100 protein-coding genes and 4 tRNA genes (2 of these 104 only partly in view) are annotated in these 115,343 nt (G+C 40.3%); 24 read left to right on the top strand and 80 right to left on the bottom strand.

Translation table 11 applies throughout. The features are described 5' to 3' along the window. From BM073_RS08130 to BM073_RS08110, 5 genes are all read left to right on the top strand, one after another. Positions 1-836: the 3' portion of an Ldh family oxidoreductase gene (locus BM073_RS08130; RefSeq protein WP_091653008.1), read on the top strand. It extends 238 nt beyond the left edge of the window; the window shows 836 of its 1,074 coding nt (coding positions 239-1,074); its start codon lies beyond the left edge, outside the window; it ends in the stop codon at positions 834-836. Between the two features lie 122 nt (positions 837-958). Next, positions 959-2,326: a Gfo/Idh/MocA family protein gene (locus BM073_RS08125; RefSeq protein WP_091653005.1), complete on the top strand. Its 1,368-nt coding sequence runs from the start codon at positions 959-961 to the stop codon at positions 2,324-2,326. Positions 2,327-3,115: 789 nt separating this feature from the next. After that, positions 3,116-5,122, top strand: a complete 2,007-nt coding sequence (locus BM073_RS08120) for an alpha-ketoacid dehydrogenase subunit alpha/beta (RefSeq protein ID WP_091653065.1) — start codon at positions 3,116-3,118, stop codon at positions 5,120-5,122. Between the two features lie 21 nt (positions 5,123-5,143). Further along, positions 5,144-6,457 carry a hypothetical protein gene (locus tag BM073_RS08115; protein WP_091653003.1) on the top strand — a complete coding sequence of 438 codons (1,314 nt, stop codon included), beginning with the start codon at positions 5,144-5,146 and terminating at the stop codon, positions 6,455-6,457. A 60-nt stretch (positions 6,458-6,517) separates the two neighbouring features. Then, positions 6,518-7,213, top strand: coding sequence for a hypothetical protein (locus tag BM073_RS08110; RefSeq protein ID WP_091653000.1), 696 nt, complete (start codon positions 6,518-6,520; stop codon positions 7,211-7,213). Positions 7,214-7,430: 217 nt separating this feature from the next. Here the strand turns inward: BM073_RS08110 and BM073_RS08105 are convergent, their stop codons facing one another. The 6 genes from BM073_RS08105 to BM073_RS08080 all read right to left on the bottom strand — a co-directional run bounded on the left by BM073_RS08105 (position 7,431) and on the right by BM073_RS08080 (position 17,108). Then, a complete protein-coding gene (locus BM073_RS08105; protein WP_091652997.1) occupies positions 7,431-10,601 on the bottom strand; it encodes an efflux RND transporter permease subunit in 3,171 nt (1,056 codons plus the stop codon). A 1-nt stretch (position 10,602) separates the two neighbouring features. Further along, the gene (locus BM073_RS08100; RefSeq protein ID WP_091652994.1) at positions 10,603-13,647 is read right to left on the bottom strand and encodes an efflux RND transporter permease subunit; all 3,045 of its coding nucleotides are present in this window, start codon (positions 13,645-13,647) and stop codon (positions 10,603-10,605) included. A 3-nt stretch (positions 13,648-13,650) separates the two neighbouring features. Beyond that, complete coding sequence (locus BM073_RS08095; RefSeq protein ID WP_091652990.1) at positions 13,651-14,721, bottom strand: efflux RND transporter periplasmic adaptor subunit; 1,071 nt, start codon at positions 14,719-14,721, stop codon at positions 13,651-13,653. 333 nt (positions 14,722-15,054) lie between these two features. Continuing rightward, positions 15,055-16,137: a hypothetical protein gene (locus tag BM073_RS08090; RefSeq protein ID WP_091652988.1), complete on the bottom strand. Its 1,083-nt coding sequence runs from the start codon at positions 16,135-16,137 to the stop codon at positions 15,055-15,057. A gap of 60 nt (positions 16,138-16,197) precedes the next feature. Then, positions 16,198-16,386 (bottom strand): hypothetical protein, encoded by a 189-nt coding sequence (locus BM073_RS08085; RefSeq protein ID WP_091652985.1) that lies wholly within the window; start codon positions 16,384-16,386, stop codon positions 16,198-16,200. Between the two features lie 215 nt (positions 16,387-16,601). Beyond that, the gene (locus BM073_RS08080) at positions 16,602-17,108 is read right to left on the bottom strand and encodes a septal ring lytic transglycosylase RlpA family protein (protein WP_091652983.1); all 507 of its coding nucleotides are present in this window, start codon (positions 17,106-17,108) and stop codon (positions 16,602-16,604) included. A 190-nt stretch (positions 17,109-17,298) separates the two neighbouring features. Between BM073_RS08080 and BM073_RS08075 the strand changes: the two genes are divergently transcribed. After that, positions 17,299-18,534: a metallophosphoesterase family protein gene (locus BM073_RS08075; RefSeq protein WP_091652980.1), complete on the top strand. Its 1,236-nt coding sequence runs from the start codon at positions 17,299-17,301 to the stop codon at positions 18,532-18,534. After that, positions 18,531-21,563, top strand: coding sequence for an AAA family ATPase (locus BM073_RS08070; protein WP_091652977.1), 3,033 nt, complete (start codon positions 18,531-18,533; stop codon positions 21,561-21,563). Before BM073_RS08075 ends, BM073_RS08070 begins: the two co-directional genes overlap by 4 nt. 1,278 nt (positions 21,564-22,841) lie before the next feature. Here the strand turns inward: BM073_RS08070 and BM073_RS08060 are convergent. The 5 genes from BM073_RS08060 to BM073_RS08040 all read right to left on the bottom strand — a co-directional run bounded on the left by BM073_RS08060 (position 22,842) and on the right by BM073_RS08040 (position 28,673). After that, positions 22,842-23,459: an alpha/beta hydrolase gene (locus BM073_RS08060; RefSeq protein ID WP_091652973.1), complete on the bottom strand. Its 618-nt coding sequence runs from the start codon at positions 23,457-23,459 to the stop codon at positions 22,842-22,844. After that, the gene (locus BM073_RS08055; protein ID WP_091652970.1) at positions 23,452-24,402 is read right to left on the bottom strand and encodes a ring-cleaving dioxygenase; all 951 of its coding nucleotides are present in this window, start codon (positions 24,400-24,402) and stop codon (positions 23,452-23,454) included. The genes BM073_RS08060 and BM073_RS08055 overlap by 8 nt, the downstream gene beginning before the upstream one ends. Before the next feature lie 173 nt (positions 24,403-24,575). Further along, on the bottom strand, positions 24,576-25,124 hold the full coding sequence (locus BM073_RS08050) for a YceI family protein (protein ID WP_091652968.1): 549 nt from the start codon (positions 25,122-25,124) through the stop codon (positions 24,576-24,578). A gap of 73 nt (positions 25,125-25,197) precedes the next feature. Then, complete coding sequence (locus BM073_RS08045) at positions 25,198-25,650, bottom strand: MarR family winged helix-turn-helix transcriptional regulator (protein ID WP_091652965.1); 453 nt, start codon at positions 25,648-25,650, stop codon at positions 25,198-25,200. A 104-nt stretch (positions 25,651-25,754) separates the two neighbouring features. After that, positions 25,755-28,673: a ligand-binding sensor domain-containing protein gene (locus BM073_RS08040; RefSeq protein ID WP_091652962.1), complete on the bottom strand. Its 2,919-nt coding sequence runs from the start codon at positions 28,671-28,673 to the stop codon at positions 25,755-25,757. A gap of 193 nt (positions 28,674-28,866) precedes the next feature. On the opposite strand from BM073_RS08040, the gene BM073_RS08035 reads away from it, so the two are divergent. Next, a complete protein-coding gene (locus tag BM073_RS08035) occupies positions 28,867-30,270 on the top strand; it encodes a hypothetical protein (protein WP_139217465.1) in 1,404 nt (467 codons plus the stop codon). Between the two features lie 66 nt (positions 30,271-30,336). Further along, positions 30,337-31,203, top strand: a complete 867-nt coding sequence (locus BM073_RS08030) for a glycoside hydrolase family 16 protein (RefSeq protein WP_091652957.1) — start codon at positions 30,337-30,339, stop codon at positions 31,201-31,203. Positions 31,204-31,225: 22 nt separating this feature from the next. Here the strand turns inward: BM073_RS08030 and BM073_RS08025 are convergent, their stop codons facing one another. The 10 genes from BM073_RS08025 to BM073_RS07980 all read right to left on the bottom strand — a co-directional run bounded on the left by BM073_RS08025 (position 31,226) and on the right by BM073_RS07980 (position 42,369). Beyond that, on the bottom strand, positions 31,226-32,026 hold the full coding sequence (locus BM073_RS08025) for an alpha/beta fold hydrolase (protein WP_091652954.1): 801 nt from the start codon (positions 32,024-32,026) through the stop codon (positions 31,226-31,228). Positions 32,027-32,119: 93 nt separating this feature from the next. Then, a complete protein-coding gene (locus BM073_RS08020; RefSeq protein ID WP_091653062.1) occupies positions 32,120-33,706 on the bottom strand; it encodes an amidohydrolase family protein in 1,587 nt (528 codons plus the stop codon). Positions 33,707-33,831: 125 nt separating this feature from the next. Then, on the bottom strand, positions 33,832-34,647 hold the full coding sequence (locus BM073_RS08015) for an enoyl-ACP reductase FabI (RefSeq protein ID WP_091652950.1): 816 nt from the start codon (positions 34,645-34,647) through the stop codon (positions 33,832-33,834). A gap of 62 nt (positions 34,648-34,709) precedes the next feature. After that, positions 34,710-36,362 (bottom strand): DNA repair protein RecN, encoded by a 1,653-nt coding sequence (recN, locus tag BM073_RS08010; RefSeq protein WP_091652947.1) that lies wholly within the window; start codon positions 36,360-36,362, stop codon positions 34,710-34,712. A gap of 36 nt (positions 36,363-36,398) precedes the next feature. Then, positions 36,399-37,301, bottom strand: a complete 903-nt coding sequence (gene porD, locus BM073_RS08005; RefSeq protein ID WP_091652943.1) for a type IX secretion system protein PorD — start codon at positions 37,299-37,301, stop codon at positions 36,399-36,401. 23 nt (positions 37,302-37,324) lie between these two features. Beyond that, a complete protein-coding gene (coaBC, locus tag BM073_RS08000; protein ID WP_091652940.1) occupies positions 37,325-38,539 on the bottom strand; it encodes a bifunctional phosphopantothenoylcysteine decarboxylase/phosphopantothenate--cysteine ligase CoaBC in 1,215 nt (404 codons plus the stop codon). A gap of 2 nt (positions 38,540-38,541) precedes the next feature. Then, positions 38,542-38,856, bottom strand: a complete 315-nt coding sequence (locus tag BM073_RS07995) for a DNA-directed RNA polymerase subunit omega (protein ID WP_091652937.1) — start codon at positions 38,854-38,856, stop codon at positions 38,542-38,544. A 15-nt stretch (positions 38,857-38,871) separates the two neighbouring features. After that, positions 38,872-39,783: an outer membrane protein assembly factor BamD gene (locus tag BM073_RS07990; RefSeq protein WP_407639969.1), complete on the bottom strand. Its 912-nt coding sequence runs from the start codon at positions 39,781-39,783 to the stop codon at positions 38,872-38,874. A 62-nt stretch (positions 39,784-39,845) separates the two neighbouring features. Next, positions 39,846-40,562 carry a T9SS type A sorting domain-containing protein gene (locus tag BM073_RS07985; RefSeq protein WP_091652931.1) on the bottom strand — a complete coding sequence of 239 codons (717 nt, stop codon included), beginning with the start codon at positions 40,560-40,562 and terminating at the stop codon, positions 39,846-39,848. Between the two features lie 145 nt (positions 40,563-40,707). Beyond that, complete coding sequence (locus tag BM073_RS07980; RefSeq protein ID WP_091652928.1) at positions 40,708-42,369, bottom strand: OstA-like protein; 1,662 nt, start codon at positions 42,367-42,369, stop codon at positions 40,708-40,710. 48 nt (positions 42,370-42,417) lie between these two features. On the opposite strand from BM073_RS07980, the gene tilS reads away from it, so the two are divergent. From tilS to BM073_RS07955, 5 genes are all read left to right on the top strand, one after another. Then, positions 42,418-43,740 (top strand): tRNA lysidine(34) synthetase TilS, encoded by a 1,323-nt coding sequence (gene tilS, locus BM073_RS07975; RefSeq protein WP_091652925.1) that lies wholly within the window; start codon positions 42,418-42,420, stop codon positions 43,738-43,740. Beyond that, positions 43,740-44,255 (top strand): Crp/Fnr family transcriptional regulator, encoded by a 516-nt coding sequence (locus tag BM073_RS07970; protein WP_091652922.1) that lies wholly within the window; start codon positions 43,740-43,742, stop codon positions 44,253-44,255. Before tilS ends, BM073_RS07970 begins: the two co-directional genes overlap by 1 nt. A 213-nt stretch (positions 44,256-44,468) precedes the next feature. Further along, positions 44,469-45,404, top strand: coding sequence for a malate dehydrogenase (gene mdh, locus BM073_RS07965; RefSeq protein ID WP_091652920.1), 936 nt, complete (start codon positions 44,469-44,471; stop codon positions 45,402-45,404). 98 nt (positions 45,405-45,502) lie between these two features. Then, the gene (locus tag BM073_RS07960) at positions 45,503-48,208 is read left to right on the top strand and encodes a hypothetical protein (RefSeq protein ID WP_091652917.1); all 2,706 of its coding nucleotides are present in this window, start codon (positions 45,503-45,505) and stop codon (positions 48,206-48,208) included. 62 nt (positions 48,209-48,270) lie between these two features. Further along, complete coding sequence (locus tag BM073_RS07955) at positions 48,271-49,938, top strand: mechanosensitive ion channel family protein (protein ID WP_091653060.1); 1,668 nt, start codon at positions 48,271-48,273, stop codon at positions 49,936-49,938. 1 nt (position 49,939) lies between these two features. Here the strand turns inward: BM073_RS07955 and BM073_RS07950 are convergent, their stop codons facing one another. Genes BM073_RS07950 through BM073_RS07935 form a run of 4 tightly spaced genes read right to left on the bottom strand, consistent with a single transcriptional unit; the run spans position 49,940 to position 56,148 of the window. Beyond that, positions 49,940-51,529: a hypothetical protein gene (locus tag BM073_RS07950; RefSeq protein WP_139217464.1), complete on the bottom strand. Its 1,590-nt coding sequence runs from the start codon at positions 51,527-51,529 to the stop codon at positions 49,940-49,942. A 50-nt stretch (positions 51,530-51,579) separates the two neighbouring features. Next, on the bottom strand, positions 51,580-52,734 hold the full coding sequence (locus BM073_RS07945; RefSeq protein WP_091652911.1) for a DUF4249 domain-containing protein: 1,155 nt from the start codon (positions 52,732-52,734) through the stop codon (positions 51,580-51,582). Then, positions 52,734-55,478, bottom strand: a complete 2,745-nt coding sequence (locus BM073_RS07940; RefSeq protein ID WP_091652908.1) for a TonB-dependent receptor — start codon at positions 55,476-55,478, stop codon at positions 52,734-52,736. Before BM073_RS07940 ends, BM073_RS07945 begins: the two co-directional genes overlap by 1 nt. Next, positions 55,471-56,148 (bottom strand): hypothetical protein, encoded by a 678-nt coding sequence (locus tag BM073_RS07935; RefSeq protein ID WP_175557870.1) that lies wholly within the window; start codon positions 56,146-56,148, stop codon positions 55,471-55,473. The genes BM073_RS07940 and BM073_RS07935 overlap by 8 nt, the downstream gene beginning before the upstream one ends. 151 nt (positions 56,149-56,299) lie before the next feature. On the opposite strand from BM073_RS07935, the gene BM073_RS07930 reads away from it, so the two are divergent. Next, the gene (locus BM073_RS07930; RefSeq protein ID WP_091652902.1) at positions 56,300-57,211 is read left to right on the top strand and encodes a sugar phosphate isomerase/epimerase family protein; all 912 of its coding nucleotides are present in this window, start codon (positions 56,300-56,302) and stop codon (positions 57,209-57,211) included. A gap of 75 nt (positions 57,212-57,286) precedes the next feature. Here the strand turns inward: BM073_RS07930 and cysM are convergent, their stop codons facing one another. From cysM to BM073_RS07660, 54 genes are all read right to left on the bottom strand, one after another. Next, complete coding sequence (cysM, locus tag BM073_RS07925; protein ID WP_091652900.1) at positions 57,287-58,165, bottom strand: cysteine synthase CysM; 879 nt, start codon at positions 58,163-58,165, stop codon at positions 57,287-57,289. Next, the gene (locus BM073_RS07920) at positions 58,152-58,997 is read right to left on the bottom strand and encodes a serine O-acetyltransferase (protein ID WP_091652897.1); all 846 of its coding nucleotides are present in this window, start codon (positions 58,995-58,997) and stop codon (positions 58,152-58,154) included. The genes cysM and BM073_RS07920 overlap by 14 nt, the downstream gene beginning before the upstream one ends. Positions 58,998-59,015: 18 nt before the next feature. Continuing rightward, complete coding sequence (locus tag BM073_RS07915) at positions 59,016-59,567, bottom strand: hypothetical protein (protein WP_091652894.1); 552 nt, start codon at positions 59,565-59,567, stop codon at positions 59,016-59,018. Beyond that, positions 59,548-59,835: an FtsB family cell division protein gene (locus BM073_RS07910; protein WP_091652892.1), complete on the bottom strand. Its 288-nt coding sequence runs from the start codon at positions 59,833-59,835 to the stop codon at positions 59,548-59,550. Before BM073_RS07910 ends, BM073_RS07915 begins: the two co-directional genes overlap by 20 nt. Before the next feature lie 463 nt (positions 59,836-60,298). Continuing rightward, positions 60,299-61,582 carry a phosphopyruvate hydratase gene (eno, locus tag BM073_RS07905; RefSeq protein ID WP_091652889.1) on the bottom strand — a complete coding sequence of 428 codons (1,284 nt, stop codon included), beginning with the start codon at positions 61,580-61,582 and terminating at the stop codon, positions 60,299-60,301. Between the two features lie 21 nt (positions 61,583-61,603). Beyond that, a complete protein-coding gene (gene carA / locus BM073_RS07900) occupies positions 61,604-62,701 on the bottom strand; it encodes a glutamine-hydrolyzing carbamoyl-phosphate synthase small subunit (protein WP_091652887.1) in 1,098 nt (365 codons plus the stop codon). 115 nt (positions 62,702-62,816) lie between these two features. After that, complete coding sequence (gene rplQ, locus BM073_RS07895; protein WP_091652884.1) at positions 62,817-63,350, bottom strand: 50S ribosomal protein L17; 534 nt, start codon at positions 63,348-63,350, stop codon at positions 62,817-62,819. A gap of 5 nt (positions 63,351-63,355) precedes the next feature. Continuing rightward, a complete protein-coding gene (locus tag BM073_RS07890; protein ID WP_091652882.1) occupies positions 63,356-64,345 on the bottom strand; it encodes a DNA-directed RNA polymerase subunit alpha in 990 nt (329 codons plus the stop codon). A gap of 39 nt (positions 64,346-64,384) precedes the next feature. Further along, positions 64,385-64,990, bottom strand: a complete 606-nt coding sequence (rpsD, locus tag BM073_RS07885) for a 30S ribosomal protein S4 (protein ID WP_091652879.1) — start codon at positions 64,988-64,990, stop codon at positions 64,385-64,387. A gap of 17 nt (positions 64,991-65,007) precedes the next feature. Beyond that, a complete protein-coding gene (gene rpsK, locus BM073_RS07880) occupies positions 65,008-65,406 on the bottom strand; it encodes a 30S ribosomal protein S11 (RefSeq protein WP_091652876.1) in 399 nt (132 codons plus the stop codon). A gap of 15 nt (positions 65,407-65,421) precedes the next feature. Next, positions 65,422-65,799 carry a 30S ribosomal protein S13 gene (gene rpsM, locus BM073_RS07875; protein ID WP_091652874.1) on the bottom strand — a complete coding sequence of 126 codons (378 nt, stop codon included), beginning with the start codon at positions 65,797-65,799 and terminating at the stop codon, positions 65,422-65,424. A gap of 2 nt (positions 65,800-65,801) precedes the next feature. Next, a complete protein-coding gene (gene rpmJ / locus BM073_RS07870) occupies positions 65,802-65,918 on the bottom strand; it encodes a 50S ribosomal protein L36 (RefSeq protein WP_091652871.1) in 117 nt (38 codons plus the stop codon). Between the two features lie 93 nt (positions 65,919-66,011). Continuing rightward, positions 66,012-66,230 carry a translation initiation factor IF-1 gene (infA, locus tag BM073_RS07865; protein WP_008202999.1) on the bottom strand — a complete coding sequence of 73 codons (219 nt, stop codon included), beginning with the start codon at positions 66,228-66,230 and terminating at the stop codon, positions 66,012-66,014. Position 66,231: 1 nt separating this feature from the next. After that, positions 66,232-67,005: a type I methionyl aminopeptidase gene (gene map, locus BM073_RS07860; protein ID WP_091652868.1), complete on the bottom strand. Its 774-nt coding sequence runs from the start codon at positions 67,003-67,005 to the stop codon at positions 66,232-66,234. Position 67,006: 1 nt separating this feature from the next. Next, positions 67,007-68,326 carry a preprotein translocase subunit SecY gene (gene secY / locus BM073_RS07855; protein WP_091652866.1) on the bottom strand — a complete coding sequence of 440 codons (1,320 nt, stop codon included), beginning with the start codon at positions 68,324-68,326 and terminating at the stop codon, positions 67,007-67,009. Positions 68,327-68,330: 4 nt separating this feature from the next. Further along, positions 68,331-68,777: a 50S ribosomal protein L15 gene (gene rplO, locus BM073_RS07850; protein ID WP_091652863.1), complete on the bottom strand. Its 447-nt coding sequence runs from the start codon at positions 68,775-68,777 to the stop codon at positions 68,331-68,333. 2 nt (positions 68,778-68,779) lie between these two features. Next, entirely contained in the window at positions 68,780-68,959 is a 180-nt protein-coding gene (gene rpmD / locus BM073_RS07845; RefSeq protein WP_091652860.1) for a 50S ribosomal protein L30, read from the bottom strand. Between the two features lie 5 nt (positions 68,960-68,964). Beyond that, positions 68,965-69,483 (bottom strand): 30S ribosomal protein S5, encoded by a 519-nt coding sequence (rpsE, locus tag BM073_RS07840; RefSeq protein WP_091652857.1) that lies wholly within the window; start codon positions 69,481-69,483, stop codon positions 68,965-68,967. Between the two features lie 5 nt (positions 69,484-69,488). Next, complete coding sequence (gene rplR, locus BM073_RS07835) at positions 69,489-69,839, bottom strand: 50S ribosomal protein L18 (protein ID WP_091652854.1); 351 nt, start codon at positions 69,837-69,839, stop codon at positions 69,489-69,491. Between the two features lie 6 nt (positions 69,840-69,845). Then, on the bottom strand, positions 69,846-70,403 hold the full coding sequence (gene rplF / locus BM073_RS07830; RefSeq protein WP_091652850.1) for a 50S ribosomal protein L6: 558 nt from the start codon (positions 70,401-70,403) through the stop codon (positions 69,846-69,848). A gap of 9 nt (positions 70,404-70,412) precedes the next feature. Then, positions 70,413-70,808, bottom strand: a complete 396-nt coding sequence (gene rpsH / locus BM073_RS07825; protein WP_091652847.1) for a 30S ribosomal protein S8 — start codon at positions 70,806-70,808, stop codon at positions 70,413-70,415. Between the two features lie 82 nt (positions 70,809-70,890). Next, entirely contained in the window at positions 70,891-71,160 is a 270-nt protein-coding gene (rpsN, locus tag BM073_RS07820; RefSeq protein WP_026956459.1) for a 30S ribosomal protein S14, read from the bottom strand. 2 nt (positions 71,161-71,162) lie between these two features. After that, complete coding sequence (gene rplE, locus BM073_RS07815; protein ID WP_091652844.1) at positions 71,163-71,723, bottom strand: 50S ribosomal protein L5; 561 nt, start codon at positions 71,721-71,723, stop codon at positions 71,163-71,165. Then, positions 71,716-72,060, bottom strand: a complete 345-nt coding sequence (gene rplX / locus BM073_RS07810) for a 50S ribosomal protein L24 (RefSeq protein ID WP_091652843.1) — start codon at positions 72,058-72,060, stop codon at positions 71,716-71,718. Before rplX ends, rplE begins: the two co-directional genes overlap by 8 nt. Before the next feature lie 2 nt (positions 72,061-72,062). After that, a complete protein-coding gene (gene rplN / locus BM073_RS07805) occupies positions 72,063-72,431 on the bottom strand; it encodes a 50S ribosomal protein L14 (protein WP_026956456.1) in 369 nt (122 codons plus the stop codon). Between the two features lie 2 nt (positions 72,432-72,433). Next, positions 72,434-72,697, bottom strand: coding sequence for a 30S ribosomal protein S17 (gene rpsQ, locus BM073_RS07800; protein WP_091652840.1), 264 nt, complete (start codon positions 72,695-72,697; stop codon positions 72,434-72,436). Between the two features lie 18 nt (positions 72,698-72,715). After that, positions 72,716-72,898, bottom strand: a complete 183-nt coding sequence (gene rpmC, locus BM073_RS07795; protein WP_091652837.1) for a 50S ribosomal protein L29 — start codon at positions 72,896-72,898, stop codon at positions 72,716-72,718. Positions 72,899-72,907: 9 nt separating this feature from the next. After that, positions 72,908-73,327, bottom strand: coding sequence for a 50S ribosomal protein L16 (gene rplP, locus BM073_RS07790; RefSeq protein ID WP_091652834.1), 420 nt, complete (start codon positions 73,325-73,327; stop codon positions 72,908-72,910). A gap of 23 nt (positions 73,328-73,350) precedes the next feature. Further along, entirely contained in the window at positions 73,351-74,082 is a 732-nt protein-coding gene (gene rpsC, locus BM073_RS07785) for a 30S ribosomal protein S3 (protein ID WP_091652832.1), read from the bottom strand. 9 nt (positions 74,083-74,091) lie between these two features. Then, on the bottom strand, positions 74,092-74,484 hold the full coding sequence (gene rplV / locus BM073_RS07780; RefSeq protein ID WP_091652829.1) for a 50S ribosomal protein L22: 393 nt from the start codon (positions 74,482-74,484) through the stop codon (positions 74,092-74,094). 2 nt (positions 74,485-74,486) lie between these two features. Then, a complete protein-coding gene (gene rpsS, locus BM073_RS07775) occupies positions 74,487-74,765 on the bottom strand; it encodes a 30S ribosomal protein S19 (protein WP_010856292.1) in 279 nt (92 codons plus the stop codon). Positions 74,766-74,767: 2 nt separating this feature from the next. After that, positions 74,768-75,592 carry a 50S ribosomal protein L2 gene (rplB, locus tag BM073_RS07770; RefSeq protein ID WP_091652826.1) on the bottom strand — a complete coding sequence of 275 codons (825 nt, stop codon included), beginning with the start codon at positions 75,590-75,592 and terminating at the stop codon, positions 74,768-74,770. A gap of 13 nt (positions 75,593-75,605) precedes the next feature. Further along, positions 75,606-75,893 (bottom strand): 50S ribosomal protein L23, encoded by a 288-nt coding sequence (rplW, locus tag BM073_RS07765; protein WP_026956448.1) that lies wholly within the window; start codon positions 75,891-75,893, stop codon positions 75,606-75,608. Positions 75,894-75,897: 4 nt separating this feature from the next. Next, positions 75,898-76,527: a 50S ribosomal protein L4 gene (rplD, locus tag BM073_RS07760; RefSeq protein ID WP_091652823.1), complete on the bottom strand. Its 630-nt coding sequence runs from the start codon at positions 76,525-76,527 to the stop codon at positions 75,898-75,900. 3 nt (positions 76,528-76,530) lie between these two features. Then, positions 76,531-77,163, bottom strand: a complete 633-nt coding sequence (rplC, locus tag BM073_RS07755) for a 50S ribosomal protein L3 (protein ID WP_091652820.1) — start codon at positions 77,161-77,163, stop codon at positions 76,531-76,533. Between the two features lie 247 nt (positions 77,164-77,410). Beyond that, the gene (rpsJ, locus tag BM073_RS07750) at positions 77,411-77,716 is read right to left on the bottom strand and encodes a 30S ribosomal protein S10 (protein ID WP_024284766.1); all 306 of its coding nucleotides are present in this window, start codon (positions 77,714-77,716) and stop codon (positions 77,411-77,413) included. A gap of 12 nt (positions 77,717-77,728) precedes the next feature. Beyond that, on the bottom strand, positions 77,729-79,852 hold the full coding sequence (fusA, locus tag BM073_RS07745) for an elongation factor G (protein ID WP_091652817.1): 2,124 nt from the start codon (positions 79,850-79,852) through the stop codon (positions 77,729-77,731). 5 nt (positions 79,853-79,857) lie between these two features. Beyond that, entirely contained in the window at positions 79,858-80,325 is a 468-nt protein-coding gene (gene rpsG / locus BM073_RS07740; RefSeq protein ID WP_091652815.1) for a 30S ribosomal protein S7, read from the bottom strand. 22 nt (positions 80,326-80,347) lie between these two features. Next, a complete protein-coding gene (rpsL, locus tag BM073_RS07735) occupies positions 80,348-80,737 on the bottom strand; it encodes a 30S ribosomal protein S12 (protein ID WP_009183384.1) in 390 nt (129 codons plus the stop codon). A 98-nt stretch (positions 80,738-80,835) separates the two neighbouring features. Further along, entirely contained in the window at positions 80,836-81,159 is a 324-nt protein-coding gene (locus BM073_RS07730; protein WP_091652813.1) for a DUF3467 domain-containing protein, read from the bottom strand. Between the two features lie 63 nt (positions 81,160-81,222). Next, complete coding sequence (gene rpoC / locus BM073_RS07725; protein WP_091652810.1) at positions 81,223-85,533, bottom strand: DNA-directed RNA polymerase subunit beta'; 4,311 nt, start codon at positions 85,531-85,533, stop codon at positions 81,223-81,225. Between the two features lie 52 nt (positions 85,534-85,585). After that, positions 85,586-89,461: a DNA-directed RNA polymerase subunit beta gene (gene rpoB / locus BM073_RS07720; protein WP_091652807.1), complete on the bottom strand. Its 3,876-nt coding sequence runs from the start codon at positions 89,459-89,461 to the stop codon at positions 85,586-85,588. Positions 89,462-89,616: 155 nt separating this feature from the next. Continuing rightward, on the bottom strand, positions 89,617-90,000 hold the full coding sequence (gene rplL, locus BM073_RS07715; RefSeq protein WP_091652805.1) for a 50S ribosomal protein L7/L12: 384 nt from the start codon (positions 89,998-90,000) through the stop codon (positions 89,617-89,619). Between the two features lie 47 nt (positions 90,001-90,047). Beyond that, on the bottom strand, positions 90,048-90,587 hold the full coding sequence (gene rplJ, locus BM073_RS07710) for a 50S ribosomal protein L10 (protein ID WP_091652802.1): 540 nt from the start codon (positions 90,585-90,587) through the stop codon (positions 90,048-90,050). Between the two features lie 2 nt (positions 90,588-90,589). Next, positions 90,590-91,288 (bottom strand): 50S ribosomal protein L1, encoded by a 699-nt coding sequence (gene rplA / locus BM073_RS07705; protein ID WP_091652800.1) that lies wholly within the window; start codon positions 91,286-91,288, stop codon positions 90,590-90,592. A gap of 10 nt (positions 91,289-91,298) precedes the next feature. After that, positions 91,299-91,742 carry a 50S ribosomal protein L11 gene (gene rplK, locus BM073_RS07700; RefSeq protein ID WP_091652797.1) on the bottom strand — a complete coding sequence of 148 codons (444 nt, stop codon included), beginning with the start codon at positions 91,740-91,742 and terminating at the stop codon, positions 91,299-91,301. Positions 91,743-91,745: 3 nt separating this feature from the next. Beyond that, the gene (nusG, locus tag BM073_RS07695) at positions 91,746-92,303 is read right to left on the bottom strand and encodes a transcription termination/antitermination protein NusG (protein ID WP_091652794.1); all 558 of its coding nucleotides are present in this window, start codon (positions 92,301-92,303) and stop codon (positions 91,746-91,748) included. A gap of 18 nt (positions 92,304-92,321) precedes the next feature. Further along, positions 92,322-92,510 (bottom strand): preprotein translocase subunit SecE, encoded by a 189-nt coding sequence (gene secE, locus BM073_RS07690; protein WP_091652792.1) that lies wholly within the window; start codon positions 92,508-92,510, stop codon positions 92,322-92,324. A gap of 15 nt (positions 92,511-92,525) precedes the next feature. After that, positions 92,526-92,599, bottom strand: a tRNA-Trp gene (locus BM073_RS07685). A gap of 111 nt (positions 92,600-92,710) precedes the next feature. Further along, complete coding sequence (tuf, locus tag BM073_RS07680; RefSeq protein ID WP_091652789.1) at positions 92,711-93,898, bottom strand: elongation factor Tu; 1,188 nt, start codon at positions 93,896-93,898, stop codon at positions 92,711-92,713. Positions 93,899-93,958: 60 nt separating this feature from the next. Beyond that, a tRNA-Thr gene (locus BM073_RS07675) sits at positions 93,959-94,030 on the bottom strand. 33 nt (positions 94,031-94,063) lie between these two features. After that, a tRNA-Gly gene (locus BM073_RS07670) sits at positions 94,064-94,136 on the bottom strand. Between the two features lie 106 nt (positions 94,137-94,242). Then, positions 94,243-94,325, bottom strand: a tRNA-Tyr gene (locus BM073_RS07665). A 148-nt stretch (positions 94,326-94,473) separates the two neighbouring features. Beyond that, positions 94,474-97,101 (bottom strand): M1 family metallopeptidase, encoded by a 2,628-nt coding sequence (locus BM073_RS07660; protein WP_091652786.1) that lies wholly within the window; start codon positions 97,099-97,101, stop codon positions 94,474-94,476. 74 nt (positions 97,102-97,175) lie between these two features. Between BM073_RS07660 and BM073_RS07655 the strand changes: the two genes are divergently transcribed. The 3 genes from BM073_RS07655 to frr all read left to right on the top strand — a co-directional run bounded on the left by BM073_RS07655 (position 97,176) and on the right by frr (position 99,083). Further along, the gene (locus BM073_RS07655; protein WP_091652784.1) at positions 97,176-97,670 is read left to right on the top strand and encodes an acyl-CoA carboxylase biotin carboxyl carrier protein subunit; all 495 of its coding nucleotides are present in this window, start codon (positions 97,176-97,178) and stop codon (positions 97,668-97,670) included. Between the two features lie 136 nt (positions 97,671-97,806). Beyond that, positions 97,807-98,517, top strand: a complete 711-nt coding sequence (gene pyrH / locus BM073_RS07650) for a UMP kinase (RefSeq protein ID WP_091652781.1) — start codon at positions 97,807-97,809, stop codon at positions 98,515-98,517. A gap of 5 nt (positions 98,518-98,522) precedes the next feature. After that, positions 98,523-99,083 (top strand): ribosome recycling factor, encoded by a 561-nt coding sequence (frr, locus tag BM073_RS07645; RefSeq protein WP_091652779.1) that lies wholly within the window; start codon positions 98,523-98,525, stop codon positions 99,081-99,083. A gap of 48 nt (positions 99,084-99,131) precedes the next feature. On the opposite strand, the gene BM073_RS07640 is transcribed toward frr, so the two are convergent. Beyond that, complete coding sequence (locus tag BM073_RS07640; RefSeq protein ID WP_091652776.1) at positions 99,132-101,771, bottom strand: DUF5686 and carboxypeptidase regulatory-like domain-containing protein; 2,640 nt, start codon at positions 101,769-101,771, stop codon at positions 99,132-99,134. 639 nt (positions 101,772-102,410) lie between these two features. Here BM073_RS07640 and BM073_RS07635 point away from each other — a divergent pair. The 6 genes from BM073_RS07635 to BM073_RS07610 all read left to right on the top strand — a co-directional run. Further along, positions 102,411-105,401, top strand: a complete 2,991-nt coding sequence (locus BM073_RS07635; RefSeq protein ID WP_091652773.1) for a SusC/RagA family TonB-linked outer membrane protein — start codon at positions 102,411-102,413, stop codon at positions 105,399-105,401. A gap of 19 nt (positions 105,402-105,420) precedes the next feature. Beyond that, a complete protein-coding gene (locus tag BM073_RS07630; RefSeq protein ID WP_091652771.1) occupies positions 105,421-106,908 on the top strand; it encodes a RagB/SusD family nutrient uptake outer membrane protein in 1,488 nt (495 codons plus the stop codon). A 64-nt stretch (positions 106,909-106,972) separates the two neighbouring features. After that, a complete protein-coding gene (locus tag BM073_RS07625; RefSeq protein WP_091652768.1) occupies positions 106,973-110,251 on the top strand; it encodes a VCBS repeat-containing protein in 3,279 nt (1,092 codons plus the stop codon). Next, entirely contained in the window at positions 110,238-110,801 is a 564-nt protein-coding gene (locus BM073_RS07620; protein WP_245756384.1) for a hypothetical protein, read from the top strand. The genes BM073_RS07625 and BM073_RS07620 overlap by 14 nt, the downstream gene beginning before the upstream one ends. Then, positions 110,798-114,100: a VCBS repeat-containing protein gene (locus BM073_RS07615; RefSeq protein WP_091652766.1), complete on the top strand. Its 3,303-nt coding sequence runs from the start codon at positions 110,798-110,800 to the stop codon at positions 114,098-114,100. The genes BM073_RS07620 and BM073_RS07615 overlap by 4 nt, the downstream gene beginning before the upstream one ends. Further along, on the top strand, positions 114,087-115,343 hold the start of the coding sequence (locus BM073_RS07610; protein WP_091652763.1) for a VCBS repeat-containing protein. The gene runs 2,022 nt beyond the window's last position; 1,257 of the gene's 3,279 nt are visible here — the first part of the coding sequence; the start codon lies at positions 114,087-114,089; the stop codon falls past the right edge of the window. Before BM073_RS07615 ends, BM073_RS07610 begins: the two co-directional genes overlap by 14 nt.

The following is a 115,343-nucleotide window of genomic DNA, read 5'->3' as shown; positions in this document are numbered from 1 at the left end:
TCGATGGGGATGGAGGATTGGGATTAGTGGTCGCTCCCTATGCCATGAATGTGGCTATCGAGAAAGCAAGTAAAGCAGGAACAGGCTGGGTTTCCGTCAGAAACTCTAACCATTATGGAATTGCTGGATACCATTCAATGATGGCTTTGGATCACGATATGATTGGAATTTCTTTGACTAATGCTAGCCCCTTAGTTAGCCCTACTTTTTCAAAGGAAAGACTATTAGGTACCAATCCAATTTCAGTAGCCATCCCGGCAGATCAAGAGCCTCCTTTTGTAGCAGATATGGCTACAACCACAGCAGCTAACGGGAAATTAGAGATTCTTCAACGGAAAGGAAAAGATGCACCTGAAGGCTGGATTCAGGATAAAGAAGGTCTTCCTACTACCTCTGCTAATGGAGTAAAAGATGGAGGTGCCTTGCTCCCATTAGGAGGGGATAGAGAGCATGGTTCCCATAAAGGGTATGCGTTGGGCTCTATTGTTGATATTTTCTCGGCGGTACTTTCGGGAGCTAATTATGGGCCATGGGTCCCTCCTTTCGTAGCTTTTTTAGAGCCTGACCCCAATCCGGTAGGTGAAGGAATAGGACACTTTTTTGGTGCTATGCGTGTGGATGCATTTAGACCGGCAGATGAATTTAAGTCTCATATGGACAATTGGATCAGAAGATTTAGATCAGCCAAACCAACTCCCGGAAATGAAAAAGTTTTGATTCCTGGTGATCCGGAAAGAGAATTAGAAGAACAAAGAAGAAAAGACGGAATCCCTTTATTGGATCCTGTGGTCAAAGATTTGACTGAGTTGGGAGAAAAGTTTGGGGTAAAATTTTAAATGAAAAGAGAGCTCGGTAAATACTGAGCTTTTTTATTGAACTCCGCCTATCCCATCCTCATTTGTTGAATTGAGCACTTTTTGTATCTTGTTTTTAGCAATTATCTCAAACCCAATTACCTATGAATCAATTCAACCGCCGAGACTTTTTAAAAGGCTCTTCTGCATTAATGACCCTTGCAAGTTTTGGACTGCTGGGCATGGACTTCAAAGATCAAACAGGCCCAATTCGGGTTGCCCTTATAGGAACAGGATGGTACGGGAAATCCGATCTTTTCAGACTGATCCAAGTTGCAGATGTGGAAGTAGTGGGATTAGCTGACCCCGATCGGCGTATTCTGGAAGCTGCTGGAAAGCTTGTTTCAGAACGTCAAAAATCCAAGAAAGTACCTGCCTTGTACGAAGATTATCAGGAGCTCCTGAAAAAAGAAAAGCCTGAGTATGTTTTAATTGGCTCTCCGGATCATTGGCATGCTTTAATGGCTATTGATGCCCTCAAGGCAGGAGCCCATGTTTATCTGCAAAAGCCTATCTCAGTAGATGTCATTGAGGGTGAAGCTATTTTAGCTGCTGCGAGGAAGTACGATAGAAAAGTTCAGATTGGAACCCAGCGAAAATCAACCCCTCATCTCATTCAGGCTAAAAAAGAGATTATTGATACGGGCAAACTTGGAAAGATAAGCCATGCAGAAGTATGCTGTTATTTCCACATGAGAGCTAATGGAAACCCTCCAGTGGAGCCGGTACCCGACTTTTTCAATTACGAGTTGTGGACTGGCCCGGCACCCTTGAGACCCTATGATGGATTACCTCATATCCGCTGGTGGAGGACATTCATGGAATATGGAAATGGTATTACCGGTGATATGTGTGTACACATGCTGGATACAGTTAGATGGATGCTCCAGTTGGGCTGGCCGACTCAGGTCACCTCCACCGGAGGCATTTATGTTCAAAAGGAAGGCAAATCCAATATTTCAGATACACAAACTGCCATTTTTCAATTCCCCGAACTGGAAGTAGTCTGGCAACATAGAACTTGGGGTAATCCTGCCGATCCTGAATATCCTTGGGCCTTTAAAATCTATGGAGAAAAGGGAATGCTCGCTGGCAGTACCATGCAGGCAGACTTCTTCCCATATGGTGAAGGAGAGGAGCCTAAGCATTATGATGTAGTCTATGAAAAAGAACAATATCCAGAAGATGTCACAGAAGAAAGGATAGAATTGAATGCTGCTCCAGCCACAAGATTACATATGAAAGACTGGCTGAAAGCGATTGAGACTGATACCCTTCCTGTGGCAGACGTTGAAAATGGACACATCTCAACTGCTTCCTGCATTTTGGCAAATATTTCTATGGAATTAGGAGGAAGGCCTCTCAAGTATGATCCAAAAACGAGAACGGTGGTTGGAGACCCGGAAGCTACCACAAAACTGAGAAGACCATATAGGGCTCCTTATATACACCCAGAGCCAGATCAGGTTTAATATTGTAATAAGTAGGCAGTCAATTATGATTGCCTACTTTTGTTTTACCCCAAAGATCAATGAGTGAAATTAAGAGGAACTCAGAGAGTGAATATTACTACTTCCCCCTTTGTCAGCTTATTTTTCAGCCCTTCTTCGAAGTCTTGAATCCCGACTTTACAAGACTGCCTAACCCGGAGAAAGTGGGCCTCAACCGATTAAAAGTTGTTGTTTTATTAAATAAAATCGAAAGCTGAAAGTTTAGCATCAGGACAGAAAATCTTGATGGGTTTGCAATGAAGCCTCTTAACTTTCCTTAGGCCTGTGTTCACTGCCTACTGCTAACTTAAGACTGCCAACTTTTGATGGAGGATTAAGACTATTAAATAAATCAAATATTCAATTTGAAGAATGGCTAAAATTCAGACATTTCAGCTTTCTCACTTTAGATTTCAGCCTTTCCAGCTTTCTCACTTTAGAATTCTGCTTTTAAGAGACCGCTTCGCTCCCGTTGGTGACAACTCTATTTAAGGTTCCCGAACTTCTAAAACTGCCTATTGCAACAATTCCCTTTCTCAATATTACCCCAAAATAAATTGACCCTTTTTTATTTAAAATAAGCTTAACGTCCTATTTAAGGCAGACCAAGTCCTTTTCTCTAATTTTGAACTGTACAGCAAATACTTTTTAACTTCTTGCATTACACTTTTAGCCCCGACAATCGTCGGGGCCACTTTGCAGGAATCTTCCTGAAAATTTCCCTTGAGATTTTAAGCCCTTCTTGTACCTTAGATGGGTAATTCTTGCCTTATGGAAACCAGTACAACCCAAGCGACCGCTTTAAATTTTGATCGAAAAAATCTGAGTAACCAAAAATTATTGGATCTCTATGAATCCCTGATTATGCCTAGAAGGATAGAGGAAAAAATGCTCATTCTTCTCCGACAAGGCAGGATTAGTAAATGGTTTAGCGGTTGGGGACAGGAAGCTATTTCAATCGGAGCTGTCAATGCATTGAAAAAGGATGAATTCATTCTTCCTATGCACAGGAACTTGGGGATTTTTACGGGTAGAAATATCCCCTTGGAGCGACTTTTCGCCCAGTTTCAAGGTAAAAAATCCGGCTTCACCAAGGGTCGAGATCGATCTTTCCATTTTGGAACTGTCGAGCATCATATCGTAGGAATGATTTCCCATTTGGGTCCACAGCTGGCTATTGCGGATGGTATCGCTTTAGCGGATAAATTATCCACGCAAAATAAAGTCACTTTGGTTTTTTCAGGAGATGGAGCAAGTTCTGAAGGTGACTTTCATGAAGGCCTAAATGTCGCAGCCGTATGGAAGCTGCCAGTAATCTTTGTGATCGAGCATAATGGCTATGGACTTTCTACCCCAAGTGAAGAGCAATTTGCTTTTAAATATTTTACTGAAAAAGGGCCTGGATATGGCATGGAGACTGTTCGGGTTGAAGGCAACAATGTCTTAGACGTTTTTCAAACCATTCTTGAACTGGCCGAAGACATAAGAAAAAACCCTAGACCGGTTTTGGTTGAAGCCATTACTTTCAGAATGAGAGGACATGAGGAAGCCTCCGGGACGAAATATGTGCCCAAACAGTTAATGGAAGATTGGGCTAAGTTAGACCCTGTAGACAATTACGAGGCCTATCTGGAATCCATTGGTGTGCTTGACGAAAAAACCAAAGAGCAAATCAATAAAAAAGTCAAAAAAGCAATCAATGATGGGCTGGAAAAAGCATTTGCTGAGGAAGCTATAATTCCGGATCTAAATGAGGAATTAGCTGACATATATTTTCCATTTGAACAAAAACTGATTCAGCCTCATAGTGGAAAAAGCAGCGAAAAGCGATTTGTAGATGCCATCAGTGATGGACTCCGACAGTCTATGGAAAAGTACCCCAACTTAATTTTAATGGGTCAGGATATAGGAGAGTATGGAGGAGTTTTTAAAATCACCGATGGATTCAAAAGGCAATTTGGAGCTGATCGAGTAAGAAACACCCCTCTCTGTGAAAGTGCTATCATTGGAGCAGGTCTTGGGCTTTCTATTAAAGGATACAAGGCAATGGTTGAAATGCAATTCGCTGACTTTGTCTCCGTAGGTTTTAATCAGATTGTCAACAATTTGGCTAAAATCCATTACCGCTGGGGACAACAAGCTGATGTGGTGGTTCGAATGCCTACAGGAGCTGGCATGGCTGCAGGCCCTTTTCACTCCCAGTCTAATGAGGCATGGTTTTTTCATACCCCCGGTTTGAAAATTGTCTATCCTTCTAATCCCTACGATGCGAAAGGCTTATTAAATGCGGCCTTGGAAGACCCGAACCCTTATTTGTATTTCGAGCATAAAGGACTTTACCGATCCATCAGTGAAAGTATCCCGGATGATTATTACACGGTGGAAATCGGAAAAGCCAACCTGATCCAAGAAGGTGAACAAGTCTCCATCATCACCTACGGAATGGGAGTTCATTGGGCAAAAAAAGCAGTGGAAGAGCTTTCCATTTCTGCAGATATTTTGGACATGAGAACCCTTCTTCCTTGGGATCAAGAAGCAGTTAAAAGCACGGTTAAAAAAACAGGAAAAGTAATTTTCTTGCAGGAAGATACCCTCACAGGAGGTATTGGAGCCGAAATCTGTGCATGGATTTCAGAGCATTGCTTTCAGGATTTGGATGCTCCTGTCATGAGAGAAGGAAGTTTGGATACTGCAGTGCCATTTGCTCCTAATTTGGAAAAACAATTTTTACCTGAAAACCGATTTAAAATCAAATTGCAAAGTCTTATCAATTACTAAGTTTCATATTCCATCTTTTCTATGAAAAAAATCACTTTCGCATTTTTCATTTCCCTCCTTTGCCTGAAGACAAGTCTACAAGCCCAAAATTTCGTAGGAGGAAACATTGGCCAATATTCCGGCATATTTGGTGTTTTGGAAAACCCCGCTCTGGCAAAGGATGATTCCTACAAATTAGATGTCAACCTGTTTGCTGTCAGTGGTTTTCTGGGCAACGACTATGTGGCTATTGACTTTAGTGACTGGAATAGCTTTCGGGACGGTTTTAATTTTGACACAGATTTAAGCAGAAATCCCAATCCAAGAAATAAGTTTTTCGGAAATGGAGATGTTTTGGGCCCCTCAGCGCTTTTCCAGCTAAATTCAACTAGCGGATTAGCTATCAGTACGAGATTTAGGACATTCTTTAATATCTACAATCTTGATGGGGAAATATATGACCTAGCCTCCTCTGTGGATATCAATTCTGATTTTGGAGTAACTCTTGAGCAACTTTCGGGAACGGGACATGGCTGGGGAGAAGTGGGTCTGAGCTATGCAAGAACACTTATTAATTCCAACCAACTGGAATTGAATGCGGGAGTTACGCTTAAATATTTGATCGGAGGAGGAGGCGTTTTCGGTTATAGCCAACGACTGCAAGCTAATTATGCATCTTCCAATAAAGCACTTACTACCTCGGGATCATTGGATTATGCATATACTGAAGGCTTTGAAAATGATTCTTTCAGTCTTTCTTCCGGAAGTTCGGGACTAGGAGCAGATTTAGGAATTTCTTTTAAAATACCTTCAAGCGACCAGTCTCTTTCTAGTTATAAATTAAAAGGAGGGATTTCCATCACAGATTTAGGGAAAGTCTCCTATGATAACAGCACCTTTTTTGACTATGATCTAAACGCTACGATTAATTCGGATGAGTTTAGAAATAAAACTTTGGATGAGGTTCTGGCAGATAACTACCCAGGATCAGAAAGTAGAAGAAATCTAGATTTTCAGTTGCCAACAGCATTCCGGGCATTTGTGGATTTGCCTGTCACTTCTGGACTATTTGTCAGTTTGCAAACAGCAGTAAGCCTGAGAGAATTTGGAGAAAACCCGAGTTCCAGTTTGATTAATTTTATCACCTTGAATCCAAGGTTTGAGAAGAAATGGTTCAGCATCTATTCACCTTTAAGTTTTAGACAGTATCAGAGTGGTCCAGCTTGGGGTTTAGGCTTTCGTGCGGGACCAGTTATGCTGGGTTCTGGCTCAATTCTATCCAATCTTTTGGCTAGCAATTCATATTCCACAGACTTATATGTGGGTTTGAGGATACCTATCTACAGCAAACAATAAATTTGGGAATCTCAAAAACCCAAACACTTTACCAACGTTGATTGGGTAAATGGTGAAAAAATGAAAAAGGCATTTTTGGGGTTTATTTTATTTATAGCTTCTTCAATTACCGCCTATCCTCAATTCTTTTTGGCTGGTGGACATTTGAATGGAGGGCTTCCTTCAGGAAGATTTAAGCAGGAAACCGGATCCATTTTCATTCCTTCGGTATCTGGTTTACTACTATATGAATTCCCCACTACTCCCCTCCAGGTTGGATTGGAAATCAGCTATGGCATTTATGGATCAGAGCTTCAAAAAAGAAATGATCTATTTCCCGGATTTAATCAGGAATTGAGGTTGAGAAGGAATAACAATCTTGCCTCGGGAATGATAGTTCTCCGATATTTGCCTTGGGTGAATACCAAAATCACCCCATTTATAGAAGCTCAAATGGGGACTAATTACCTCTACACCCGGTATAAAATTCGTGATAATATTTTTGAAACTGAGTCCATTGAAAGTGGCAAAGATTACGAGGATTGGGTCATAGGATATAAGATTGGGACAGGTGTTCAAATCCCATTAGGGTTTAATGAAAACCTAAGACTTGAGCTTAGAGGAACTTTTCAGGATGGAGGTAATGTGCGCTTCCTCCAAAAAGGAGATGTCAGCTATGACCCAGATGAAGGAATTTTCCTCTATGATTTCAGAAGATCCCCATTGCAATACATGACTTTTTCAGTGGGGATTATTGGGATTGATGTGTTTAGATAGAAAATTCAATGGTTTGATTATCCGTAATTTTGCCACTTACCATATTTTCTTTGTTTGATCTATTGGATACTTCGACTTCGCTCAACACAGGCAACCGAAGACCGAAGTTTTGGGATTCTGATCCTTTGGGCTAATACTAAGCCCTATTCTTCTTCTTGCTGGTAAGAAAGCGGATATCCACGTAAAATAATAGTAGGATAAAGAATTAAAGAGGAGCCTAAACCTTCCAAAACCTCCACCTTCTCTTTTTCTCAGTCTTTTGGATTGGCGCTGACGTTGAGTCAATCATTTTTTCTTTTTTCCACAAAAAGACAGGCAAAGCCCAAAAAACACCTACCATACTAAAAACCAGTCCTCCTATAGTCCCTATTGCCAAGGAAAACCAGAAAATTTCATTTTGACCCTCCATAATAAATGGGATCAAACCAAAGCAAGTAGATAAAATAGTCAAAAGAATAGGAATGGCTTTTCCAGCTACAGACTTCAAGACATTCTTATTGTAATTTCCTTTCAATCTATTATTCAAATCATTGACTATAAAAATCCCAGCATTGACAGCCAGACCTCCCAGCATGACAAAAGCGGCATATCCCCCTTGGTCAAAGTAGAAATCAAAGAGTGAAAAGATCAAAAAGAGCCCGATAAAACTAATAGGAATAATCGCAATGATATATACAGGCTGCTTCAGGTTTTCAAACAGGACTGCACAAATCATAAAAATCCCAATAATCAGGAATCCAAGAAGAGAATATTGACGTTTGGCCTTTTCGTAGTTGAAACTCCAAGTTTGCTTATCAGCTGTATACCCAATAGGCATGACCTGCTTCATTTCTTCCAAAACTTCGTCCAAATACTCGTTTCCAAACTTGCCCGAACCCATATATTCAAATGCCACCGCACGGATATACTGGCGGTCCTCTTTATGGAGAGCATTGGTGGTGGTTTCTTTGGTCAGGGTCCCATAATCTGTAATCTTAAATATTCTATCCTCCCCACTGATCAGCCCCTTTTGCTCCAGGTCAAACTTGCTAAAATCACCTGCATTGGCTTCCCTGATCACCAAATCATAGTTTTTATCTTCCAAAGTTAAAAAACCGGATGGTCCTTGAGGTTTGCTCAGGTCCAGCATGGTATTGATCAGTTCAAACTGATTGGTTTTACCCAAAGCAATCTGGTTTTGATTGAGCCGGAGTACATATTCCTGTGTTTTTTGCTCTCCCCATCCCAAACGCTCATTGGTATTAACTTCCTGAATTCGCTTATGCTTGAGCAGTTTTTCTGCCAACACATTGGCCTGGCGTTCCAGTTCATCAAAATTATAGCCCTTCATGGTCACCCGAAACGATGGAATTCCTTCACCTCCACCACCGGTGTAGAAACCTTGCCCTACTCCATAGATATTCCACTGGGCACCACTCCAGTCAGTTGATTTGACAGATAATTTCCCCTTGAGCTGATAAGGCAGCGCTGAGCGTTCATAGGCTTCTTTAAACGTAATAGTGATTTGCCCTCTCTGACCTGAGGCCACATAGGTCACAAACTGATCTATTCCCTCCACGCCTTTCAGGTAGGCTTCAAATTCCCGCATGATAAAGTCCATCTGATCCAGCGTATTCCCAAAGGGTAATCGGGCGGACACATAGAGTCTGGTCTTTTCTGCCTCTCTATATGAACTTTTCTCAAAAACTCCTCTTACAAACATTCGAACAGAACCTCCTAGTCCTTTATCCACATAAGGCCGGATTTCTTCCTGATAAAAAGTACTGCCAATGGTACTATTGTACCATTCCTGACCTTCCCATTTTGCCGGAAGGTAAAAAATCGGAATTCCGAAAAGTAAAATCAACAGTGTCACAAATGTCTTTCTATACCTGGCCGTCCAAGCTATTGCACCCTCATATAGCTGAAGATTTTTGGCCCGCCTTCTCAGCTGGGGAATGCTCAACTTTCTCCCTTTTTGGGCAGATTCTTTAAACAGCACCTCATAAAACGCAGGGGTAAAAAACAAAGCGATTAATAAGGATATCCCCAGCATCACTGAAACCACAATGGAAAATTCCGTCAAATTCTTTTGATCTTCTTCCGGTAGGAAAAATACGATCATCAGTGCCGCTATGGTAGTCAGAGAGGCCGCCAATAAAGCCAAAAACACTCGCCTGTTTCTATGCTTATGCAAATGATCAATCATGATGATCGCATTGTCCACGATCAAACCAAAACTAATCGTCAATCCTGCCAAAGAATACAAATGAATATCCACTTTCAGGAAATAGAGGATAATCGCACACAAACTCAGATTGATCAGAATACCCAAAAACAATATGCTGAGATATTTGAGATTGCGGTTGATCAGGAAAATAAATACAACCAGGATCAAAATGGAGAGCCCAGATCGCTTATAAATCTTATCCAGCTCTTTGTCTAAGAACTCCGTATCATCATTTTCCAAACGCACTTCAAATCCCGCTGGCAGCAATACCTTAGAATTCTCAATGGCTTGTTTTAAATTTTTAGCCAAGAGAACCTTATTGACTCCCTCCCGATTGAAAACTGAGACCGTTACCGAGTTATTTCCATTAATTCTATAATAGGAATTGGCCTCTTCTTCTTCCAGTGTAAGCTTGGCTACATCTCTGAGAAATACATCCTTTCCATCCACCTGACCTATACGAAGATTCTCCAGTTGCTTCAAATCTTTCAGAGAGCGGTCCACTTGGACAAAAAGAGTTTCACCCTGATTATTCAGAACTGAACCAGGAAAGTTCCTCCCAAAAGCCTGATTGATTTGGCTGGTGAGCTGACCACGGGAAAAGCCAAAAGCCTGCAGCTTCTGAACATCAAAAGTGACATACAACTGCAAATCATTTGCTCCTCGAATCGTCACTTCCTCCACTTCTTCAAAAATTGTTAAGGCCGGCTTAATGACATCTTCGGTGATTTTTTTGATTTCAAAGGATGCAAAAGGACCATTGACAGAATAGGTCAGAATGGGAGTTTTAAAGTCAGTTCTAGCTTGCTCGCTTTGCGTGACAATAGGATAAGTGACTCGGGAGTCCAACTGAGGATAAACTTGACGGATCAGAGAAGAAACCTCAAACTTCTTCATCTCCATATCCGATTTTTTATCAAACCTCAAGGTGATATTTCCCTGATTATAATTAGAAATGGAGTTGATTTTTTTGAGCTCGGAAAGCTGGGACATTGCCCCTTCCAAAGGTGATGTGGCAAGTTTTTCTACAATTTCGGGAGAAGAGCGTGGAACTTGATAGGAAATAGACAGGACGGGTTCCCGCTCTCTGGGATTCAAATCCACAGACAGTAGCGGTATGACTGCCACTCCCATGATAGCCAAAACAACAAACGCAACTAATACTCGAAATGGGGTCATATCACGCCTCCTTCAACTTCTTCTTTGACACAAAAAACCAGTAGGCCAATGGCACAAAATACAAAGCGGTCAAGGTTCCAATGGTCAATCCGCCTATCACCGAATACACCAAAGGCCTTTGCAAGTCTGCTCCCAAACCCGAACTGAAAATGATCGGAATCAAAGCCAATATCGTTGTAATGGAAGTCATCAAAATGGGCTTGAGACGAATTTGACCTGCTTTATGAAGAGCCATTTCCAAGGCAGCCTCAGCCGAAACAGTCGGGCTTTCCACGTACTCTTTTCGAAGGCGATTAATCGTATCTATTTTTAGAATTGCATCATTCACCATAATCCCCAACATCACCACCAAGCCAATCGCTGACATGACATTGAGGGAAGCACCTGCCAAAAGCAAGACCAAAAATGCCCCTCCAATACCCAAGGGAAGAGTAAATACCACGATCAAAGGCTGGATAAAGCTTTCAAATTGTGCTGCTAATATGAAATACAGGAGCAAAACAGAAATGGCTAAAATCCCGATGAGCTGACGGATATTCTCCCGGTCTTTGAAATACTGTCCCACCATGGAAATTCCCAGATTTTTATCAGCTCCCCATTTGATGTAGTCAGAGGCGAGTGCATGCGGCTCTTCCGCTGTGACCAAAACCGATTGATAGATTCCACCTTTGTCCGCAGTCACATATTTATAATGATCATCGTATCGGTAATCCACAAATTCTCCCAAAATATAGGAGCTTGAATCCGATCGATTAATACGGGTGGTTTTCAGTAAATCCTCAAATCTCTCTTGGGATTCTTTTAATCGGATTGGGGTAACTTCTCCAAAGCGCCGGATATCAGTAATCGTAAAGCTTCCAAATAAACGGGAAAGTTGCTCCTGCACTTGTTCAACAGGAATCTGATAGGTGGCCAAACGATCCGCCTTTAAGGTAAAAACCACAGAAGCTTCTTTCTGCAAACCCGGTCCTCTTTCCCACTCAGAAGTAGGAAACTGACTCAGCCAAGGATCTACTTTTTTCTCCTCCACCGGTTTCTTTTGTGCCAAATCTTTCCACCTGACCTCGTAGTAAGGCAAGGAACTGGAAAAAAGCTGATCAAAAGCATTGGGAGCATCACCCAAGGTATAATTGGCTCCGGGGTAATTGGCTGCCAGAAAAAAATCGATTTTTGGCAAATGTTGATTTTTTTCCTCTACCGAAGAAAAGAGAAAATAAAGCAGGGATTGCTGTATGGAGTTTTCTCCGTCAAAAAGCAAAAATTGCCTTACTCCCACGTCTGCCTCTGCTTTTTCATAATTGCCTTCCATAGATTTCATCAGAGCAATTACTCTATTTCTATTTTCTAAGGCAGAAATAGGCTCATTCCAGTCAATTTCTAGTGTAGCGTCCAACTTCTCTATTTCAGGAAGTCCTGTTGTCCCAAGCAAGTAACCAATCCCCAACCCCAAGGGAATCAATAGTGTAAAGACAGCCAAAACTATTTTCCTATGTGCAAAAACTGCACTGTACCCTTTTTCATATAATCGTAATACTGCCGAAAAGAAAGGCCCCTCTCTCCCATCGTCTAGCTTCTGGCTTTTGCTGAAAAAGAGAAAATACAGCATAGGCAATAAGATAAATGCAACCGCCAGGGAAACGGACAAAATTGCCGCAACTGCTACTGCTTGATCAAAAAAGAGAGCACCGGAAATCCCGCTGAGGAAAACCAAAGGAACAAATACAGAGAGCGTGGTTAGCACTGAAGAGACCAGGGCACTCATGACCTCATCCACTCCAGCCACACAGGCTTCAAAAAGCGATAATCCTGCCTCCCGTTTTCGGGTGATATTGTCCAATACAATGATGGCATTATCGATCAGCATCCCGATTCCCAGAGCCAGACCTGAAAGAGAAATGATATTTATCGAGATATCAAAAAAGTAAAAGACTAAGAAGGAAATCAATAGGGAAGATGGCAAACTGACTCCAATGATCAGGGGCAATCTGTAATCTTTCATAAAAAGAAATAGCACCCCAAAAGCAAACAATCCCCCAAAAAGCAAAGAAGTCTGCAAGTTGGAGATGGCTGCATTCAAAAGATTGGATTGGTCTTGGGTCAGCTCAAAATCTACCTGAGGATAATCAGTTTTGAATAGCTCCAAAGCGGCTTTCAGTTCAGGCATCAACTCATTCATTTTGGCAGCTGCCTGCTTATGAACAGTAATCACCAAGGCTTCTTTAGAACCAAAGAGATGGTATCCAAGCATTTCTTTGGACTGGTAATTGACCGTGGCCAATCTTCCCAAGGGAAGTATAGCTCCGGATGCTGCGGCTACCGGTAGGCTTTCTATATCAGTGGGAGTATCTACCCTAGTGGCCAATCGGAGATAGTACCGGAATTGACCATCTTTCACAGAAATCCCAGGCAATTCAGAATTCCCGGATTGTATGGCTGAAATGATATTTTGCTGAGTCATTCCCAAAGCCCGAAGTGCCTCTTCTTTGGGTTCCACGGTTATTATTCGCTCCTTTTTGCCATTGATATCTACCAGAGATACGCCTGGCAGTTGTTCAATTCTTTTTTTGAGCACGTTCTCTGCCAGAAGACTCACCTCGATCTCATCAACTCCTTCTTTAGGCACTACTTGTACTCTAGCCACTGGAATATCAGAAGTATTGATCCGAATCACTTCAGGTCTTGCCAATCCTTCGGGAAGTGCATTGGTTATTCTATCAATCTTTTCATTGACATCAATATAGGCCAATTCCATCTTGGTGGAATAATCAAAAGTCAGACGAATAGTCCCTACTTCCGATCCAGCCTTGGAGTCCATTTCTTCCAAGCCATTGAGTGTGATCAAGCCTTCCCGAATTGTACTGAGTACATTTTGTTCGATTGCTTCAGGGGAAGCATTGGGATAATTGACCTTGACTACAATCTGAGGAACGTCAATCGGGGGGAGTAAAGAAATCGGAAGCGTGCGAAAGACTATGAAGGAAAAAACCATCAAAGCCAGAAAAGTCATAAATACGGCAATAGGCCGGGCGAGTAAAAATCTAACCATAACTTATTCGCTTACGATTTGGACAGGTGCCTGATGTGCCAGCTGCAAATTGTTGGTGGTGATGACAGTACTACCGGATGTAATCCCATCCAAAATCTCTATTTCCTGACCATTATCCTTACCGACTTCCACATAGTTCCACTTGGACTCATTGTTTTCTATGGTAAATACAACAGCCCTTCCCGAGCGATAAACTACCGCATCTTTTGGCACCACTAGTGAATTGGACTGAGGAGCACGAATGATGGCTCTAGCATTCATCCCCGGTAGGAGGTTTTGAGAAGATGTCAAGCGAATAGCGACCTGAACCAAGCCATTTTCATCTACTTTGGGATTGATGCCCGTTACCCGGCCCTCTAAAGCAGTACTTGTATTGGAGATAGGATAAATTTCTGCTTTTTGATTTAGGGAAATCATCGAAATATCTGATTCCAGCACTTTTACCTTTAGCTCCAAACTATTGGTACTTAGAATTTCGCAGAGTTCAGCATTGCTGGAGATCAGGCTCCCTTCCTTGAATTTTAAATCTGCAATTTTACCCGAAATGGGAGCTTTTACCTGACAGCGTTCCAAATTCAACTGGGCTTCTTTCAGTTCAATTTCAGCCAGGAAAACCCCATTTTTGGCTTTCAACTGTTCTTCTAAATACGCTTTCCTCTCAGCATCGCCGGATTCAAAATCTTTCTGAAAACCCAATTTGTCATTTTGATATGAGGCCTGAGCATTTCGGAGGGCTATTCGGGCTTTTTCCAAGCGGATTTGGGCTTCGGTTGGGTCTAGTTTTGCTATGACTTGCCCTTTGGTAACGGACTGACCTTCCCGAATGGGAAGCTCGATCAGATAACCCGGCTGCTCAATCAAAGCCTTAACTTGGGCAGAAGCTTCTAATTTTCCGGTAGCATTGATCAGGTAGTCAAAGCTTTTATTTTCAGCTTTGGCCACCTTTACTTCGGTAGCTGCTACTTCATTTCTAAATGATTCGGAGGGAATTTCTTCCTGTTTTTCGGCTTCCTCTTTGCAGGAAAAAAGAATACTTGCAAAAAATGCAAAAAGAATAATACGGTAGTTGCTCATCGAGATAATCGTTAAAGTCCTAAGTAACTAATTTATCTCTCATTGACCAAAAAAATCAGATTGCACACTGTTAAAAAAAGCAAAAAAAATCTTTTGAAAATACCAGAATTACTTTCGGGAAAATCTTAGGATTGAGGGAAGGACAAATTTAAATTTTAAAGAAAACCCTTATGTAATATCCATTAAAACTAGGCTTAATGGGAAAAATAAACTTCCTAAGTATCAATTAGATGGTAGCTAGAAACAAAATCAAAACTTAATTTTTCCATTCGATCTGAAATAAAGAAAAAATGAATCAGTCGCATGGATATTTCTCTTAATAATTTAATATAACTACTCGAAGGTAAACTTTTTCAAATAAAGGTTCTCATCAAAACCTCGCATTAAAATACTAAGGGTATCTTCCTTAACTTGAGGTATCAAAGACCGCAATTCAAAATAGTGCCAAGGACCGACAAGCTCGCTTTCTTTAATAATTTTATTATCTAAATCTATTTTCATAATCATTAGTCTAAAAGTATTTTCAGGGTCATCCAAATCATTATTTATAAAGTGCACATAAGATAAATAAAAAATCCTGTCATTATTACTTGAATTTGAAGCAATTGCTATAATTTGATTCATTGGCTTAGCGTCAAAAGGAGAGACTTCAAAGTAATGTAAATCAGTATTAAAAAAATTACTCTTGAGTTCAAAGAAATTTAATAAATCCCCGTTTAAATTATATTCTTTCAATATAGGAGTTCCAACAGAATTTATAATGTAAAATTTATTGTTCTTATAGACCACATTTTCACCTTTAATTAGAGCAAGATTCCCTTCAGAATAGTTTTTCGGATAATTACCGAAATTGGCTAAAAAATCTCCATTTTTAGAGAAAACAGCTATCATTTTACCTTTTAGAAAACTTTCTTTAATAGGTAAATCCATCCTTTGACTGATATAATAATTTCCTTTAATAGATTCAAAAAAAGGCTGAAAATTTAATCTGGTATTTAATTTGGAAATATTTAAATCAAATTCATTTAAAAATTCACCATTAATACCAAAAACATATATTTTATTATACATGAAATTTAGCAAAAAAAGAGAATCCGATTGTATATAAGCATTTGAAAAACCAGTTTTTGGTAAAGGATAATCTAAAACATCAAGGTAGGAATAGGTCTTGAGCTTGCTTCCATTATTTGTATTATACAGATGAATTGAAGAAAATGAACCATCTCCAAAAACTAAAAGTGAATCTTGATAAATCTTAGGGTTAAAAACAAAATTAAAGGAACTACCAGACTCGTCCAAAGCTATTGAGTCTAAAAAGTTAACCAAACCTGATTGAAGTAAAAATTCACTTGATTCAAAATCTTCTTTTTCATTACATCCCAGTAAAATAAAAATTAAAAAAATATATTTTTTCATAAAGGTTAATTGATTTGTAAAGGTCAATAATTTGAATTCAAATTATTGACCTTTGGTAAATTACGACTCTACAGTCGCACCTCTCATTACTGTTATTAAAGTACCTTCGCAATCATAAACTGCAAATAAAGGATTTTCTGTAACGTACAAAAATCTACAAGTTTGGGCATCTGATTCCGCAATATTCACGAAAAACGACCCAAAAAAGCCAAAGGCTAAGATTCCGATTTTTAAAACAGATCTTTTCATTATGTTTAAGAATTACCAAGAACCAAATTTGGTTCTCTATGAAAAATACCCTAATCGGCCGATACCTTGATGTTTCGTTGGTCAAGCTAGTTCAAAAAAAAAAACGCAAGACTTAGTATTAAATGTTTCTTTTTACAACTCTTAACTTCTTGATTTTCAATGTAAAAAATTTATAACCTTAGTTTGAATAGGTTTATTAAATTACACTAGCCCCTCTACTTCAACCACTTACCTACCAGGTTCCAGATCCAGTCTATGGTTCGTTCCGGTACATGGATGGCTTCCTCATACCACCTCAATCTTAAAGTCCCAGGAGCATCTCCGTCAAAGTGATGAAATAAACGATTCATTTCTTCGATGGAAGATACCTGCACCGTTACTTCGGCTATTCCATCATCCCGCATATTCAGCTTAGTAGCCGCACTTCGGGATAAATCAATAATCCTCCTGGAGGTCTTGGGAAGACGGTCATTGATCCGAACCCATACGCTGTCTCTGGTATCAACACGGGTTACTTTTACCCAAGTACCAAATGGCAAGTATTTGTGGGCTGCAGTCAAACTATCCATATGGAAAATTTCTCCATTGGCAGTTTTGCGCAAGTGAAATTTCTTGCCATAAAAACTCGCCCAACCCGTCTGAATTCTTACCGGATCCGGTGACTGAGCCCAAGCAGAATAGCTTAGCCCTATGCTCAACAGTAAAACCACCCAATAGCGCATATCCAAATTTATCAATTCGCCTGCATATTCAACAAAAGTGCCAATTATTGTCAATTAGATTTCCCAACTTGGACTAAGACTTCCCTTGAGTTATCTTAGTAATTATTCTTTTTCAGGAGAAAATAAGATAGGATTCTCTAGCCCTACTTTTATATCACTCTTCTGTCAAGCAACCCGGAAACTCAGAAAAATGCTAAAAATACTCCATACCGCTGATTGGCACTTAGGGAAACGACTACAAGAATACACCCGGATAGAAGAACAGAAATTGGTATTGGATGAAATCATCCAAATCGCTGATCAGGAAAAAGTTGATTTGGTTTTGCTTGCCGGTGATATTTTCGACTCCTTCAATCCATCCCATGAGGCGGTAGAATTGCTGTACAAAAGTCTCCGCAAACTTTCCAACAATGGCCATAGGCCCATTTTTGCCATTTCTGGAAATCATGACAGCAATCAATTTATTGAAGCTCCTGACCCGCTAGCCCGAGAAATGGGTATATTTTTTTACAGCCGCTTTGATTCAGTCATTCCAAAAGGAAAAATCGAATCTGGACTAGAAATTATAAATTCTGAATCTGGCTTTGTGGAATTTTCCATACCAGGTCATTCCATCCCAATCAGATTGATTTTGGCTCCATATGCAACTGAACTGAGCCTCAAAACCTACTTGGGAGAAGGCGATAGAGAGAAGGAGTTCAGAGCTATCCTAAGCGAAAAATGGAGCAATCTTGCAGATCGCTACTGTGATGAAAATGGAATCAATTTATTCATGGGTCACTTCTTTTTCATCCAAGAGGGTCAGCCTATTCCTACCAATGCTGAGCCCGAATCAGAGCGTCCCATTTTGCACGTAGGAGGCACGCAGGCATTATTCACCCAACAAATACCTCCCCAAATGCAATATGCCGCTTTAGGGCATTTGCACCGCTATCATGCAGTAAGCCAAAAGCCTTGTCCTGTGGTCTATGCTAGTTCTCCCTTGGCCTACTCTTTTTCAGAAGCAGATCAGGAAAAAAAGGTAGTAATTATTGAGGCGGAAGCCGGCAAACCGGTTAGCTACACCCCCATTGAATTGAAAAAAGGCCGCCCACTTTATCGGGTCAAGTTTGAACAATTGCAAGAAGCCTTACTTTGGCTGGAAAAACACCCTTATTGCTTTGTGGAGCTGACTTACGTAACCGAGCAATCCATCGATGCCAGCACCCGGAAAGCACTTTTGAAAGCACATGACGGAATAGTCAATCTGATTCCCCAAATCAAGAACCCAAGAGCACAAGAAGATCTCAGTCTCAAGGCGGAGGACTTAGAGAAAGATATGTTGGCCTTATTTCAACTATATTATCAAAACAGCAAAGGACTGGAAGCCAATGAAGAGCTCATGGAAATTTTTAAAGAAATCATCTCAACAGAAGAAAATTCATGATTCCGGTAAAACTAGAAATCCAAGGTCTATATTCTTACAAGGAGCCACAAACTGTGCATTTCAATCAGCTCACCGGGGCTGGATTATTCGGTATTTTCGGAGCAGTAGGCAGTGGCAAATCTTCTATTCTGGAAGGTATTTTATTGGCACTTTATGGCAGCACAGAGCGATTGTCCGATAGAGGGGAGAAAGGCTCTATGCTCAACCTTCAAAGCAATCATTTAGTAATTAACTTCGAATTTCTCGGAGGGAAAAATAATCAGCAAACCTTTCTTGCCCGATATGCAGCCAAAAGGAACAGCAAAGACCCTGAAAAAGTAGATCCCGCAGAGCATACTTTTTATGAAAGAATTCAGGGAGAGTGGATTCCGATAGAATCTGAACCCGAGCGACTCGTTGGGATGAAAAAGGAGCATTTTAAGCAGACCGTCATTATTCCACAGGGAAAATTCCGGGAGTTTATTGACCTGACTCCAGGCCCACGAGCCGAAATGATGAAAGAACTCTTCGGATTGGAGCGGTTTGACCTATCCGGGAAAACTGCCGTCCTTTTCAGAAAAGTGAAAGATGAAAAAATCCGGATTGATACTCAACTACAAAACCTAGAAGGCTTTCAGGAGGAACTGCTGGATGAGAAAAACAGCGAATTACAGCAGATACAAACTCAATTGAAAGAAGCTTCTGCTCAGGTAGATTTTTTATCAAAGCAGGTAAAAGAGCGGGAAAAGTTGCAGGAAAAATTCAGTGAATGGAAAAAGTTTGGAGAACGGAAGCAGGAATTGATCCAGCAAAAACCTGAAATTGAAGAAAAGAGACAGCTTCACAAGGAATTTATCCTTGCTAAAACATACTTGAGACCAATTTGGAACCAACTCAAAGAAACCAAAGCTGATTTTGAGAAATTTCAGGTCAGTATGAATGAAAGCGAGGGCTTTAAAAAGACTTTCAAAAAAACGATAGACCAACTCATTCAAGAAGAGCAGGAATTAAAAGTAAAAAATCAGCAAAGGCCCGAAAGAGAGAGTAAAGTACGGGATTTGAAAAAAGTGATTGAGCTGAAAAACCTTCATCAAAATTTGGCAGATGCAAAACAGAAAATTCAAAGTTTGGAACCCAGCATTCAGTCTTTGAAAAGTGAGCAATCTGCGCTGGAAAAAAACCAGGAAGAATTAGAAGCTCAAGCTGCCCAACATACAAATCCTGACACCAACTTACTTTCGGAGTTAAAAACCTCTCTTCAAAGCTGGAAAGATCTGGAGGAGCAAGAAGCCTCTTTGGTAGAAATTCTTACCAATTTTCAGAAAGAAGAGAAGCAAGTCCTTCGGAAATTGGAAGACCTCCAGCATAAAATTCCAGCAAATTTCCACACTCCTGATGCTTGGTTGGATAATCAAAGGAAAACCATCCGGCAGATAGAAGATTCCAGGGAGCAATTGATGAAAAATCTGGGTTTAAATGCCCACGCACATCTTTTGCAAGATGGACAGCCCTGCCCCTTGTGTGGATCCAAAGAGCATCCCAATCCCTTGGAAAGTGAAAAGCAGGAATTGCAGCTTCGAGAAAAAGAGCAAGAGTTAAAATCCGCCAAGGAAGAATCGGAGAAAATACTCTTGATCATACAGCAAAGAAAAGAGGAGCAATTGCATCTGGAAAATCACCAAAATAATATTAAAGTGAGATCCAGTGAGATTGCACAGGTTCGTCAAAAACTGGAGACTTTAAAAAGTAGCTTGGAAAAACATGCTATTCAGACTATTTCTGAGTTGAAAAGTCGAATTGAAGGATTGGCGGCAAGTAATCAAGCCAGGGAAAAGCTTTTGGTACACCTGCAAGAATCCAGAAAAAAATGGCAGGATAACAGAGCTAAGCTGGAAAAGGCCCAACAGGAATTCCAACAAGCCCAAATCAAACATGAGGGCTTGCAGGCTAGTATTTTGACTAAAAAAGAGGAAATCAAAGACCCAACCTTTTGCAAACCCTTTTTCGAAAAAGAAGAAACTGATATCCGGCAGATGATTGCCAAAGTAGAAAGAGATATTGAAAATGCAGTTTTGGAATACGAGGGAAAGCAGAAGCGGATACAGGAAGTACGAGAAAAGCAGGCAAAAAATGAGGCTGATTTCGTCAATTTTCAAAATCTATGGAAGGCCAGTCTTTCAAAAATTGAAAAATTAGAAACGGAGTATGAGGAAGCCAAAAAACAGCATGGCTTTGAAAATGAAGAAGAATTAATTCGCCTCTATGAGCATTCACTGGATGCTGAAAAAGTGGCAAAGCAGATTCAGCAGTTTGATCAGCAAATGGCTTTGGTCGAATCCAGAATTCTGGAACTGGAGCAAATCAAAGAGTTGAAGAACTTTAAAGAGGAAGAGTTCCTCCAATTAAATGCGGAGTTACAGCTAAAAAAATCTGAAGAGGAAGAAATTCAGCAAACCTTGACTTTACTCAGGGAAGAGATCAAAACCATCTCTGTGAAAATCCAGGAGAAGAAGAAGCTGGAATTGGAGCATGCGAAGCTGGAAAAAAGAGCCGCATACTTGAAGGAACTGGAAGGATTATTCAAAGGAAGTGGGTTTGTGAAATATGTGAGTTCAATCTATCTGAAGGAGTTGTGTCATACTGCCAATCAGCGATTTATGAAGCTCAGCAAAAACAGTCTGAGTTTGGAGATTGACGAAAACAACACCTTCTGGGTGGTGGATTATCTCAATGGAGGGAAAAGGCGTTTACTCAAAACTCTTTCCGGTGGACAGACTTTTCAGGCTTCCTTGTGTCTAGCTTTGGCCTTGGCTGAGAAAGTAAAGGCTTTGAACCAAGCAGATCAAAGCTTCTTTTTCTTGGATGAGGGCTTTGGAGCATTGGATAGAACTTCCCTTCGGGTGGTGTTTGAAACGCTGAAGTCTCTAAGACATGAAAATAGAATTGTCGGCATCATCAGCCATGTGGAAGAATTGCAGCAGGAAATCGGTGCCTTTGCCCAAATAGTGCTTGATCCCGAAAAAGGCTCCAAGGTTAGTTATTCGTTTTAGATCTGATTTTGGGTCATTAATGATTTTCCACCACATAGATACATAGCAAACATTGTTTTGGTTAGTTTTTAACCTTTTCAGAATTGAACTTAATGTCAGGCTGAGCGCCTGCCTGACGACTAGTCAGGGAGTCGAAGCCCTTATTGAAACTTTATAATTTTTCCACCACAGAGGGAAAATGATTTTTGATTTACGATTTACGAGCAACATTGAAAGTGTAAGCGTTAGATATACCGTTCAACCATTCATCACCATCTGAATCCCAAAAAATGGTAAAAGATCAGTGACAAAAGATATCAGCTTTGAATTCAGGCGCGAGTCAATTCCCCCTTTGAGAAAAAGCCTCATTGGGAAAAAACATTAATTCAAATGGGGTTAGGGGGATTTTGATCTTTATCCTCAAAACGAAGGGTCAACCATTATTAGACTTTTTTTTATCTACAGAGGTCACAGAGAAAACTCAGAGAACCTCAGAGGGTAAATATGATGAACCTTCTTTTTTAACCGAATTTTTTCATACTTCAGATTTTTGATTTCAAACTTTTAGAGAAAGCTTCGTTCCTACGGATGATATATTCGATATGGGTCAGTCCGAGCGGAGTCGAGGACCCTTCGACTCCGCTCAGGGTGACCAAAACAACGACTCCAATATTTATATCTACTATATTAAATATTTGATTTTCAATATTTTAATTCTATCAGTGACAACTTTATTTGTGGCTCCCGAACATTTTAATCTTGTTGAATTTCTTTGCTTCTTCTATCCTTTGCGGGAGAAAATAAACGCAGCGTCGCTGCGTCTCTGCGAGCTTTTTTTAACCACAGAGTTCACAGAGGAACGAGATTTTGAAATCTTAATTTCGCTTTAAAAAATCAAATCGCTTCTCCGAAGCTCTGATTCTGAATCAACCCACCAACTACAATCAGAGCGCCTCTCTGAGGCTTGAAAAATATAACTATTCGAAGCGCCAGAGGCGCGTTTTGATTGTATCAATAAATTTGAACAGAGAACCCAGAGCACCAGCGGTGCGATTTGAAATGTTTTGCAAAAACTTCTTTGCTTCTTCTATCCTTTGCGGGAGAAATAAACGCTGCGTTGCTGCGTCTCTGCGAGCTTATTTTACCGCATAGACACATAGAAAAGATAGTATTGATAAGCTATTTTCAGATTTCTTACTTCAGACTTAAGATAGAATTTACAGTGACGCTACCGCATAAAAACAAAAAAGTCTCAAAGCATAACTCTGAGACTTTTTGAATTAAGAAAACCAAGTAAATCTAGTTTTGGGAGAGTAGATGCTCATTCACCCACTCCAATTCTTCTTCCCGAATCGTATGCTCAGGATCATCGAAAATCAATGTTTTTACATTCGCCCCCATTTTTTTCAATAGTTGCGCAGATTCCTCAATTCGAGTTAAAGGGACATGAAAATCGCGGTTACTACTTCCTATAAAAACAGGAGTTCCATCAAAATTCCCTTTATATTTTTCAGGTTGTAATTTTTCTCCAATCAAACCTCCTGTAAATGCGACCACACCACCCAACTTTTGGGCATTTAGCGCAGCAAACTCCAAGCTCAGACAAGCTCCTTGGGAAAACCCAATTAGGTATATTCTTTCCGTGGGAATTCCTTTTTTCACAATTTGATCGAAAGCTTTCTGAATTTTCCCCAAGGATTTTTTCAAGGACTGCTGATTGCTTTCATCAGGAGCCATAAAGCTGTAAGGGTACCAAGTATTGCCCTCAGCTTGTGGAGCCAGAAGTGCAAAATCTTTTAATTTCAAATAGGATTTCAAAGAGATAATACTTTGAGCACTTGCGCCTCTGCCGTGGATTAGGATGGCGGCACTTGATGCTTCTTTTAAGTCCTTACCTGCTTGAATCAAATCAGTCATATTTAGATGGGTTTAAGGATACCGGAGCCAAGCTTTTTTCAATTCTGTCTCTTGAAGGTTCTGCCCAGTCTGGTAGTTTCAACAATTCCCCCAAGTGAGCTTCCTCCTCGTCAATAGCAAATCCAGGTTCATCAGTGGCGATTTCAAATAACACCCCACCCGGCTCTCTGAAATAAATGGATTTAAAATAGTTTCGGTCTTTCACCTCGGTTACTTGATAACCATGCTTCAACAGAATTTGCTGAATCTCCAATTGAGTGGATGTATTTTCGGTTCTAAATGCAATGTGATGCACGGTTCCAGCACTTTGCATACCTCGGTTGCCATTTGGTTCCACTACGATATCTACAATATCACCTGGTTTCCCTTCAGTTCCGTATCTGTAGCGGTTACCTTCCTCCCCGATCAAGCGATAATTCATATGTTCGGTCAAAAGTTTAGCAGTTAATTCCTTAGCTCTAAGCAATAAGGTCGCACCGTAAAAGCCTTTGATACTATGCTCTTGGGGAATTGCTCCATAAGACCATCCTGGCCTATCGTCCTGATCATTTGCAATCAATTCGATTCCCATTCCGTCGTGGTCTTCGAATCGGATCAACTCATGACCAAATCGGGTTAATGTATCGGAAATGGCGATTCCATATTTAACCAATCTTTCTTTCCAATAAGCTAAAGAATTGCTTGAGATTGAAAATGCAGTGTAAGTGAGCTCACCAGTTCCTTTGGTTCCTTTTCTCGCACCTGTAAATGGGAAGGTAGTAAATACAGTACCTGGCTGTCCTAATTCATCACCAAAGTAAAAATGGTATACATCTGGAGCATCAAAATTGATGGTCTTTTTGACCAGTCTCAATCCCAGTATTCCTGTGTAAAAATCAATGTTTGCCTGTGGATTCCCGGCAATCGCTGTGATATGATGAATTCCTTTGATTAATGGTTTCATGGCGTTTGTGGGTATTGTGGGTAATTTTTAATTGAGGCTGTCTCATAAATGTTAAATGTCTCCTTTCAAGAAGTCGAAATGACTTAAATATCTTTGATTAGCCTTCGACTCCGCTTAGGCAGACAGGACAAACTTTTTTGAGACAGCCTCTGAATAGTTGGTTTAATATTCAATTAGGCAGAAGCTTCTTCAGCTACAGCTTGTTTTACTAGCTGCACGCTCAATAAAAGTCTTACTTGATCGCTTACCACCACATTTCCAGCTTCAGTTACAGCAGACCAAGTCAAACCGAAATCTTTGCGGTTTACTTTTCCTTCAATTTCAAAACCTGCTTTTGTCTGTCCATAAGGATCACCTGCAACTCCACCAAAGTCCACATCAAGCTCTACTGCTTTAGTGGTTCCTCTCATGGTCAAGTCTCCTACTAATTTGTAATCACCACCGTTTTTCTGAACGGTTCCTTCGAAGGATAGTTTAGGATGGTTTGCTGCATCGAAAAAGTCTGCTGACTTCAAGTGGTTATCTCTATCAGACTGATTAGTATCAATACTGTCAATTTCTGCAGAGAAATTTACTTTAGCTCCGTCAAAATCATCGGAATTAGATTCTGCAGATCCTTCAAACTTTTTGAAATAACCTGTCACGGTAGAAATTACCAAATGCTTTACTTTGAAAGATACTTCGGAATGGGTTGGATCAATTGTCCATTTAGCTGTGCTCATTGTTTTGTAGTTTAAGTTTAAATTTGAATTGTATTTACATTTTATGTATAGACATCTTTTTGGGGAAAAATTTTTAGCCTCTCAGCTTATCCAATAAATCATTCAACTCATTCACTTCCTGAGTGTTTAAATTCACGATTTGTTGGTTAAATTCCTCCACTTGCTTTTCAAGCTCATTTAATACAGATAAGCCTTTTTCCGTGATGACAATATCAACTTGTCTGCGATCTGCCGGACACTCTTCCCGCTTCACCATTCCTTTATTCTTCAATTTTTCTACTAATCTGGATGCATTGGACATTTTGTTCAACATCCTATCCTGAATAGAAGAAACTGTCAAAGGCTTTCCATTTTGGCCTCTCAGAATTCTCAGCACATTATACTGCTCAGGTGAAAGATCCTTAGGCTTGAAAAGACTAGCTTGGGCCGTTACCAAATAACTATGGGTGTATAATAAATTTACCACCAGCTTATTGTAAGGGTCCTTGAATTCTTTTTGTTGTATTGCCTCTTCTATCTTTACCATTTCTTACATCTGTATTTAATGTATATACATGTAAATATATGAAAAAGTTTCAAGATTTAAAAAAAAATTATTTTTTGAGCTGAAGAGGAGTAGAAATTCAGCTGTTAGAAACGTAGTAAAAAATCGCTTAGGTTATCCTTCCTTTCCAGCCCCAATTTTTTCCTTACTCTATACCTGCCTATTTCTACCCCTCGCACAGAGATGCCCAAGAGGTTAGCAATCTCTTTGGTGTTCAGATTCATTCTGATATAGGCAGCAAACTTAATTTCCTGCGGAGTCATGTCGGGATATTTTTCTTTAAGCCTAGTAATAAAGTTTCCATGAACCTGATCAAAGTTTTCCGAAAATTGAGTCCATTCATCTCCGGTCTCTAAATCCTTATCAATTGACTTGATCAATTTTAGAAGTTGTGAATTCAGCTGTCGGCTTTTTTCATCCTTGGTAATATTTTTCAAGGTGTTTTTGATGTTAGACAGCAACTGGTTTTTTTGGATCAAATGCATAGCCGAAGAAGTCAGCTCTTGATTTTTATATTCGATTTCATTTTGAAGCTTTTCATTTTTTAGCTTCACGATCTCTTCTTCCGTTCTTTGAGTAATGGATTTGATTTCAGAATCCTTCTTTTTCAAGGCTTGATTTTGCTCTTGTTCCAATAATAGGGTTTCTTCTTTATGCTTTTTATCCAACCATCTGAATGCCAGATATAGCAGGAAAATTGTTCCAAAAGTGTAAAAGAGATAGGCCAAAACGGATCTATAAAATGGAGGAGCTACCGTGAAACTGAATCTGATTTCCTCCGTGGGTTCCTCAAAAATATTTTTGGCTCTTACTACAAAATGATAAGTCCCCTCCCTTAGGTTGGTATACTCCTTTTTGTTTTCGTAGCCCCAAGCCGACCAGTTTTCATCGTAGTTTTCGAGCTTATATTGATAAAGCACCTCTCTCCCACTTTCATAATGCGGTGATACAAATTCGAAAGAAAAGGAGTTTTGACTGTATTTAAATTTTTGATCCTGAATAGCTTCAAGTGGATGCTTGTCATTTTCATGTCCTGAAAATATCAAGGAATCCTTTTTACCGGAATTGATAATTTCTTTGAATAATATTTTTGGCTGAACTGTCCTTGGAATATCTTTTTCAGGGCTGTAATGAATAAATCCCTGCTTTCCTCCAATCAATATATTGTGGTTATCCAGTACAATTATATTAGCTAAATCATCATTCCAATAACTTCTGATTTTATTGAAGGAAGAACTGTGATTTTCAAACTTATTGTTGGCTTGGAGTTTTAAGACACCGAGTTTATTCTGTTCTATATAATAGATGTTACCCAATTCATCAGATTCCATATCGACCATAGTTGCCTGTTTGGTCAACACATCTCCGTACTCTACACTGGGTTCAAATTTATCCTCGGTCTCATTAAATCTATAAAATCCTCTGTCGGCAGTAAAAATCAATTGGTTCGAAATCTTGAACACATTTATTAATACATCTGAAGGAAATCCACTTCTACTATCGTATCTCTTACTGGAAATTACCTCGGTGAAGTTCTCATTGAATTCCAGTTTAAATACACCTTTATACCCGTGCGCAATCCAAAGTTTATCTCCATCAAACTCAAGGATTCTTGAAGATTCGCTAAATCCCTTAATTTTTTGCTTAAACTCTAAGCTTCCATTTTTCCATTCAAACAAGAAAAGGCCTGTGTAATTTCCCTGGATCACCAAATTGGGCTGACCAGGCGGAGACTTAAAAGTCCAAGCCCCATTTTCATCAAAGATCTTTCTTGCTTTCCCTCCCTCTACGATAAAAGTACCGTTATGATGTCCCACTAACACTTTCCCGTTTAGCTCCTGAATGGTGTAAACTTGCCCCGATGTTCCACCAACAAAATTTATCTTTCCCTTTTCCCACTTGAAAAGACCATTATTTGTCCCTAGGTAAACTACATCATCTTGTAACAAAGCAGTGTAACCAGACCCCGAAAGGCCCATTCTGTCATCAATGAAAGTAAAAGGAGAATTTAAGTCTACCCTTGCTACTCCATTATTCATTGCCAGCCAAAGCCCACCGTTAATGTCCTCGTAGATATAATTGATTGTCAGATCCATCAGGCCTGACTCCTTATCTAAATGAAGAACCAGTTCTCCATTTTTTTCAACGATAAACAAACCTGCGTTCTGAGTTCCAATAGCGATATTCCCATTTCTCAGGCGGGTGCTATAATTGATCAGGTAATCATTTCTCCAAAAATCACCTTTAAATTGAAATGGATTGATTGATCCATTATTATATAAAAAAGCACCATATTCTACTGTAGCGATTAATAAGCTACCCTTTTCATAGTTCAGGACATTGGCAATTCGCTTTTCTTTAAAAAAATCCCCATTTCTCACCAATTCGAATTGAGTCCCTTTCAAAACAGATAAGCCACTTTCCATTTGAAAAGTATAGAGCAGGTTATCTACCTGAAAAGACTTTTCCAACCTGCTATCCGGCTGAATAATATCAATTGAATTTCCATCATAAACATAGATCCGCTTAAACGTACAGAAGTATATTTTATCTTCTATTTCATAAACCTTCCAAGTTTCATCAAAGTCTCGAACTTCATCCGGCAAACTATCTGCCAGAGAAGTATATAGCAACTGCCCCCTTTGATCTGGTGTTATGAAACCAAAATCAGCCTGGCTTCCTACATAAATTTTCCCATCTTTTCCGAAATGGGCAGACCTTACCTTGGTATTATTTAATCCATAACGAGTCCAAGCCCTTCCATCAAAGACCAGTAAACCCATATTATTGGCTACATAAATCAGTCCTTTATCGTCTTGAATGATATCCCAATTTTGGATACCAGCTTTATAGGTTTCTGGCCCGTAATTTGAAATAAAAGGAAGGCCCTTGAAAGAATTATTTTCCTGTCCAAAAAGGTGATTATCCGTAAAAAGCAAGGCAATAAGGCTCAGCAAGCAATATAAACCGACTTGCTTAACTCTATTTTGAAAGGAAAAAGACATTGAGAAGGCATTTTGGGTAGATTGCGAAAATAAATTTCAGCCAAAATCCTTAAATTATAGTCAAATAGCAAGATTTTTTAAAATTTGATGAATTTTTGATGTATTGAAAAATTCTCACAGATGAAATGTTGTAGCATTCCTTTTTTTGCATTCACAAAGCAAAAAATAGACATTAGGTCAAAAAAATAGACCCATGAAAAAAGTATTACTCAATTTAACATTGATTCTATTGTCCGTGATGGCTATTTCATCATGCGACAATGGCTTTGCGGATGTGGATGTGATTGACACTCCACCTACCATTACACTAGGTAGCATTACTAGCGGTACGACAGAAGGACAGGATTTCAAAATTAAAATCACGGTTTCTGACGGTGTTGAGGGGAGCACAATTAGTGCATTAAGAGACCTTACTTATACAATTACTAGCGGCGGGGCTACAGTAGCATCCGGAACAGAAGCTTTAACAGGTGATAATCAAGTTATCGATTTAGTGATTTCCGGTGGTTTCCCTGCTGGCGATTACAACTTTGATGCAGTGGTTACCGATACAAACGGAAATTCCACGGCCGCTAATAGATCATTTACAGTTGCTTCCTTAAAGCCAGCCTTTGATATCACAGGCGCTTGGACAATGGAACCAGTAGCTGGAGCTATGAAAGTTGGTCCAGCTCCTGGCGATGGTCAGTGGTGGACTAGTGGAGCAGGTGAAGTAACAGCAAGAGCATGCTTCTTCGATGACGTCTACACTTTCAATGCTGACGGCTCATTTGAAATCGATATGGGAGCTCAAACTTGGTTAGAGCAATGGCAAGGAGTTGCCAATGATGGATGCGGCGCGCCAAAAGCACCATTCGATGGAAAAGGAACTTACTCTTACACCTACACCTCTACTGCCCTTACACTAGTAGGTAAGGGAGCACATGTTGGTCTTTCCAAAGTGAATAATGCAGGTGAAATCTCTAATGGTGTTGCTATCGCAGATGAAATTGCATATACAATCGTTGAACAAACAGAAAGCAATGGAATCAGAAGAATGACCTTGAGAATCGAGGCCGGCAGTGGAGTTTGGTGGGATTTCAGATTAATCTCCGGTACTCCCGCAACTGCTAATTCTGTTGTTGGAAACTGGAAAATGGAACCAGTGGCTGGCGCATTGGCTGTAGGATCCTCTGAAGGCGCATCAGATTATTGGGCTAATGGAGCTGGTGATGTAACAGCGAGAGCATGTTTCTTCGATGATGTTTACACTTTCAATGCTGACGGAACATTCACTATGGATATGGGCTCTCAAACTTGGTTGGAAGCTTGGCAAGGAGTAGCTGCTGATGCTTGTGGAGCACCAATAGCTCCTCATGATGGAAAAGGCTCATACACCTATGAGTTTGCTGGCGGCAACCTAAAAATCATTGGTAAGGGTGGTCACGTTGCACTTGCGAAAGTTGTCAATGGAGCGGAATTACCTTCAGTAGGTGTACCTGATGAAATCACTTATAAGGTAGCAAGCCTTACTGAAGAAGGTGGTAAGAAGAAAATGACTCTTCACATTGAAGTTGGAGGCGGTGCTTGGTGGACATTTAGATTAGTATCTGAATAATTATAAATTGAGAATGTCTGCTGCTACGTAAATGCAGCAGACATTTCTTATTTAAAAAGGGTGAGGATGAAAAAGACAATTCAATTTTTTTGCATTTTAATGCTAACAGCAGGATTTATTTCCTGTTCTTCTGATGGAGGAGATGGACCCAATCCGGGTAATGGAGTAGCTAAAGTTCCAATTCCATCTACTGGGTACACTTCCCCGAATTCCTATACAGGAATGACTTTGGTCTGGGAAGATGATTTCAATGGAAGTGTTTTGGACGCGGCAAATTGGTCTCATGAAACAGGTACCGGACAGAATGGTTGGGGAAACAATGAGCTCCAATACTACAGATCTCAAAATACTAGTTTTCAGGACGGACATTTGATTATTACCGCTAAAGAGGAAGACTTTGGGAGCAGGAAATACACCTCTTCTAGAATTGTTTCTATGAATAAGAAGCAATTTAGATATGGCAGGATAGACGTTCGGGCAGTTATGCCAAGAGGACAAGGATTGTGGCCTGCTGTCTGGATGCTTGGTTCAAACTTTCAAACTGAGGGTTGGCCAGCTTGTGGAGAGATAGACATCATGGAGATGGTAGGTGGGCAAGGCCGTGAAAATACTGTTCATGGGACAGTTCACTGGTCAAATAATGGCTCTCATGCTGAATTCAGTGGCAAAAAAACCAAAAGCAATGGCACATTGGCAGACGAGTTCCATGTTTATTCTATCGAATGGGATGCTACTTCCATCAAATGGTTTTTAGACAATCAACAGTATCACGTAATCGATACGACTCCAGCCGAATTAGATGAGTTTAGAAGAAGCTTTTTCTTTATCATGAATGTCGCTGTGGGCGGAAATTGGCCTGGGTCTCCCAATGCCACGACCACCTTTCCTCAGCATATGATTGTAGATTACGTAAGAGTATTTCAAAAACAATAAAAAAAGCCCTTCGGGGCTTTTTTTATTTCCTTTCCAAGAGCCACTCTTCAATTAACCTATTGACTTCTTCTGGTTTTTCGATACAGCTACTATGCCCTGCCCCAGTAATCATATGTAGTTCAGCCTTTTCAATTCCCATTTGGATAAATTTCGCTTTTTCCGGTTTAGTGGCGACGTCCTCATCGCCAACTATGATCATGGTAGGGCATTTGATATCAGCAAGCTCAGACTCCACTCCTTTTCTATAGATGACACCTTCAACAGGTCCTGTGATAGCTCTTTTATTAGCCATCAATTGCTTTTTCCAATACTTAACTTCGGCCTGATTACTTTCTTTGGCCAGCCAAGATCCCGCAAACATGATTGGCATTACCTTATTGGCTACGGGCGGGATTACTCCCAGCCATTTCACTATTCCATTTAGGGTTTTATACTTTGGGAGGTTTTCAACTGGTTCTGCATTTGCAGAGGTTTCCAATAATATTAAGCTTTTTATTAATTGAGGATGACGGGAAGCAAGTCTCATACCTACAAAACCTCCCATGGATAATCCAACAAAGTGAACTGGTCCATAACCTAGATTTTGAATCAATTCAGCCGCATCCTCCGCAACAGTCTCCATATCGTATGGAGCCTTAGCCTCACTTTGTCCTTGACCTCTATGATCATAAGCAATCACCCGATATCTTTTCGAAAAATGAGCGATTTGCTCCCTAAACATATGATGACTCCAAAGTAGACCATGAGAGAAAACCAGAGTTTCCTTTCCACTACCTTTTTCCTCATAAAAGAGCCTTACTCCATTTACCGTAATTGTAGGCATAGCTAATTGCTTTTAGGGGATAAACTAAAGGAAAATAAAAAAATGAGAATAGAAAAAGTCTCTAAATCCTATTCCCATTTGCTTATTTACCTATTACCAGTCCAAGCCTGGCTGCTTTAGCGAAGTATTTTCTTTCTCTTTGGCTTCCTCCACCATTTTCTTCACATCAGCAAGAAGTTGCTTAGCATCGTAGACAATCCCATCCTTGATGGTGTATTTTACGCCACCTACCCGAATTGGTTTATTATTTTCATCAATCCTGATCGCTCCCGTTCCATAGAGTACTTTGAGATTTTGTAATGGATTTTCCTCCACGATCACCATATCTGCTAATTTTCCTACTTCCACAGTGCCAAGCGTCTTTTCAAGCCCCAAAGCCTCTGCTCCATACATAGTGGCCGATCGAATAACTTCCAATGGATGGAAACCTGCTTCCCTGAGGAGCTCCATTTCTCTGATATAAGCGAAGCCATATAACTGGTAAATAAAACCTGAATCAGAGCCAGTGGTCACTCTTCCTCCTCTGTTTTTATACTCATTGACAAAAGTCATCCAGAGGCGATAATTTTCTTTCCATTGCAATTCTTCCTCTGTTGTCCAATCAAACCAGTAAGATCCATGAGACTGCCTGCTAGGGGCGTAGAATCGCCATAATGAAGGCAAAGTATAGACTTCATGCCATTCGGCAGTCCGAGCCCTCATCAGGTCTCTATTAGCTTCATAAATATTGAAGGTAGGATCTAGTGTAAAGTCCAGTTCCAATAATTCATTCATGACATTATTCCAATGCTCGGAATATGGAGGTGCTGCTTGCTTCCAAAGCTTGCCTGCCTCAGCAAATCGATGCTGCTCATTCTGATAATTGTAATCCAGTCTAAAATCCTGGATAGTTCTATCCTGAAACAAAGCCTCCGGTAACCCATACCAATGCTCCATGGAGGTCAATCCTGCTCTGGCGGAATTCAAAACATTCCATCTGGCAACATCCAGTTGTTGATGATGCATTGCTGATCGTAAACCAATTCTCTTATTCTCAGAAATTGCAGCCTCCATGACTTCCGGCTTTGCTCCGAAAAATTTGATCCCATCCGCACCTTTCGCTTTATTTTGATTCACCCAAGCTTTGGCTTGATCCGCAGTAGTAATAGGGCTTTCTGAACCCTGTCCAAAAGCTGTATATGCTAAAATCCTAGGCGCAGTAATCTGGTTTTTCGCAGACCTGTTTTTCTGACCTAGTACCCAGTCTAATCCATTACCGGCAGAAGGGTCACGAACAGTAGTGACGCCGTGAGCCATCCATAATTTATAAACATACTCTGCTGGTGTACCTTGTCCGGTACCTCCAATATGCGCATGCATATCAATGAATCCTGGAAGCAAGTAATGACCTTCCAAATCCAACACCTTGGTTTTTTCATCAGCATGAGGCCTTCTAGACTCATTAATTGGTAATCCTGGGTAACCTACATTCTGGATGCGGGTAATGATATTTTTTTCAATTACAATATCCACTGGACCCGTAGGTGGCGCTCCTGTGCCATCGATTAAAACGACTCCTCTTAAAATTAACTTGTCATATGGACCATCTCCTTCTCCCCTATCCGGGGCAGGTTGAATTTGTGCTGACAGCTGAATCGTTGCAGTCAAGCAGATTACAGCTAATAAAATTTTCTTTAACATACGGTTGGTGCTTGATAAGGTGCAATAAGATAAGGTAAAAAGCCAAATCATAAAATGGATTTGGGATAAGCAGAAATGAAAAAGGCCCTGAATGAACAGAGCCTTTATAAATATTCCTTAAAGAATTATAAGTCTTTAAACTTTTCCATGATATCCTCCGAGATTCCCGTGAAAGAATATCCTCCATCATGAAACAGGTTTTGCATAGTCACCATTTTAGTCAAATCAGAGAACATGGTCACGATGTAATCTGCACAGGCATCCGCAGATGCATTTCCTAGTGGAGATAAGGCCTCTGCAAAATTGAAGAAGGAGTCAAATCCTCCAATTCCAGTACCTGCCGTGGTTTTGGTTGGAGATTGGGAAATAGTATTCACCCTCACTTTCTTAAGCTTACCAAATCTATAGCCATAGCCTCTTGCTATGCTTTCCAATAATGCTTTCGCATCTGCCATATCAGTGTAAAATGGGAATACTCTTTGAGCGGCGATATAGGACAAACCTACAATTGAACCCCACTCCTTCATCACATCCATTTTCTCTGCCACATGCATCATTTTATGAAATGAGATAGCAGAAACGTCGTAGGACTTATTCAACCAATCGTAATTCAGCTCACCGTAGGAGCGTCCCTTTCTGATATTTGGCGACATTCCTATTGAATGCAACAGGAAGTCAAAATCAGCTCCCAAAAACTCCTTGGCTTCAGTGTACAATTTCTCGATATCCTCCACCACAGTGGCATCAGCCGGAATTACAATTGTGTCACATTCCTTTGCAAGCTCATTAATAGCTCCCATACGCATGGCGATTGGAGCATTTGTCAACACGAACTTTGCACCTTGTTCTTTAGCCTTGAGTGCTGTTTTCCAGGCAATTGAGTTTTCGTCTAAGGCACCGGTGATGATCCCTACTTTTCCTTTTAGCAAATTTTCTGGCATATAGCTTTTGATTGATGTCAAAAATACGCTGTAAAAATAGGAATTTTCCGGGAATAGCCGCCTTAATTCAACAAGAGCTCTCGAGCACTCTCTACTGCAGAGGAGGAAGGATTGGATCCGGCAATCATTTTTGCGAGTTCTTCGACCCGCTCCGAATCATCTAATAATTTGATTTTGCTGACTGTACGTTCAGATTGATTATCCTTGAAAACAAAATAATGTCTATCTCCTTTTGCCGCTACTTGTGGTAAATGAGTAATGCAGATCACTTGGTGCTTCTTGGAAATTTCTTTCATCATCCTTACCATCTGCAAGGCAACTTCTCCCGAAATCCCTGTGTCAATTTCATCAAAAATTAAAGTAGGCAAAGCCATTTTATCAGCCATCAGGTACTTGATTCCAAAAAGCAATCTTGAAAACTCCCCTCCCGAGGCCACCTTTTTCAATGCCTGAGGTTGGGAGCCTTTATTTGCAGTAAATAACAACTCAATTTCATCCAATCCACTGGCAGATGGAGGTATACTCTTTTGTTCTATTTGAATTTTGGCATTCTCCATTCCCAAATCCCCCAAAAGCCCTTGCAAAGAGGATTCAAATGCCTTAAAACAAGATTTTCTTTTTTCGCTCAAAAGCATTCCGGCATCCAGCATTTCTTTTTCAGATAGCTTGAGCTTCTTTTCTGCCTCAGCCAAATTCTCATCGAGATTCTGAAACTGAAAAACTTTGTCAGCCAATTCACTTTCAATTTGAATTAGCTCTTCTACAGAATTAACTCCATGCTTTTTTTGCAGCTGATAAATCTTACTTAACCTTTCTCTAATCTCTTCCAGCTTTTCAAAATCAATCTCCACTTTGCTTTCTTCATCGGCCAAAGTCTCAGCAAGGTCCTTCATTTCTATATAGGCCTCCTGAAATCTTTCCTGAATTCCGGAAAATTTATGAGCCAAACGAGCCAAGGACTGTAGTCCCTGTTGCACTTGTCCCAAGCCCTGAATCAAGCCGACTTGATCTTCGTGAAAAAGATTCAACATCTCATTGATTCGAAGCTTGATATCTTCCGCATTTTCAAGGATCTCCTGGCTGGATTCCAGCTCCTCCTGCTCGCCTTTTTGCAAGGTCAATACGCTCAATTCATCCAATAAAAATTGATTGAAGTCAGCCTCCTTTTGTAGATCTGCCGCCTCTTTTTGAAGTTTCTCAAAGGCCTTCTTGATACTTCTGTAGTGTTGGAAGGCTTTTTTATAGGATTCGAGTTCACCCGAGCTTTGCGCAAAGGCATCCACTAATCCCAGCTGATAGTTACCGTCTGCGAGTTGGAGTGTGTCATGTTGCGAATGAACATCCATTAATTTTACTCCTAGCTCCTTAAGAACGTCCAAAAGCACAGGAGTATCGTTGATAAAGGATCTGGATTTACCACTAGGAGAGATTTCTCTTCGGATGATGCATTGATGATCAAAATCCAGTTCTTGGGCTTCGAAAAAAGCATTTAAGCCATAATTACCTATTTCAAAAATCCCTTCAATGATGCATTTTTTATCCTCATGCAACAGCACTTTGGTATCAGCTCTTTTCCCCAAAAGCAAGCCCACCGCGCCCAGCATAATTGATTTACCTGCGCCAGTCTCACCTGTAATCATGCTCAAGGCAGAGCTAGGTTGCATTTGCAACTCATCAATCAAGGCATAATTGGAAATACTCAGTGATTTTAGCATGGCTTTTTGGAATATTACAAAGCTAAAAAAAGAGGCTTAGCTTTTCAGCAGCTCATTGTACTTTCTGGCATTATTTGGATCCACCTGTAGCAGCAGCTCCACAGCTTCGGTTCGAATTTCCAGCGGAGCATTCTTCAACACGTTAGAAATCTCGTCACTTTTGGCATCCATAAATGATATAGTGAAAATCCCATTGGGCTGAGTTTTGTTTGCATTCGCAACCAGTTTGATGGCCTCCAAAATATTTTTGTAGGCTTGATCGGGCTCAATCTGTAAAATATCCAAACCCTGTCGGTGATAGAGATAATAAGCCTCTCTGATTGAGGAAAAAACGGATGAAGTGTAAATATCATTGATCAACCAATAGCGATTTCTACGGTCTGATGTACTTTGTACCCAGCCTGCACGACCAGATTGCTGGGCATTGTTTACTATATCATTGGCAATCGCAAAAAATGGATCTCCCCCCTTATTTTCGAAGGTGTCATAATCCAATCCCAAAGCGATATTGGCATAGAATGCCAAAAGAGAACTGATATTATTCAAAAAGGTAAAACGGTTGAACTCCAGTGGCTGGGACTCTATAAATTCAAAATTCCAATTTCTGTCGGCAAAGTTGAATACCAAACTTTCATAATCGGTCCCATAGATGGGTCGGACAGTTTGAATCTGAACAGTTGCTGAATAAATACCAACCTGAGGCACCTCATTAATAGTAATCAATAGGTTTCCTTTAATTCTTTCTTCAGGTCTAAATTCATCCGAAGTCCATGATCTTCCATTGAGAAACTGCTCAAAAGAAGTTTTCATCTGATCAAAAATATTGGTATTCTGAATCCTCGCCCGATCACTGTTGATGATAACGGTAAAATTGAGTTCCTGAGCAGAAACTCTCAATCCAAGTCCTAAAAAAAGAATAGCGAAAAGCAGTTTTTTCATTCCTCTAAAAATAAGTGAAATTATCAGGCTTCTTCCCAAAGCTCCAATTTTTTGATTTCATCCAGAATAAACTCTGCGATTTCAGTTTTTGGAGCCAGTGGAGATTCTATTTTTTCTGCTTTGTTGGTGAAAATGGTGACCTTGTTGGTATCTAAACGAAAACCCGCCCCTTTTTCTTTCATAGAATTGAGAACAATGAGGTCAAAGTTTTTCTTTTTCAATTTAGCCTGAGCATTTTCTGACTCATTCTCTGTCTCCAAGGCAAACCCAACGTGGATTTGATTTAGGCTTTTATTTGCACCTAATGATTGAGCGATATCCACATTTTTTTTGAGTTGAATACTCATTTGAGAATCGTTCTTCTTGATTTTTTCAGGTGCAACTTCAGCGGGTCCATAATCAGCTACTGCTGCTGTAAAAACTGCATAATCGCAATCAGTGTGAAAAGATTTTGCTGCATCATACATTTCTTGAGCTGATTTGACATCGACCCATTGGAACTTCTCTTTTTCTATAGGAATGGAAACTGGCCCTGAAACCACATAAACATCAGCTCCTCTATTTTTAAAGGATTCTGCAAGAGCGTATCCCATTTTGCCGCTGGAATGATTGCTGATATACCTTACCGGATCTATCGCTTCTTGAGTAGGTCCCATAGTAATCAGGACCTTTTTCCCTAAAAAATCATTTTTTTTTTGAAAGAATTTAAAAAGTTCATCCAAAATATGTTCTGGCTCCATCATTCTTCCCTGACCGGAAAGACCGCTTGCCAATTCTCCCGACTCCGCCTCCAAAATATGATTTCCAAAATTGGAGAGTGTTTGAATGTTTTTTTGCACCGATGGATGTTGATACATGTCCAAATCCATGGCTGGGGCAACCATAACAGGACATTTTGCAGATAAATAAACTGCAGTGAGTAGGTTGTCACAGATCCCGTTAGCAAACTTTGCTAAGGTATTGGCACTAATCGGTGCAACTAAAATTAAATCTGCCCAAAGCCCCAAGTCAACATGATTATTCCATTCGCCTGTTTCATCTTTTTGGAATTGATGTAAAACAGGCCTCTTGGATAAGGTAGATAATGTCAATGGGGTAATAAAATCAAGAGCAGAAGCGCTCATGATGATTTGCACTTCTGCTCCTTCTTTGATTAATAAGCGGGTTAGAAAAGCAGACTTGTATGCGGCAATGCTACCGGTTACGCCAAGTATGATTCGCTTTCCTTTGAGGCTCATTTTTATTGGCCTTCTTCCTGCTCTGGGAATCTGTAAAACACCTTTTTCTCCATAAACTCTTCCATAGCAAGAGTTGACGGCTTAGGCATTCTTTCATAAAACTTGGAGATTTCGATCTGCTCCTTGTTTTCGAATACTTCTTCTAAGTTATCTACCGTAGATGCGAATTCGGAAAGTTTGTTATTCAATTCTTCCTTCAAATTGGTAGAAATCTGCTTAGCACGCTGTCCAATAATATGGATTGATTCGTAAATGTTGCCAGTGTGATCAGCAACCTTATCCAAATCTCTTGTGATGATGGATGGGTTTGTAGCCATTTTATATCAATTTAATTAATTATCAATTTTATTTACCTGAGCTACTTCTGCAGTTGCGTTAGCTTTTTCAGCCTCGGCAGCTCTCTCAGCTAATTCTTTTTTCCTTTTGAGATGAGACTCCAATTCCTGACGAGTTTCAGTCTCTATGTTTTTAACCTGCGCAGTAAATTTACTCTCAGGATATCTGCGGTAAAAATTGGATGCAAACTTGATCGCATCATTCAATCTTTCCTCTTTTTTGTTGAAAATACTGTTTTCAGCATATCCAGAGCTCACCTCCACCAATTTGTAAGCTAACTCTTCATTGTATTTACTTTCAGGATAGTCCTTGGCAAAATTCTGAAAGTTGATGATGCAAGCCCGGTAAAAATCTCCAGGATAAAGCCCATCCTTTAATCTGTAATACATAGAAGCCTCTTGATAGGCTTTTTCTTCAAATCTCCGCTCCAAATCCTGAAGCATTTCTATAGCTCTTTCATAACTAGCCGATCCAGGGAATCTGGTCACAAACTGCTGAATGGCAGCTACTGCCTCTCTGCTGCTTTGCTGATCCAAATTATAATCAGGAGCATCTAGATAGAGAGAGTACGCATGCATAAACAAAGCCTCTTCTGCTAAAGGGCTTCGATTGTATGTTCTATAAAAATTATTGAAATACCCTGCAGCCTCAATATATCTTTTTGTTTTGAAGTGACAGTTTGCATAGTTGTAATCAGCCAATTCGGCTTTTTCACTTCCGCGAATCACCGGTAAAACCTTGTCATACAAGATGATTGCTTTATTATATTCTCCCTCCTGATAATATTTATTTGCTCCATTGTAGAGCTCTTCCCAGTTGGTACTTTTTTCCAACTTGCTGAAAGGGCCGCATGAGCCTAATAATAGGATTACTAGAAGAAGATTAAGGTACTGTAAGCGCATGTTCATTTTCAAGACCGCAAATATACGGGATATTAATTGGTATTCAAATGGATAGGATGGGATCTAAATTACTTCTTCACAACGAGCTTTTTGGTCACAATATTTTTATTGTTTACAAAAAGAGTGTAGAAATAAACTCCGGGATTGAAGTCAGAAACATTGATGACCAGAGTGTTTCTTTCCGGATCTAACTCATATTCAGCTACTGGATTTCCGATAAAGCTGTTAATTGTAATTTTTGCTTTCGCTTTTTCATTCTTGATATCGTAATCCAACTGTGCTATACGGTTGCTGGGATTAGGATATACATCTGAAAGGGTCAAATCCTCATAATCAAAGCCATCTGCCTTTTTATTAGGATTGTTGACATTGTATTCTGCTTCTACCAAGAAGGATTCTCTCAAATTATCTACGTTGACAAAAACCAAGTCGAAAGAACCTCTCGTTTCAGCAATTCCCATTTCAAAATCCAGGTAAAAATCTGTCACAATTTCACCCGGCTTAAGAGTTAATTTGATTTTAGCCAAATCTCTTTTGGCATCATAACACTGCTCCCCTATACAAACTTTCATTTTTTGAGAGGAACCGATATTTCCAACCAAATTTTTCAAGAAAAAGGTTTTTGTCTTATCGGATTCATTTTGAAGAATTACAGTTTTTCTTTGGGAAGTGCCTATAGAGCCTGAAAAATCCAAACTTTCACTGAGCACATGAACTTGCTGAGCTTCCGAAAATAGCGGAAACGCAAGCACTAGCCACGCGAAAAGTTTGAGAAAATTCTTCATGTAAAGTTTTAATCGATAAGCCCTTGAGTTGTTTATACTTCAATGAATATACGTACAAATTTATGTCGAGGATAGTCTTTCGGTAAAAAATTTGGGTTAATTGTTGTTAACCTCCTTAAAATATTTTTTAGACTAATTCGTTACCTCAGTTGTTCTTAGTCTTCAGAGGTGTTAAAACAGGTTTTTTCTTATTCAAACCTCTTTTTTCCAGTGATTTTTGTATTTCCTCTTCGGTCGGCATCCTGATTTCCGCATTGGGTTCATTAAAAAGATTTTTTTGATCAGGATCGATTTCAATTACCGGTCTCCAAGCGAAAATTGAATCCAAAACTGGTTTTTCCTCCAACCTCCATAAAAAGCCATCGAGTCTTGAGCTCTTTTCATCCAACTTTTGCACTGGAATAAAACGCCCATCAGGCTTAATATCATACTTCACACGCTTAATTGCTCCTTCTTTGAACTTTAATTCAATAGTGGCTGACAAGGTTCGGTTGACACCCTGAGTCAAAGTATCGCCTTCCAGCGCAAAATATAAAGACTCTCCATTCCCTTCAATATTCAGTTTACTGATTTGCCCTTCCTCAAAAAAGCCAGTCATCTTCCTGCCTTTCATTTGATTGAAGTTTGTCAAAGTATCAGTCATTATGGCAAAAGCCTTTTCCTTCATAAAGACCCGTTTCAACTCTTCATTTTCAATATAAAAAACCATAGAATCAGCAGAAATCTGGCTTTTTTGATTCCATATGACTGGGTCTTGAAATAGTTGAATGGTGGAATCATTGTAATTATAAACCAAAGAATCCGCTATCCCTGAAAGGTCGGCTTTGATTAAATTAATAGAATGGAAAGCCAATAAATACTTTGCAGAATCAGACTCATGATCCTGAGAAATCAAGGTGTCTGCAGTTAAATAAAGCGTATCTTTTTCGAAGTATCTTCTTACCAAAGCTTTGCCATGCACCAAGCTATATCCTCTATCCTCCCAATATTGACCTACATCCCCAAAAATCTCAACTTGCCTTTCCTTGTTAAAAACCCGGACATTCTCTTTTCCTTCATAATACGCTTCCAGCTCTTTATACAAAAGCTCTTCCGCTTTCACTCTACTTGTCTCAGTCTCTACTACCCCGTCAAAAAATCGGAAATTCTTATTTTGAGTGTCATAAAAACTCCCTTTCTGAGCATCCAGTGTGTTACCTTCTTTTGATACCAGGTTAGTCAACCCTTTAGTCTCTGCAGTTTTGGGGATTGTCAGATACACCAGATATTCAGTTTTCATGGTGTAATCAGGATTTACTAAGACCACCTTATCCAAAAAAGTGATTCGTTCCCGATTCACTTCATACCTACCTCTTTCACTGGTCAGTACGTTGGTCGAGTCTACCACCTTCCCTTTGTTGAAATAAGTGGCTATATTTTGAGCTCTGTCGTAGTTGAGATAATCTGTGTAAAGCGTGGTTTCTCCATTGGTGAAAACCACCTTATTTCTCAGCTTGGCCAACTTAGTATTTCCATCGTATTCAGCATAAGTACTTCGGGTGGTGACCGGATCTTCCTGATCCTCTATCAAAACTCTTCCGTAAAGTTTTGCCATGTTGCTCGTTCTGAAAAAATGAGCCGAGTCACAGGAAATTAGTGTATTCTGATTCTTCATCCGAACAGACCCAAGCAATCTTTCGAAACCATTTGCACCTTTTAGGGAGTCAGCTTTCAAAATTTCCAGCGTATTGGTTCCCTGCCCAAAAGACGAAAAAGTCCAAAGGGTGAAAATCAAAATGGAAAGGAAACTGAACGGGGATTTTTTCATTGATGAATTCAAGTGGGCAAAATTAGTAGAAAAAGCTATTTTTGATCAATGATTACAGCTTTTAAAGAGCATATACGCCAAAAGTCCCTTTTAGATGAGAACTTCAGCTATCTTTTTGCCTGCAGCGGAGGAATAGACAGCATGGTATTGGGGGATTTATTGCTCAAATCGAATATTCAGTTTGAAGTTGCCCATGTCAATTTTGGATTAAGAAGTCATGAGAGCGACGAGGACGAAGAATTTGTAAAAAAATGGGCAGAGAAAAATCAGCTTCACCTTCATACCCACCATGCTGATGCAATGGCGGTGGCAGAGGAAAAGAAGATTTCAATTCAGATGGCTGCCAGAGAAATTCGATACGCTTGGTTCGAAAAGCTGAATACTGAAAGAAAACTTTCCGGAATCATATTGGCTCATCAGGAGGATGATCAACTGGAAACCATTTTTTTAAACCTTTTAAGAGGAACCGGCATGGAAGGCATTCAGGGTATGGCCGACAGAAAAGGCTTACTTATACGTCCTTTACTTCCATTTAGCAGAGCAGAAATAGAGAATCATGCAAAAGAAAAAGGGATAAGCTGGAGAGAAGACAGCTCCAATCTCAAAACAGACTACAAGCGAAATAAATTGAGATTGGAAGCCTTGCCTGCTTTGTATGAAGTTGCCAGCGATGCACGAAAAAATATACTGGGCAGCTTTGTAAGACTAAAGGACTCTGCCAGGGCTTTTAATCATCTTTTTGAAAACTGGAAAAAGGATCAAATCCGCGTTGATGGAGATTACCAGTTTCTCCCATTTCATGCCATTCAAAACACCCCCGGCGCTGTTTCTTTGGTTTTCCACTGGCTCAAACCATTTGGGTTTAATTCAGATCAGGCTGAAGGAATAGTTGATGCTTGTAGTAATCCTCAAGCAGGAAAAATATTTGAAACTGGAGCTTACCAAGCAAGTATTGACCGAGAGGAAGTTATTTTAAGCCCTAAGCATCAAAACTTCGATCCTATTGAGATCAACAGAGATGATATTGGTTTAACTATCGAAGAAGACCGCTATGAGTTGATCAAGATGGATACTGGCTCAAGGATGGATACATTGAGGGAAAATGCCATGTTGGATTTTGAAAAATTGGATTTTCCACTGGAAATCAGAAGCTGGGAATTGGGAGATCGATTTATTCCACTAGGAATGAAAAACAGCAAGAAAATCTCAGACTTTTTGATAGATTTGAAAGTATCTCTGGCAGAAAAATCCAAAGTGAAGGTATTGATCTCCAACGGAAAAATCGCATGGGTAATCGGTTACAGAATTGCCGACTGGGCTAAGTGTGATGCCTCCACCAGAAAAATTTATTACATCAAACATTTATCCTGATGCTGAACCCATTTTCTAAAACTTACACAGAGGAAGATCAGAAAACTTTTGATTTCCTGCGGATGATCAAGTTTTTTGAGCGTCTGAGAAATAAGGAAATGGCTCGTTTTCTTCCCGCCATGCATCAGAGAAAATATGCCAAAGACGAAGTGATATTTTTCAGCAAGGATCCGAGTCAGGCTTTATATCTGGTGAAAAAAGGTCAGGTAATCCTAACCATAGATATCAAGGATAATTTTGAGTCAATTTTGGAAATTAACAAAGGAGAAGCCTTCGGGGAGAATTCTCTTTTGGAAAATGCAAAAAGAACCTACACCGCCATCGTTACATCAGAAGAAGCTGATTTGATCGTGATCCCTCATTTTGCCATTCAAGAGATATTCGACTCCAATCCAAAAATCAAAGCAAAAATGATGACTTCATTGGCTGAATATTACAATGAAAACAATCAGAGGCTATTCAGATCCTACAGAGAATCGTTTGGATTCTTCAGCTTGAGGCAGATGTTTGAATAAGAATAATCAATTGGGGAATTGATCCTTGAGGAAAATCATCCTAGCTTGATTGAATTTGGAAATCCTTCCAGAAAATCTAAAAGCTTAACCATTAATTTATCCCTTCAGAAAACCGATAAACAAAGTATTGGCCTGAGGGTTTCTAATCCGTTCATTGTTTAATAACTTAGCGCCGCTTTTTAAAGGCTTTATCAATAAAAAAATCAATATATCATGAGCAAAGTAACCGTAGTAGGGGCTGGTAACGTAGGAGCAACCTGCGCTGACGTATTAGCCTATCGAGAAATCGCTGAAGAAATTGTTTTGGTAGATATCAAAGAGGGAGTTGCTGAAGGCAAGGCCTTGGATATTTGGCAAAAGGCTCCTATCAATCAGTACGACTCCAGAACTGTAGGAAGCACTAATGATTACAGCAAAACTGCTAATTCTGATGTGGTAGTAATCACGTCTGGTCTACCTCGTAAACCGGGAATGACTCGTGATGACTTGATCGAGACCAATGCAGGAATCGTAAAATCTGTAACTGAAAATGTGATCAAGCATTCTCCGAATGCAATCATTATCGTGGTATCCAACCCACTTGACGTAATGACTTATCAGGCGCATTTGACTTCAAAACTTCCAAGAAACAAGGTAATGGGTATGGCTGGTATCTTGGATACTGCCAGATACAGAGCTTTCTTAGCCGATGAACTGAACGTTTCTGGAAAAGAAATTCAGGCAATTCTGATGGGTGGTCATGGTGATACCATGGTTCCTCTTCCTAGATATACTACAGTGGCAGGTATCCCAGTGACAGAATTGATCGCAAAAGACAAACTGGATGCAATCATTGAAAGAACCAAGTTCGGAGGTGGAGAATTGGTGAAATTGATGGGAACTTCTGCTTGGTATGCACCAGGATCTGCAGCTGCTCAGATGGTAGAAGCTATCTTGAAAAATCAAAGAAGAGTATTCCCTGTTTGTATCAAACTGGAAGGTGAATACGGAATCGATGACTGCTACTTAGGTGTGCCTGTAATTCTTGGTAAAAATGGTATCGAGAAAGTTATCGAACTAGACCTAAACGATGAAGAAAAAGCATTGCTAGAAACTTCTAGAGGTCACGTGAAAGAAGTGATGAATGTATTGGATGGATTGTCCAAGTAATTCTTTCTGAACTCACAATAAATGACCCGAGATGCTTGGAATACCTTGCGTCTCGGGTCTGATTTTTGTTAATTTCAGAGAAGACTAAAACCGACTAAGTGAAAATCTGGAAAAGCTTACTTGTTCTCCTTACTGTTTTAACCCTAGCTGCTGCTGGATATTGGGTTTATACCAAGTATTTTTCTTCCACTAAAATAAGTAATCTCGAACTCCTCAGTCAGGATGCAGTTTTTGTCTTAGAGTCGCAACAAACAGGAGATTTTTGGAATGAGCTAGTCGCTCATCCTTCCTGGAATATTTTCAAAAATTACCCTGCCTTCCAAAAGCTATCATCTCACTTAATCACCTTAGATAGCCTTACCGGAAACAGTGGAAAAGTCAACCAACTTCTCAATAAGAATACTTTCACGGTAAGTTATCACCCCACGGGTTCCGAAAACTTTGACTTGCTCTTCACTCTTCAGGCATCAGAAGGAACTGGTCAAAATCTCCAGGAAGAGATTACTCAAAAACTTCCAAAAGGTGCGAGGTTAAGTACGAGGAGTTATTCTGATCAACCTGTGATTGAGTATTTCGATGAAAAAAATACGCGCAGTTGGAGCTTTTCATTTTTGGGATCGGTCATCGTTGCCTCACAGTCTTCTTTATTGATAGAAGAAGCCATTCGAAATTTCATTAACCCAGAACTTCCAACCTATCAGGATCTCATCCCAAAAAACCAGCAAAACACTAAAAGCAGACCAACTTTATGGGTAAGCGGAAAAGGGCTTGGGAGTTTATTAAGAGGCGTGGGGAATCAAAGGGAAAGCCTTGCAGTTAGAAGCCTCCAAAATTTAGAAGCAGTCACTGGACTTGAAATTTCCTTAGAAGAGGGAGAAATCAGGATGGAAGGCCCTATTTTCCTTCAGGAAGATATCAATTTCACCCCATCAATCTCTGCAAACCTTACAGAAATACAGAAAGCCATTTCAATGGCTACCTATTCCGTGACCCAGTTTAACCTGCAAAGCATTTTTGAGACGCAGGCTTTGGAAAATAGAGCCTTTTCAGGGAAATCCACTTTTTTGGCAGAAGTACAAAGAAATTTAGTGGACCGTGGTTTTCTCGACAGCTTTACTGGCGAACTTTACCTTTTAGAATTGGAGGCCTTTGGTGGATCCAGTCAAAACTTGGCGCTATTAGGGCGAAGCTCTGAAAGCCAACAAGCATTTGATCTTCTCAGAAATTTCGTCAATTCACAAGGGAGTCAAACTACAGACTTTTATGCTAACAAGGAAATCCTATATGTGGGAGATGAAGAGTTTCCTGCTCATCTTTTCAAAGGAAAATTTTTCGGATTCAATCAAACCTTCATCACACAAGTAGATGAGCTTTTGATTTTTGCCAACTCCCAACAAGCAATGAAGCTGATTTTGGATGATTACCAAAACCAAAACAATTGGGCTAATGAACAAAGAGCCCCAGAAGCAAAAAAAGCACTTAGTCCAACTTCCGGTTTTTCAAGGATTTATTTGACCTCAAAAATCTGGGATTCTTGGACCAAACTCGCAAACCCCTCTTGGAGCACCTTTTTGCAGAAATATGCGTCAGCATTTCAAGCCTTCCCCTATGTCAGTTTTAAAATTAATCAGATAGGAGAAGAAAGGCGGGCAACTTTGATTTTGCCTTTAGCTAGCACTGACATCAAAGAAATCAAGACCGAGACCATGGTCAGCTTGAAGGCTGAAAGCAAAATCCCATTTAGCAGCAAATTAATATTCGGGCCCCAGGCTATCAGTAATTATCAGGATGGAACAGAGGACATAATTGTGCAAGATCAGGAAAATGTGGTCTATCTGATAAATTCTGCCGGCGAAATTGTTTACAATCAAAAGCTCTCCGGACCTATTGTTTCAGATGTTTTCCAGATAGACTATTACAAAAACGGAAAACTTCAAGCCCTTTTAGCTACCTCTGATGCTATTTATGGAATTGACCGATTGGGTAATCCTTTACCGAATTATCCTTTCAGGTTTAATTCCGAAAAAATAAGACATCTGAATCTTGTAGACTACGATAACAACAAGGAATATCGATATTTCCTAAGTACAGAACAGGGAAGCCTGTATTTGTTGGATAAAACCGGGGAAAGACTGGAAGGCTGGAACCCACTTCAGATTGGAGGAAAAACAGTTTCCCCTCCTACTCACTATAGGGTGCCTGGTAAGGGAGACTTCATGGTTGCCAGCACTGAGTCTGGATCTCTATTTCTTTTCAACAGGAGAGGCGAAAAGCAAAGCGGCAGCCCAATCAAGCTTACAGATGAATTAAGTTCAGGTTTAGTTTACAATAGAACTGCAGGAAGTGCCGGCTTTTTCCTTTCAGCCATTTCCTCCAATGGAGAAATCATCCATGTCAACTTTGATGGGGAAGTCACCTATAGAAATCAATTGATCATTGAGGACAAAGACAATGATTTTGTCCTAGTACCAGATCAGCAAGAGATGGATTTTGTGATTATTTCCAGAAACTTCAATCAAATCAAAGTAATGAACCGAGAAGAGGAAGAACTCTTTACTGTTCGGGTTGCAGAAGGTAATTTAAAATACCAATATTTCGATTTTGGATCAGGAAGGAAAATAATAGTGATTACGGATCCCCTACAGGAGTTTTCTTACCTCTACGATATGAGCGGAAATCTTTTGACGCAGCTCCCTCCTGAAAGTCTGGGCAAACTGGAAATCAGCTATCAGGCTAACCTAGGTCAATATTTAATCAGAACCATCAGCGGGAATTATCTGACTACCTATCAATTAAGCGACTAATTGATTTTAAATTGCCCTAGGCTTCTAAATTGAGTACCTTTGCGGGAATCATTAGAGATCCTATGCTTCAGAAATTTCTAGTCAACTGCCTTTTTACATTCTTTTTTATTGGATTTGCCTCTGCGCAGCTTATCACAGATAATCCAAAAGTTGAAACAGTCGCCAAAGAGGTTAATTTAAGCTCACCCTATCATACTACGCTTACTTTCTTCTATAATCTAGAGGAGAGCAACTATAAGCCTGAAAGAGCTTCGAGAGCCTTGGATTTCACAGGCTTGGAAGAAGAGTATGATGATGAAAAATTAAGTGTCAAGCTAAAGCAGATTTTTGAAGGGAAAGGCGTAATTATTCGCACCAGTTCCATCCCAAACTTACCTAATTACCAAGACACCACTTCAGGCGCACCTGAATCGGTTTATTTTTTTGATAAATCAAAAATGCCTGGGGTATTCCTGGAGAAAGTTGGAAAGCAGTGGAAATTTTCATCTTTCACAGTAAGTCAGATAGATGATCTCCATCAGCAGACTTATCCTTATGGAACGGACCGATTACTCAACCTCCTTCCTAAAATAGGAAATGATGAATATTTAGGTCTTCACCTATGGCAATTAACAGGCATATTCCTACTGATTTTATTGGTATTTGTTGCCCATTTCTTCTTCACTTTCGTGGTAGACAAGGTGCTGGTTTACTTTTTCAGAAGAGTAGGTTATCAAAAATTAGGAGAAAATTATCTTCTCCCCGTTGCTAGAGTGACTAGCTTCTATCTGATTGTAATGGTCTTATCCTTATTTCTTCCGGTATTACAGTTACCCGTGGAAATATGGTCCTGGATTGTGATTATCCTGAATACTTTAAAGCCATTCCTGATCACAGTCATTTTTTACAAATTGGTCAATGTGGTAGCCGTATATTTTGCGAGACTAGCCACCAAAACAGAATCTACCCTTGACGACCAGTTAGTGCCACTGATGCGCAAAACGCTAAAAGCATTTGTGGTCATCATCGGTACCCTTTTTATCCTCAGAGATGGCCTGAACCTAGACATTATCCCATTCCTAACCGGTCTTTCTATCGGTGGTGTGGCAATCGCTCTGGCAGCTCAAGACACCATCAAAAACTTCTTTGGTTCAGTCATGATATTTATTGACAAACCTTTTCAGGTGGGCGACTGGATTACATCCGGAGATATTGATGGCACAGTGGAAGAAGTAGGCTTTAGATCTACCCGAATCAGAACATTCAGAAATTCCTTGATGTATGTCCCAAATGGAAAAATTGCAGATGCTGTATTGGATAACCATGGACTTAGACAGTATAGGAGATTTTATACTACCCTAACCATTACTTATGATACTCCTCCACAGCTGATTGAGGAATTTGTAAAAGGATTAAAGGAGATTGTCTTAGCACATCCGAATACCCGAAAGGATTATTTTAATGTTTATTTCAACAACCTTTCAGCCTATAGCCAAGACATCATGTTTTACGTCTTTTTCGAAGTCCCAACCTGGCCGGAAGAGCTTCGCTGCAGACATGAATTACTGATTCAAATTGTCAAGCTGGCAAATACTTTGGGCGTTAGATTTGCCTTCCCTACGCAAACCTTGCACATGGAATCTTTCCCTGAGAAAAAGGGATTAGTACCGGAATATGCGACTGAATCTGTGTACTACCAGAAAAAACTGGGGGAATTTATGCAGCAGGAGATTCATAAGAAAAACGACTAATCTAATTTTCTGCAGCTTTTACTTCGAAATAACTTTCCCAGCTTTGTGTGCTTCCATCTTCCGATTGATATTGAATAGACATTTGGTACAATCCCGGTAAATCTGAAGTAATAATTTTGACTTCAGAAAGATCTACCCTACCTCCGGATTCTGATTTCCAGGTTAGTACAGACCTTAAGTCTTCAAAATTTCTGATTTCCTGAGGCTGACCGAATTCGGACTCAAGCTCCACGGGAATTTGGATGCCTTGATAAGGAGAATAGATGGCGTTGGTCGGTAAAGGAAAGCCACCAACATCACTTTTGTAAGAAGAGAAACTAATCACCCCTTCGTAGTTCTGTTCATTCAGGTAAAAGACCCTTGCCAGCAAATCCAATTTTTCGAAGCTTTTTGGATTAAATGCCGCCAATTGATCTGAATTGAAAACTGGCATTCCATCTACCAGCATCAAGGGGTTACCTTCGAACCGATTCCCGAATTCATTATTGGATCTAAATTCTTTCTTCCCTGATCGGGTCCTAACTGCTACAGAAGGGACATATTCTTTGATCACTGTTTCTACACTTTCGAAGCGAGTATAATCGTCGAGATTATAGGAGTAATCAGCAACAAATCCCGTGACTACCGGAACGGGTTCCTGATTCAATTTTTCTCGAAAATAGGTTTGCACTCCACTACTCAGTAATAGTTTTTGAAGCAACCCTTGATCTGCCAATGATATCTCAAGTTGAGGGATAGTGAATCCATTCTTGAAACTGGTTTTTACTGCCGGAGATTGAAGTTCAAAATTCATCAGATCTCCATTTTGATCTGCCTGAGCAATCAAGAACTTCCAATGCTTCAGGCCACCGATATCAAAAAATAGATTTCCATTGGCATCTGGTCTGTCTGAGTATAGTGCTGACTCTATTCCATGAACAGAAAGAAAGTAAACCTTAGAGGTATCCACTTCATTTGGGTTCACCTTGGCAGCTACGATATGTCCAAACAATTCTGGTATCAACACTCCCTCGGCTTTTCCTTCATACAATTGAGAGGACGGGATTTGTCTTTCCTCTTCCAAGAATGGATTAACCAAGCTTACCTTGAGCTCTTGAATTTTTTGCCCCTTTAATTCTTCAGGAATATCTATAATTTCCTTTGGGTTGAATTGATCTTTGATCAAAGTAAAGCTCCCTTTTTGCTGTCCTTTTTTGACTATTTGCTCTACCCTATTGGCTACTACCTTTGGAGGGATTCTAGGATTGAAAATAGTAACCAATTGTTGCTTCAACCCATTTTCCAAATTGAGCAAGGGACTGATACGAGTATATATTCTCAATAAATAATGATCTGAAGGAAGATTGGAAGGAATTTCCAAAAAGTGCAATGCCTCTCCTTGTTCTAGTAAGATCTTCGCTAAATGAACGGACTCATTTTCCCGATTTAACAATTCTGCATAGAGCACCTGGGAGGAGCTAGGCTTTCCTTTCTGAGTAACTTCTGCAGAAATCCATATTTTTTCTTCAGTAAAATAAATAGTCTTAGGAATACTGTATGAAACCTGTTCTTCTACCAGATTTTGACAGAAAGCATTGGGCAAGTGATACATAAAAGCAAGAATCACTATGCATATGGGACGATATATTTTAGGCAGCATGCTCATTCTTCCCAAAAATCAGGTCTAATATTAGTTCCTCTTCGAGTACAGTCCACGCATCTTGGAGTGGAATACCTGTAGCCAATTGGCTCAATGGCATTTTCGAGATAAATTGGCAAAGCTGGTATATTGATTTCGGAGCGGAAAACTGCGTCATAATTTGCTACCAAAACCGTATCGGCAGACAAAAAGCATCCTGCATACTCAGGAACTTCCGGCCTCCAAGGTGCCACTTCTCTAATATCAATAAAAAGCCTCTTTTGTTGAACTTTCCCTAAACTCACCTGCCCAATTACCGGAACATCAGGGTTTTGGTCTTGCTTTATATTCCCTCTGATATTCGAAGGGAGTGGACTAAAAATCGAGCCTAAATCATCTGTGTTTTTCTTTAAAATTTCCCAAAATTCAACTGCATCTTTGCTTAGAGCCTTTTGCGAGATCAAAATACTATAGCGAAGGGAAAGTCGCTCATCTCCTCGATTGATTTGCTTGATAGACTGTCTAAAAACAAATTGATCTTGAAATCTAGAGGAGGTCTCTAAAATCAGATCAGAATTTAAGGCACTTCGATAGCATAAATCAATTCGCTCTTCGGCTGGACGCGGAATAATTCTTTTCAATTCTGGATCATATTTGTCAAAAGAGATAATTGGAGGGCGAAAAGCCCAAGTTTCCTCATAAGTCCAGAGAAAATCATCTGCATCAGGATTACCTTTGGTGGTCAAAAACACCTCTACACCAGCCTCATTTTGTTCAAAACCAACATCAATAATCTCAGGCGTAATTACAGGCTTCAAATCACTAGAGGTATAGCTCGTACCGTCATTGAGAAAAATCCTTAATTGATAAGTTTCATTTTCAGGAATGTCATGTTGGAATTCATAGATACCCTCACCTCGCTCTAAAAGGGAATATCTCGCGCCAGAACTGCTTTCCAAGTAAACAGTAGCACCAAGCGCTGAAGGATTGAAATTAAATTCATCTTGGATATTGGAAGTAAAGCTCAATCTTAAATTACTACTTAATCCTTCCGAATCGAGATAACCTTCTACCACCAGAACATTGAGATCCCGTGCTTCAATCTCCGGCTCAAAAGGCTCCCTACACCCCCAAAAGAGCAAAAGAAGCAAGAAAAAAGAAAGGTTCTGTATTTTCATCAAAATCTGAAATTGTAAGTAATAAATGGAATTGGTTTAGCAAAAATGGATAATTGATACCCTCTTAATTTTCCTTCTACTGGGGTGTAATAGACTGAATAAGGATTACTTCTACCCAACACATTGTAGACTCCGACTGACCAGGACGAATGGGCGAGTTTTTTTACTTTATGATTTCCTTCCAAATTGACAGAAAGGTCAACTCTGAAATAATCCGGAATTCTGTAGGCATTTCTATCCGAAAAATAAACACGTTCAGATCCGCCATACTCAAATTTTGAAATAGGTAAGGTTACCGGCCTTCCGGTGCTATAATTACCATTTAAAGAAGCATTTATTCGCTTACTCAATTCGTAATTTGCCACTAATACCACATGGTGGGGCTGATCAAAATTACTGGAGTAAAAAGCACCCTGATTGATTTTTTCAATACTCGGTTCATCAGAGGTTCTCAGTAAGGAACGAGAATAAGTATATGCCAGTGAGCCTTTTAAAATGCCTGTGTTCTTCTTTAATAAAAACTCAATACCATAAGCCCTGCCAAGGGAATTGAATACATCTTGCTCTATATCCTCATTTAGAATAATAGAGGCTCCCGACCTATAATCCAGAATATTACTCATGTACCGATAGTAGACTTCAGAGGAAAATTCAAATTTTGTTACTCCAATATTTTGATAATACCCTAAAGAAAACTGCCCTCCTGTTTGAGGCTTGATATATGAATCACTGAGTTTCCATGAGTCTGTAGGAGCTATCACGGAAGTATTGGAGAGCAAATGAATGTTTTGCCTCGTTGTAGTAAACCCGGCTTTAATTGAAGACTGGTTGGTTAAATTATATCTACCAGAAAGCCGGAACTCTGGTCCATGATAGGTCTGAATAGTTTCTCCTTTTCCAAAATTTCTTTCCCCCGTAAGGTTGCTTTCAATTATGGGTGCGCCGGGCACATACTCTTTCACGGTATTAGGACCATAAAATTGATACAACATATATCGGCCTCCATAACTAACTGAAAGGCGCTCGTTGATCGTCCATTCGTCTCCAAAATAGATTGCTAACTCCCGCGCTTGTTCATTTTCCAAATCCTGAGGAATTACAATTGACTCTGTGCCAAAGGGGTTATTTGTCCCAGGATTTAATTGGTATTGGATTGCGTGGAGTCCAAATTTATAAATATGGTTGAGGTCCTTTCTGTATTCCCAATCGGTTCTCAAATGGACTTGCTTTACATCAAAATTGAAATCAAATGCATTTAAAGGATTATCCTGCCCGATAATTCCAAATTGATATGCATCATACCCAGCAGTAAACCGAGCTTCCAACTGTTCATTATAAAAGTGACGCCAAGTCGCTGCTACATTAAGATTTTGATAGGAATAGGTAGTGTCAGGATCAAAGGCAAACTCATCTTTGGAAATGTAGCTAGTGACTTCCAAATGATTTTTCTCGTTAAAAATATGCCTAACATTGGCATTAAAATCATAGAAAGAGGCTCTTGAACCATTTAAGGCAGCTTCATCATCCAATAAATTCAAAGCCCAATCAGAGTAAGTAGATCTCCCACCTAGAATAAAAGTGGTCTTTTCTCCTATAGGACCTTCCAAGCTCAATCTGCCAGTCATGATTCCTATACCTCCACTTCCACCGATTTTATCAGATCTTCCAAACTTTGGACTTACCTGAAGCACTGAGGAAAGCCTGCCCCCATAATTTACCGGAACAGAACCTTTGTAAAGCTCCACTCCTGCCACCATATCAGGATTGAAAGCAGAGAAAAACCCAAAGACATGTGCAGGATTAAATACGGTCGATTGATTATAGAGAATTAGATTTTGATCAGCAGCTCCTCCTCTTACATTGAAGCCAACACTCGCCTCTCCTACAGTATTTACACCGGGCATGGTTAATATGCCCCTCAGCACATCCACTTCTCCCAAAATAGCCGGAAGACGCTTTACCTCTGCCATAGAAATGGATTGAACTCCCATTTCAAGTTTGTTAATATTGGACAGGGCCCCAGAGCTTACTACTACTTCATCTAAAGAAAGAAAACTTTCCTGTACCTCCATATTTAAGACTCCATTTCCGAAAAGCTCTATTTGACGCTGCTCTTGATAGCCTCCTGGATTTTGAATTATTAAAGTATGTCTTCCTTTAGGAAGGGTGATTTGATAGTACCCATTTTCATCAGTGATGGACTTTTGAAAACCAATGTTTTCATAAATCACTGTTCCCAGCATGGGCTCACCATTTTCTATGTTGCTTACTTTACCAGATAGCACCGCGGTCTTTTGAGCGGGGTCTTCTTTGTCCTTTCCGATTTCATATCGCATGTTCCTAGCAAAGGCACCTAAATCTTCCTGTTGATCTGTTGCCAACTTGGAAACCTGGTTTTTAGGCTCAAAATATCCTCTTACAAATTCAATAGGCATTTTTCTTCCTGAGGTAATAAATACCCTATTGTCGGCAGCTATGGAAAACTTCCAACTGGACCCTTGAAAAATTGCTATCAGGAGATCATCTAATTTACCCTCTTTCGCCTGGATATTAACCGAAACTTCCTCCATCAACTTCGGATCAAAGACAAAGCGATAGGAGGTTTCCTTTTCTATGAGCTCAGCAAACCTTTCAAAAGATACTCCCGCAAAAAGTCCTGTGATTTTCTCCTGCGTTTGAGCCTCTGCTAGGCCAAAGGACAGGCAAAAAACTCCTAGCAATGCGATTAAAAGCCTTTTATTCATTTTCAGTACCTATTGATTGTGAATGAATTTGAATTAACATCTTTAGGTATCGTCTCTTGTTGCTTCCATAATAAACACCTTTTCTAGTCAGATTCTCCCGGACAAGTTTTTTACTCAATTCCAGAGTTTTAATCGCAGACTTCTTTGTTTTTATGGAAAAAAACTGGCCACCATCCCAAATAAAAAAATCTTCGAACTCCTCATATTTAGCCACATAATCTCCCAATTCACGTGTGGGTTTCGGAATTTTATAATGCTTGGCGAGCAAGGTCACCCTTCCCTCTTCCACAATTTCATAAAATCCGTTTTTATGGTGAGCATAAGACTCATTTCCGGTCAACTGCTTGAAATTGCTTCCATCCCCAAGTCTAAATGAATTGATTTTGGCTGGGTTTATCAGAAGCTTTTGCATGTAAATGGGATGTACTGTAATGACCTGATCATATCTTATATCATATAAAAGAGGGATGTCAGGGTAATACACTTGATTGATGGTTAAGCCGCCGTATTCAAAAGACCTGCCTTTCAAAAAAGGAAAGCCTTCATGGTTTTTGGGAGGCTCAGGGTATTGGGCTCCAGTGATCAACTCCTGAAAAAAAGGTAGCTTTTCCTGGTAAAATTCCAGGTTAGCCAAATTTTCTTGGAGGCTCTGACCAAATGCCCCAACCATTGATAGGCTAATTAGGCCCAGTAAAAAAATTCTTTTCCTCATGGTCGAAAATACGAGAGAATCGATTTTTGATTCAGGTTTTTAAAAATTATGTTTAGAAAGGTAAAGTTTCCTTTTAGAAGGAAAAATCTATCCACTAAATGAGCCCCATATGACCAGTAGAAGACAAGTACTCAAAAGCATTGCCCTTTCATCCATAGCAGTGGGAGCTCCTCTTGCTGTAACGAAAGCAGCGGAAAAAACGCTACCTCAGTTTCGGTTTTCTCTCAATACTTCTACTATTCGTGGACAAAAATTGAGCATTCCCCAAATCATCGAACTAGCCGCAAGAGCTGGATATGATGGCTTTGAGCCATGGATGATGGAGATTCAAACCTATTTGGATTCCGGGAAAAGCTTGGCTTCGCTCAAGAAATTAGCATCCGATGCGGGCCTGGAATTTTTCGATTGCATAGGTTTTCCTACCTGGATGTCCCAAGATGCTGAGAAAAGCAAAGTTGGATTTACTCAAATGGAAAAAGAAATGGGAGTCTTGGCGGAATTAGGTTGTCCAAGAGTTGCTGCTCCTGCTATTGGTTCGGAAGCACCTCTAGACTTGATGGAGGCTGGAGAAAAATACAAACGACTGCTAGATCTGGGCAGGAAAACGGGAGTTATGCCCCAACTGGAATTCTGGGGAGCCTTCCCTTCATTTCATCATTTGGGTCAAGCCATGATGGTTGCCGCTGTGGCTAACGATCCTGATGCAAAAATCCTTGCAGATGTGTACCATCTTTTCCGAGGAGGTTCTGGTTTTGAAGGCATGAAACTCTTGGACGGGCAAGCCATTGATATTTTCCATATGAATGATGTACCGGGTGACATTCCGCGATTGGAGCAACAGGATAAGGATAGAGTTATGCCAGGCGACGGGGCTGCTCCCATGCAAGAACTCGCCAATACACTCAAAGCCAAAGGAAAACCCATTATTCTGTCCTTAGAGCTTTTCAATCCAACCTACTATGCCATGGATGCAGAAGTGGTTGTGAAAGAAGGTTTGGAGAAGATGAAGCGTTTTTTTTGAAAAAAATTGGGCTCATTTAGCCTGAGTTTAAAGACAAAAAACAAATCTTTATTTATGATTAAATAATTAAGCATCTCAGCCAAACAAATCTGAGCTCAAATAACGGTCTCCACGATCGCAAGTAATGCAGACAATCAATCCTTCTTCAAGTTCTTTGGAAAGCTCGATAGCTGCATGTAAAGCTCCGCCACTACTCATTCCGGCTAATATTCCTTCTTCTTTAGCCATCCTGCGTGTCATTTCAGTAGCCTGATCCTGTGAAACATCTATCACTCGATCTACTCTATCTTTTTCAAAAATCGCAGGCAAAAATTCCGGAGACCATCTTCTGATTCCTGGAATGCTCGATCCATCGGTAGGCTGGGTACCCACTATCTGGATTGAAGGATTTTTTTCTTTGAGATATCTAGATACCCCCATGATAGTACCTGTGGTACCCATTGCAGATACAAAGTGGGTAACTTTCCCCTGCGTATCATTCCAGATTTCTGGTCCAGTGGTTTTGTAATGGGCCAAATAATTATCCGGATTGGCAAATTGATTCAGCATGAAATAGCCTTCTTTCTCATTCATTTCCTCCGCCAGAGTTCTAGAATACTCGATGGTTTTAGCTGCTGGTGTTAAAATAACTTTTGCCCCATAAGCCTCCATGGAAAGTACCCGTTCTCGAGTTGAGTTGTCCGGCATAATCAAGGTCATATCCAGTCCCAAAACTTTGGCTACCATTGCCAAAGCAATTCCAGTATTACCGCTGGTAGCCTCAACCAATTTATCACCCCTTTTTATTTCCCCTCTATCCAAGGCAGATTGAAGCATATTAAACGCAGCTCTGTCCTTGACACTTCCGCCCGGGTTTTGGCCCTCCATTTTGCAAAGAATCTTGACTTTTGGATTTGTCGGGATATGGGAAAGCTCCACCAAAGGAGTATTACCGATTAATTCAAATAGCTTCATGGGAATCGTTTTTGAATACATACACATCCGTAACTTCTGAATCTGCATGGTACATTTGGGCTTGATAATAAACTTTAGACCCTGCTGCCACAGATTTAGTCAACCAGACATTTCCTCCTATGGTACTTCCTTTTCCAATGACAGTTTCTCCGCCCAAAATAGTAGCTCCAGCGTAAATCACTACATGATCTTCAATGGTTGGATGACGCTTGCTATCTGCATCAGCTTTTGCTACGCTTAAAGCACCAAGAGTAACCCCTTGGTAAATTTTTACATGCTCGCCTATTACTGTGGTTTCTCCGATCACTACACCTGTACCATGATCTATACAGAAATACTTGCCAATTTTAGCCCCTGGATGGATGTCAATTCCCGTACGACTATGAGCAATTTCTGTGATCATTCTGGGAATTAACTTAATTCCCAACATATGCAGTTCATGAGCAATTCTATAGGCTGCTATCGAATAAAACCCTGGATAAGAACGTAGAATCTCAGTTCTGGATTTGGCTGCTGGATCTCCTGAGTACATTGCATCCACGTCCAAGTGAATCCAATCGTATACTTTCTCCAGTCTATTGAAAAACTCAGCTGCCAATTCCTTTCCGTTTTGACCATGAAGCTGGGTATTCCTTTGAAGGATTACTTCCAAAGTGAATTGGCTTGCGGCTAATTTTTGTTCTACCTCAGACTCATCCTTGATTTTTTGTACAGAATATTCTGGAAATAATAATCCCAAAACCTCTTCAAAAAATTGTTGTATCACCTTGGGAGAGGGGCAATCTGAGCACTCCTGATGGGCGCGGTGAATTTTAGAAACAAAAGAATTCATAGGTTTGAGTTGAGAGACTTACAACACAAAACCAACTCGAATCACATAAGGTTCACCATAAGGAGACCTTAAATTATCATGAAGCACATTATATAGGAAAGTAAAGTTGGCTCCTCCCCTTCCTCCACCGAAAGGAGCAAAGTAGCCTCCGCCTAAGAACAGGGCATTGGACCAAATCCGCTCAAAACGCTCAGATTGGGTATTATAATTTTCAAAATTCAATGATTCGAACTCCCCATGAATAAAAATATTGGGTAGTACATTAAACCTATTGAATACCCTTCCGCCATAAGATGAAAATTCATTTCCAAAAAATCTCCTGTCATTAAAATATTGATAAGTAACCCCAACTCCTGCAGAATATCTATTAGTGATCATAACACCAACTAAAGGAGAAATGTCTAATAGAGTAACTGTTCCAAACTGCATCCCGAAGTTTCCTCCATAATACAGCCTGTCTTTAAATGATACAGAATCTGAATAGATTTCTCTTTGGGCCTGCGTTTGAAAAAACAGACCAAAGGATAAAAGAAAAGTAAGAGTGAGGAGTTTATTTTTTGACAATAACATAGAGATCTTCGCTTGGCTTCTTCATCAGGTATTTTTCACGGGCAAACTTCTCTAAGAGTTCGGGATTACTCATTAATTCTTCTCTTTCAGACTTAATTTTCACTTTTCGCTCTTGATAGTATTCCTTTTGATCCTCCAGCTGATTCAGTTTTTGACTTAGTTTAAACTGGTTTACCAAGTTATTGGAGTCAATAAAAATCATCCAAGACAGGAAACAAAGAGTTGCCAATCCATAAAAATTACCACCTAGTTTGAGAAGCTTCTTCATAGTATACACAGAACAGAAAGTTAAATTACAAAAATGATGCGAAAATGAAGCGAGTGGAGGATAATTGTGGGTTTTGCAATCTCTTGAAGTAAAAAAATGCTCGCAGAGGCGCAGCGACGCAAAGCTTAAAACTCCCGCAAGATAAAGTTAGCAGTTTGGGAAAGTCTTAAGTCTAAAGTGAAAAATCTGAAAAGCAGGCAGGAAGCAGGGGGAGTAAGTAGTAGACAGGTATCAGTAAGCAGTGTCGGGACCGGGAGCAACGAAGCGGTCTCAAAAAGGCAGAAATCTGAAGAAAGGAACCTAATAGGAGCCTGCCAAGACTATGTTCGCTATGTGCCTAGGTGGTGAAAAAATAATATCAAAGAAGAAATTGACTCATACTATTCATACCGCTTCTTTTTTAAACAAAAAATCCCCTGTCTTTATGACAGAGGATTTTAAAAGTTTTATGAGCTAGTAAGGCTTACTTCAATCTTCCTTTGAAAACTGCCGCATCGCCAAGCTGCTCCTCAATTCTAAGCAATTGGTTGTATTTAGCCATTCTATCAGATCTAGAAGCAGATCCAGTTTTGATTTGACCACAGTTAACTGCCACAGCCAAATCAGCGATGGTTGAATCTTCTGTTTCTCCGGATCTGTGAGACATTACAGCTGTAAACCCAGCCTTATGTGCCATACTGATTGCATTCAAGGTCTCAGTCAATGTTCCGATTTGATTTACTTTAATCAAGATGGAATTAGCCGATTTTTCTTGGATACCTCTTTGTAGGAACTTTACGTTTGTTACAAATAAGTCATCACCTACTAGCTGTACTTTATCTCCGATTTTAGCGGTCAACATAGCCCAACCTTCCCAGTCTTCTTCAGCACATCCGTCTTCGATAGAATCGATTGGATATTTTTCAGTTAGGGAAGCTAAATAGTTTACCTGCTCCTCTCTGCTTCTGATGACTCCAGTATCACCTTCAAATTTCTTATAATCGTATTTTCCATCTTTGAAAAACTCAGATGCAGCACAGTCCAAAGCAATAGTCACATCGTCACCAGCTTTGTAACCAGCCTTTTCGATAGCATCTAAAATACAACCCAAAGCTTCCTCTGTTCCGCCGGAGAAGTTTGGAGCAAATCCACCTTCGTCTCCTACTGCGGTACTCAAACCTTTATCGTGAAGGATTTTTTTCAAATTATGGAAGATTTCAGCTCCCATACGGATTGCCTCTGAGAAGCTAGGAGCTCCTACAGGGCGAATCATAAACTCCTGGAATGCGATAGGTGCATCAGAGTGAGATCCACCATTGATGATATTCATCATTGGTACAGGAAGCGTATTAGCATTTACACCGCCGATATAGCGATATAATGGCTGGCCTGCTTCCATTGCTGCTGCCTTGGCAACTGCCAAAGAAACACCAAGTATTGCATTGGCTCCCAAGCGGCTTTTTGTGGAAGTTCCATCCAAGTCAATCATGATCTGGTCAATCATGTTTTGCTCAAAAACTTCCATTCCTACCAATTCCGGGGCAATGATATCATTCACATTGGAAACGGCTTTCAATACGCCTTTTCCTAAATATACACTCTTGTCACCGTCACGAAGCTCTACGGCCTCGTTAACTCCTGTAGATGCACCACTAGGAACAGCCGCTCGGCCAAATGCACCATTTTCTGTTACCACATCCACCTCTACGGTTGGATTACCTCGTGAATCGAGGATTTGTCTTGCATGAATTGATTGAATCAACGTCATAGTCTAAAAGGTTTATAAGATTTAATTTTGATTGATTAAGGCGATAAAGTCATCAAAAAGATACCGGGAATCGTGCGGTCCAGGAGAAGACTCCGGGTGATACTGCACAGAAAACGCCGGTTTATTTTTCAGCTTGATGCCCGCCACTGTATTGTCATTCAGGTGAACATGAGTAATCTCCACCTCAGGATGCTTTTCAGTATCTTCTCTTACGATATTAAAGCCGTGATTTTGAGAGGTAATTTCACTTTTACCTGTCACCATATTTTTGATAGGATGGTTGATTCCTCTGTGCCCATGGTGCATCTTGTAAGTTGAAATACCTACTGACTCTGCCAATAATTGGTGTCCGAGACAAATTCCAAAAACAGGTTTTCCTGTATTTAGAATATCCTTTACAGTTTCCACTGCATAATCCATCACAGCTGGATCGCCGGGACCATTGGATAAGAAATAGGCATTAGGCTGCCACTCTTCCATTTCCGCCAATTTTGTTTTAGCTGGATATACTTTACAATAAACTCCGCGTGAGGCTAAGTTTCTCAGGATATTTTTCTTAATCCCGAAATCCATACAGGCAACTTTGATTGAAGCATTTTCATCTCCATAATAATAAGGCTCTTGAGTACAAACTTGAGAAGAAAGTTCCAGGCCGTTCATGTCCGGTAACTTCTCAAGCTCAGCTTTAAGACCTTCCAAATTGCCTTCAAATTCAGAACTGATGATTGCATTCATAGCTCCTTGGGAGCGGATATGTCTCACCAACTTACGGGTATCGATATCTGCTATTCCGGTGATTTTATATTTCACCAAATAATCCTGAAGAGAACCATGCCCATCCAGTCTGGAGTAAACTTCTGAGAAACTATTGACAACGATACCGCCAATAGTAGGATGATCAGACTCTACTTCTTCATTATGTACACCATAATTCCCAATGTGTGAAGTGGTAGTGACAATAACCTGACCGGTATAAGAAGGATCTGTATAGATCTCTTGATAGCCAGTCATACCGGTATTGAAACAAATCTCACCCCCATTGGTACCGGGGTTTCCAATCAATGAACCGTGGAAAACGGTTCCGTCAGCTAGAAGTAAGGTTGCTTTATGTTTAATCATGTTTGAGAAAGTTGCCCAAAGTTAAAGATTTCTTGCAAGGAGGAGGAATGTATGGGTATAAAAAAAGGATTGAACGAGAGTCCAATCCTTTCTATATTTTAAATTGAATATCAATTTACTTTTCTTCTGTGTCAGCATCAGTTGAATCAGAAGAAGCTTCTGAAGCCTTAGGCTCTTCAGTTTTTGCTTCAGCAGCAGGTGCAGCAGCAGTAGTTTCAGCAGGCTTGCTAGAACCTCTTCTAGATCTTCTAGTAGTTTTCTTAGCAGGCTTCGCATCTTTCAACATCAATTCGTTGAAGTCAACCAATTCGATGATACACATTTCAGCGTTATCACCCAATCTGAAACCAGTTTTGATGATACGAGTGTATCCTCCTGGACGAGTACCAACTTTCGCGATTACTTCACCAAACAAAGCAATGATAGCTTCTTTGTTTTTCAAGTAAGAGAAAGCCATACGTCTGTTGTGAGTGGTATCTTCCTTTGCTCTAGTGATCAAAGGCTCCACATATTTCTTCAATTCTTTTGCCTTGGCAAGCGTGGTTGAGATACGCTTGTGAAGAATCAGCGAAGTTGCCATGTTGGAAAGCATTGATTTCCTGTGAGCAGCCTTCCTTCCAAGGTGGTTAAATTTCTTACCGTGTCTCATTTTATTTATTCTTCATCAAGTTTATACTTTGAAATATCCATTCCAAAGGTCAAGCCTTTTTCCTGAATCAACTGCTCCAATTCAGCAAGAGACTTCTTACCGAAGTTTCTGAATTTCATCATATCAGAAATTTCTAACTTGGCAAGATCTCCCAAGGTCTTCACGTCAGCAGCTTTCAAACAGTTGAAAGCACGAACAGAAAGGTCTAGATCGCTTAGAGAAGTCTTCAAAAGCTTTCTCATGTGAAGGAACTCTTCATCGATTGGCTCTGGCTCCGCAACTCCAGTAGAGTCAAGAACCATAGTCTGATCAGAGAATAGCATAAAGTGCTGAATCAAAATTTTAGCAGATTCCTGAAGTGCTTTCTCAGGATGGATAGAACCATCAGTTGAAACTTCAAGGATCAATTTTTCGAAGTCAGTCTTTTGCTCCACACGGGTATTTTCTACGCTGTACTTTACATTTTTGATTGGTGTAAAGATGGCGTCGATGGCAATTTGCCCGAATACCTGCTCTTTTGGTTTGGATTCTTCAGCTGGTAAGTAGCCTCTTCCTTTTTCGACATTCAATTCGATCTCGAAAGTTTTGGACTCATCGATGTGGCAAATAACCAAATCCGGATTCAATACCTCGAAGGAAGAAGTGAACTTCGCAATGTCCCCTGCAGTGAAGACAGACTGATTTTTTACTTCAACAGTGATTTTTCCGTCAAATGCTTCATGCACTTTCTTGAAACGTACCTGCTTCAGGTTCAAAATAATGTCGGTCACATCCTCCACTACACCATCGATGGTGGAAAACTCATGCACCACTCCAGGAATCTTGATGGAAGTGATGGCATAACCCTCCAACGAAGAAAGCAAAATTCTTCTTAGGGCGTTACCGATGGTAACTCCATAGCCTTTTTCCAGTGGTTTGAAAGTAAACAAGCCATGGAAGTCATCGGCTTTTTCCATTACCACTTTTTCGGGCATTTGAAATGCTAGTATGGACATATATCTTGTTCTTTTTTTAAAAGCTGAAAATAGTAAATATTACTTAGAGTAAAGTTCGACGATGAGCTGCTCCTTGATATTTTCTGGAATATCATCTCTAGAAGGCACACTGACGAATTTGCCGGACAAAGAAGCGCTATCCCACTCTAACCAGGAATACTTGTTTGCACCTCTACCAGCTAAGCTATTGGTAATAGCCTCCAAAGACTTGGAACGTTCTCTTACAGAAACCACATCTCCTGGCTTCAATGAGTAAGAAGGAATGTTCACTACTTCACCGTTTACTAGAATATGCTTGTGAGAAACCAATTGTCTTGCACCTCTTCTAGTTGGGGAGATTCCCATTCTATAAACGGTGTTATCCAATCTAGCTTCCAAAAGCTGAAGCAAGTTTTCACCTGTGATACCCTGCTTTCTAGAAGCGATATCAAACATTTTAGCGAACTGTCTTTCCAATACACCGTAGATGTATTTTGCTTTTTGCTTCTCAGCAAGCTGGATAGCATATTCTGACTGCTTCTTTCTTCTTCCACGACCATGCTGTCCTGGAGGATAGTTTTTCTTTTGAAGCGCTTTGCTATGCCCTTCGATAGGCTCGCCAAACTTTCGGGCGATCTTTGCTTTAGGACCTGTATATCTAGCCATTTCTTACAATTTTATAATTAAACTCTTCTACGCTTAGGTGGACGACATCCATTGTGTGGCATTGGAGTCACATCGATGATAGTAGTCACATCCAAACCTACATTTTGCAATGTTCTGATCGCGGATTCTCGACCAGCACCTGGACCTTTTACGAATACTTCGATTTTTCTCAAACCTAAGTCGTAAGCAACCTGACCGCAGTTTTGAGCGGCCATTTGCGCAGCGTAAGGAGTATTTTTCTTAGAACCTCTGAAACCCATTTTACCGGCAGAAGCCCAAGAGATTACTTGTCCTGCATTATTGGTAATAGAGATGATGATATTGTTGAAGGAGGCTTTGATATGCGCCTGACCTACAGCTTCTACCTTTACTACTCTTTTTTTACCTTTTGCTTTATCGTTTCTTTTCTGAGCCATAATCTAAATCAGGTTTTATTTAGTTGCCTTCTTCTTGTTAGCAACAGTCTTTCTCTTACCCTTCCTTGTTCTGGCGTTGTTTTTAGTCTTTTGACCACGCACCGGAAGTCCTTTTCTGTGTCTCAAACCTCTATAACAACCAATATCCATTAGTCGCTTGATGTTCAATTGGATCTCTGATTTCAAAACACCTTCGGTTCTGAATTCTTCGGCAATGATATTACGGATAGCGGTAGATTCGTCATCATTCCACTCACCTGCTTTCTTGTCGAAAGAGATACCGGCTTTGCTCAGGATAGCTCTGGCGGAGCTTCTTCCGATTCCGAAGATGTAGGTAAGACCTACTTCCCCGCGCTTATTGTCTGGTATATCTACACCTGCAATTCTAGCCATGATTAACCTTGTCTTTGTTTAAACTTAGGATTCTTCTTATTGATGACATAAAGTTTCCCATTTCTTCGGATCAACTTACAGTCAACGCTTCTCTTTTTGATAGATGCTTTAACTTTCATATGAGTATAATTTTATTGTCGGCCATATGTTATCTCGCTGGTCAGTGGATCATCTTTAATAAAGAAATCCGACTTGCTCGATTTCATATCAGTTTATTTATATCGATATACTATTCTACCTTTAGATAAATCATATGGAGAAAGTTCTAATTTGACACGATCTCCAGGTAGGATTTTAATGTAATTCATCCTCATCTTGCCGGAAATATGCGCAATCAACTGGTGGCCGTTTTCCAACTCGACTTTGAACATTGCATTGGATAAAGCTTCGATGATTGTTCCGTCTTGCTCTATTGATGTCTGTTTTGCCATATTAGAATTTAAAATTCTCTTCTATGTATTTATGGGTCGTTAAGACCTCAGTTCTATCTTCGAAAATCGCTACTGTATGCTCATAATGTGCAGATGGTTTTCTATCCGAAGTCCGGATTGTCCATCCATCAGCCTCTTGGACAATATTTCTAGATCCAAGATTTACCATGGGCTCAATCGCAATTACCATCCCTGCTTTTAACAGAGGACCGCTCCCCCTTTTACCATAATTGGGTACTTCTGGTGCCTCATGCAAATTTTTACCAAGTCCATGGCCTACAAGTTCTCTTACAACTGTATAGCCTTTGGCTTCAACAAATTTTTGAATGGCATTGCCAATATCCCCAATACGGTTACCAAAAATTGCCTGTTCGATTCCCAAGTAAAGTGAATCTTTAGTGGCTCTAAGTAAATTCAGAACAGGAGTGGAAACTTCACCGACAGGGTAAGTATAAGCGGAATCGCTATGAAAACCTTGGTGAAAGACTCCACAATCTACTGAGATTATATCGCCATCTTTCAATTCATATTCGCTGGGAAAACCGTGAACAACAACTTCGTTCACAGAAATACAGAGTGATGCGGGAAAACCGTTGTAGCCCTTAAATGAAGGAACTGCACCGTGATCCCGAATAAACTCCTCAGCAATTTTATCTAGGTGAGAGGTCTTTTCCCCTACCTTGATATGTTTGGCTACTTCCCCGTGGGCTTTCGCCAAAATATCTGCACTTTCTTTAATCTTTTGAACCTCCTCTGAGGTTTTGTAATGAATCATCTTAAGCTACTTGGTAATTAGAAGGATTATTCTTCATATTACCAGACTTCATCATTCCCTCGTAATGTCTCATCAATAGATAACTTTCTATCTGACGAAGTGTATCCATGATAACACCCACCATAATCAGCAAGGAAGTACCTCCATAGAACTGAGCAAACTCTCCACCAACACCAGCAATTATAGCCAAGGCAGGAAGAATCGCTACAGCTGCCAAAAGGATAGAACCTGGCAATGTGATTTTGGAAATGATTCCATCTATAAACTCAGAGGTAGGGGCTCCAGGCTTAATACCCGGTACAAACCCACCATTTCTCTTCATATCTTCTGCTATCTGCTCAGGATTAACCGTGATGGCAGTGTAGAAGAAAGTGAATACAATGATCAATACTGCAAAGAGCAAGTTATACTGCCAAGAAGTGAAGTCAGAGAAGGTCGTTCCGATATAGTTAGCAATATCACTTTCTCCTGCCCAGATCTGAGCAATCAAAGCTGGAACAAACATCAAAGACTGAGCAAAGATGATAGGCATTACACCAGATGCATTCACTTTAATAGGAATGTATTGGCGCTGACCTCCATAAACCTTACCGCCTACAACTTGCTTGGCATATTGAACCGGAATTCTTCTTGTAGCTTCTGTCAAGGCGATCACCCCAACTACTACGAAGAATAAAACACCCGCCTCAATTAATAAAAGCAAAAGACCTGAAGATCCTTTCTCCACACCTTCAGCAATTAATGCTCCAGGGAATCGAGAAATAATACCAATCATGATCAACATTGAGATACCGTTTCCGATACCTTTCTCTGTAATTTTTTCACCTAACCACATACAGAACATAGTTCCAGCGGAAAGCAACACAAGAGAGCTAAACATGAACAGGGAAGTACTTACCATCACTGCGCCGGTAGGCAATATAGTGGCTGTAACGTAGCCTATACCTTGGGCGATTGTAATCAGAATGGTGAGAACTCGAGTGATCTGATTAATTCTTTTTCTTCCAGATTCACCCTCTTTTTGCATTTTTTGAAAGTAGGGTACTCCGACAGTCAACAGCTGCAACACAATGGAAGCAGAAATGTAAGGCATAATACCCAGTCCAAAGATGGAGGCATTACTGAACGCACCACCAAGGAATGTATCTATCAGACCAAATATCCCTTCTTGAGGTCCTCCTAATTTGGAAGGATCAACTCCAGGAAGTACGATAAAAGAACCCAATCTGAAAATGATCAGAAAACCGATCGTATTCAAGATTCTCACTCGTAGGTCTTCGATAGAGAAAATGTTCTTAACTGTCGAAATAAACTTTTTCATTTAATTAAATCTTGTTTACTGAACCACCCGCTTTTTCAATGGCAGCTACAGCGCTGGCAGAGAAGCTATGAGCAGTTACTGATACTTTGGAACTCAATTCACCTCCGCCCAAAATCTTGATTTTGTCGTTTTTGGAAGCGATGCCGTGAGACACCATTGTATCCATGTCGATTGATTCAAGATTGTAGGTCGTTGCAAGGCTTTGCAAGGTATCCAAATTTACCGGTTTGAACTCAACTCTGTTCAAGCTTTTGAAACCAAATTTAGGAACTCTTCTTTGAAGTGGCATTTGACCACCTTCAAAGCCCAATTTAGTCTTATAACCGGATCTTGATTTTGCACCTTTATGACCTCTTGTAGAAGTTCCCCCTCTACCGGATCCAGTACCTCTACCAATTCTCTTACGATTTTTGGTTGATCCTTCGGCTGGTTGTAATGTATGCAGTTTCATAATTAAGCTTCCTCCACTTTTACAAGGTGATTAACTTTCTTGACCATACCGGCAATCTGTGGAGTATTTTCTACTTCAACAGATTTGTTGATTTTGCCTAGACCTAAAGCAGTAATGGTAGCTTTTTGATCTTTTGGTCTGTCAATAACAGATTTCGTTTGTGTGATTTTGATCTTAGCCATGATGATTATCCATTAAAAACTTTAGACATTTTCACACCTCTCTGTTGTGACACAGAGATAGCATCTCTCAGTTGCATCAACGCATCGATGGTTGCTTTCACCACGTTGTGTGGGTTGGAAGAACCTTTGGACTTAGCCAATACGTCAGTTACACCTGCAGATTCCAATACGGCACGCATCGCACCACCGGCGATTACACCAGTACCTGCAGCAGCTGGTTTGATAAGGACAAAACCTCCACCAAACTTACCAATCTGCTCATGCGGAATAGTACCTTTCAAAACCGGTACTTTTACCAAGTTTTTCTTTGCGTCCTCGATGCCTTTAGTGATTGCATCAGTTACTTCGTTGGCTTTACCCAAACCATAACCTACAACACCATTGCCATCTCCGACTACTACGATTGCAGAAAAAGAGAATCTTCTACCACCTTTTACCACTTTGGCTACTCGGTTGATCGCTACTACTTTTTCTTTTAAATCTGTATCTGTGGCCCTAATGGGCTTCTTTTTCAGTTGAGACATAATAATTAAAATTTAAGGCCTCCCTCTCTGGCACCATCTGCCAAAGCTTTCACTTTTCCGTGATACAAGTAGCCATTTCTGTCAAATACTACTTCGCTAACACCATTAGCAACGGCTCTCTCAGCGAGTTTTTTACCAACCTCCGAAGCGATTGATACATTGGTGTTTTCTTTAGCGCCCAACTCCTTAGAGGAAGCCTGTGCCAAAGTACGACCTTTAAGGTCATCCACCAATTGCGCGTAGATACCAGTATTACTTTTGAATACTGATAAACGTGGTCTGGAATCGGTACCGGAGATCTTTCTGCGGATACCCTGCTTGATTCTAAGTCTTCTGGAATTCTTATTAAATGCCATAACCTATTATTTTTTACCGGCAGTTTTACCAGCCTTACGTCTAATTTGTTCACCAACGAAGCGCACACCTTTGCCTTTGTAAGGCTCGATCTTACGAAGAGATCTAATTTTTGCCGCTACTTGTCCGATCAGTTCTTTGTCAATTGCTTCCAAAGAGATGATTGGATTTTTACCTTTCGGAGTCTCAGTCTTCACAGATACACTTTCAGGAAGTGCAAAGAAGATGTTGTGAGAATATCCCAAGTTCAATTCTAATACTTGACCTTGGTTGGTTGCCTTATAACCTACACCTACAAGTTCCAAGTCTTTCTTGAATCCTTCAGAAACTCCGATCACCATATTGTTGATCAAAGATCTGTAAAGACCGTGCATAGACTTATGTCTTTTAGAGTCAGTAGGTCTGGAAACAACAACTTGGTTGTTTTCCACTGTCACCTGAATATCAGGATTCACATCCTGAGTCAGTGTACCCTTTGGACCTTTAACAGTAACTACACCTTTTGTAGCCACGTCTACAGTAACACCGCTGGGTAGATTTATTGGTTTTTTACCTATTCTTGACATGATAGTAAATTAATATACGTAGCAAAGTACTTCGCCCCCGATACCTTCGGTGCGGGCTTCTTTGTCTGTCATTACCCCTTTAGAGGTCGAAATAACGGCAATACCAAGTCCATTGATGACTCTTGGTAGCTCGTCATGTTTTACATACTTTCTTAAACCTGGCGTACTAACTCTCTTCAGGCTCACGATTGCGTTCTTCTTGGTAGTTGGATTGTATTTCAAAGCAATTTTGATTGTGCCTTGAGGTCCATTATCCTCGAACTTATAGTTCTGGATATACCCTTTGTCATGCAATACTTTAGTGATCTCCTTCTTGATATTAGAAGCAGGTATCTCAACGATTCTGTGAGAAGCCTTAATGGCATTTCTCAATCTAGTCAGATAATCGGCTATTGGATCAGTCATGGTATTATATAGTCTAGCTCCACCCGTTTTGGGCGTGCAAAGTTACGAATTGATTTTTTAAATAAAAACTACTGTCGTTATTTTACCAGCTGGACTTAGTCACTCCCGGGATCTTGCCTGCTGAGGCCATTTCACGGAAGGTTACCCTGTTGATACCAAACTTTCTCATGTAGCCTTTTGGACGACCGGTCAACTTACATCTATTGTGTAATCTAACCGGAGAAGCGTTCTTTGGCAATTTATCAAGTGCCTCATAATCGCCAGCTGCTTTCAGCTCAGCTCTTTTCTTGGCATACTTGGCTACCAGACGTTCTCTTTTTCTCTCACGAGCTTTGATTGACTCTCTTGCCATGATTATTCTTCTTTATTTTTATTAACGAACGGCATACCGAAAGCCTTCAATAATGCTAAGCTTTCTTCGTCAGTATTTGCGGTAGTCACAAATGTGATATCCATACCGGAAATTCTATTTACTTTTTCGATAGAGATTTCTGGGAAGATGATTTGTTCGGTTACACCTAAGGTGTAATTACCTCTTCCATCAAATCCTTTGTCAGAAATTCCTTTGAAGTCACGAACACGTGGAAGTGCCACGGTCATCAATCTATCAAGGAATTCATACATTTTCTCTCCTCTCAAAGTAACTTTAGCACCGATAGGCATGCCTTCTCTTAGCTTAAAGTTAGAAACAGAAGTTTTAGCTTTGGTAGATACTGCTCTCTGACCTGTGATCAAAGAAAGTTCTTCCACGCCTTGGTCAACCAATTTCTTATCAGCTACTGCAGCACCGATACCTTTATTAAGCACAATTTTGCTCAATTTAGGAACCTGCATTACAGATGAATACTGGAATTTTTCTTTCAAAGCAGGAACGATATCGTTCACATACTTTTGCTTCATTCTAGGATTAGCCATTGATCACCTCCCCTGTTTTCTTAGAGTATCTTACTAATTTACCATTTTCACCTGCCTTGCGTCCAGTTCTGGTAGCTTCACCAGTCTTAGGATCTACAAGCATCAGGTTACTGATATGTACAGAAGCTTCTTTCTTCTCGATACCACCTTGAGGCTTAGCAGCAGTAGGCTTCACGTGTTTAGTTACGATATTGATGCCTTCTACATAAGCTCTGCTTTTAGCAGTATCTACAGAAAGAACTTTCCCTGTTTTACCTTTGTCATCACCTGCGATCACTTTCACAGTGTCTCCGGTTTTGATGTGCAGTTTAGACTGCTTGTTGAATTTTCTTTCCATGATTACAATACTTCAGGGGCCAAAGAAACGATTTTCATAAACTGCTTCTCTCTCAATTCTCTAGCCACAGGGCCGAAAATACGAGTACCTCTAGGTTCATCGTTGTTGTTCAACAATACAGCAGCGTTGTCCTCGAAACGAATGTAAGAACCGTCTTTACGTCTTACTTCTTTCTTGGTACGTACGATAACCGCTCTTGAAACGGTACCTTTTTTCATGTTGCTGGAGGAAAGGGCAGACTTTACAGTCACGACTACTTTATCACCGATAGAAGCATATCGTTTTTTAGTACCTCCCAATACGCGGATGACCAATACCTCTTTGGCACCGGAGTTGTCCGCCACACTTAGTCTGGATTCTTGCTGTATCATGATTACTTAGCCCTTTCAATAATTTCAACTAATCTCCAACGCTTGTTCTTACTCAGCGGACGAGTTTCACTTATTTTCACGATGTCACCTGGGTTACATTCGTTTTTCTCGTCATGAGCCATAAATTTGGTAGTCTTTGCAACGAACTTACCGTACATACCGTGTTTTACTCTTCTTTCCACGGCTACAGTAATGGACTTATCCATCTTGTTGCTTACGACTTTACCAATTCTTTCTTTTCGAAGATTTCTTTCGATCGTAGCCATTTTATTTTCTGTTAGCTATTATTTGCCAGCCAATGCAGTCTTCAATCTTGCGATAAGACGCTTGGTTTCGCGTATTCTGTTAGGATTCTCGATGGGAGAAATTGAGTGAGCAAATTGAAGTTTGCTCAGATTCGTTTTCTCGGCGCTGATTTTCTCAGCGATTTCACTTGCGGAAAGTGATTGGATCTCTGTATTTTTCATAGTTCCTAATTATTCTGCGTAGTCTCTACGAACAACAAATTTGGTGCTTACAGGAAGTTTCTGCTGAGCCAATCTCAAGGCTTCTTTAGCAGTTTCCAAAGGTACACCAGTAGCTTCGAAGAGGATGGTTCCAGGCTTGATAACTGCTACCCAATATTCAGGAGCACCTTTACCTTTACCCATACGTACTTCAGCAGGCTTCTTAGTGATAGGTTTGTCAGGGAAAATTCTGATCCAAACCTGACCTTCTCTTTTCATTGCTCTTGTCATTGCGATACGAGCTGCCTCGATCTGACGAGAGGTGATCCATCCTGCTTCCAGGGACTTGATGCCAAAGTTGCCAAAAGCGAGCGTATGCCCTCTTTGTGCAATGCCTTTGACACGGCCCTTTTGCATTTTTCTATATTTAGTTCTTTTCGGCTGTAACATGATTTCTCACTTATCGGTGAAAATTAGTTATTTCTTTTTCTGCGTCTAGGACCTCCGTCTCTCTTAGGACCAGCGTTTCTTGGGCCTTTTGGCTCATTAGCTGCACCTTGATTAGGAGACAAGTCTCTCTTACCGTACACTTCACCTTTGAAGATCCATACTTTGATACCGATAATACCGTAAACAGTCAATGCTTCGGAAATAGCGTAATCAATGTCGGCTCTCAATGTGTGTAGAGGAATACGACCCTCTTTGTACATTTCAGAACGGGCCATTTCGGCACCACCTAAACGACCAGAAAGTTTTACTTTGATTCCTTCTGCTCCCACTCTCATGGATGCTGCAATGGCTTGTTTCATTGCTCTTCTGAAGGAAATTCTAGCCTGAAGCTGCTGAGCGATAGACTCACCTACTAACTTGGCATCCAATTCAGGTCTTTTGATTTCAAAGATGTTGATTTGAATGTCTTTGTTGGTGATCTTTTTAAGCTCTTCTTTTAGCTTATCTACTTCGGCTCCACCTTTACCAATAACTACACCTGGTCGAGCGGTATGAATGGTAAGTGTGATTCTCTTAAGCGTACGCTCAATGATCACCTTAGCAATCCCACCCTTAGGAATTCTGGCAAGGACGTACTTACGGATTTGCTGATCTTCGTATAGTTTTTCAGCGAAGTCTTTCCCACCATACCAGTTGGAATCCCAGCCTTTGACTACACCAAGTCTAAATCCTATTGGGTTAATCTTTTGTCCCATAGTCTGTTCTTAATTTGCCTTTTCGTTTGTTTCTACTACATCAGCGGTAACATCCTCAGCATTGAAAGCATCAATTACTAGGGTTACATGATTGGATCTTTTGCGGATTCTGTGACCACGACCCTGAGGAGCAGGTCTCAATCTCTTAAGAGATCTACCTTCATCCACCATGATGGTTTTCACATATAGATCAGCTTCTTCAAGCTTTGCATCAGGATTTTTTGCCTGCCAGTTTGCCACTGCAGAAAGAAGAAGTTTTTCCAATTTCATGGCTCCATGATTTGGAGTAAACTTCAAAATGCTGAGCGCCAATCCCACTCTTTTGCCTCTGACCAAGTCAGCCACCAAACGCATTTTGCGTGGGGAAGTAGGAACATTATTTAATCTTGCTATTGCTTCCATGATTATCTCTTTCCTTTATCTTTTTTGGCAATGTGGCCTCTGAAATTTCTGGTAGGAGCAAATTCACCTAGCTTGTGACCTACCATGTTGTCTGTTACAAATACCGGGATGAATTTATTTCCGTTATGCACAGCGAAGGTATGTCCTACGAAATCTGGAGAAATCATGGATCTTCTTGACCAAGTCTTGATGACGGATTTCTTTCCGGACTCGTTCATAGCATCCACTTTTTTCACTAGATGATGCTCGATATAAGGACCTTTTTTTAATGAACGTGCCATAATTATTTAGATCTTTTGCTAACGATGAACTTGTTTGAATACTTCTTAGGTGATCTGGTTTTCTTACCTTTAGACAACAAGCCCTTACGGGATCTTGGATGTCCTCCGGAAGATCTACCTTCACCACCACCCATTGGGTGATCTACTGGGTTCATAGCTACACCTCTCACTCGAGGTCTTACTCCTAACCATCTCTTACGACCGGCTTTTCCCAATACTACGTTCATGTGGTCTCCGTTGGAAACTGTACCTACAGTAGCCATACAAACACCCAAAACGAGTCTCATCTCTCCGGATGGAAGTTTGATGGTCACATATTTACCCTCACGGGCAACAATCTGTGCATAACCACCAGCACTTCTTACCATTGCAGCACCTTTACCTGGCTTCAATTCCACGCAGTGTACAATAGTACCCATTGGGATATTCATCAAGTGCATTGCGTTACCCACTTCAGGAGCAACTTGCTCACCGGAAATCACTGTTTGTCCCACTTGCAAACCTTCCGGGGCGATAATGTAGGCTTTAGCACCGTCAGCATAGTATAGTAGGGCTAGACGAGCTGTTCTGTTTGGATCGTACTCGATTGCCTTTACGGTAGCAGGTACACCAAACTTGTTTCTTTTAAAGTCAACTACTCTGAGTCTTCTTTTATGACCACCACCCATATAGCGGGCAGTCATTTTGCCTTCATTATTTCTACCGCCTGACTTCTTGATAGGAGCAAGAAGAGATTTTTCCGGCGTTGACTTGGTAATCTCGTCAAACGCTGGGGCTACTCTGAATCTTGTTCCTGGAGTTACAGGCTTCAATTTTTTAATTGCCATGATATTGATTCAATTAAATTTCTCCGTAAAAATCAATTACCTCTCCATCAGCTACTTGCACGATTGCTTTTTTGAAAGCGTTAGTGAAGCCTGATACGATTCTTGTCTTGGTGTATCTTGTCTTATGCTTCGCAGCATATCTCATGGTTCTTACTGATACCACTTTCACACCGTATGCTTTTTCTACAGCATTTTTGATTTCTGGTTTCTTTGCGGTTTTCTCCACAATGAATCCATAAACGCCTTTTTCGTTCATGGCAGAAATCTTTTCTGTAATCAAAGGCTGCTTTAGAATATCCATTGTCTTATTTCGATAAAATGGTTTCCAATTTACTTACAGAATCTTCGCAGATCACCAAGTGATCAGCATTCAGAAGCTGGTAAGTATTTACATCATTCACAGTCACAACTTTCGCCTTAGGAAGGTTTCTGCTGGATAGGTAAACGTTCTTGTTATCTTCAGGGAGAACCAAAAGCGTCTTCTTATCGGATAGCGCCAATCCATTAAGCAAAGCCAGATAGTTTTTAGTTTTTGGAGCATCAAATGAGATGTTTTCCAAAACTGAAAGGCTGTTATCTTTCACTTTGTAGGAAAGAGCAGATTTTCTGGCTAGTTGTTTTACTTTCTTATTCAATTTGAAAGAGTAGTCTCTTGGCTTAGGACCAAAAACTCTACCTCCACCTCTGAAAAGCGGGGATTTCAAAGATCCAGCTCTAGCACCACCGGTACCTTTTTGCTTTTTGATCTTCTTGGTAGATCCTGCTACTTCATTTCTTTCTTTAGACTTATGAGTACCCTGTCTCTGATTAGCTAGGTACTGTTTTACATCCAGATAGATGGCGTTGTCATTTGGCTCGATTGCGAAAATCTCGTCAGACAATTGCACCTTTCTTCCGGTGTCTTCTCCTTTTTGATTAATTACTGCTAATTCCATGGCTTACTTCTCTAGAATTACATAAGAATTTTTTGGACCTGGTACTGAACCGGACACCAGAAGGAGATTTTGCTCAGCGTAAATTTTCAATACTCTGAGGTTCAATACTTTCACTCTGTCACCACCGGTTCTTCCAGCCATTCTCATACCCTTGAATACTCGGGATGGCCAAGAACAAGCACCAATGGAACCTGGGTGTCTCTGTCTGTTGTGCTGACCGTGAGTTTGTCCACCCACACCACCAAAACCATGACGCTTCACTACACCCTGGAAGCCTTTACCTTTAGAAGTACCGATAGCATCGATGAAGTCACCTTCTACGAATACCTCTCCGGCCTTCACAGTAGCTCCTAGATTTACCTGGCCTTCAAACTCGACCCGGAAATCACGGAACTCAACAACTTTGTGCTTCGGCGTTGTACCTGCCTTTTTAAAGTGACCTATCAATGGCTTAGGAGTGTTTTTCTCCTTACGCTCACCGTAGGCCAACTGCACTGCGTTGTACCCGTCTGTTTCAACGTTTTTTACTTGCGTCACTACGCAAGGACCAGCTTCTATTAGCGTGCATGCGACATTACGTCCATCGGCACTAAAAATGCTAGTCATTCCTACTTTTTTTCCAATTATACCAGACATCTTTTATAAGATAATTTGATAATCCACAAGCATTTATACGCTTGGGCCCTTTTTAAGGACTGCAAAGTTACTGAAATAAAATTCTGCAACAAACCCCAACTCCTATATTTTCAAACATTTAGAAAATATTTCATTTGGAATTCGCCCTTTGAGCAGCCCAAAGGCCAATGAATCATTGTTGATTTTTAAAAAAACAAAAGACCTGCATAGAAATGCAGGTCTGATGAGTTTGTGTTTTCAGGTTTTATCAAACCTTGATCTCTACATCCACTCCACTTGGAAGTTCGATTTTCATCAAAGCATCCACAGTTTTAGAAGAGTTAGAGTAGATATCTACCAATCGCTTATAAGTACAAAGCTGATACTGGTCTCTTGCTTTCTTGTTTACGTGTGGGGATTTCAACACGGTAAACTTTTCTTTCTTGGTTGGCAATGGGATAGGTCCCACTACTACAGCACCAGTAGCTTTTACAGCTTTCACGATCTTCTCTGATGACTTGTCCACCAGGCTGTGATCGTATGATTTTAGTTTTATTCTAATTTTCTGATTCATCGCAAATATTGATTAGGCTTTCTGACCTTTTACGTTAGCAATTACAGTCTCCGCTATGTTGTTTGGCACTGGCTCATAGTGAGAGAATGTCAACGAAGCAGTAGCTCTACCGGAAGAGATGGTTCTCAAATCGGTGATGTAACCAAACAGTTCAGACAAAGGAACAGATGCTTTGATTACGGAAGAAGTACCTTTGGTATCCATTCCTTTCATCAAACCTCTTCTTCTGTTCAAGTCACCGGTGATAGGACCAGTGTATTCATCTGGAGTAACCACGTCTACTGACATGATTGGCTCTAATAACTGAGGCTTACATTTTTTAGCAGCTTCTTTGAATCCGATTCTAGCAGCCAATTCAAAAGAAAGTGCATCTGAATCGACATCGTGGAAAGAACCGTGGAACAATCTAACTTTCATGGACTCGATAGGATAACCTGCCAAAGGACCATTCTTCATAGCTTCAGCAAATCCTTTCTGGATAGATGGGATAAATTCTTTTGGAATTACACCACCCACGATTCCGTTTACGAAATCCAATCCTGGCTTGATTTCTCCTGTTTCCGCATCTGGATCTTTAGGACCCAATTCGAATACGATATCGGCAAATTTACCTTTACCACCAGTTTGCTTCTTGTAAACTTCTTTGTGTTCTACTGAACCAAACAAAGCTTCTTTGTAAGCAACCTGAGGAGCACCTTGGTTAATTTCAACTTTGAATTCACGCTTCAATCGGTCGATGATGATATCCAAGTGAAGTTCACCCATACCTCTCAAGATAGTTTGGCCAGTTTCGTGGTCAGTGTTTACTTGAAGAGTTGGATCTTCTTCTACCAATTTGGCGATAGCCATACCTAGTTTATCAACATCCGCCTGAGTTTTAGGCTCAATTGCGTAACCGATAACCGGCTCTGGGAAGATCATGGACTCCAATACAACCTTACGCTTTTCGTCGCAAAGAGTATCTCCAGTCTTGATATCTTTAAATCCTACTACTGCACCAATATCACCAGCTACCAATCTTTCGATTTGGTTTTGCTTGTTGGCATGCATCTGGAATACTCTGGAGATACGCTCCTTGTTTCCAGAACGGCTATTGAATACATAAGATCCAGACTCAAGAATACCTGAGTAAGCTCTTACGAAACAAAGTCTACCTACGAATGGGTCAGTAGCAATTTTGAAGGCCAAACCGGCAAATGGTTCAGACTCATCTGGAGCGATTCTTACATCTTTCTCCTCGTCATTCAAATCATGAGCGATGATATCATCTTTGTCCAATGGAGAAGGAAGCAATTCCATCACCAAGTCCAACATGGTTTGAACACCTTTATTTTTGAAAGAAGATCCACATACCATAGGGACAATTTTCATGTCAATGGTTGCTTGTCTTAAAGCATTGAGGATTTCTTCTTCAGTGATTGAGTTTGGATCCTCGAAGAATTTCTCCATCAAAGACTCATCGTAGTCAGCAACAGCCTCAAGCAAATGCTCTCTCCACTGTTCAACTTCCTCTTTCAAGTCTTCAGGAATAGGAACTACCTCGTAAGTCATTCCCATATCCTCTTCATTCCAAACGATACCTCTGTTGTTGATCAAATCAACTACTCCTTTGAATTTGTCTTCAGAGCCGATAGGAATCTGCAATGGAACAGCATAGCTACCCAACATTTCCTTCACCTGCTTACAAACTTCCAAGAAGTTAGCTCCTGCACGGTCCATTTTATTAACGAATCCGATACGAGCTACTTTATAATTATCAGCTAAACGCCAGTTGGTCTCAGACTGTGGCTCAACGCCGTCCACAGCACTGAACAGGAAAACCAATCCATCCAATACTCTTAGGGAACGGTTTACCTCAACGGTAAAGTCAACGTGTCCTGGAGTATCGATGATGTTGATTTGATATTTCTGATCTCTGTAGTTCCAAAAAACGGTAGTAGCAGCAGAAGTAATAGTGATACCTCTTTCCTGCTCCTGAGCCATCCAGTCCATGGTAGCAGCACCGTCGTGTACTTCACCTATTTTGTGGGAAACTCCAGAGTAAAAAAGGATTCGCTCTGTGGTAGTCGTTTTACCGGCATCAATGTGAGCGGCGATACCGATATTTCTGGTGTATTTTAAATCTCTTTTCGCCATCCTAATTAAAATCTAAAGTGAGAGAATGCTTTGTTGGCTTCTGCCATTCTGTGCGTATCATCTTTCTTCTTTACTGCAGCGCCTTCGCCTTTTGCAGCAGCGATGATTTCGCCAGCAAGTCTATCCATCATGGTTTTCTCACCTCTTTTTCGAGCATAGTTGATCATCCACTTGATTCCAAGGGCCATCTTTCTTTCAGGTCGGACTTCCATTGGAACTTGGAATGTAGCACCACCAACTCTACGACTCTTCACCTCTACGGATGGAGCAATATTGTTAAGCGCTTTTTTCCAAACTTCAAGACCATTCTCACCTACTTTGGATTCTACCTTTTCTACTGCATCGTAGAAAATCTTGTAAGCAATACTCTTCTTCCCATCTACCATCAGACAGTTCACAAACTTGGTAACCAAGGTGTCATTGAACTTTGGATCAGGAAGAATATATCTCTTCTTTGGTTTCGCTTTTCTCATTTCTTCTTAAACATTAAATAAATTACTTTTTGGCTGGAGCAGCCTTAGGTCTTTTAGCACCGTACTTGGAGCGACCTTGCTTACGGTCTTTTACTCCTGCAGTATCCAATGCACCGCGGATGATGTGATATCTTACACCTGGTAGATCCTTCACACGACCACCTCTAATCAATACGATTGAGTGCTCTTGCAAATTGTGACCTTCACCTGGAATGTAAGCGTTCACTTCTTTTCCATTTGTCAATCTCACCCTTGCCACCTTTCTCATAGCTGAGTTAGGCTTTTTAGGGGTAGTAGTGTACACTCTGGTACAAACCCCTCTTCGCTGAGGACAAGCGTCCAAAGCTCTTGATTTAGATTTGGTTTCCAGCGTTGTTCTACCTTTTCTTACTAACTGTTGAATAGTAGGCATTAACTGATAAAATTTAGTTTTCCTGTAAACTGTTAAATTTTGGACTGCAAAGGTAGAAAAAGTAATAAGACAAACAAAATTAAGCAGTTATATTTTTGTTATGCCTCTCCGGGCGTACCAAAGGTGATCGGGAACTCCGGGGCACCTCCATTTTGGTTGATTTTGCCAAATGCAGCCTCATACTTTTCTATATTATCCTTCAATGCTGCCAATAATCTTTTGGCATGATCCGGAGTCACTATAATTCTTGACTTCACCTTTGCCTTTGGAACTCCCGGCATCAAACGGATAAAGTCAATCACAAATTCTGAATTGGAATGGGCAATCATAGCCAAATTGGAATATACTCCTTCAGCAACTTCCTCTGAAAGCTCTACATTGATCTGTTGATCTGGTCTGTTTTGTCCTTTTTCGTCACTCATTTTATTGGGATTAAAAAAGGCCTGTACGCATACAGGCCTTTTCGTTTATAAACTCACTATGTATTATAAAATCGCTTCGCTAGATCTGCGAGTGGATTTTTCCATATTTTCAGAAAGCTTATCATACTCTTCCTGAGATCCAACGATCAAGTTTTGTAACCTTCTCTGACCTGTACCGGCCGGAATTAGGTGACCTACGATCACGTTTTCTTTCAATCCGAGTAGCTCATCTCTCTTACCTCTGATAGCTGCTTCAGAAAGTACTTTGGTAGTTTCCTGGAAGGAAGCTGCTGAAATAAATGATTCTGTACCCAAAGAAGCTGCTGTGATACCTTGAAGTGTCGGAGCAGAAACCGCAGTTTCAGCATCTCTCACCTGTACCAATTTCAGGTCTTTACGCTTCAAGCTGGAGTTTTCATCTCTCAGTCTTCTTGAAGAAATAATCATACCTGGCTTCAATGTGCTAGAGTCTCCAGCATCCATCACCACTTTCTTATCAAGGATATTATCATTTTCCTCACGGAAAGCCCACTTATCTACTACCTGTCCTTGCAAGAATCCAGTATCTCCAGCATCAAGAATTTCAACTTTCTGCATCATTTGAGATACAATCACCTCAATATGCTTATCGTTGATTTTCACACCCTGAAGTCTGTAAACTTCCTGAATTTCATTTACCAAATACTCCTGAACGGCAGTTGGTCCTTTAATGGATAGGATATCATTTGGAGTAATTGCTCCATCTGACAATGGCTCACCCGCACGGATGAAGTCATTTTCCTGAACCAAGATATGCTTGGAAAGAGATACCATGTACTTCTTAATCACTCCATCCTTAGACTCGATGATAATTTCTCTGTTACCTCTCTTGATTCCGCCGTAAGTTACCACACCGTCGATTTCAGAAACTACAGCCGGGTTGGATGGGTTACGTGCCTCAAACAATTCAGTTACTCTTGGAAGACCACCGGTAATATCTCTTGTCTTACCTACGGATCTTGGGATTTTCACCAATACCTGTCCAGATTTTACTTTATCTCCAATTTCAACAGCCAAGTGAGCTCCTACCGGAATGTTGTAAGCTTTGGAATCCTCTCCATAGTCTACTACAATAGCAGGGTTCTTGGTTCTGTCTTTGGTATCGATAATTACTTTCTCACGGAAACCTGTCTGATCATCGGCAACTTCTTTGTAAGTAACACCCTCTACAATAGACTCAAAGTCTACTTTACCGTCGAATTCAGAAAGAATTACGGCGTTGTATGGATCCCAAGTACATAGAGAATCACCTTTGGCGATTTTCTGACCATCTTTCACGTTCAATAATGCTCCGTAAGGCACGTGATTTGAAACCAAAGTCTTACCGGATTTCACATCATTGATTTTTATTTCTCCGGATCTACCCATTACAACTGTAACTGGTTCCCCGTCTTTATTGGTAGTTTCGATCAGCCTTAATTCCTCATCGAATTCTACTACACCTTCGAATTTAGCATTGATGCTCGCCTCAACAGCCATGTTGGAAGCAGTACCCCCTACGTGGAATGTTCTTAGCGTCAACTGTGTACCTGGTTCACCGATAGACTGTGCTGCAATAACACCTACTGACTCACCTGCCTGTACCATATTACCGGTAGCAAGGTTACGTCCGTAGCATTTAGAACAAACACCTCTTCTGGTTTCACAAGTTAAGACAGATCTTATCTCAACCTCTTCAACAGCTGAGTCATCTACTCTCTTCGCAATTTCGTCGTCAATTTCAACTCCAGCAGGAACGATCAATTCGTCTGTAAGCGGATCGTAAACATCATGAACAGATACTCTACCCAAGATTCTTTCAGAAAGTGGCTCAACGATTTCATCATTGTCTTTCAATGGCTGAACAACCAAACCTCTCAAAGTACCGCAATCCTCTTCAGTGACGATCATGTCTTGAGCTACGTCTACCAAACGACGAGTCAAATAACCCGCATCGGCAGTTTTCAAAGCTGTATCCGCAAGACCCTTACGTGCACCGTGAGTGGAGATAAAGTACTCGAGTACGTCCAAACCTTCCTTAAAGTTGGAAAGGATAGGGTTTTCGATGATTTCACCTACTGAACCTTGTAAGTTTTTCTGAGGCTTAGCCATCAAACCTCTCATACCACCCAGCTGACGAATTTGCTCTCTTGAACCTCTAGCTCCAGAGTGCATCATCATGTAGATAGCATTGAATCCCTGCTTGTCCTCCTCCATCTTCTTCATCAGATTATTAGTCAAATGAGAGTTGGTACGAGTCCAAATATCAATTACTTGGTTATATCTTTCGTTGTCTGTGATCAGACCCATCAAGTAGTTATTCCAAACCTGATCTACCTCTTCTTTCGCTTTGGCGATCATTGGCTCTTTTTCCTCAGGGATGATTACATCGTTAAGACCCATTGACAAACCACCTTGGTAAGCCATCTGGAATCCTAGATGCTTGATATCATCCAAGAACTGGGCAGTACGTGCAATACCACAAACTTTCACTACTTGAGCGATAATCTGCTGAAGCTTTTTCTTAGTCAAAAGCTCGTTTACATATCCTACCTCAGCCGGAACAAACTGGTTGAAGATCAAACGTCCTGCAACTGTATCGATGATTTGGCTGGTAATTTCCCCATCCTCACCTCTTACAGGTACTTTACACTTGATGTTCGCATGCTTGGAAATCTGCCCTTCATTCAAAGCAATAATTACTTCCTCTTGGCTGTAGAAAGTCATTCCTTCACCAGGAACTGGCTCTTCAGGAGTAGACTTCTTGCCTTTAGTTACATAATACAGACCCAATACCATGTCTTGAGAAGGTACCGTAATCGGTGCTCCGTTGGCAGGGTTCAAGATATTATGAGAAGAAAGCATCAATGTAGAGGCTTCCAAAATAGCTTCATGTCCCAGTGGAACGTGAACCGCCATTTGGTCACCGTCAAAGTCAGCGTTGAATGCTGTACACACTAATGGGTGCAACTGAATCGCTTTTCCTTCGATCAATTTTGGCTGGAATGCCTGGATACCCAATCTGTGAAGAGTTGGGGCACGGTTCAAAAGAACAGGGTGTCCTTTCAATACGTTTTCCAAAATATCCCAAACCACTGGATCTTTACGATCCACAATTTTCTTGGCTGATTTTACTGTCTTCACAATACCTCTTTCGATCAGCTTTCTGATAATAAAAGGTTTGAAAAGCTCAGCTGCCATATTTTTAGGAAGACCGCACTCGTGAAGCTTCAATTCTGGTCCTACTACGATCACAGAACGACCGGAGTAATCCACACGCTTACCGAGCAAGTTTTGACGGAAACGACCTTGCTTACCTTTCAACATATCAGAAAGGGATTTCAATGCTCTGTTTCCATCAGATCTTACCGCATTTACTTTTCTGGAGTTATCGAAAAGAGAATCCACAGCTTCCTGCAACATACGCTTTTCGTTTCTCAAGATTACTTCTGGAGCTTTGATGTCTATCAATCTCTTCAGACGGTTGTTTCTGATGATTACTCTTCTGTACAAGTCATTCAAGTCAGAAGTAGCGAATCTACCACCATCCAATGGTACCAATGGACGCAATTCCGGTGGAATCACAGGAACCATTCTTACCACCATCCACTCAGGACGGTTTTCGATTCTTGTTCTTGCATCACGGAACGCTTCTACTACCTTCAAACGCTTCAAGGCTTCTGCCTTACGCTGCTGAGAGGTATCTGTAGCTGCTTGATGACGAAGAGAATAAGAAAGATCATCCAAGTCCAATCTAGCCAATAACATTTCCAAAGCTTCAGCACCCATTTTGGCGATGAATTTATTTGGATCGTCATCATCTAGCATATGATTTTCCTTAGGAAGCTTATCCATGATATCCAAATACTCATCTTCTGTTAAGAAGTCTAGGTATTGGATTCCATCTTCAGCTTTTATACCTGGCTGAACAACTGCATATCGCTCATAATAAACGATTTGGTCCAACTTTTTGGTAGGAAGACCCAACAAGTAACCAATCTTGTTAGGCAAAGATTTGAAGTACCAGATGTGTGCAACAGGAACCACTAACTCAATGTGACCCATTCGCTCACGACGTACTTTCTTTTCAGTCACCTCTACCCCACAACGGTCGCAGATGATGCCTTTATATCTGATGCGCTTGTATTTACCACAATGACACTCCCAGTCTTTCACTGGACCAAAGATTCTCTCACAGAACAAACCACCCATTTCTGGCTTGTAAGTTCTGTAATTGATAGTCTCTGGCTGGGTCACCTCTCCATTTGAACTATCCAGAATAGATTCTGGGGAAGCCAAACTGATGGTGACTCTCGAAAAGTCATTGTTTAGTTTTTTGTTTTTTCTGAACGCCATAGTTTTTTGAAAGATATATGAAGGGCAGTTTGACCTGCCCTATTGAGCCAATTTAATCTAAGGTAATTTCAAGAGCCAAGCCTCTCAGTTCATGAACCAATACGTTGAATGATTCAGGGATGTTAGGCTTAGGAAGGTTTTCACCCTTCACAATTGCTTCATAAGCTTTCGCTCTACCGATTACGTCATCAGATTTTACTGTCAGGATTTCCTGAAGTACGTGAGATGCACCGAATGCTTCAAGAGCCCAAACCTCCATCTCTCCGAATCTCTGACCACCAAACTGGGCTTTACCACCCAATGGCTGCTGAGTAATCAAAGAGTAAGGTCCGATAGATCTTGCGTGCATCTTATCATCTACCAAGTGACCAAGCTTCAACATGTAAGCTACACCTACAGTCACAGGCTGATCGAATTTAGCTCCGGTCAATCCATCATATAGGTAGGTACGTCCATAAGAAGGCAATCCAGCAGCATCCAATTCAGCAGAAACCTCTTCCATAGAAGCTCCATCGAAAATCGGAGTAGCGTATTTTTTACCTAATTTTTGTCCTGCCCAAGCCAATACTGTTTCGAAAATCTGTCCGATGTTCATTCGAGAAGGTACACCCAATGGGTTCAGAACGATATCCATTGGAGTTCCGTCTTCCAAGAAAGGCATGTCTTCGTCTCTTACGATTCTGGCAACAATACCTTTGTTACCGTGACGACCTGCCATCTTATCACCCACTTTCAGCTTACGCTTCTTAGCGATGTAAACTTTAGCAAGCTGAACGATACCTGCTGGTAACTCGTCTCCAACCTCCAAAGTGAATCTTTCTCTCTTGAATCTACCACTGATCTCATTTCTTGAGTTAGTGTAGTTTTTCACCAACTGAACAATCAGATTGTTGGTGTGTGCATCATCAGTCCAATCATCCAAGATGATATCAGAAATCAAATTCGCCTCTTCTGGAACATTGTAGTTAGACTCATCTCTGTAAGGGTTCTTAGCAGGGAATAAGTTGTTTTCAATATTCTTCGCGTTGAACTTCATTCCTTTGGAAATGATCTCATCACCAAACTTATGCTTCACTCCCAAAGAAGTCTTACCATCCAATATAGTTACCAACTTATTGATCATTCTGGCTCTGATGCCCAAAAGATCTTTGGAATACTTAGCTTTCAGTTTTTCAACCTCTGCCTTAGCTTTCGCTCTATTGTCTTTGTCCTTCTTAGGTCTGGAGAACAATTTGGTTTCGATTACCACACCATTCAAGGATGGAGAAGCTTTCAAAGAAGCATCTTTCACATCACCAGCTTTATCACCGAAGATTGCTCTTAGCAATTTCTCTTCAGGAGTTGGATCAGTTTCACCTTTTGGAGTAATCTTACCGATAATGATATCTCCTTCTTTTACTTCAGCACCTACTGCGATGATACCGTTTTCGTCCAAATGCTTCACTGCATCTTCAGAAACGTTAGGAATTTCAGAAGTTAATTCTTCTTCTCCACGCTTGGTATCTCTTACCTCAAGCTGGAACTCTTCAACGTGGATGGAAGTAAAGATGTCTTCACGAACTACTCGTTCAGAAATTACAATCGCATCCTCGAAGTTGTATCCTTGCCAAGGCATGTAGGCAACTTTCAAGTTTTTACCCAAGGCTAACTCACCATTGTTGGTAGAGTAACCTTCCACCAATACCTGACCTTTTTCAATTCTCTGACCCTTCAAAACTAAAGGAGTCAAGTTGATGGTAGTATCTTGGTTGGTTCTTCTGAACTTAATCAGATCGTAAGTTTTGTATTCATCTGTGAAATTCACCAACAACTCATCATCTGACAAGTCATACTTAATGGTGATTTTCTTAGCATCTACATAGTCAACTACACCGTCAGCCTCTGCAATAATCAAAGATCTGGAGTCAATAGCAGCTTTTGCTTCTAAGCCTGTACCTACGATAGGTGCTTCAGCTTTCAACAATGGAACTGCCTGACGCTGCATGTTGGATCCCATCAATGCACGGTTCGCATCGTCATGCTCCAAGAAAGGAATCAAAGATGCCGCAACAGATACAATTTGGTTTGGAGCAACGTCCATGTAGCTGATTTCAGAAGGCTCCAACACTGGGAAGTCACCTTCAAATCTTGCTTTTACTCGCTCATTTACGAAAGTTCCTTTTTCATCCAAAGGAGCATTTGCCTGAGCAATGTTATGGTCATCTTCTTCTTCTGCAGTCAAGAATACAATATCCTCCTGCTTCATACCCACTTTACCTTCTTTCACCTTTCTATAAGGTGTTTCAAGGAATCCCATGGAGTTTACTTTTGCGTGAACGCAAAGAGAAGAAATCAAACCGATGTTTGGACCTTCCGGAGTTTCGATAGTACAAAGACGACCATAGTGTGTATAGTGAACGTCACGAACCTCGAAACCTGCTCTTTCTCTGGATAGACCACCTGGACCCAAAGCAGAAAGTCTACGCTTGTGCGTCAACTCTGCCAATGGATTGGTTTGATCCATGAACTGAGAAAGCTGGTTGGTACCGAAGAAAGAGTTGATTACTGAGGAAAGCGTACGAGCGTTGATCAAATCAACAGGCTTGAAGTCTTCGTTGTCACGTACGTTCATACGCTCACGAATTGTTCTGGCCATTCTCGCCAAACCAACTCCAAACTGGCTGTAAAGCTGCTCCCCTACAGTTCTTACTCTTCTATTGGAAAGGTGATCGATATCATCGACTACTGCTTTAGAGTTGATCAAACCGATCAAATATTTCACGATGGAAATAATATCCTCTTTAGTCAGTACGATTTTTTCAGCCTCAATGTCCAGACCCAATTTTTTATTGATTCTGTATCGGCCTACTTCACCTAAGTCATATCGCTTATCAGAGAAGAATAGAGAGTGAATCACCTCACGGGCAGTAGCCTCATCAGGAGCTTCAGTGTTTCTCAATTGACGGTAAATTACTTCTACCGCTTCTTTCTCTGAGTTAGAATTATCTTTTTGAAGTGTATTGTAGATGATAGAGTAATCGGCAATGTTTACATCCTCTCTGTGAAGAATGATAGACTTAGAGCCAGAGTCCAAAATCATTTCAATATCCTCATCTGTCAAAACGGTATCACGCTCAAGCAATACTTCGTTTCTATCGATGGAAACTACCTCACCTGTATCTTCATCTACGAAGTCTTCAACCCATGTTCTCAAAACTCTAGCAGCTAATTTTCTGCCTGCAGCTTTTTTCAAAGCAGTTTTGGTTGCCGATACTTCTTCGGAAAGGCCAAATAAATCCAAAATGTCTTTATCTGAACCGTAACCGATAGCTCTTAGCAGGGTAGTTACAGGAAATTTCTTCTTACGATCGATGTAAGCATACATGACATTGTTGATGTCAGTAGCAAACTCAATCCAAGAACCCTTGAAAGGAATGATACGGGCAGAGTATAATTTCGTACCATTAGTGTGCTTACTTTGAGCAAAAAATACACCTGGTGATCTGTGCAATTGAGATACAATCACACGCTCTGCGCCATTGATTACAAACGAACCCTTCTCAGTCATGTAAGGCAAGTTGCCTAAGAAAACTTCTTGTTCGATTGTTTCGAAATCCTCATTGTCCTCATCATGGCAAAGCAATCTTAATTTTGCTTTCAAAGGTACTGAGTAGGTCAAACCACGATCTATACATTCACCCACACTATATTTAGGTGGATCCACTGCATAATCGATAAATTCCAAAGTGAAGTTTTCTCTGGAATCAGAGATCGGAAAATTCTCAGAAAACACTTTGAATAATCCGTCAGCCCGGCGCTTTTCTGCAGGCGTATCCAGCTGGAAGAAATCTTTGAAAGACTGCAACTGAATATCGAGAAAATCCGGATAGTCTTTGACCACCTTAATGGAGGAGAAACTTTTCCTTTCGGTTTGATTCTTGATAGCCAAGGTAGTGTATGTTTATAGTGAAATTAAATAACGAAATATTAATATTTTCGCAAGAAATAATGCAATTTTTTACCTGTGCATAAACAGGAAAAGACCTGACTTGTATAGTCAGGTCTTAGGGCTAAACCTAAACCAGATGGTTCGGTTTCGCCAAATTATTTGATCTCTACTTCAGCACCAGCTTCTTCTAGAGACTTCTTCAAGCCTTCAGCTTCGTCTTTAGCGATACCTTCTTTTAAAGCTTTAGGAGCAGAATCCACTAGGTCTTTAGCTTCTTTCAAGCCAAGTCCAGTCAATTCTTTTACAAGCTTAACTACTGCAAGTTTCTGACCGCCAGCTGCCTTCAAGATAACGTCAAAAGAAGTCTTCTCTTCTTCTGCAGCGCCACCGTCAGCACCACCAGCAGCAGGACCTGCAACAGCAACTGCCGCAGCAGCTGGTTCGATTCCGTACTGATCCTTAAGGATATCTGTCAATTCTTTAACCTCTTTTACAGTCAAGTTTACCAACTGATCTGCAAGTTGTGTAAGATCTGCCATCGTATTATTAATTTAAATTTTTCGTGATTTGTGATTGAATTGAAGTATTATTTTTCTTCTCTGCTTTCAAGGGCCTTAAGCACACCAGCGATGTTGTTTTGGCCACTTTGCAATGCAGAGATGAGGTTCATTGCAGGAGACTGTAGCAAACCGATAAGGTCGCCCAACAACTCTTGCTTTGATTTAAGATTAGAAAGCATTTCAAGGTTTGCTTCACCTACGAAAACATCCGTATCGATAGAAGCACCTTTGAATTTTGGTCTCGTCTCTTTTTTACCTAGTTTTTTTCTGAAATCCAGCAATACTTTTGCTGGCAGGTTACTGGTCTCTTTGGAGAAAATAATTCCAGAGAATCCTTTCAATGAACTATCCAACTGAGAGAAGTCTGCATCCAGATTTTCCAAAGCTTTCTTGATCAATGTGTTTTTGTACACTTTGTACTCAACACCCTTCTCAAAACATGCTCTTCTGAAAGCGTTCACTTCCTTCACACTGAATCCTCCTGCATCTGTGATGTAGAAGAAAGGGTTTTCTCTAAATTTCTCGGTAAGACCGTCGATTATTTCTTTCTTTTCGTCTCTAGTCATGATTATATACCTTGAATACTACCCTTGTCCACTGCGATACCAGGAGACATTGTACTGGATAATGAAATACTCTTGAAATATGTTCCCTTAGAAGATGCCGGCTTAAGCTTGGAGATAGTTAAGATCAACTCTCTCACATTCTCCTGAATTTTCTCAGGGCTGAAAGATACCTTACCTACGCTCGCGTGAATGATACCGAATTTATCAACCTTAAAGTCGATTTTACCAGCCTTCACTTCTTTTACAGCTTTACCTACTTCTAGAGTTACCGTTCCTGCTTTAGGATTTGGCATAAGACCTCTCGGTCCCAATACTCTACCTAGTCTACCTACTTTTGCCATTACGTTAGGCATAGTGATGATGACATCAATGTCAGTCCATCCGCCTTCGATTTTAGCAATGTAGTCGTCCAATCCAACGTAATCTGCACCTGCTTCTTTAGCTTCTGCTTCTTTATCAGGAGTGCAAAGTACCAATACTTTGATATCTTTACCTGTACCATGAGGAAGGGCAACAACCCCTCTTACCATTTGATCTGCTTTACGAGGATCAACGCCCAAACGAACGTCAACATCGACAGAAGCATCAAACTTCGTCATGGTGATTTCCTTCACGATAGAAGAAGCTGCCTCCAGGGAGTACATTTGGCTTGGGTCGTACTTAGAAAGAGCTTCTTTTTGCTTTTTTGTTAACTTAGCCATTATTGTTTATTTATACTTCCCAAGGGGCTTTACCAGATACTGTGATTCCCATGCTTCTAGCGGTACCAGCAACCATTTTCATGGCAGATTCCACTTTGAAGGCATTCAGGTCAGGCATTTTTACTTCCGCGATCTCTTTTACCTGATCCCAGGTAACAGATCCTACCTTCTTACGGTTAGGCTCTGCGGAACCGCTTTTAAGTTTCGCAGCTTCCAACAGCATATTTGCAGCCGGAGGAGTTTTTACTACGAAATCAAAAGACTTGTCCGAATAGATAGTAATCAATACCGGCAACGTCTGTCCCATTTTATCTTGGGTACGTGCATTGTATTGCTTACAGAACTCCATGATGTTCAAACCCTTGGAACCAAGAGCCGGACCAACTGGAGGTGACGGATTTGCCTGGCCACCTTTCACTTGCAGTTTTAAATAACCAGTGATTTCCTTAGCCATTGCTTAGTCTTGTTTTTCTACTTGTATAAAGTTTAATTCAACAGGAGTATTTCGACCGAAGATCTTGACCATAACATTCAATTTCTTCTTGTCATCAAATACTTCCTCAATAGTCCCGGTAAATCCACTGAAGGGCCCGTCCATTACCTTAACGGACTCTCCGACTATAAATGGTGTATCTAACTTCTCGGCAAACTCATCAATCTCCTCAACCTTTCCTAAGATACGGTTGACTTCTGACTGGCGTAATGGTTCAGGGGTTTTGGAAGCTCCCCCCTGGTTTGATCCAAGAAATCCGATGACGCCCGGAATGCTTGTTATTACGTGATTGGCTTCACCATTGGAGAGATCAGCGTTGACTAAAACGTATCCAGGAAAGAAATTTCTTTCTCGAACACGCTTCTTGCCATTACGCATCTCATATACTTTCTCAGAAGGAATCAGGACCTCAGGAATGAATTCTTCAATCTTCTGTCTCTGGATCTCATTGTCCAGATAAGTCTTAGTCTTCTTTTCCTGTCCCGCTACTACTCTGAGTACGTACCATTTATGTTCAGCCATTCTGTAATGTCAATTCAATTAGAATAAATCATAAAACCAAGTCATGATGTTTTCAAATCCTAAATCTATCACACCTATAAATAGGGCGAAGATTAAAGATGCTACCAACACCAATACCGCAGAATTTTGTAGAAATGAAAACTTAGGCCAAGTGACCTTGTTTTTCATCTCATCATACGATTCGAGGACAAAGTTTTTTAGATTCATAGTGTAATAACTTACTGGCACGGGCAGAGAGATTCGAACTCCCATCAACGGTTTTGGAGACCGCTATTCTGCCATTGAACTATGCCCGTGTGAATGAACGCTCCGCTAATGGGAACGCAAAATTAGAGATAACTCTCTTAAGAAACAAATGCGATCCCAAAAAACTTCAGGATCGCATTGTATATTAAAGATTCAGATGATTAGTCTAGAATTTCAGTTACCTGACCAGCACCTACTGTTCTACCACCTTCTCTGATAGCGAATCGAAGACCTTTCTCCAATGCAACTGCATTCAACAAGTTTACTTCGATAGTTACGTTATCACCAGGCATAACCATTTCTACGTTTTCTGGAAGTTTGATCTCACCAGTTACGTCAGTAGTTCTCAAGTAGAACTGAGGTCTGTACTTGTTGAAGAATGGAGTGTGACGTCCACCTTCTTCTTTAGAAAGTACGTAAACTTCAGCTTTGAAGTGAGCGTGAGGAGTTACTGATCCTGGCTTACAGATGATCATACCTCTCTTGATTTGAGATTTTTCGATACCTCTCAACAATAGACCTACGTTATCACCAGCTTCACCTCTGTCAAGGATCTTACGGAACATCTCAACACCAGTCACAGTTGACTTAAGGCCTTGAGCTCCCATACCGATGATATCTACTGGATCACCAGAGTTGATTACACCTCTTTCAATACGTCCGGTAGCTACAGTACCACGACCAGTGATAGAAAATACGTCTTCAACTGGCATCAAGAAGTCTTTGTCGATTAGACGCTCAGGAAGAGGAATGTAAGTATCTACTGCATTCATCAATTCCATTACTGTCTCAACCCACTTCTCTTCACCGTTCAATGCACCAAGTGCAGAACCAGCGATTACAGGGATATTATCACCGTCGAATTCATAGAAGGAAAGTAGTTCTCTGATTTCCATTTCCACAAGCTCAAGAAGCTCTGGATCGTCCACCATGTCTACTTTGTTCATGAATACAACTAGCGCAGGAACACCTACCTGACGAGCCAAAAGGATGTGCTCTCTAGTTTGTGGCATTGGTCCGTCAGTTGCGGCTACCACTAGGATAGCGCCGTCCATCTGAGCAGCACCAGTTACCATGTTTTTAACGTAGTCAGCGTGACCTGGACAGTCTACGTGAGCGTAGTGTCTAGCTTCAGTTTGATATTCTACGTGAGAAGTATTAATAGTAATACCTCTTTCTTTTTCTTCCGGAGCGTTATCAATGGAAGAGAAATCTCTTAGTTCAGAAAGACCTTTTTTTGCCAATACGGTAGTAATGGCGGCAGTCAAAGTTGTTTTGCCATGGTCTACGTGTCCAATCGTACCGATGTTAACGTGCGGCTTGGAACGGTCGAATGTTGCTTTTGCCATGCGTGAAAATCCTCAGTTTAAGTTTAAAGATATGTTTAGATTTAATTTAAAGCCGTTATGAGCCAACGACGGGATTTGAACCCGTGACCCCTTCCTTACCAAGGAAGTACTCTACCCCTGAGCTACGTCGGCTTATGACCCGATGCTTTTCAGAGAAAAGCATAGAGCGGGAGACGAGGCTCGAACCCGCGACCTGCAGCTTGGAAGGCTGCCGCTCTACCAACTGAGCTACTCCCGCTTTTATTAATTTAACCGACTCAGGTGGTACCTTAATCGATCCGGCTACGCCGAATATTTTTTCGCCCTGCAAAACTAGGAAAAAATTTCACATTATAGGCAATTTGTGGGGGAAACAGGATTCGAACCTGTGAAGACATAAGTCAACGGATTTACAGTCCGTCCCAGTTGGCCGCTTTGGTATTCCCCCAACTAGCGCTAAGATTTCAAGTTTTTTTCTTCTCTTGTTGTCTTAACGGATGGCAAAATTATAGCCTTTTCCGAAAGATTCAAAGCATGGATTTTATTTTTAAAAATATTTTATCTCTAAATGCTCCAATTCTTTCTAAATCAATGAATTAATTTTCATCTGAAAGGGCCTGCAGGAAATAATCAAAGTAATTTTTCACTTGAGGCATGCTTTCCTTAGCTGCAATTCTCTTAATTCTGGCCACTACCTCTTTATCATCTGCAAAACCCAAGAGTCCTTGGAACGCTCCCAAACGAACAAATACCTGATTACTATTTTCCATTTTGTCAAAAAGAAATGCCAAAGCTTTATCTCTACCTTCCTCAGGAAAGGTCACAAAATATTCTGCATAGTATCCCAGAAAGTAATACAACCCTTCTCCTTTCAAGGATCTGGCCTTTTGCTCAAACCAATCTCCCTTTCCTTTCTTAGCAGTGTTGAGATAATAATCTGCCATTGGAATCACTATCCTGAAATTATCCTCTCCGGCAAATCGCTCCATAAAATCATCTCCCGGTCCTTCTTCCCCCAAAGCCACCAAGCCCATCAAGGCAGAGCTCGCAATCAGATAAGACTTATCGTTGACATATCTCTTCAGCGCAGCCTGATACTTGAAGGGATCATAAGTCCCCAAAACATCAATAGCCCCTGCGCGAACAGAATTCCTGGAATCACTCTCTGCAATTTCAAAAATCAAATCTTCCAAGTCCTGACTGTCGAGCAACCATTCCGGATGGCTTTGTGTAATTCTTAATGCCAATTCGCGAATAGACCAAAGCTCATCTTTCAAAGCACTCGGAATCAATTCCTGCAAGACTTCGAAGTTTTCCCAAGCTACCAGACTATCCAAAGCCTCATAGCGAGCTACTCCTACTTGCGACTCTAAAAATTGCTTTCTCATGAATGCCGAATCAACTTTAATTGTTTTCTCCAGCAATAGATTTTTTTCCTCATCCCAATAAACCTGATCTACAGGAGTCTGATTCTCTAAGGCAAATTGCTGAAAAGCCTGATTTAACTCAAAACGTTTGCTTTTTCGGCTACCCTCCTCGTACCAACTCACTTCAAAAGGAATTTTGTACAGCGGAAATTCCTTCAAGTCCTGCCTTTGACTGACGCTAATCAAAATATTTTCAGGGATGGAATAATCTACCTCAACTTCCAATTCAGGATGACCTTTATCCAAGAACCACTGATTAAAAAACCAATTCAAGTCCTCTCCAGTGGTCCTTTCAAAAGCTAGTCTTAAATCATGTACCTCCACACTGCTCAGCGCATGAGTAGTTAGGTAGTTATTTAAGGATTGAAAAAATAGCTCGTCTCCCACATATTCTCTCAACATATGCAAAATCACACCACCCTTGGAGTAACTATGGGAATCAAACATGTCCTCATTATCCTCATAATAGAAGCGAATCAAATTGACTTTTTTAGACAAGGCCTCCTGAAAATAGGTTTCCTTTTCGGTGATCAGCTTCAGCTTTGCTTCGTCTTTCCCATTTTTATATTCGTTCCAGAGGTATTCTGAATAATTGGCAAAAGCCTCATTAAGCGTCAAATTCGACCAGGATTCTGCGGTAACATAATCACCAAACCACTGATGAAAGAGTTCATGGGCAATGATATAATCCCATTCAGAATCTATTGCTTCCCGCTCAGTAAGCCGCAATTCTTCCATAAAAATCGAAGCAGTGGTATTTTCCATGGCTCCGGAAACAAAATCTCTTACTACGATTTGATCATATTTTGGCCAAGGGAACTTTAATCCTAATTTTTTTTCAAAAAAGGCTATCATTTCAGGGGTATGGGCAAAGACTTTTGCAGCACCTTTTTCATATCCTTTCTCCACATAATAGGCCAAAGGCAAATCTTCATGCTTCGCTTCCACCTTTCCAAAATCCCCGATGGCAATAGCGGCCAAATAGGGAGCATGAGGAATACGAAGCTCCCATGTATCCCTTCGCATACCATTATCCAGTTTTGTCTGTTTAGTCAACACCCCATTACTGATAGTCACCAAAGAATCAGCCACTGTTAGGTGAATGGTTTGGGTAAAGCGCTCATTAGGCTTATCAATTGTGGGAAACCACTTGGAATTATGTTCTGTCTCTCCCTGAGTCCAAATCATTCGGGGCTTACCCGGGATCGTGTCCATTGGGTCAATAAAATATAAACCTTTGGTATCAGTAATTGCCTCCGAACCCTGTCCGGAATTTCTTTCCGGAAATGCCGTGTAGGCGATCGTTAAAAGGAGCGTATCGCCGAGATTTAGAGCTTCAGGAAGATAGATTTCTACCTGCTTTTGATCATAGCGATAATTCAAATTACTTTCTTGCCCTCGCGTTTTTCCGCTGATCTTCCCCAATTCAAAGTCCTTTGCATCCAGCGTAACCGTTTTTTGACTTTTTGCAAAAGGAGTCAAGCTTACCTTAGCAATTCCATTGACGGCGGTTTTTTGATAATCAAAACTTAAGTCTAATTCCGTGTGTAGGATATCAACTTTTCGGGTAGCACTTGCCTGATAATTCAGGAGTTCCCGCTCTTTGCGATTTTTTAATAAGACATATTGAAGCGAATCTTCATTGATTTGCTCAATAGATGGACTTAAAACCTCAGCGCTCTGACCCGAAGTTTTGCTAGTGGGTTCTGAAGTTTTACAGGCTGAAAAAATCAAAAACCCCGCCATCAAAAAAAATGAGGCAGGGAATTGCAAAATATTCTTTGGCATCGTAATCATTTATTGGATATTTGGAGAGAAATCTCTTGGAGACTTGAAAGTTCAGGGAGAATTAAAGGCTTAAATTAGCAGGAATGTTTTCAGTTATCATTAAGGACAAGACCTATTCGGTTGAAAAAACCGATCAACACGTCAAAGTTAACGATGAAATTTTTGATTGGGATATGCGATGGATTTCAGATCGAAAGATTCATTTTATCAAAAACCATCAATCCCTTGAAGCAGAGCTAGTTGCTTTGGATCGTGAAAGTAAGACGCTCCAAATCAAATTGAACCAAAAGGTAGTCGAACTGAAGTTAAAAGACCGATTTGATCTCTTATTGGAAGAATTGGGAATGGATGCGCTCGAAAATACCGGTATTCAAGACATCAAAGCTCCTATGCCAGGATTGATTTTGGATTTGAAAGTCAAGCCGGGCGATGAGGTCAAGAAAGGAGATGTGGTTTTGATTTTGGAAGCAATGAAGATGGAAAATACCATCAAATCACCCGGAGATGGAATTGTCAAAGAGATCAAAGTAAACTTAAAACAGAGTGTCGAAAAAAATCAGGTCCTAATTACATTCTAATCAATCCTGCTTGGATTTCCTGTCTAATCCCAGATTCAATCCAAATTTGATTAGCATTCTGAACGGAAGAAATTATATTTGTCGGGTTATTTTGTGTCCAAAGTCAATTGGGCATTCCTTTTAAATCTTTAGAGAAATGAAATATAAACGCATCCTCCTGAAACTGAGTGGAGAAGCCTTGATGGGAGAAAAAAATTACGGAATTGATCCCAACAGGCTGCAGCAGTACACCCAAGAAATCAAAAAAGTAAAAGAGCTGGGAGTAGAAATTGCAATTGTGATCGGAGGAGGAAATATTTTCAGAGGAGTTCAGGCTGAAAAATCAGGAATAGACCGAGTTCAGGGAGATTACATGGGAATGCTTGCTACTTTGATCAATGCTATGGCTTTGCAAAGTGCTTTGGAACAAGCTGGACTATATACCCGTCTGATGTCTGGTATTAAAATTGAATCAGTGTGCGAACCATTTATTAGAAGAAGAGCAATCCGTCACCTTGAAAAAGGCAGAATAGTAATTTTTGGTGCAGGTATTGGTAACCCATATTTTACCACTGATTCTACAGCCAGCTTAAGAGCCATTGAAATCGAAGCGGATGTGGTTCTGAAAGGAACAAGAGTAGATGGCGTCTACACCGCAGATCCTGAGAAAGACAAGACGGCAACTAAGTATCAAACCATTTCTTTCTCTGAGGTTTATGAAAAAAATCTCAATGTCATGGACATGACTGCATTTACACTTTGTCAAGAAAACAATCTACCAATTATCGTATTTGATATGAATAAGGCCGGTAACCTCAGCAGTTTAGTAAAAGGGGAAAATATCGGTACATTGATCACTTCACTGTAAAAACTATGGAAGAAATCGAATTATATCTGGATGAAGCTCAGGAACTGATGCAAAAAGCAGTGGATCATACTGCTTCAGAACTATTAAAAATCCGTGCTGGAAAGGCAATGCCTAATATTTTGGATGGAATTTTGGTTCAGTATTACGGAGCCCCCACCCCATTGAACCAGGTATCCTCTGTCACCACGCCAGATGCAAGAACTTTAGCTATAAAGCCTTTTGAAAGAAATATGATCGGCGAAATCGAAAAAGCCATCATAAATTCAGATCTAGGCCTAGCCCCTCAAAACAACGGAGAGATCATCATCCTGACAATCCCGACTTTAACGGAAGAGCGAAGAGTAACTTTGGTAAAGCAGGCAAAGCATGAGTGTGAAAATGGAAAAATTTCCATTCGAACTGTAAGAAAAGACACCAATGAATCCTTAAGAAAGTTGCAAAAAGAAGGTGCTTCTGAGGATGAGGTAAAGAGAGCAGAAGATAAAGTGCAAAAGCTGACAGATCAATACAGCACTAAAATAGAAGAGCTTCTTGCTAAGAAAGAAGCTGAGATTATGAAGGTGTAATCCTTTTCAAAACTTATTTTAAAGGCTATCCTATCAGGATAGCTTTTTTTAGTTGATCGAAATAAAAGTCGCCACCCCAAACCTAACTCCTCCTCTGAGGTAAGTTCCGTTTTCAAAGCCTGCTCCCAACTCCAACCTGAAAATCCTGAATAAATTATCCAAGGAATAGCCTACTTCCACATAGTGAGGGCTATTTTCGGTTTTGAGGTAGTTCAAAAACAGATTTTCACGTAAACCTGAAAAACGCAACATCGGCAATTGAGTCAGGAGAAATTTTCTAAACTGGTAATGAAAAATACCTGATACATAGGATCCCGCTGTACTGTATTTGTAATAATCCATAAACCTGTAATTGGAGGCAGGACCGAAATTGGAAAAGATGGTTCTATTTCCTCCAAAGTGCTGGAAATCGGGGAAGTATACCTGATTACTGTTAAAAAATGTACCTGCCATCACATTGAAATCCAACTTTCCGCTGACCCCAAACCTAAAATCATGTTCTATTCCTAGTTCCACATGATTAAAATCCGCCGAAGAATTGGATTGCAATAAATTCGGGAAAGCCCTGTCATAATTAAACTTGATCAAAGGAACTCGGTCTGAAATAGGATATTTCCTTCCATTTCTGATGCCATAACGAATTCCCGGTTTCCACTCTATATTAAAATTAACTTTTGCAATCGAATGGTCCTCAAAAGCCGTGGGTGACGCTTCAATGTTTTCAGGCCTATTCGGAGTGTAGGTCCTCTCCGGCTTTCCGTACAAGCTATAGTCCGAATTATTGAATAACTCTCTTCTGTCAGCTAAGGTGAAATTAATCCTGTAAGTAAAGTCATAATCTACTCGGTGTGCCCAATAAACTCTGCCAAAACGCTGCTCGTAAAGCTTCATATAATTCTGCCTGAATAGAATGGAGTACAATGCATTTACTTGCTCATTGATCGGCTCTCCCCCATTGAACTGATAGATATATCTTCCCCCTTGGATCCCCCAAGAAGTCCCTGAAATAGGAAGTGTTCTAGACCATCGGAAATCAACAGTTCCATAAGCTCTTTTACTGGAAAATCCGTACCGGAATTCCGGTTCTATATTGAAACTTTTCCTTAAAACCGAGACGCTATCAGCCAGCTTTTCTTCTTGGTATTTTCTGTAAAATAGGCCGAGGCCTGCTTTCCATCCTTCTACGGTATTGAAAGAAATTTTTGTCCAGTTTTGACGGAAACCAATTGAAACTCCCTTTCCAAAACTATAACTGGCCCCATTAAGAAAATCCAGAGGCTTATACTTTCTTCTTGCCTTTTCTGCGATGGAATCTACATCACTAAGTTTAGCAGCCTCTACAGTAGCCAAACTATCATCCCTTTGATATCCTTGAATTTCTTTTACCGTCAAAGGAACGGGACGAATACTATCCCAATAGCTCAAATCTCTTTTCTTGGCCATAGAATCAATCTCATAATATCGCTCAGTGACCACTTCCGGATTCTTCTGCTCTTTGAGCATTTCTTTTTCATACTCATTCATGAGCTTTCTGTACTCCTTCCTGGTTTTAGGAGATTCAGAAGAGAGTTTTTCGACAACAGATAATCCAGTACTCTGAGCTGTATTTTTCTCAGGAATTGCCTCTAATGTTTCATCTATAATCTCTGGAGCTTGTACCAAATCCGGATTGAGTGTCACTTGATAATCCCGAGTTGAGGCCAGGTATTGGAACTCCCCTTCAAAGCCGAAAAACTTACCTCCGAAAGTATAGGTATGAGTCAAAGGCATCCATACATTTTGAGCGACAGGAGCATATTGCTGGGTAGCTCGTATTTGAAAGCCTAAAAGTGAGGTTTTGAGATCTAAGCTATGTATGGCCCATAAATCCTCAATGATATATATGTATCCTTCAAAAACGCGCTCTCCACGGGAACGGGGAGTCACCTTGATTTTATTAACCATCACATTTTGATCAAAGAAACTCCCCTCATATTTGAAGCGATAGTAATTAAATGCTGCTCGGGACAAAGGAGAGATTATTTCATTGATTTGGTCCTGATAAAAACTGGTTTGAATGTAAGGGGCTGGAGAGGTTGCCTGATTATCCCCATTGGTCCGGATTGAGATGACTTTCTCCTCCACCTTATCGGGTTGGGTAAAGGTGATTTTCGATACAGACTCCGAAGTATAGGCTTCGTTCAAATTAAGTCCATCTTTCTCTAGGGATTTTCTGAGAAAAAAAGGCGCATCAGTCAATTGACCCGTTCCTTTTAGATATACCATCATAGAATACTTTTGGAGTTGAAGTCTATGATACTTTGCTTTAGCGATCGATTTTCTCATGATTGTCAATGCTGGATCTTCTGCCCCGGCTTTCACTTCCACCTGACTCAAGGTGTAAACCTGTGGTTCCAACTGCACATTAAACTCTACCCAATCATCCTGAACTATTACGGTTTCTATTCTGGATTTATATCCTAAATACTGGAAAAGGACATCGTATATTCCTTTTTTAAGTTTGATTTCATATTTCCCATCCAAATTGGTTGGCACTCCATCTCCCAAATTTCTGATATAAACAGAGGCGTATGGTAAGGGATTCCCAGCATCGTCTTTCACTACTCCTTTGATACCTTGAGAAAAGGCGCTAAGAGAAATGATCAAAAAAGCCGAAAAAGAAAGGAGTTGCTTGCTGTATAGAGACATCCAAGAGGTAGATTAAAATCTAGGTCAATATAAGTACCTGTTTATAAGCGAAAAAGAACGACTAATGGTTTTAAGGTTTTTTGAGAAAAGTTTATCCAGATAAGGACTAAACGAAAATTACAATTCTATAAAGTTATTTTTATAATATTAGAATCAACTTCAAAACTGACAATAACTTCTCTTTATATGAAAATAATCCCTAGTATTGAAAATCGTAAGGGAAGATTAATGGTAAGTTTCATAGAACAGTTAAAACCCTTTTCCAAAATAAGAAACCACAAACTACAGTGAGTTAAGCTGAAATTTTCAATAAAATTAAATACTTAATTAATTTTTTTCAAAAAGGCTCATTTGTGCTCAATTTGATGATTTTGTTTCTCTAAGAAATTTTCATTTTTTTAATAAAAATTCGTTTTTTTAATATTCAGCAAAAGGAAAACGATTTCCATTACTTAATTATTAAAAATAAGTCAATTCCAATGAATTATTATTAAAATATACATTATTCTGTTAAAATTGGATATTTTGCGATTAGTGTTGGCGAAAAGTTAATAATTGCAAAATTAAATTTAATACTTCACCTTAGGTTTGAAATTAAGTACTCATACCTATTTCGCTTTTTTCAAAACAAAAAACCCTATGAGAAATTATTTACAACAACTTAAGTCATTGATGCTGGTGATGGCGCTCGTATTCGGAGCTTCGCTAGCAGCCAATGCCCAAAGTAGAACCATCACAGGAACCGTCCTGGATGCTTCACTTGGAGACCCTGTACCAGGTGCCACTGTACTAGTAAAAGGCACCACCAGAGGCGTGGCGACTGATTTGGATGGAAAGTTTACGCTTGAAATCCAATCCGGAGACCGTGTCCTGGTAGTATCATTTGTAGGTTATCTCACTAAAGAAGTGGAGATCGGTAACCAAAGCACTTTCACCATTAATTTGGAAGAGGATATCCAGAGCTTGGAAGAGGCAGTCGTAATCGGTTACGGCTCCCAAGACAAAAAGGAAATTACTTCTGCTGTAGTCGGTGTAAAACCTGAGGATTTTAACAGAGGTAACGTAGCAAACCCTACTCAATTACTTCAAGGTAAGGTAGCAGGTCTATCAATCACCCGTGCTGGAGGTAATCCTAACGGTGGCTTTGACATTCGATTGAGAGGTTTATCAACTTTCGGAGCTAACTCCTCTCCATTGATCGTATTGGACGGTGTAATCGGTGCATCTCTTGACAACGTTGACCCGAATGATATTCAGTCTATCGATGTATTGAAAGATGGATCCGCTGCAGCTATTTACGGTGCCAGAGGTTCTTCCGGTGTAATCTTGATTACTACCACTAAAAAAGGCACTAGAGAACCATCTACAACTGTTTCCATCAACTCTTTTGCAACTTTAGATCAGGCTACTAACCTTATCCCAATCCTTTCTCCTGAAGAATTTGTGGCAAGAGGCGGTCAAGATTTTGGTAGCAGAACTGATTGGAGACAGGAATTGATTGATGATGCACTTTCGTATACCACCAATGCCAGTGTTTCCGGTAGTTTTAATAACACCACTTACATGGCTTCAGTTAACTATCGTGACAACAACGGTATTGTAAATGGAGTAGGTAACGAAAGATTGAACACAAGAATCAACCTTTCTCAATCAGCAATCAACAATCGATTGAGAATGAATGTGAACTTATCCTTCACGAATGTAGACTCTGAGTCTATCAACGATGCTGCTTTCAGATATGCAACTATCTATAACCCTACTGCTCCAATCTTCGAAAACACCGAAGATGCAAATCAGAGATTTGGTGGTTATTTCCAGAGAGATTTGTTTGACTTCTACAACCCAGTTGCTTTAGCAAATCAACAAAAATTTGTGAATGAGATTAAATCTGCTTTGACTTCATATAGAGCAGAGTTTGATATTCTTCCTAATTTGACTGCTTCGGCTCAGTATTCTCAGGATAGAAGAAATGAGTTGATTGGTGGATTTTGGTCCATCCAAGATTTCCAAGTAGGTTTAGGTGCTAGAGGTTCAGCTGAAAGAATCACCAATGACAGACAGCAGAAAATCTTTGAATCTACCTTGAGATATGAAACTGAGGTAATGGATGGTTTAAACATGACCCTATTAGGTGGTGTTGCTTTCCAGTCAACCAAAAACCAAGGATTCGGAGCTAGAGTTAGACAATATCTTTTCGATTTAGGATGGAATAATTTAGGTGCTGGTGCTATCAGATTAGGTAATAACACAAACCTATATTCTTATGCCAACGAAGATCAGTTAAACTCCGCTTTCGGTAGAGCTAACTTCAATTACAGAAACTTATTATTCCTTTCTGCTTCAGTAAGAGCTGAAACTTATTCGGGATTTGGTGAAAATAATCAAACTGGTGTATTCCCTGCATTCTCTATAGGATCTGACTTTACCCAGATTTTTGATATGGGAGTTTTCTCTCAGTTCAAACCAAGAGTATCTTACGGTGTAACTGGTAACCTTCCTCCATCTCCAACCTTGGCATTAGGTGTATTCGGAAATGGAAACAGAATTGACTTGGATGGTGACCCATTGACTACAGATGATATCTATGTAGGTATTGTACAAAACTCTAATCCAAACAGATTCTTGAAGTGGGAAACCAAGAAAGAATTCAACGTGGGTGTGGATTATGCGATGTTTGACGGAAAAGTAAATGGTAGTGTAGACTATTATGTTAGAAATATTTCTGACTTGCTATTCAATGTACCGGTTTCTGGTGGTCCAAATATTTTCGATCCAGGAAGATTCAATACAGTTGGAAGTACTTGGGTAAACTTGGCTGATTTGAGAGCTGCAGGTTTTGAATTCGCAATAGGTGTAGCAAGAATTGGAAAAGGAACATTGAAATGGTCTCCGAATTTCAACTTCACTATCTATGACAAAACCACTATCGAAAGCTTATCAGCAGGCGGTCTTGGATTTGACGAATTGAGATTTGCTACTCCAGGTTCTCCAGGACAAAATAACAACCCTATCATCTACAACAGAGTAGGTCAAACTTTGGGTGACTTCTACGGACCAAGATTATTGGGTATCAGTGAAGCGGGTGAATACATCCTTTCTACAACCAATCCTGATGAATTCGAAAGACTAGGCAATGGTCTTCCACAGGGTGAATTCGGTTTCGCAAACGGATTTGAATATGGACAGTGGTCATTAAACGTATTCTTAAGAGGTGCTTGGGGACATGACTTGTATAACTCTTACAGAGGTTTCTACGAAAATGCAGATGCTCCATCTAACACTTGGAACTCTGTAATTACGGATAAGACTCCAACAAGTCCATTGATTACCTCAACTCCAACCTTCAACAGTTCGTACATAGAGGATGCAAGCTTTATCAGACTGGATAACATGGAATTAGGATATAATTTCAAAACTAATTCTCCTAATTTGAGTTCTTTCAGAGTGTACTTTGCAGCACAAAATCTATTTACAATAACCAATTATTCTGGTATTGACCCTGAAGTAAGAGTAAGAGACTTGGAAAATGGTGATGCATTTACAACTTCTTTGTCACCAGGAATTGAGAGAAGAAATACATACTTCCAAACCAGATCTTTCACTTTGGGTCTTAGTTTAAACTTTAAGTAATCAATCAAACAACAGAGATATGTTAAAATCAATTAGTAAAACCTTTCTGTTGATTCCGGTAGTATTCCTACTGGGATCCTGTTGGGAACTGGAGCAGGAGGTACTTGACGGAGTAACTCCTGAGGATGTGGCGAATAGTAATAACCCAGCCTTGATTGACGTTTTGAAAGCTTCTGCATACTCCCGTATTGTGGGTAGCTGGGGTGGACACAACAGTATCTGGTCTATTTACGAGGTATCATCTGACGAAATGGCAATTCCTCAAAAAGGAGCTGACTGGGAAGATGGTGGATTATGGTTAAGAATGCACAGACATACTTGGCAGCCATCTGATGAGGCTTTCAATAACTCTTGGGCTTATTGCTACACTGCAATTGGTGAAATCAATAACCTAATTGTAAGTTATAGAGATGTGGAAGCTTTAACAGCGGAATTAAGAGTATTAAGAGCTTTGATTTATTCTTGGTTGATCGACAGCTTTGGAAATGTTCCTATCGTTACTGAAGATGACTTGGAAGGAAACCCTTCTAATAACACTCGTCAAGAAGTATTTGACTTCATCGAGCGTTCAGTTTTGGAAAACGTAGACTTACTTCCAAAGTCCGATACTAAGACAACCTTGAACTATTACAGTGCTCATGCTATCCTTGCTAAGTTATACTTGAATGCTCAGGTTTACACTGGAACTGCAAGATGGGCTGATGCTAAAGCTGCAGCAGATGTGGTTATTTCAGGTCCTTACTCTTTATCAGCTAATTTCTTCAGCAACTTTTCTACAAGAAATGGCGGATCTACTGAGAACATCTTGACTTTGCCATACGATGAGAACAATGCACAAGGATTCAACCTTGTTCAAATGACTTTGCACTATTTGAGTCAGAATACTTACAATTTGCAGGAGCAGCCATGGAATGGATATGCATCTTTGGAAGAATTCTATAATTCTTTTGATGATAATGATGTAAGAAAGAACTCCTTCATTGTAGGTCCTCAATTCGCTGCTGATGGCACTCGTTTGAATGATATCTCAGCGGAAGCAAATGACCCTGATGGTCCTCCATTGACCTTTACTCCTGAGATCAACATGTTGGCTCCAAATGCATTCAGACAAGCTGGTGCGAGAGTAGGTAAATTTGAGTTTGCTTCGGGTGCTGCTTCAAGCTTGAACAATGATTATCCATTGTTCAGATTGGCTGATATGTACTTGACCAAAGCAGAAGCAGCTTTCCGTTTGGGACAAACTTCTGAGGCTCTGACTGCCCTTAATATGGTTAGAACAAGATCAGGTATGCCTGCATTCACTACCGTGACTTTGGATACTATCTTTGAAGAAAGAGGAAGAGAAATGTTTGCTGAAGCTTCCAGAAGAACTGATCAGATCAGGTTCGGAAAGTGGAATCAGCCATGGTGGGAGAAAGGACAATCTCAGCCTTTCCGAGCACTATTCCCTATTCCATTGCAGCAAATCAATGCTAACCCTAACCTGACTCAGAACCCAGGTTATTAATTAAAAAATAATATCTTATTGAAAGGAAGTGTACATTTGTGCACTTCCTTTTTTTTACAAAATCATGAAGTACAGTAAAAGCATACTGCCTCTTTTAATGATCATTTTGCTTTCTTCCTGCAAAAAGGAAGAAGCACAGGAAAAGCAACTTTTTAAACTTATTTCAGCAAAAGAAAGCGGGATTGATTTCAGAAACGATCTTACCTATAATGAAAAATATAACCCTTATACATTCAGGAATTTTTATAACGGTGCTGGTGTAGCTCTTGGAGACATCAACAATGATGGACTCTTAGATATTTTTATTGCCGGAAATCAAACCTCTAATCGCCTCTATTTAAATAAAGGCAACTTTAAATTTGAAGACATTACAGATCAAGCAGGCTTAAATTCTTCTGGAGTTTGGTCTACCGGAGTCAGTATGGCAGATATCAATAATGATGGACTATTGGATATCTATGTTTGCAAATCCGGCCCTCCCGGAGGAGAAAAGAGATACAATGAATTATTCATCAATCAGGGAACCCTAACATTCAAAGAAGAGTCAAAAGCCTATAGAATTGCTGAAGAAGGCCTCTCCCAGCATGCGGTATTTTTTGACATGGATAAAGACGGAGATCTTGATATGTACCTACTTAGTAATTCTGGAAGATCTGTTGGTCTTTTTGATTTAAGAGAAGGCCAAAGAGAAATCAGGGATCCAGAAGGTGGGAATAAATTATTCAGGAATGACGGAGCATTTTTTACAGATATCAGTGAAGCAGCAGGAATCTTTGGAAGTAGTATAGGCTATGGTCTTGGAGTAACTGTAGCAGACTTGAATGAAGATACTTGGCCTGATTTGTATGTATCTAATGACTTTTTTGAAAGAGATTATCTCTATCTCAATAATCAGGACGGAACTTTCAGAGAAGTGCTTCCCGAATTGATCCCGGAAATTTCTATGGGATCCATGGGTGCAGATATTGCTGACCTGGATAATGATGCAAGGCCTGACATATTTGTAACAGAAATGCTTCCTGAAGACTGGAATCGGGTAAAAACAAAAACTCCATTTGAAGATTGGGATAAATTCCAAGCTAACCTCAAAGCAGGGTATCACAGACAGTTCACCCGAAATACCCTTCAAAAGAACCTAGGTAAAAACCCCAATACAGGAGCTCCCATGTTTACTGAGGTTTCTCGAATGACTGGTATGCATGCCACAGATTGGAGCTGGGGAGCATTGATTTTTGATGCAGATTTAGATGGTCTGAATGATGTTTTTGTGGCGAATGGAATCGTAAAGGACCTTACTGATTTTGACTTTGTGGATTTTTATGTCAACAAGCAATCAGATATCACTCAATTTAAAAAAGACTCAGTTTTGATCACCAAAATGATTGATGAGTTTCCCTCCACCCCACTACAAAATTATTGGTTTAAAAACCTTGGCAATTGGTCATTTGAAAACAAAGCCATGGAAGTAGGCCTCAATCAATTAACCTTCAGTACAGGAGCGGCCTATGGAGATTTGGATAATGATGGGGATCTGGACTTAGTTGTCAATAACCTCAATGATTTCCTAGGAGTTTACAAAAATCAAAGCATTGAAAATCAACTCGGCAATTATCTCACCATTGATTTGAAAAATGCTTTTGGTGCTACCGTAGAGCTTCATATTGAAGGTCAGATCTTGTATAAAGAATATCAACCTGTCAAAGGCTACATGTCATCGGTAGACCCTAGAATTCATTTTGGGATAGGCCAAAACACAACTGTAGATAGTCTAATTATCGCATGGCCAGATGGTAGCCGGAGTATCCAGAAAAATATTGCTGCAAATCAGGTAATCAATCCTCAAAAAAATCAAACTCAGACTCCGACTGAAAAGACTTCTAAGCAAACAACACTCACTTTAGCTTCCAACCCTATCCCATTTAGACATCAGGAAAGTCAGTTTGTTGATTTTGACCTGGACAGATTACGTTTTTGGTCTATCAGCAATGAGGGCCCCAAAGCTGCTGTCGGAGATCTAAACCAAGACGGAAGAGATGATATTTTCCTTCCGGGTGCAAAAGGGCAGGCAAGTCAACTCTTTTATCAACAGCCAAACGGAAGCTTTCAAACTGCCTTAGAGGGCTTATTTGAGCAAGACAGTCTTTCTGAAGATGTGGATGCTTTAATTTTTCATGCCAACAACGATCAACTTCCCGATCTATTAATTGCCAGCGGTGGCATTGAGTTTGGAATGGGGAATCCACTCTATCAAAATAGGTTGTATATCAATCAAGGAAATGGCAAATTTCTTAAGTCCCAACAATTATTTGATCCTGTACCCAGCTCATTTATTCTAACAACTGATATTGATCAAGATGGAGATTTAGACTTAGTCATTGGTGACAGAGAGCAGCCTTTTGCTTATGGAATTCCAACTGGATTTAACACATGGCTAAATGATGGTAAAGGGAATTTCACCAAAGCAGCAACTTCCCAAGAGTTCAAAGAAGGAATGCTGACATCAGGAAGCATTGCTGACTTGGATGGTGACGGTCAGCTAGAACTTATTATTGCCGGAGAATGGGCTCCCATTCGCATTTTTTCCATCAAAAGTGGTCAATTCTATGAAAGAACAGAGGAATTCGGTTTTTCCCAGACGAGGGGATTGTGGAACACGCTTCTCGTAAGGGATTTAAACGGAGACGGAAGCCCGGATATATTAGCGGGTAATTTGGGTTTAAATACCCGATTCAAACCTCCGACTGGCAGCAAGCTGAGAATGTATGTCAATGATTTTGATCAAAATGGAAGTTTAGATCAAATTCTCTGTTTTTATGACGGAAATAGGGCAATGCCTTTAGTAATGAAGAACACCTTACTAAAGCAGATTCCTTCTTTACGAAAGCAATTAACTACTTATGCAGCTTACCAAAATAAGTCAATGGAGGAACTTTTCCCTGCCCAAATTCTTTCAAAATCCCTAAATTTGGAAGTCGATATCTTGCAAACCTCCCTGTGGATCAACGATGGAAATGGGAAGTTTAAACTCCAGGAATTACCTGTTGAAGTTCAGCAAGCCCCCATTTACACCAGCCTTTTCTTTCAGGATTCAAAAAGCAATGATTTCCTCATCTTAGCAGGAAATCAAAGTCGGAATAAGCCGGAAATGGGATCCAATTTGGGAAGCTATGGTTGGTTACTAAACCATACAAAAAACTACACATGGAAGGTTTCCCTCCCGGAAGAAAGCGGATTGGTTCTTCCCGGAGAAAGCAGGGATCTTCATAAAATAATAATCAATAACAAACCCTATTTAATAGCAGTAAGAAATAATGATGAACCGATTCTTTTTGAGATTCGCTAAGGCAATTTTAATAGTTACTACGCTTGGTGCCTGCAAATCTGAGTACCAAAAAATTGAAGATAGGGAATTGAGCTCCGGCAAAGAAGCTAATGAGCTATTCTTGGGATTGGAATTGGGAATGGATAAAAAGGAGTTCTTCGAAACATGTTGGGACCTCAATAAAAAAGGAGTTTTAACCAATGGCCCTACTGAATTGTCTGTAGAATATCAGGCTGAAATGCCCTCAGGCAATCCTGCTAAAATGCGCTTTTACCCTAGATTTGAAGAAAATAAAATTTACATGATGCCCATGGAGTTCACCTATGAATCTTGGGCTCTTTGGAATGAAGAGTTAAGCGTAGAAAAACTCAGGGATGACGTTATCGCCTTATTAGAAACCTGGTATGGGGATGGCTTTTTTGAGGTTTCCAATGAGGATAAATCATTAATCGCATTTGTCAAGATTGACGGAAACCGAAGAATCCGTGTTTTCAAAAAATCTATTTCCTCAGTTCGGGTGGAAATAGTGGATTTGCCTATCCAAAAACAACTAGAAGCTAACCCATCATGAAGAATCAAATAATTGGCTTTTGTGCACTCATTCTTTTGTTTTCCTGCGGAAAGGAAGAGGCTGAAACTCCAAGTCTCTTTGAACAAATATCTCCGGAAGAATCTGGGGTAACCTTCAGTAATGACCTTTCATTTGATAAAAAATTCAACATTTTCACCTACCGAAATTACTATAATGGAGGTGGTGTTGCCTTGGGAGACATTAATAATGATGGTTTGTTAGATATCTACTTCACGGGAAATCTAACAGACAATACATTGTACCTCAACAAAGGCAATTTTCAATTTGAGGACATTACTGAGAAAGCCGGCGTTAAAGGTAACCGGGCTTGGAGTACTGGAGTGGCTATGGCCGATGTAAACGGAGATGGATATTTAGATATTTATGTATGTAACTCGGGAGATATTTCCGGAGACAACAAGCAAAATGAGTTATTCATTAATCAGGGTGATGGCACTTTTTTAGAAATGGCTGAACAATACGGTTTAGCTGACCAAGGATTCTCAACCCATGCTGTATTTTTTGACTATGATAGAGACGGAGACCTGGATGTTTATCTTTTGAATAACAGCTATCAGGCAATTGGAAGCTTCAACAAAATGCAGAATAAGCGTCCTGAACGGGACCCTGTAGGTGGAGATAAATTATTCAGAAACGATGGTGGAAAATTTACGGACGTAAGTGAGGAAGCTGGGATTTATGGATCAGTAATTGGATTTGGATTAGGAATCACCATTGGAGATGTGAACCAAGACGGCTGGCCAGACATCTTTATTTCTAATGATTTTTTTGAAAAGGACTATTTATATATCAACAATCAAGATGGCACTTTCACAGAATCTTTGGAGTCTGCTATGAGATCTATTTCTGCAGCTTCCATGGGTGCAGATATTGCGGATATCAATGGAGATGGACTGTTGGATATTTTCGTCACAGACATGCTTCCGGAGCCTATAGATAGATTGAAGCAGGTGACCACTTTTGAAAACTGGGACAGATTTCAATTCAACAAGAATTACGGCTATCATTATCAATTTTCAAGAAATATGCTCCATATCAATAATGGGGACGGCACCTTCAGTGAAATGGGTAGAATGGCCAATGTAGAAGCCACAGATTGGAGCTGGGGAGCATTGATTTTTGATATGGACAATGATGGCATGAGAGATTTATTCGTAGCCAACGGCATCTATCAGGATATTACTGATTTGGACTATTTGAACTTTATTGATGATGAAGAGACCAAAGTAAAAATCATCACCCAAGAGGGAGTGGATTACAAAGCCCTTATTGATCCTATTCCAATCAATCCCGTGCCCAACTATGCATTTAAGAATTTGGGGGATCTTCAGTTTGAAAACAAAGCTCAGGAATGGGGATTGGGAGAAGCTATTCACTCGAATGGCTCTGCCTATGGAGATTTAGACAATGACGGAACTTTGGACTTGGTCATCAATAATGTAAATAAGCCTGCCCAGATTTTTAAAAATCTCAGTAAAACTCAATTACCCGAAAATCATTCCATCCAATTCGAATTGATCGGAAAAGGCATGAACACACAGGCAGTTGGAACCCAAATCTTGGCAATTGCAGGTGATCAAAAGTTTTACTTGGAACAAATGCCAAACCGGGGATTTCAATCCTCAGTGGACCCTAAACTGACTTTGGGGCTAGGGAAAATCACAAAGCTTGATCAAATCTATATTACATGGCCTGATGGAAAAGTAAGTTTATTAGAGAATCAATCAGCAAACCAATTATTACAGTTGAAATGGGAAGATGCTCAAGAAGGAATTGAGGTACCTAGCTCGAAAGGAATCAAGCCTTTGTTTAGCAAGGAAGAGCAGCCCCTAATTGATTTCCAGCATCAGGAAAATACTTTTGTTGACTTTGACAGAGACCGATTGCTGTATCATATGTTCTCTACCGACGGTCCTGCTTTTGCCAAAGCGGATGTCAATGGAGATGGCATAGAAGACCTATATTTCGGAGGATCGAAGGGATTTAGTGCCAAGTTGTATCTTGGTTCTAGCTCTGGGAAATACTCCTTATCAAGACAAGCTGCATTTGAAGCTGACTCCACTGCAGAAGACTCCGACGCTTTATTCTTTGATGCCAATGGAGATGGTTTTCTGGACTTATTGGTGACTTCAGGCGGAAATGAATTTCCACTCAATGCACCTGATCTTGCAGACAGACTTTACTTCAATGACGGGAAAGGAAATTTTGGCAAGAGCACCCAAACTGGCTTCCAAACCATAAGAGGAGTAAGCTCATCTGTTCAGTCCATAGATATCAATGAAGACGGGGCTTTGGATCTAATTATCACCGAAAGGTTAGTGCCTTTCGTCTATGGAGCACCGGCAAGCAGTCATATTTGGATTAATGATGGGAAAGGGAATTTCACTGAACAAAGCCAAGATTTTGCTCCGGGACTTCAGGAAATAGGAATGATCACCGACGCAGCAGTAGTGGATTTGGACCAAGACGGAAAAGAAGACTTGGTACTTGTCGGTGACTGGACTGAACCCATTTTTTTCAAAAACACCGGGAAAAAATTGGAAAGGATGGAGCTTCCCGAACTAGCGAAATTAAAAGGCTGGTACAGATCTGTTGAAGTTGCAGATTTGGACGGAAATGGTTTTCCAGATTTGATTCTAGGGAATCAGGGACTTAATACCCGGTTTAAGGCAAAATCAGATAGCCCTATTCGGATGTATTTGAATGACTTTGACCAAAACGGATCTATAGAGCAAATATTCACTGCTACTCAAGGGGATGTTCAGGTGCCATTTACGCTGAAGCATGAACTGGAAAAACAAATCCCTACTATCAAAAAGAAGTACATGCGGTACTCGAATTACAATAATCAATCCTTAGATCAGATTTTCGATCCCGCTATTATTTCCAAATCCATCGTCAATGAATTAACTCATTTAGAGTCGGGGGTATTAATGAATCGAGATGGAGCACAGTTTGAATGGGTTTCTTTCCCGAGAATGGCTCAGAGATCCTGGGTGTTTGCAAGCGAGACAATAGACATCAATCAAGATGGAATAATAGATTTGATTTTAGGAGGAAATTTAAGTGGAGTGAAACCAGAAATCGGCAAATCAGACGCCAGTTTCGGGGAGGTGTTGATAGGAAATGGAGATGGAACTTTCCGTTACCTTCCTAACGCTCAACATCAACTCAAGCTTTCCGGTGAAATCAGAGCAATCAGCCGATTAAATGATCAAAAACTCCTAATTGTAAAAAACAACAGTGCTGCAGAAATCTGGAAATATGACAATTACTAAATTTTGGAGATTTACAGGCTGCATCCTGGCTATCACATTGCTTTCCTGCAAAAAAGAGGAGAAAAAAGAGAAACTCTTTGAGTTACTTTCGGCTCAGGAAACGGGGATTGATTTTCAAAATAATCTTACCTCAAGCCCCGAGATAAATATTTTAGAATACCTCTATTTCTACAATGGAGGCGGGGTAGCCGCGGGAGATATTAATAATGATGGACTGGTTGATTTGGTTTTTACTGGCAATCAAGTTCCCAATCGCCTCTACCTCAATAAAGGGAACTTCCAGTTTGAAGATATAACCGAATCATCGGGAATTTATGAAGAAGGCAGCTGGTCCAATGGCGCCACTTTTGCAGATGTAAATGGAGATGGCCTGCTTGATTTATATATCAGTCAAGTTGGAGATTACAAAGGGATACAGGGTAAAAATAGACTTTATATCAACCAGGGAGATCTGACATTTATTGAGCTTGGCGAGCAATATGGAGTAGATTTCAAAGGTTTCGGTACCCATGCCGTCTTTTTTGATTACGACAGAGATGGAGATTTGGACCTTTATCTGTTAAATCATGGAGTGAAATCACCCGAGGTTTTCGCAAAGTCGGAAAACAGGGTAATAGCTGATGAAGGAGGAGACAAGTTATTAAAAAACCTCGCATCTGAAGGCCAAAGAGGCTTTGTAGATGTAACTGAAGAAGCCGGGATCTACTCCAGTGTTTTGGGTTTTGGACTAGGGGTAAGTATAGAAGATTTCAATCAGGATGGCTGGTTGGACATTTATGTTTCCAATGATTTCACTGAGAATGATTACCTCTATATCAACCAGCAGGACGGAACTTTTTTAGAAAGTCTGCAAAGTATTATTTCTAATACGTCCCGATACTCAATGGGCAATGATGCTGCTGATATTGACGGAGATGGGTATCCGGATATTTTCACCACGGACATGCTTCCTGAAGATCCGGAAATTTGGATGAAATCTGTTGGAGAAGATAAAGCAGAAGTTTACTCCATCAAAAAGCAGTTTAATTATGGGGATCAATACGTAAGAAATCACCTGCAACTGAATACTGGAAAAGGAGAGTTTAGTGAAGTAGCCTTATATGCTGAAGTTTTTGCTTCTGACTGGAGTTGGTCTCCCTTGATATTCGATATGGATAACGACGGGCTGATGGATATTCATGTCACCAATGGAATTGTGAAAAGGCCCAATGATTTGGATTTCATCCAATACTCTCAAGAGGCA

This window comes from Algoriphagus ornithinivorans, assembly GCF_900115305.1.
Classification (GTDB): Bacteria; Bacteroidota; Bacteroidia; order Cytophagales; family Cyclobacteriaceae; genus Algoriphagus; species Algoriphagus ornithinivorans.
The sequence above is the reverse complement of the archived record's forward strand: the minus strand, read 5'-3'. Positions and strand labels throughout refer to the sequence as shown.

Excerpts from the sequence above, each read along its gene's own strand:
- BM073_RS08100 (WP_091652994.1), bottom strand. The coding sequence starts at position 13,647 with ATGGTTAGATTTTTACTCGCCCGGCCTATTGCCGTATTTATGACTTTT.
- rpsH (WP_091652847.1), bottom strand. The coding sequence starts at position 70,808 with ATGACTGATCCAATAGCCGATTATCTGACTAGATTGAGAAATGCCATT.
- rplJ (WP_091652802.1), bottom strand. The coding sequence starts at position 90,587 with ATGACTAGAGACGAAAAGAAAGAAATAATCGACGGTCTTACCGAGAAA.
- pyrH (WP_091652781.1), top strand. The coding sequence starts at position 97,807 with ATGAAATATAAACGCATCCTCCTGAAACTGAGTGGAGAAGCCTTGATG.
- rplP (WP_091652834.1), bottom strand. The coding sequence starts at position 73,327 with ATGTTACAGCCGAAAAGAACTAAATATAGAAAAATGCAAAAGGGCCGT.
- BM073_RS07970 (WP_091652922.1), top strand. The coding sequence starts at position 43,740 with ATGCTGAACCCATTTTCTAAAACTTACACAGAGGAAGATCAGAAAACT.
- rplF (WP_091652850.1), bottom strand. The coding sequence starts at position 70,403 with ATGTCAAGAATAGGTAAAAAACCAATAAATCTACCCAGCGGTGTTACT.
- tilS (WP_091652925.1), top strand. The coding sequence starts at position 42,418 with ATGATTACAGCTTTTAAAGAGCATATACGCCAAAAGTCCCTTTTAGAT.
- BM073_RS08040 (WP_091652962.1), bottom strand. The coding sequence starts at position 28,673 with ATGTCTTTTTCCTTTCAAAATAGAGTTAAGCAAGTCGGTTTATATTGC.
- BM073_RS07915 (WP_091652894.1), bottom strand. The coding sequence starts at position 59,567 with ATGTTATTGTCAAAAAATAAACTCCTCACTCTTACTTTTCTTTTATCC.
- rplV (WP_091652829.1), bottom strand. The coding sequence starts at position 74,484 with ATGGAAGCAATAGCAAGATTAAATAATGTTCCTACTTCCCCACGCAAA.
- rplQ (WP_091652884.1), bottom strand. The coding sequence starts at position 63,350 with ATGAGACACGGTAAGAAATTTAACCACCTTGGAAGGAAGGCTGCTCAC.
- BM073_RS07995 (WP_091652937.1), bottom strand. The coding sequence starts at position 38,856 with ATGGCTACAAACCCATCCATCATCACAAGAGATTTGGATAAGGTTGCT.
- BM073_RS08015 (WP_091652950.1), bottom strand. The coding sequence starts at position 34,647 with ATGCCAGAAAATTTGCTAAAAGGAAAAGTAGGGATCATCACCGGTGCC.
- rpsN (WP_026956459.1), bottom strand. The coding sequence starts at position 71,160 with ATGGCAAGAGAGTCAATCAAAGCTCGTGAGAGAAAAAGAGAACGTCTG.
- rplC (WP_091652820.1), bottom strand. The coding sequence starts at position 77,163 with ATGTCTGGTATAATTGGAAAAAAAGTAGGAATGACTAGCATTTTTAGT.
- BM073_RS08125 (WP_091653005.1), top strand. The coding sequence starts at position 959 with ATGAATCAATTCAACCGCCGAGACTTTTTAAAAGGCTCTTCTGCATTA.
- rplD (WP_091652823.1), bottom strand. The coding sequence starts at position 76,527 with ATGGAATTAGCAGTAATTAATCAAAAAGGAGAAGACACCGGAAGAAAG.
- rplW (WP_026956448.1), bottom strand. The coding sequence starts at position 75,893 with ATGGATATTCTAAAGCAGCCTTTGATTACAGAAAAGATTTCTGCCATG.
- secY (WP_091652866.1), bottom strand. The coding sequence starts at position 68,326 with ATGAAAAAGTTTATTTCGACAGTTAAGAACATTTTCTCTATCGAAGAC.
- BM073_RS08035 (WP_139217465.1), top strand. The coding sequence starts at position 28,867 with ATGAAAAAAGTATTACTCAATTTAACATTGATTCTATTGTCCGTGATG.
- BM073_RS07940 (WP_091652908.1), bottom strand. The coding sequence starts at position 55,478 with ATGAATAAAAGGCTTTTAATCGCATTGCTAGGAGTTTTTTGCCTGTCC.
- BM073_RS07655 (WP_091652784.1), top strand. The coding sequence starts at position 97,176 with ATGTTTTCAGTTATCATTAAGGACAAGACCTATTCGGTTGAAAAAACC.
- BM073_RS07930 (WP_091652902.1), top strand. The coding sequence starts at position 56,300 with ATGACCAGTAGAAGACAAGTACTCAAAAGCATTGCCCTTTCATCCATA.
- rpsK (WP_091652876.1), bottom strand. The coding sequence starts at position 65,406 with ATGGCTCAGAAAAGAAACGATAAAGCAAAAGGTAAAAAAAGAGTAGTA.
- rpsQ (WP_091652840.1), bottom strand. The coding sequence starts at position 72,697 with ATGGCTACGATCGAAAGAAATCTTCGAAAAGAAAGAATTGGTAAAGTC.
- rpsG (WP_091652815.1), bottom strand. The coding sequence starts at position 80,325 with ATGAGAAAAGCGAAACCAAAGAAGAGATATATTCTTCCTGATCCAAAG.
- rpmJ (WP_091652871.1), bottom strand. The coding sequence starts at position 65,918 with ATGAAAGTTAAAGCATCTATCAAAAAGAGAAGCGTTGACTGTAAGTTG.
- BM073_RS07910 (WP_091652892.1), bottom strand. The coding sequence starts at position 59,835 with ATGAAGAAGCTTCTCAAACTAGGTGGTAATTTTTATGGATTGGCAACT.
- BM073_RS08080 (WP_091652983.1), bottom strand. The coding sequence starts at position 17,108 with ATGCGCTATTGGGTGGTTTTACTGTTGAGCATAGGGCTAAGCTATTCT.
- BM073_RS08050 (WP_091652968.1), bottom strand. The coding sequence starts at position 25,124 with ATGAGCACAGCTAAATGGACAATTGATCCAACCCATTCCGAAGTATCT.
- porD (WP_091652943.1), bottom strand. The coding sequence starts at position 37,301 with ATGAAAAAACTGCTTTTCGCTATTCTTTTTTTAGGACTTGGATTGAGA.
- BM073_RS08085 (WP_091652985.1), bottom strand. The coding sequence starts at position 16,386 with ATGAAAAGATCTGTTTTAAAAATCGGAATCTTAGCCTTTGGCTTTTTT.
- frr (WP_091652779.1), top strand. The coding sequence starts at position 98,523 with ATGGAAGAAATCGAATTATATCTGGATGAAGCTCAGGAACTGATGCAA.
- BM073_RS07730 (WP_091652813.1), bottom strand. The coding sequence starts at position 81,159 with ATGAGTGACGAAAAAGGACAAAACAGACCAGATCAACAGATCAATGTA.
- infA (WP_008202999.1), bottom strand. The coding sequence starts at position 66,230 with ATGGCAAAACAGACATCAATAGAGCAAGACGGAACAATCATCGAAGCT.
- rplR (WP_091652854.1), bottom strand. The coding sequence starts at position 69,839 with ATGGCATTTAATAAGAATTCCAGAAGACTTAGAATCAAGCAGGGTATC.
- rplE (WP_091652844.1), bottom strand. The coding sequence starts at position 71,723 with ATGGCTAATCCTAGAATGAAGCAAAAGTATGTGAACGATATCGTTCCT.
- BM073_RS08075 (WP_091652980.1), top strand. The coding sequence starts at position 17,299 with ATGCTAAAAATACTCCATACCGCTGATTGGCACTTAGGGAAACGACTA.
- BM073_RS07660 (WP_091652786.1), bottom strand. The coding sequence starts at position 97,101 with ATGATTACGATGCCAAAGAATATTTTGCAATTCCCTGCCTCATTTTTT.
- rpmD (WP_091652860.1), bottom strand. The coding sequence starts at position 68,959 with ATGGCTAAGATCAAAATCACACAAACGAAATCTGTTATTGACAGACCA.
- BM073_RS08110 (WP_091653000.1), top strand. The coding sequence starts at position 6,518 with ATGAAAAAGGCATTTTTGGGGTTTATTTTATTTATAGCTTCTTCAATT.
- rpsS (WP_010856292.1), bottom strand. The coding sequence starts at position 74,765 with ATGGCACGTTCATTAAAAAAAGGTCCTTATATCGAGCATCATCTAGTG.
- BM073_RS08055 (WP_091652970.1), bottom strand. The coding sequence starts at position 24,402 with ATGAAACCATTAATCAAAGGAATTCATCATATCACAGCGATTGCCGGG.
- rpmC (WP_091652837.1), bottom strand. The coding sequence starts at position 72,898 with ATGAAAAATACAGAGATCCAATCACTTTCCGCAAGTGAAATCGCTGAG.
- BM073_RS08060 (WP_091652973.1), bottom strand. The coding sequence starts at position 23,459 with ATGACTGATTTGATTCAAGCAGGTAAGGACTTAAAAGAAGCATCAAGT.
- BM073_RS07955 (WP_091653060.1), top strand. The coding sequence starts at position 48,271 with ATGCTTCAGAAATTTCTAGTCAACTGCCTTTTTACATTCTTTTTTATT.
- BM073_RS07920 (WP_091652897.1), bottom strand. The coding sequence starts at position 58,997 with ATGAATTCTTTTGTTTCTAAAATTCACCGCGCCCATCAGGAGTGCTCA.
- nusG (WP_091652794.1), bottom strand. The coding sequence starts at position 92,303 with ATGGCTGAACATAAATGGTACGTACTCAGAGTAGTAGCGGGACAGGAA.
- coaBC (WP_091652940.1), bottom strand. The coding sequence starts at position 38,539 with ATGAGCCTCAAAGGAAAGCGAATCATACTTGGCGTAACCGGTAGCATT.
- recN (WP_091652947.1), bottom strand. The coding sequence starts at position 36,362 with ATGCTAAAATCACTGAGTATTTCCAATTATGCCTTGATTGATGAGTTG.
- rpsM (WP_091652874.1), bottom strand. The coding sequence starts at position 65,799 with ATGGCTAGAATTGCAGGTGTAGATATACCAGACAATAAGCGCGGGGAA.
- map (WP_091652868.1), bottom strand. The coding sequence starts at position 67,005 with ATGATTCATTACAAAACCTCAGAGGAGGTTCAAAAGATTAAAGAAAGT.
- cysM (WP_091652900.1), bottom strand. The coding sequence starts at position 58,165 with ATGAAGCTATTTGAATTAATCGGTAATACTCCTTTGGTGGAGCTTTCC.
- secE (WP_091652792.1), bottom strand. The coding sequence starts at position 92,510 with ATGAATCTAAAAAACTTTGTCCTCGAATCGTATGATGAGATGAAAAAC.
- rpsD (WP_091652879.1), bottom strand. The coding sequence starts at position 64,990 with ATGGCTAGATATACAGGTCCTAAAGCAAAGATCGCCCGAAAGTTTGGC.
- rplX (WP_091652843.1), bottom strand. The coding sequence starts at position 72,060 with ATGGAAAGAAAATTCAACAAGCAGTCTAAACTGCACATCAAAACCGGA.
- rpsC (WP_091652832.1), bottom strand. The coding sequence starts at position 74,082 with ATGGGACAAAAGATTAACCCAATAGGATTTAGACTTGGTGTAGTCAAA.
- BM073_RS07990 (WP_407639969.1), bottom strand. The coding sequence starts at position 39,783 with ATGAACATGCGCTTACAGTACCTTAATCTTCTTCTAGTAATCCTATTA.
- tuf (WP_091652789.1), bottom strand. The coding sequence starts at position 93,898 with ATGGCAAAAGCAACATTCGACCGTTCCAAGCCGCACGTTAACATCGGT.
- BM073_RS08070 (WP_091652977.1), top strand. The coding sequence starts at position 18,531 with ATGATTCCGGTAAAACTAGAAATCCAAGGTCTATATTCTTACAAGGAG.
- rplO (WP_091652863.1), bottom strand. The coding sequence starts at position 68,777 with ATGAAACTGCATACATTACAACCAGCCGAAGGATCAACCAAAAATCGT.
- rplL (WP_091652805.1), bottom strand. The coding sequence starts at position 90,000 with ATGGCAGATCTTACACAACTTGCAGATCAGTTGGTAAACTTGACTGTA.
- rplB (WP_091652826.1), bottom strand. The coding sequence starts at position 75,592 with ATGGCAATTAAAAAATTGAAGCCTGTAACTCCAGGAACAAGATTCAGA.
- BM073_RS07950 (WP_139217464.1), bottom strand. The coding sequence starts at position 51,529 with ATGTATCACTTGCCCAATGCTTTCTGTCAAAATCTGGTAGAAGAACAG.
- BM073_RS07640 (WP_091652776.1), bottom strand. The coding sequence starts at position 101,771 with ATGTCTCTATACAGCAAGCAACTCCTTTCTTTTTCGGCTTTTTTGATC.
- BM073_RS07635 (WP_091652773.1), top strand. The coding sequence starts at position 102,411 with ATGAGAAATTATTTACAACAACTTAAGTCATTGATGCTGGTGATGGCG.
- BM073_RS07630 (WP_091652771.1), top strand. The coding sequence starts at position 105,421 with ATGTTAAAATCAATTAGTAAAACCTTTCTGTTGATTCCGGTAGTATTC.
- BM073_RS07980 (WP_091652928.1), bottom strand. The coding sequence starts at position 42,369 with ATGAAAAAATCCCCGTTCAGTTTCCTTTCCATTTTGATTTTCACCCTT.
- BM073_RS08095 (WP_091652990.1), bottom strand. The coding sequence starts at position 14,721 with ATGAGCAACTACCGTATTATTCTTTTTGCATTTTTTGCAAGTATTCTT.
- BM073_RS08025 (WP_091652954.1), bottom strand. The coding sequence starts at position 32,026 with ATGCCTACAATTACGGTAAATGGAGTAAGGCTCTTTTATGAGGAAAAA.
- carA (WP_091652887.1), bottom strand. The coding sequence starts at position 62,701 with ATGATTAAACATAAAGCAACCTTACTTCTAGCTGACGGAACCGTTTTC.
- BM073_RS08020 (WP_091653062.1), bottom strand. The coding sequence starts at position 33,706 with ATGTTAAAGAAAATTTTATTAGCTGTAATCTGCTTGACTGCAACGATT.
- BM073_RS08105 (WP_091652997.1), bottom strand. The coding sequence starts at position 10,601 with ATGACCCCATTTCGAGTATTAGTTGCGTTTGTTGTTTTGGCTATCATG.
- eno (WP_091652889.1), bottom strand. The coding sequence starts at position 61,582 with ATGACGTTGATTCAATCAATTCATGCAAGACAAATCCTCGATTCACGA.
- rplK (WP_091652797.1), bottom strand. The coding sequence starts at position 91,742 with ATGGCTAAGGAAATCACTGGTTATTTAAAACTGCAAGTGAAAGGTGGC.
- BM073_RS08045 (WP_091652965.1), bottom strand. The coding sequence starts at position 25,650 with ATGGTAAAGATAGAAGAGGCAATACAACAAAAAGAATTCAAGGACCCT.
- mdh (WP_091652920.1), top strand. The coding sequence starts at position 44,469 with ATGAGCAAAGTAACCGTAGTAGGGGCTGGTAACGTAGGAGCAACCTGC.
- BM073_RS08120 (WP_091653065.1), top strand. The coding sequence starts at position 3,116 with ATGGAAACCAGTACAACCCAAGCGACCGCTTTAAATTTTGATCGAAAA.
- fusA (WP_091652817.1), bottom strand. The coding sequence starts at position 79,852 with ATGGCGAAAAGAGATTTAAAATACACCAGAAATATCGGTATCGCCGCT.
- rplA (WP_091652800.1), bottom strand. The coding sequence starts at position 91,288 with ATGGCTAAGTTAACAAAAAAGCAAAAAGAAGCTCTTTCTAAGTACGAC.
- BM073_RS08030 (WP_091652957.1), top strand. The coding sequence starts at position 30,337 with ATGAAAAAGACAATTCAATTTTTTTGCATTTTAATGCTAACAGCAGGA.
- BM073_RS07985 (WP_091652931.1), bottom strand. The coding sequence starts at position 40,562 with ATGAAGAATTTTCTCAAACTTTTCGCGTGGCTAGTGCTTGCGTTTCCG.
- BM073_RS07615 (WP_091652766.1), top strand. The coding sequence starts at position 110,798 with ATGAAGAATCAAATAATTGGCTTTTGTGCACTCATTCTTTTGTTTTCC.
- rpoC (WP_091652810.1), bottom strand. The coding sequence starts at position 85,533 with ATGGCGTTCAGAAAAAACAAAAAACTAAACAATGACTTTTCGAGAGTC.
- rpsL (WP_009183384.1), bottom strand. The coding sequence starts at position 80,737 with ATGCCTACTATTCAACAGTTAGTAAGAAAAGGTAGAACAACGCTGGAA.
- BM073_RS07945 (WP_091652911.1), bottom strand. The coding sequence starts at position 52,734 with ATGAAAATACAGAACCTTTCTTTTTTCTTGCTTCTTTTGCTCTTTTGG.
- BM073_RS08115 (WP_091653003.1), top strand. The coding sequence starts at position 5,144 with ATGAAAAAAATCACTTTCGCATTTTTCATTTCCCTCCTTTGCCTGAAG.
- BM073_RS07625 (WP_091652768.1), top strand. The coding sequence starts at position 106,973 with ATGAAGTACAGTAAAAGCATACTGCCTCTTTTAATGATCATTTTGCTT.
- BM073_RS07935 (WP_175557870.1), bottom strand. The coding sequence starts at position 56,148 with ATGGTTGGGGCATTTGGTCAGAGCCTCCAAGAAAATTTGGCTAACCTG.
- rplN (WP_026956456.1), bottom strand. The coding sequence starts at position 72,431 with ATGATACAGCAAGAATCCAGACTAAGTGTGGCGGACAACTCCGGTGCC.
- rpsJ (WP_024284766.1), bottom strand. The coding sequence starts at position 77,716 with ATGAATCAGAAAATTAGAATAAAACTAAAATCATACGATCACAGCCTG.
- rpsE (WP_091652857.1), bottom strand. The coding sequence starts at position 69,483 with ATGTCTCAACTGAAAAAGAAGCCCATTAGGGCCACAGATACAGATTTA.
- BM073_RS08090 (WP_091652988.1), bottom strand. The coding sequence starts at position 16,137 with ATGAAAAAATATATTTTTTTAATTTTTATTTTACTGGGATGTAATGAA.
- BM073_RS07890 (WP_091652882.1), bottom strand. The coding sequence starts at position 64,345 with ATGTCCATACTAGCATTTCAAATGCCCGAAAAAGTGGTAATGGAAAAA.